This window comes from Polaromonas sp. P3_B1 (assembly GCF_056402935.1).
Window position 1 is genome coordinate 1 of record NZ_JBFUGK010000024.1, and the last position, 81,790, is coordinate 81,790.

The window sequence follows — 81,790 nt, forward strand, 5'->3', positions numbered from 1 at the left end:
AGCCCAGCTACCAAAGGCGGGCAACCGCAAGCAAGCTCGATCCCTACGCCGAGAAGCTGGCCACCTGGTTGGTCATCGAGGCAACAAAATCGCGGAAACAGCGGCGCACTTTGAGGCAGATCCACACAGACTCAGCCCAAAAAGGAGAAAACCAAGAACTTATCCACATCGTGAGCACCTTCTGCTCACAAAGAGTGTGGGTCAATATTCGATGGAAAACTCGGGTCAGACTTCAGTGGAATTCAACACTTGGACACTTTATGCGTTGCCTTCGGTTCACCGTTTGCGGTGACTTTAGCGAGCTCCCGACCCCGGCCGCGACCACGCTTCGCTCAAGATCTGGGAACACCGAAGTTGCGATTTACATCGCCACGGAAAACCAGGACAAAGTCGCGCTAGACGTGGCTTTTCACCCTGATAATCTGGCCTTCGAAGGTATGAAATCTCAGGACGCGCGGCAGTTGGTTAATCACAGAATTGATGCCGCCCTGCAGGGCTACTCCCAGAACCACTCGGTTCGCAGAACCGGTAGTCAAGGCGGTGGCTTTGAAGCAAATGTGCGCATTGAAAACCTCGCAAAGAAGGCTGACGGAGTTCTTCGGGCATGTGAAATCATCTCAAAAGTAATCGACGCCATCGAGAGGCGTTGACATGTCGCCGGCAAGCTGGTCGGTCAGTACCCTTGTAGTTTCCGAAGTTATTCCTCACCCCAGGCTGGTCGCTACATGCAGGATCGAGTCAGTAGTGTCGTGGCCGTGTCTGACACGCGCTGCCTTAGAGGCTCGGCTCGATTTTGCTAATGCGGGCACCGGGATCATGCCGCCCCCTGTCAGCGGCACCACTAATACCGTCGCTGCAAATTGAAAGTTAATGGCCCTAACTCCAACAACGGTCAAAGCCGGCAGACCCTCCTCTTCCCTGAAAACTGCGGTGACGAGACAACAATAGGTGAGTTCACTAAGTAAATTAGCGGGTTAAAGCGCCATTTTTCAGTTACGCGCTGTTACGATAAACAACGCCCTGAACAGAGCCTTCCGAGAGCTCCATTTTCCAAGTCATTTGTTCAGCCCACCGCCTCCCGTGGACGAAGAACAAATGAGCCGAAACCGCTTGATCAAACACCTGGCCCGTTGCGGCCTCACCGGCATGCTGGCGATGGCTGCCGCCACGACGGCCCTCGCGGCCGATGAGCGTTTTGACATCACGCGATTCCAGGTTGAGGGCAATACGCTGCTGCCCGTGGCGGATGTTGAACGCGTGGTCGGCCCGCTGGCTGGCCCGCAGCGCGGCTTTGCCGATATCCAGCTCGCGGTTGAAGCCTTGCAGCAGGCTTATCGCAAGGCGGGTTACAGCACTGTGCTGGTGTCGGTGCCCGAGCAGGAACTGGCCGGCGGTGCGGTGAAGCTGCTGGTGCGGGAAACCGTGATTTCTTCGATCACCGTGACGGGCAACCAGCATTTCGACGAAGCCAATATCCGCGCCAGCCTGGTGCGGCTGCAGGTGGGCCGCTCGCCCAGCCTGGGCGCGATTTCCGAATCGATACAGCTGGCCAATGAAAGCCCGGCCAAGCAGGTCGGCGTGACGCTGGCCGAGGGCGACAAGCCGGGCACCATAGACGCCAAGGTGCTGGTCGACGACCACAAGCCGCTGCGCATCATCACCACGCTGGACAACACGGGCTCGCCGTCCAGCGGCCGCTGGCGCACCGGCGTGGCCGTGCAGCATGCCAACCTGTTTAACCGCGACCATGTGGGCACGCTGGCCTATACCACCTCGCCCGACAGCCCTTCGGGCGTGAACCTGAATGTCTATTCGGTGGGCTACCGCGTCCCGCTGTATGCGTATGGCGACAGCGTGGACTTTATTTACGGCAAGTCGAGCGTCAACTCGCCCGCCAGCTCGCCGGTGCTGGGCGGCCTGCTGGGCTTTACCGGCAAGGGCGATGTGTACGGCCTGCGCTGGAACCATTTTTTGGGCCGCAGCGGTGAGAGCACGGCCAAGCTGGTGCTGGGCCTGGACCACAAGCTGGTGGACTCGCGCTGCGAAGTGGGCGGGGTCACGGTGAGCATTGCGCCGCCTACACCGCCGATTGCCTCCTGCGTGCCTTACACCACCACGCCGCTGAGCGTCACCTACAGCAGCCAGCAAGAGGGTGTTGACCAGGTGTCGGGCTACAGCGTCGGCCTGTCGCGCAACATTGCGAGCGGCGAGCGCTATACCAATATTGACGGCCGCACGGACCGCTACTCTTACCTGACGCCGGGCAACCGAAGCACGCGTGACGATTTCATGGCCGCACGCGCCAGCGCCTCGTTCTTCAAGGGCTTGGCCAACGGCTGGCAGGTGCGCCTGGCCGGCAGCGCCCAGTACACCGACACACCGCTGCTCGCGGGCGAGCAGTTCGGCCTGGCCGGGGCTACGACGGTGCGCGGCTTCCAGGAGCGGGCGGTGGCGGCCGACAGCGGCATTGTGGCCAATGCCGAGCTGTATACGCCGGAGCTCGCCAGCCGTGTCGGGCTGCCGGGCCAGCTGCGCGGTGTGTTTTTTATCGACGCGGGCCACGGCAGCAACAACAAGGTGGGCAGCAGCGGCGTACCCGCCAGCGTCACGGTGTCCAGCCTGGGCGCGGGCCTGCGTTATGTCTTCAGCCGCGACTTCAGCCTGAACGTGGATCTGGCGCGCGTGAACAACGCGGGCACCTCCCTCACGGAAAAACGGGGCGACTGGAATGCCCACCTGAGCGCCTCGCTGGCGTTCTGATGAACACAAGGTACATCATCATGCCCATGTCCATGCAATCGCATTCCGGCCCCCTTCGCCTTTCGCTGCTGGCCAGCGCCCTGTGGGTGGCCTGCGCCACGCAGGCCTTTGCCCAGGGCTTGCCGGCCGGCACCCTGCCCACGGGCTGGAACGTCACCTCGGGCAACGCGGCGATCACGAAAAACGGCAACACGCTGAACATCAACCAGACCAGCCAGCAGGCCATCGCGAATTTTGCGACTTTCAACGTCGGCTCCGGCGCGCTGGTCGACATCCACCAGATCAACAGCTCCGCCGCGCTGCTGGCGCGCGTCAACGGCGGCGACCCGTCGCAGATCCACGGGCAAATCAGGGCCGACGGCGCCCTGTGGCTGATCAACCAGGCGGGCATCATGGTGGGGCCGGGCGCGCGCATCGACGTGGCGCGGTTTATTGCGAGTTCGCTGAACGTCAGCGACAGTGATTTCCTGGCCGGCCGCATGAACTTCAAGGGCACGGGCACGACGGGCGAGGTGCGCAACGCGGGCACTATCAATGCGGCCAGTGGCGGCAGCATTTACCTCGTCGGCGCCAATGTCGCCAACACCGGCAGCCTGAATGCGCCCCAGGGCGAGGTGCTGCTGGCGGCGGGGCAAACCGTGCAACTGGTGGATACGGCGACGCCGGGCGTTTCCGTCGCCATCACCGGCACGCCGGGTGAAGCCCGGAACATGGGCCAGATCACGGCCGAAGCCGGGCGCATAGGCCTGGCCGCGGGGCTGGTGAGCAACAGCGGCACGATCAGCGCGTCCAGCGCGGTGCGTGAAGGGGGCCGGATTTTCCTGCGCGCTTCGGGCGATGTCAGGACCTCGGCCACGTCGAACATCAGCGCCAACGGCACGACGGGCGGCAATGTGGTGCTGATTGCCGAGAACGCGGCGTCCATAGACGGCCAGGTGTCGGCCACGGGCAGTTCGGGCCGCGGCGGTTATGTGGACACCTCGGGCCATCGTTCACTCGACGTGGTGAACGTGCCGACAGTCGGCCGGGGCGGCGAATGGCATATCGACCCGTTCAGCATCGAGATCGTGGCGGCCGGGCCGGACGGCGGCGTCCTGGGCACCAATGCGATTGTGTCCAATGAGACCGGTGCCCATATCAACGCGGCGACCATTGTTGCCCAGCTCGATGCCGGCACGAATGTGAGCGTCACCACGGGCACGGGCAACCCCGCCCTGGACATGGTGCACGGCGACATCACGGTGTCGGCCGCCATCAACAAGACCGCCGGGGGCGATGCGGCGCTGACGCTGAACGCCAACAACAACATCGTCATCAACGCGCCCATCACCAGCACGTCGAACAAGCTGGACCTGAACCTGAACAGCAACTACCTGAACAACTACCCGGCCGACAACCACGCGGTGCAGCTCAATGCCGACCTGGCGCTGAACGGCGGCGCGCTCACGGTGTCGCAAAGCGGGGGCATCGGCAACGGCACGCTCAATATCGCGGGCGGCACGACGACGCTGGCGGGCGGCTCGATCATCAACGCCTCGGGCGTGAATGTGCAGGCCGGCGGCACGCTGGCCGGTGCCGGCACCCTGGCGCTGGGCGGCACCGGGACGCTGCTGAACAACGGTACCGTGTCACCGGGCACGGCAGGATCCGTCGGCACGCTGTTCGTCCAGGGCAAGTACGCGCAGGGCAGCACCGGGGTGCTCAACATCAAACTGGCGGGTACCGACAGCTTTGACAGGCTCGCCATCAACAACACCGCCAGCCTGAACGGCAAGCTCAACGTCCGCGGGCTCAACGGCTTTGTGCCGCCTGCCGATTCGACCTACAACGTTGTGACGGCAACGGGTTCGGGCAGCGGCAGTTTCAGTGTGGTCGATGCACCCAACATCACCTCCGGCAACGGCACGGCGAACCTGGCCGTCAGCTACCCCGGCTCAGGCACCGCTGCCCGCATCACGACAACCGCTTCCTCAGCGAGCATCTGCTCGATCTCGCCGAATTCAGTGCTCTGCCAGGTACTGTCGGCCGCCATCCCTGTCGCGGTCGCGATCCAGCCCGCCACCACGGCGGCCACCACGGCGTCGAACATCATCCTCAGACCGTCCTCTACCGGCGGAGCGCTGTTTTTTACCGAGAGTGAATCCACCCCCGAACAGGTCGCCGCCATGCCGGTCTCCATCCCGGCGGCCGGCAGCTCGGGAACCTCGTCGGCGTCCGGCGATGACGCGAAAAAGAGCGATAAAAAAGAGGATCAGATGATCGTTAAAACCGCTACCAAAATAGAACCGCCACCGCCAAAAACCTTCTGCAACTGAGGCGCATGACATGAAGCAGCCAACACTTTTTATCCGCTTGCTCCCCGCATTGGCGCTAGCGATGGCGCTGCTGGGGCTGGCCCCGCTGGCGCAAGCCCAGGTGGTGGGCACCGTCACCAAGGTCTCGGGCCTGATGGTGGCCAAAAGCGCCGAGGGCCGCAGCCGGGTGCTGGCCGAGAACTCGCCGCTGCGCCAGGGCGACACCATCACCACCGGGCGCAATACCTTCGGCCGCCTGGAGTTTGTGGACGGCGCGGCCATGGTGCTGCAGCCCGAGTCCCTGCTGGTGCTGACGCGCTACCGCTACGACGCGGGCAAGCCCGAACTCGACAAGGTCGAACTGGAGTTGACGCAGGGCGGCTTCAGCAGCACGGCCGGCGCATTGGGCAAACGCAGCCAGGATGCCACCGTGATCATCACGCCCGCGGGCAATCTGCAGGGCAGCGCCAGCATGGAGGTTTCGCTCAGATAGCCATAAGGCCGCCCGAGCAAATCCCCTGACACTCCCCTATCCAATACCGCAGGAGACCCCATGAAAAATTTCATTTCGATCCCGCTGGCCTTGCTGGCCATGCTGGCCTCCACTGCAGCCCTGGCGCAGTCCAATGTCCCGGCCATACCCTCGCCCACCGGTGCGCGCGCGCCGGGGCTGTATGTGGCCGTGCTGGACGGTTTGATCAAGGTCACCAACCCGGCCGGCACCACGAATTTCGCGGCCGGCCAGTTTGGCTACACCGCCTCGCCTATGCAGGTGCCTGCCATGGTGCCGAAAAACCCGGGGCTCCCATTCGCGCTGCCGCCGGCGTTCAACCAGTCGACCTCGCCCACCGGCTCGTCGACCGGTGCCAGGCCCGCAGTGGATTGCATCGTGCGCTAAACCCCGGATACCGCGCCCGGCAAGGCTGGAGGAGCCCGGTTTATCCTCGCGGCCCCCTGGAAAGCCCCTGTTCTTGCGAACCAGGGGCTTTTTTACGCCATCACGCAGCGACGGCCACGAACAATGAGTACCTTGGTCGTACCCGGGGAAGCCCTGCCCTGGCGGCGTTGCGTATTCAGGGCCTTTGCCTAAGAATGGGAGCGAACAACGGGAGGTTCTGATGAAGACACCGATTCAAACGCTGTTGCCGGCCGCCGTGGCCCTGCTGGCCGTCGCCCTGCCGCAAGGGGCATCCGCCCAGGCCACGCTGGAGAAAATCAAAAGCCGCGGGCAGATCAATGTGGGTTACCGGGTGCTTGCGGCGCCTTTCTCGTTGAACGAAGCACCGGGCAAGCCGGTGGGCTACAGCATCGAGTTTTGCAAGCCCATCATTGAGCAGCTGCGCCAGGCGGCGGGCAACAAGAACCTGCCGGTGCGTTATATCGAAACCGAAGTGGACGCGCGGGTGCGCCTGCTGACGGAAGGCAGTGTGGACTTGCTGTGCGAAAGCGTGACCGATACGCCGGAACGTCGCGCACGCATGGATTTTTCGACGCCGATTTTTGTCGATGCGGTCCAGGTGGCGGTGCGCAACAAGGACATGATCAGCACGCTGGAGCAGTTGAAGGGCAAAAGCATTGTGGGCATTGACGGCAGCACTGCGATCCCGGCGATGGAGCGTTTTGCGAAGACGCACGCGCTGAATTGGCAGCAGGCCAAGGCGGTGAATCCCGACGCTGCATTGGGCCAGCTGCAGCTGGGCTGGGCGGCCGGTTATGCGCGCGACGGCGCCTTGCTGGCGGCGCAGCTTGCCAGCCAGTCTGACGCGGGCAACTACACCATCCTGCCGGAGCGGCTCTCGGTGGAGACCATTGCCATTGCCTACCGCAAGGGCGACGCGGCCATGGGGGCGCTGGTGAATGCCTCGGTCAAGGAGTCCATGCGCAGCGGCGCAGCGCAGGGCTGGTATGACCAGTGGTTTTTAAAGCCGGCCAAGCCGGGCGGCAAGCCGCCTTTCACGGCCATGCCGGCGGAAATCAAAACGCTGTTTGATTCCGCCAAGGCGAACTGAGTCCGCGCCCCGGGCTTGTTCGTATTCAGGCGCCGGCAGGCGGCGGGGCGTCTTCGGGCGTGATGAAGGAGTCTTCCCACTGCACCGCGAACTGGTGGTCGGCATTGTCGTGAACAATGCCGGAGCCGGTGCTGAGCGGGTCGAAGTTGGTGAAGCGGATCTTGCGGTTGCGTTCGAGCTTGGCGCGCAGGCTGCTGCGGGCGGCGGTGATGGCGGCCAGGTCTACCTGGGCGGCTTGCTCCACCGGCTTCAAAGAGCTTACCGGCGGCGCCTCGGCAACCAGGGCACTGCCGTCGGCGGAGCGCATGGTGTCGGGCACGGTGGCCAGGGCGTCGGCCTCGGCTTCCAGCGGCAGGGCCATGGGCGGCTCGCCGAGCACGGCGGACGAGGACGGTTCCTCGTCGTCCGACAAATCGATTTCACCGAGGAAAGCGGCGCGCACGTCTTCGAGCGTGGGAAGGTTGCCGGCGCGCACCACGGCATAGGCGATGCCGCATTCGGCAAACAGTTTGCGCTTGAGGTCGCGGCTGCTGGCCCTCAGGCCGTGCGGACCGGGCACGTCGAGGCAGCCGATGACGGTGCCGTCGGCGGCGCAGACGGTGAAGCTGCAGTAGACGTTTTTAAGCAGTTCGAAGGAACGCTGGCCTTCGGCCTCATTGCGCGGCGAGACAAAACGGATGACGGGGACCTTGACCACGACGTGATGGTCGAAAAACGCGCGCTGCAGCCAATGCCAGACTTCCTGCTCGGTATCGAGCAGCAAGGGCCTGGGCTGCAAATGCCATTGGTTGGGAATGCGCCTTTTTTTGCGCGCGGCGCGCGCCAGCCAGCCGTGATGGCAAGCCGCCCCCGTTGCCATCCCTGACAGTGCCGTCGCCGTGAGCGCCAACACGAAAACATCAAACATGTGTGCCTTAACTTTTTATTCAGTTTAAACACAGCACCCTTGAGTTACAACCATTTACGTACTTGGGTGTTGTTGGCGCGTCTCATTTTGCGACGATGCGTCAAAAATGAGAACCTTATTCGGACATACCCCAGTAAGCGTCCAGAAAGCACCGATACAAAATTTACAGTTCTGAGGGTTCAGACTCGGGCAACGCGCTGGCCAGCACCTTGTCGATGCGCTTGCCGTCCAGGTCCAGCACCTCAAAGCGCCAGCCCGCGCATTCGACGACCTCCGCCGTTTTGAGCAGGCGGCCCGAGACGCTTTGCAGCAGGCCGGCGACGGTGTTGTAGCGGCCCTTGCCTTCATCGGGCAGTTCCTTGATGTCCAGCCTGGCCTTGAGTTCGGCCACGGGCATGACGCCGTCGATCAGCCAGCTGCCGTCCTCGCGCTCGGTGGCCCAGGCGTCCACCTGGGCGCCGGGCTGCAGCTCGCCGGTGATGGCTTCGAGCATGTCCATGGGCGTCATCAAGCCCTGCACCACGCCGTATTCGTCGACCACAAACACCATGCGGGTGGAGCGCGCGCGGAACTGCTCGAGCAGTTCCATGCCGGTGAGGGTTTCCGGCACAAAAACCGCCGGCACCGCGTACGCGCCTATGCGGTCGGCCACCGAGGGCACGGCGCCTGGGCCCTGGCTTGGCCCCTCGCCCGAGGGGGCCGGCTGGATCTGGCCGCGCAGCGCAAGCAGCTTGGCCACGTTGACCACGCCCACCACGTCGTCCAGGCTGCCGCGGCATACCGGGTACCAGGAATGGCCGGTGGCGCCGGCCTTGGCAATGGCCTGGGCCACGGTGTCGGAGGCGTCCAGCCATTCGATGTCGGAGCGCGGCAGCATCAGGGAGGTCAGCAGCCGGTCGTCGAGCAGGAAGACGTTCTGGACCATCTGATGCTCGTGTTCCTCGATCAGGCCGGCGTCAACGCCTTCTTCCAGGCTGGCGGCGATTTCCTCCTCGGTCACGGCACGGCCGGCCGTGTTGTCGATGCGCAGCAGCTTGAGCACCGCCAGCGTGCTGATGGACAGCAGCCGGACAAAGGGCTTGAAGCCCGTGGCCACCCACATCATGGGCCGCGACACCAGGCGCGCGACGGTTTCGGGGTAAAGCTGGCCTATGCGTTTGGGCACCAGTTCGCCGAACACAATGGTGATGAAGGTGATGACGGTCACCACCAGCGCGGTGGCGGTGATCTGGGAGGCGCGCTGCGGGGCGCCGAAGGTCTGGATCCACGCCGCCAGGCCGTCGCTGAAAGCGGCCTCGCCGATGATGCCGTTGAGCATACCGATGGAGGTGATGCCCACCTGCACCGACGACAGAAACTGCGTGGGGTTGTCGAGCAGGCCCAGCGCTGCCTGCGCGCCCTTGTCACCCGATTCCCCCATGGCCGTGAGCCTGGCCTTGCGGCTGGAGGCGAGGGCCATTTCCGACATGGCGAATACGCCGTTGAGCAGCGTCAAAAAAGCAATCAGCAAGAAATCCATAGTTTAGGAGAGGCCTGGCGCAAAATAAACACATGTCAATGTACTGTATCGGCGACCTGCAGGGTTGCGACGCCCCCCTGGAGCGGCTGCTGGAGAAGATAGCTTTTTCGCCCAGCCGCGACACGCTTTACATCCTCGGCGACCTGGTCAACCGCGGCCCTGAATCGCTCAAGGTGCTGCGCCGCCTGTCGGCGCTGGGCGACGCCGCACAGTGCCTGCTGGGCAACCACGACCTGCATTTGCTCGCGCTGTGGCAGGGGGCGCGTCCCCCGGGCCGCAAGGACACGGTGCAGGACATCCTGCAGGCACCGGACAGCGAAACGCTCATGGACTGGCTGCGCCACCGCGCCATGGCGCTGCAGCGCCACGGCTGGCTGATGGTGCATGCGGGCGTGCTGCCGAAGTGGACGGTAGCGCAAACCATGGCGCTGGCGGCCGAGGTCGRGCAGGTGCTGCGGGGGGGCGACCTTAAAGGCTTCTTCGGCGCCATGTACGGCAACACGCCGGACCATTGGAGTGACGGCCTGCAGGGCGCCGACCGGCTGCGTGTGGTGGTGAACGCGCTCACGCGCCTGCGCTTTTGCACGCCCGAAGGCCTGATGGAATTCGGCAGCACGGAAAGCGCCGACGGCGCGCCGGCCGGCTATTTACCCTGGTTTGACGTGCCCGGGCGGCAGACGGCCGGGACGCCGATGGCTTTCGGCCATTGGTCCACCCTGGCTAAGGACGGCCGCACGCCGCGCCTGCGCAACAACACCTTGCCGCTGGACACCGGCTGCGTATGGGGCGGCTGCCTGACGGCGGCGAAACTGGGAGCGGAAGCCGGAACGTTTGAACTGATCGCCGTGCCCTGCGAACAGGCGCAAAAACCGGGCAAGGCCGGCAAGTCAGGCTGAGATGGGCCGGCCCCGGCAGGCCTCGTCGGCCCAGGCGCGCGCCACGCTGGCGGACAGCAGCAGCACGGCCGAAGAAAAGTAGATCCACATCAGGATCACCACCAGTGAGCCGGCCGCGCCATAGGCCGACACCACGGCGGCGGTGGAGAGATAAAAGGCCATCAGGTGCTTGCCGACCGCAAAGAGGATGGCCCCCGCGGCTGACCCCATCACCAGATAGCGTAAAGCGGGTTTGGGGCCCACACTCATCTTCATGAGGGCCACAAACAATGCAACGCAAAAACCGAAAGACACGAGTTCATTGAGCACCCAGGCGAGTTTTTCGACCGGCAGGTAGCTGCCCGCCCAGCCCGACAGCAGGCTTAAAAAGGTCGAGATCGCCAGCGAGACCAGCAGCAGGAACCCAAACGCCAGGATGTAGGCGACCCCGCGCAGGCGCAGGGAAGCGCCGTGCCACCATTTCTGCTGCGGCACTTCGCCGCTGCCTTGCCGCCACAGGCGCTCAAATGCATCCTGCAACTCCGCGAACACGCCCGTCGCCCCCGACAGGAGCAGCGCAAAGGCAAACAGCGAAGCCGTAATGCCTTCCGAAGGCGCCTGCGCGCTGGACATCGCCTGCTGCACCACCTGGGCGCCCTGCGCCCCTATGACGCTGCGGATCTGGTCGACCAGGCTGGTTTCGAGATAGGCGCGGTCCAGCCACCAGCCGAGCACGGCGACCAGCAGGACCAGCAGTGGCGCCAGGCTCAGGATGCCGTAAAAAGACATGGCCGCGCTCATGCGCATGCCGCCGGCGTCAATCCAGTGGTCGACGGCGCGCCACAAGGGGCGAAAGATTGCGAGGATGCTTTGCGGGAGCGCGGGAAGCCCGAAAACCGCTGATGGTGCGGGCTTCAAGTCGGGATCGGAATTCGCCATCATGGGGACAGCGTAAAAGGCGGGCCGCGCGGCCCGCACCGGACAGCCCCCCTACCGGCCGTAGGCGCTAACCGACGGCAGAGCGGCTTTCAAGCCGCGGCTCAGGCCGTGGACTGGGTCTTGAACAGCGCGGCGACTTTCTTCTTGGGCTTGATGTTGGCCGAGACGCCGCTGCGCGCAGGCGCGGCCTTGGCGGCGGCTTCCCAGGCGGGCTGGGCGTCGGGTGCGGCCGTTGGCTCGTAGGGCTGGTCGAAGAAAGGGTCGCGTTGCGCGGCCGGCTGGCGATGCGGCGTGTATTCGCGGCGCTCGCGGGGTTGGCGTGCCTCGCGCGGGCTGCCGCCGTCCTCGCCTTCGCGGTACATGCGGCGGCCGTCGTTGATGCGGCCCTGCTCCTTGATGCGCGGGCGGTCTTCCTCGAACTCCAGGGGCTCCAGCTCGATCTTGGTCTTGATCAGCTTTTCGATGTCGGCCACCAGGCGGTTGTCGCTGCTGGCCACAAAACTCACGGCCAGGCCCGAGGCGCCGGCGCGGCCGGTGCGGCCTATGCGGTGCACATAGTCTTCGGCGTTGAAGGGCACGTCGAAATTGAACACCGCCGGCACGTCCTTGATGTCCAGGCCGCGGGCGGCCACGTCGGTGCAGACCAGCAGATCGACCTCGCCCTTTTTGAAGGCTTCCAGCGCCTTGAGGCGCTCGTCCTGGCTCTTGTCGCCGTGCAGGGCGGCGGTCTTCAAGCCCTCGCGCTCCAGCGAGCGGGCCAGGCGCGCGCAGCCCAGCTTGCTGTTGACGAACACAAAGGCCTGCTTCATGCCGCGCTCTTTGAGGATCTGGTGCAGTGCGCGGCGCTTGTCGTCGGCGCCCACGCTGTAGAAATGCTGCTCGACGGTGGAGGCCGTGGCATTGGAGCGCGCCACCTCGATGGTGACCGGGTCCTGCAGGTAGCTGGAGGCCAGGCGCTTGATTTCGGGCGAGAAGGTGGCCGAGAACAGCAAGGTGATGCGCTGCTTGGGCAGGTAGCTCAGGATGCGCTGCAGGTCGGGCAAAAAGCCGATGTCCAGCATGCGGTCGGCTTCGTCCAGCACCACGTACTCAACCTGGTTGAGCACCGCGTTCTTGGCTTCGATGTGGTCCAGCAGGCGGCCCGGGGTGGCCACCAGCACTTCCACGCCTTTTTTGAGCTCGGCCGTCTGCGGCTTCATGTCCATGCCGCCGAACACCACCGTGCTGCGCAGGTTGGTGTACTTGGCGTACAGCTCGACCTGCTGGGCCACCTGCACCGCGAGTTCGCGCGTGGGCAGCAGCACCAGGGCGCGCACCGGGTGGCGCGCGGGCGAAGTCGAGGGGTTTTCGTGCTTCATCATGCGCTGCAGCAGCGGCAGCGAGAAGGCGGCGGTCTTGCCGGTGCCGGTCTGCGCGGCGCCCATGACGTCCTTGCCCTGCAGCACGACCGGAATGGCCTGCTCCTGGATGGGGGTCATGGTCTCGTAGCCCATTTCGGCGACGGCGCGGGCCAGCGGTTCGGCCAGCGAAAGATTCGAAAAAGAGGATGTCATAAGAAAGCTCTGCGTAACGCTTGCGGGTATCTCTGTCGGTGGTAGCGCGCGTATCGGGGGATGGGGTTGCCTGGGCGCGCGTGCGGCCAACAGCACAGCCGTTGGCGGGAAAGGTAACACCGCAGACCGCCCGGGTCCGCGCGATGTCGACCGCGCGGCAGGGCTTGTGCAGGGCTTCCTCAGCCCCGTATTGTCGCACTTTGGGCCAATTGGCTGGTTTTGCCGGTGATTTACGGTTTCAGGGCCTGCCGCAGCCCCGGTACCCGGACTGCTTGCGGTGGCATATTGCTATCAATCTTATAGCCAACAATTCAGATCAGTCAATGAATTCAGCCAGACAGGCTATAAATTCCGGGCGCTGAAGGTGTCGCAGGCCTTGACGCTGCCGGTCTTGAAACCGGTGTCAAACCAGCGCTGGCGCTGGGCGCTGGTGCCGTGGGTGAAGCTTTCGGGCACCACCGCACCGCCGCCGGCGCGCTGCAGGGCGTCGTCGCCGATCTTGGCGGCCGCGTTCATGGCTTCCTCGACGTCGCCCTGCTCCAGGATCTGGCGGGCGTTCTGCGCGTTGTGCGCCCAGACCCCGGCAAAGCAGTCGGCCTGCAGCTCCAGCCGCACGCTCAGGGCGTTGTATTCGGTCTTGCTCACGCGGCCGCGCATCTGGTCCATCTTGGCGCTGATGCCCAGCAGGTTCTGCACATGGTGGCCCACCTCATGCGCGATCACGTAAGCCTGGGCGAAGTCGCCGGGCGCGCCCAGGCGGCTGCGCAGGGTTTCGTAAAAACCAAGGTCGATGTAAACCTTCTGGTCGCCCGGACAGTAAAACGGACCCATGGCGGCCTGGCCCTGGCCGCAGGCGGTTTGGGTGGCGCCGCGGAACAGCACCAGCCGGGGTTTTTGGTAGGTCGCGCCGCCCTTGGCAAACACGTCGGTCCAGACGTCTTCGGTGTCGGCCAGCACGGTGGAGACAAATTTGGCCATGCGATCGTCGGCCGGTGGCTTGTGGGCCGGGCCCTGCTGCTGCACCTGGGCAGGCGGGCCGCCGCCGCTGAGCAGCCCCAGGATGGTCAGCGGGTTGACGCCGAAGATCCAGCCACCGACCAGCGCCACCACGATGGTGCCTATGCCTATGCTGCGGCCGCCGAAGCCAAAGCCGCCGCCCCCGCCGCCACCGTCATCGCGGCGGTCTTCCACGTTGTCGGATTCGCGATTGCCTTCCCACTTCATGCTGTTCCCCTTGTACCGTGCAATACTGCCCTGAGTCCGCCAGGCGCGAATCGCCCCCAGTCCCGGGCGCGTGTCAGCGCATGCGCCGACTTTACTTGAGCGGCCCTGCGCCGCGGAACAAAATTGAACTCGGGTGTATCCATTTCTCATGAACACTTTTGCCCTTTCCTCGCCCACAGGACCCGGCCCGCAGCGCAGCGCCGGCGCCGTGTTGCCTGCATTGCTTCGTTCGCCGCGCCTGGCCCTGGCGCTGCTGCTGGCCGCCTTGCTCACGGCCTGCGCCAGCCCCATCACCACGCGTGTGACCAGCTTCAACCAGTGGCCCGCCGACGCGGCGGGCAGCACCTTCAGCTACATCACGCCGGTAGACGCCACGCGGCAGCTGGAGCAAGCCACCTACGAAGGCTATGTGCAGGCCGAGCTTGAAAAACGCGGCCTCAAACGCGCGGGCGACGGCCAGGTCGGGCGCCTGCAGGTCGACGTGGCGACCAGCAGCCGCAGCGAGGAAAAAACCTGGCTGCAGCCGGTTTACCAGGACAACATGGTGTTCATGCCGCCCTACCGCGATGCGGCGGGCCGGCTCTACGGCGGCGGCTGGGTGCCCGATCCGTTTGGGCCGCGCTACGTGGGCGACCGGCCGGTCAGCGTGACGGTCTACACCAACAGCCTGCGCCTGCGGCTGCTCGACACCCAGGGAACGCCGGCCGGCAAGCCGCCGCGCACGGTGTTCGAGTCGCGCGCCGTTTACGAAGGCGGCAGCGGCGACCTGCCGCTGGTCGTACCCTACCTGGTGCGCGCGGTGTTCGACGACTTCCCGGGCCAGAACGGCCAGGTTCGCGTGGTGAAGTTCGACAGCGAAACCGGCGCCGTGATCAAGAAGTAGTTGTTCGGTTATTCGAACTGAACCCTCAGCCCCTTGAGCGCGCCGGCCACCGGCCCGGCCGCCTCGATTTCGGTATGCCAGGTTTGCCCCGCCTGTACCGGCCAGGCGTCGGTCAGCGTGCCGGTGGTAATGACGTCGTTGGCGCGCAAGGCCGGTGCGCCCGGCGTGGCGCGCAGCTCCTGCACAAAATGCAGCAAGGCCTGCACCGGGCCGTCCAGCACATTGGCGCCCACGCCCTCGTCCTTGAGCACGCCGTCGGCGTAAAGCCTGAGCCGCAAGCCCGCCAGCGCTTCCATCAGCGCCTCGGGTTCCGTTGTGGCCGGCAGCGCCACCGTATGGCCCACCAGCAGCCGGCCGTGCAGGCCGCCGTCGGCCACGGCCTGCGCGGCGCTGAACTTCCAGCCCGGAAAATGCGTGTGCACGATTTCATAGCCGTGGGCCACCCAGTCAATCGCCGCCACCAGTTGCGAGGCTGTGCAGCCGGGCGGCGGCGCCTCGCGCAGGCCGAACACAATCTCGGGCTCTATGCGCGGCTCGCACAAGCCCTTGAGCGAGAGCACCCCCCCATTCGGCGCGGCGGCAGCGACCTGCGCCAGGCTGCTGCGCCATACCGTGCCCCAGATGGGGCCGTAGACCTCGTAGCGCGGCCAGATCGTGCGGTTGGTAAAGCCGACCTTGTAGCCAACAGGATGGTCGCCCCCGGCACTGCGCGCGGCGCGCACGGCCAGCGCGGCGGCATAGGCCAACGGCACATCGGCAGGCACTTCGGCGGGCCAGGGCAGCGGCCGGGCTTCAAGGCGGGCGCGGGCCAGGTCGGCGACCAGCGCGGGAATGTCCGGATGCGAGGGGGTATTCATCAGGCCATGGTAGCCAAAAAGCCGGCTTCGCTCACAATGGCCGGATGCCTTTGCCCTCCTCCACTTCCGCAGCGTCCTCCGCGTCCCTGCCCCGCGTGCTGCTGACCGGCTTTGACCCCTTTGGCGACACTGGCCACAGCAGCCAGCCCGTCAACCCCAGCTGGCAGGCTGTACGCACATTGCACGGCAAACGCATCGCCGGCCACCTCGTGGTGGCGGCGCAGCTGCCTACGGTGTTCCAGGCCTCCATCAATGAGCTCACACGGCTGCTCACGCTGCACAAACCGGCGCTGGTGATTTGCGTCGGCCAGGCCGGCGGGCGCGGCGCGATGTCGCTGGAGCGCATCGCCATCAACGTCAACGACGCGCGGATCCCCGACAACAAGGGCGCGCAGCCCGTGGACACAGCGGTGGTGGCCGGCGGGCCGGCGGCCTATTTCAGCAGCCTGCCCATCAAGGCCATGCTGCAGGCGCTGCAAGCCGCGGGTGTGGCGGCCGAGGTGTCGCAGACGGCGGGCACATTTGTCTGCAACCACGTGTTTTATGCGCTGATGCATGTGCTGGCCACCAAGCGCGGCTTCAAACGCACGCGCGGCGGTTTTATCCATGTGCCTTATTTGCCCGAGCAAGGCGCGCCCAGCATGCCGCTGGAGGAAATCGTGCGCGGGCTGCGGCTGGCGGTGGCGACCGCGCTGGCCACGCCGCGGGACATTGCCAAGGGTGCAGGCGCGGTCAGCTAGCGTTTTGTCCGGTTTTGCCGTCGGAGACGGGCCCGGCGGGTTCGTCACGCAGAAGCCGCCACAGCAAAAAAGTGCCGAGGATGGCATTGCCCAGCGCAAAGCCGGTGAGCAGCAGCGTGGCCCATGCGTTGAGCGGACGGTTGTGCACCACCCAGGCCAGCAGCGGTGACAGGCTGTTGAGCGTGAGCATCAGCCAGAAGAGCGGGTTGCGCGGCTGGTAAAGCCGCGAAAAAGGGCGCGAAAGATGGCGTGGAGGAGGAAGCGGCGCTTGCATCACGCTCATGCTACCTGTGCCGTCCCTACGCGAGCCTGACAAACGCTCGCCAAGCTCTATCGAACGGCAAATGACGCGGCCATGAAACCCTGCGGTGGATTCATCTGCCGAGCCGGCATCACGCCGCCGGTGGAAGCGGTAGCCTCGGCAAACACCGGCGCCTTGGACGTGGCCTCAGCGGCCAGCGGAGCCGATGCCGCGGCAGTCACCCGGGCCTGCTCGATACAACTGTTGCGTGCGGAGCCCGCGCGGGTTTCCATGCAATGCGCAATTGCCGTGAGCTCAGCCCGGCGCTGGTCGTCGCGCAGTTTGGCTTTGGCGACCTGCGCATCGGCCACAAAGGCCATCGCGGCCAATTGGCACACAATCACCAGCCCCGCCGCCACCGCCAGCAGCGTCTTGTAGGGCAGTTCATCGAATTTCCTCAAATGCTCAGAGAACATGGCAACCTCCCTTTGGGTTACACCATGCTAGGCCGGCGTTGCAATAGGCCATTCGGCGCCTTGCCCGTCCCCTTGTAGGATAAAAACTTCTTGTTGCATCCGTTGCATACCGGCCCCCATCCACCACGCAGCGGGCCATCCCGCTTACCATCGCAGGCATGACGCTCCACCCGTATCCCACCTCGCTGGACGCCGGACAGACCGCGGCACGCTTGCCTTACCCATTGCTGGTCACCGAACTCACCCGCCTGCTCAAGGACGAGTCGGTGCAGGTCCCGCAGCGGGTGGTGCAGGCCCTGCCGGGCGGCGGAACCCTCTTCGTGATGCCGGCGCTGGACGCCCGTACCGCGATCGCCAAGCTCATCACCCTGACCCCCGCCAATGCCGGCAGCGGCCTGCCCGCCATCCAGGGCGACGTGGTGGTATTTGACGTGGCCAGCGGCCGGCGCCGGCTGATGCTGGACGGCCCCACCGTCACGGCCAGGCGCACGGCCGCTGTCTCGCTCCTGGCCGCGCAGCGGCTGGCGCCCAACACACGCGGGCCCATGCTCATCGTCGGCGCCGGCGTGCAGGGCGTGGCGCACATGGAAGCCTTTGCCCAGGGGCTGGGCGTGCGTGAGTTCCGCATCACCTCGCGCAGCCACGCCAGCGCCCAGGCATTGGCCCAGCATGCGCAGTCGCTGGGGCTGCACGGCCGCGTTGTGCCGGATGCCGACGCCGCGCTGGCCGATTGCCCGCTGGCCGCCACCTGCACGCCAGCCGGTGGCGTGGTGCTCAGCGCCCTGCCGCGCGACGACGGCTTCATCAGCGCCGTCGGCGCTTACACCCCGGCCATGGTGGAACTCAGCGCCGCGCTGTGCCAGTACGTCGCGGCCCAGGGCAGCGTGCTGGTCGACACCCCCGACGCGGTGCACGAAGCCGGCGACCTGCTGCAGGCCGGGCTGGACGTGGCCCGCTTCGCCAGCCTGGGCGAGGTGATACGCCAGGACATGAAAAAACCCGACGGGCCGGTGCTCTTCAAAAGCTGCGGCTGGGCGGGCTGGGATCTGGCCGCGGCGCGCACGGCGCTGGCCTGAACGGTTCCTGAAGGCTCTTCAGGCCTTGGGCAGCGTCACGCCCACTTGCCCCTGGTACTTGCCGCCGCGGTCCTTGTACGAGACCTCGCAGACGTCGTCCTTGTCGCTCTCGAAGAACAGCACCTGGGCGCAGCCCTCGCCCGCGTAGATCTTGGCGGGCAGCGGTGTGGTGTTGGAGAACTCCAGCGTCACGTAGCCTTCCCATTCGGGCTCGAACGGCGTGACGTTGACGATGATGCCGCAGCGGGCATACGTGCTTTTGCCCAGGCAGATGGTCAGCACGTTGCGCGGGATGCGGAAGTACTCGACGGTGCGGGCCAGCGCGAAGCTGTTGGGCGGGATGATGCAGCTGTCGCCGTGGAAGTCGACAAAACTTTTTTCGTCGAAGTTCTTCGGGTCGACCACGGTGCTGTGGATGTTGGTGAAGACCTTGAACTCGGGCGCGCAGCGGATGTCATAGCCGTAGCTGCTGGTGCCGTAGCTGATGATCTTCTGGCCGTCGCGCTGCCGGATCTGGCCGGGTTCGAAGGGCTCGATCATGCCGTGCTGCTCGGACATGCGGCGTATCCATTTGTCGCTCTTGATGCTCATTCGGGGGAACTCCTCACTGTGCCCTGATTGTAGGCAAGCCGGGCGCCGGCCGGCCAAGTGCAGCCGGTCGCTATGGATTTGGGAGCTGCCGGTGACCGTCGATGCTGGAGATCCAGGTCAAAACACATGGCCGGTGGCAAGCGCCGCGGCGGCCGCCCGGGTCTCAACGCCCAGCTTTTCAAAAATATGCTCCAGGTGCTTGTTCACCGTGCGGTGGCTCATGCCCAGGATGTCGCCGATGTCGCGGTTGGTCTTGCCCTTGGCCAGCCAGGAGAGCACCTCGGTTTCGCGCGGCGTCAGCGCGGCATTGGCCAGGCGCGAGGGCGAGGCCGCGTTGGCGCCGCGCTGCTCCAGCAGCAGCATGGTTTCGCCTATGCCGACCCGGCCCATGTTGCGCACCGACAGCTGCACGCCGGCCAGGCCGAGCAGCACTTCGCCGGCGTCGCCTTCCAGCGCCGCATGGACGGAATCGGGCAAGCGCCCCGGCTGCGCCCCGCCCCCGGCACCTTGCAGCCAGAGGGCGGCCTGCGGCGAGCGCCAGGCGATGCGCCCGCGCGCATCGACCAGCACCACACCGAAGCCGGCCACGTCCACCGCCTCGCGCGCCAGCCGCGTCATGCGCGCATTGCGCGTGTGGGTGTGCAGGCGCGCCACCACCTCCTGCGCGCGCAGCGGCTTGACGACGTAGTCGACGCCGCCGCAGGCAAAACCTTCGAGCACGTGCGGCGTCTCCGACAGGCCCGTCATGAAGATCACCGGGATGTGCGCCATCACGGGGTCGGCCTTGATGCGCCGGCAGGTGTCAAAGCCCGACAGGCCGGGCATGACGGCATCCAGCAGGATGGCGTCGGGCGCGACCAGCTCCAGGCGCTGCAGCGCCGAATCGCCGTCGCGCGCCACCAGCACGGTGTAACCCTCTCCTTCCAGCGTGTCGCAGAGCATGCCCAGGCTGCTGGGGGCGTCGTCGACCACCAGCACCACCGGGCGCTGTTCGTCAGCGGCTTCAAGCATCGGCGCCCTCCGTCAAATGGTCCAGCAGCAGTTCGAGTTCGCAGCGGCTCACAAAGCCGCGCAGCCGCGCGCAGCTCGGGGCCAGCGCCGGGTCTTCGGCCGCGATGCGGTCCAGCAGGCGGTGCAGGCCGTGCACGTGGCCCAGTTTCACCAGCCGTATCAGCCCGGCGCGCGCCTCCTCGGGCAGGCCTAGCGAGCTTTCCGCCGCCGCGCCGGCCGCCGGCGGCGCCGGCGAGACGACGGAGGTCACCCACTCCAGGCCCAAGTGGCGCTGCAAGGCGTCCATCAGCTCGGATTCGAGCACCGGCTTGCCGACAAAAGCCTGGCAGCCCGCCGCCTTGAGGCGCGAGGCCTGGTTCTCGAACACATTGGCCGACACCACGATGATGGGCACCTCGGCATACCCCCGGCCGCGTATCTGCAGCGCGGTTTCCCAGCCGTCCAGGTCGTCCATGCTGATGTCCAGCAGGATGGCGTCGGGCACGCCGTCCTTGAGGCTGTCTATGCATTCGAGGCCGCTGGCCGCCTCTTTCACGTCAAAGCCCAGCGGCGTGAGCATGCCGGCCAGCATCTGGCGCTGCACCGGCTGGTCATCGACCACCAGCAGCGTCCTGCGCTTGCCGAAGAAACCCGCGATCTGGTGCGGCGGGTCGGCCAGCGGGCCGGGGTCGTCGATCTCGCGCAAGTACAGGCGCACGCTGAAGGTGCTGCCCTTGTCGGGTTCGCTGTGCAAGCTCAGGTCGCCGCCCATCAACGCCGTCAGCAGGCCCGTGATGGTCAGGCCCAGGCCGGTGCCCGGCTCGCCGCGGCGCCGGCCCGCAGCGCCCCGCTCGAAGGGCAGGAAGATGCGCTGCTGGTCCTGCGGCGCGATGCCTATGCCGGTGTCCACCACGTCGAAGCGGATCACCTCGCGCCGGCAGTCCACGTGCAGCTTCACGCTGCCCGCGTCGGTGAACATCACCGCATTGCTCAACAGGTTGATGATGATCTGGCGCAGCCGCTTGGCGTCAGCCTGCACCCAGGCCGGCATGCGGCCGCTGTGGGTGTAGAAAAAATCCACGCCCTTGGCCTCGGCCTGCGGCCGCACCATGCTGACCAGGCCTTCGAGGAAGTCGGGCAGCGGCACGGGAATCGGCTCCAGCCGCAGCCGGCCGGCCTCGATGCGCGCCAGGTCCAGCAGGCCATCGACCAGCTGCAGCAGGTGTTCGCCGCTGCGCTGTATGGTCTGTACGGCTTCGCGCGGGGTATTGGCCAACACTTCGCTTTTGAGCAGGATCTGCGAATAGCCCAGGATGCTGTTGAGCGGCGTGCGCAGCTCATGCGTCATGCCGGCCACGTAGCGGGTCTTGGCCTGGTTGGCCGACTCGGCCACTTCCTTGGCGGTCTGCAGCGCGGCGTCCGTGCGCTGGTGCGCCTCGATCTCGCGCGACAGCAGCTGGTTCTGCCGGTTCGACTCATCCTGCGCCATGCGCCGGCTTTCGCTGCCCAGCACCACCCACCAGCTGCACACCGCGACGATCAGCAGCAGCATGGCGAACACCTTCACAAAGGCCGAGCGCAGCAGGCCGGCCAGGTCGCCCGAGGGCGGGAAGGCGGTCTCCTGCATGTAGACCATGCCCATCACCGTGGCCAGCAGCGCGCACAGTGAAAGCATCACCACCATGTAGTGGCCGACCCGGAAGTTCACTCGGCTGGACAGCGCGCTGGGCAGCAGCTTGCTCAAAAATTCCTCGGCCTGCTCGGCCGCGCGCGAGCGCGTCTTGCAGCGGTCGTGGCAGCGCGACTCCAGCGTGCAGCACAGCGAGCAGATGGGCGCGCCGTAGGCCGGGCAGCTGGCCATGTCTTCGGCCTCGAAGGCGTTCTCGCAGACATGGCAGCGCACCCTCTGGCCCGGCACGCCCATGGCCTGCGGCTTGCGGGCGACGTAATAACGCCCCTTGGTCACCCACGCCAACAGCGGCGACAGCAGCAGCGCCAGGCCCAGCGCGATAAAGGGCGAAAAGGCCTCGGCCCGCGGGCCCATGGCGCCGGTATAGGCGAACACCGAGACGATGGTCGCCAGCAACATGGAGCCCAGGCCCACCGGGTTGATGTCGTACAGGTGCGCGCGCTTGAATTCGATGCCCGGCGGGCTCAGGCCCAGCGGCTTGTTGATGACCAGGTCGGCCACCAGCGCGCCCACCCAGGCAATCGCCACATTGCTGTAGAGGCCCAGCACTTTTTCGAGTGCCGAAAAAACGTCCAGCGTCATCAGCAGCAACGCGATCGCGACGTTGAACACCAGCCACACCACGCGCCCCGGGTGGCTGTGCGTGAGGCGCGCGAAGAAGTTGGACCAGGCCAGCGAACCGGCGTAGGCGTTTGTCAGGTTGATCTTGAGCTGCGACACCACCACGAAGACCACGGTCGCGGCCAGCACCCAGGCCGGGTCGCTGAAGACGTAGGCAAAGCCCGCCAGGTACATCTGCGTGGGCTCCACCGCCTTGGCGGCCGGCAGCTCATGCTGCAGCACCAGGAAGGCCAGGAAGGCGCCGCCCAGCATCTTCAGCATGCCCAGCACGATCCAGCCCGGCCCGGCCATCAGCACCGCAGCCCACCAGCGCCGGCGGTTCGCATGCGTCTTTTCAGGCAGGAAGCGCAAAAAGTCCACCTGCTCGCCGATCTGCACCACCAGCGAGAACGCCACGGTGGCGGCGGCACCAAACATGAGCGGGTCGAACTCACTGCTGCCCGAGCTGCGGCCCGTCAGTCCAGTGAAGTCCGAAAACGCCTGCGGGTTCTTCCAGAACACCGCCAGGTAAGGCAGCAGCAGCAGCACGCCCCACAGCGGCTGCGTCCACATCTGCAGGCGCGAAATCAGCGTGATGCCGCGGACCACCATGGGCACGATGATGATCGCGCTGATCACGTAGCACCAGGCGATCGGGATGTCCAGGTACATCTGCAGCGCCAGCGCCATGATGGCCGCCTCCAGCGCGAAGAAGATGAAGGTGAAGCTCGCGTAGATCAGCGAGGTGATGGTCGAGCCCAGGTAACCGAAGCCTGCGCCGCGCGTGAGCAAATCCATGTCCACGCCGTAGCGCGCCGCGTAGTAGCTGATAGGCAGGCCGGTGAAAAAGGTGATCAGCCCCACCACCAGGATGGCCCACAGCGCGTTGGTGAAGCCGTAGTTGAGCGCAATGGCGCCGCCTATGGCCTCCAGCGCCAGGAAGGACATGGCGCCGAAGGCCGTGTTGCCGACACGCCACTCCGACCACTTGCGAAAGCCGCGCGGCGTGTAGCGCAGCGCGTAGTCCTCGATGGATTCGTCGGCCACCCAGGCGTTGTACTCGCGGCGAATACGAAAAATTTTCTGGGTGGCGATGGTCAAGGCGGTCTCCGTCAAACGGCCGTAGGGCTGCGGCTACACACCCCGGGCGTCCCGCAAGAAGTGTGCCCGCATGTGGTGCAAGCGTGGCTACGTTGATTGACGTATAGGGATGCGCGGCCCTTGTGAACATGATTCACCTGACCCCGACGCAAGCATCCACCCCATCAACCTTTCAGCTTTTCACCAACCGCAGGAGCCCAGCATGTCCAACGACGATCGCGACCCATCTTCCCTTATCAACCGCCGCCGCCTCATGCAAGGCGTGGCCGCCGCCCTGCCGCTGGCCGGCCTGCCGGGCTGGGCACAGGCGCAGCAATTTCCCACCGCCAAGGTCAACACCACCAAGCTGGCCGTGACCGACACCGAAGTGACCGTGGGCCAGCTGCACTCGTCCACCGGCACCATGGCGATTTCCGAAACCGGCTCCATCCAGGCCGAGCAGCTGGCCATAGACCAGATCAACGCCATGGGCGGCGTGCTGGGCCGCAAGATCAAGGTCATCAAGGAAGACGGCGCCTCCGACTGGCCGACCTTCGCCGAAAAATCCAAGAAGCTGCTGGTCAACGACAAGGTTGCCGCCGTGTTCGGCTGCTGGACCTCGGCCTCGCGCAAGGCCGTGCTGCCCATCTTCGAAAAAGAAAACGGCATGCTGTACTACCCGACCTTTTACGAAGGCCTGGAGCAAAGCAAGAACGTGATCTACACCGGCCAGGAAGCCACGCAGCAAATCCTCTACGGCCTGGACTGGGCCTCGAAAGAAAAGAAGGCCAAGACCTTCTTCCTGGTCGGCTCCGACTACATCTGGCCGCGCACCTCGATGAAGATAGGCCGCAAGCACATTGAAGGGCACCTGGAAGGCAGCAAGGTCGTCGGCGAGGAGTACTACCCGCTGGGCCACACCAACTTCAACTCGCTGATCAACAAGATCAAGGTCGCCAAACCCGATTGCATCTTCATCGCCGTGGTCGGCGGCTCCAATGTGGCCTTCTACAAACAGCTCAAGGCCGCGGGCGTCACCGCCGCCAAGCAGTTCCTGCTGACCATCTCGGTGACGGAAGACGAAGTGCTGGGCATAGGCGGCGAGAACATGAACGGCTTCTACGCCTCCATGAAGTACTTCCAGTCGCTGGACAACCCCAACAACAAGGCCTTCGTGACGGCCTTCAAGGCCAAGTACGGCAAGGACGCGGTGATAGGCGACGTGACCCAGGCCGGCTACCTCGGTCCCTGGCTGTGGAAAGCCACGGTGGAAAAAGCCGGCAGCTTCGACGTGGACAAGATCGCCGCGGCCTCCACCGGCATCGAACTCAAGACCGCGCCCGAAGGCTATGTGAAGCTGCATGAAAACCACCACCTGTGGAGCAAGGCCCGCATAGGCCAGGCGCAGGCCGACGGCCAGTTCAAGGTGGTTGCCGAGTCCCCGGCGCTGATCGAACCCAACCCTTTCCCCAAGGGCTACCAGTAAGCGTGAGCGCCCCTACCGGTTCACTCCGCCCTGTGGCGGGGTGAGCCGGCAGGGGCTTTCTTGATTGACGTTTTGTTTTTTGATTAACCGCCGCACCGGAGCCCCGCCATGAATCTTTCCGAAATGCTCAACATCGGCCTGATGCAAGGCTTCGCCGGACTCAGCCTGTTTTCCGTGCTGCTGCTCATGGGTCTTGGCCTGGCCATCATCTTCGGCCAGATGGGCGTGATCAACATGGCGCATGGCGAGTTCATGACCATAGGCGCCTACACCATCTACCTGTTTTCGCACCTGTCGGAAAGCTATGCGCCCGGCTTCATGCAGGCTTACTTTCCCTTCGCCATTGCGGCGGCCTTTATCTTCGCCTTCGCCGTCGGCTGGCTGGCCGAATGGGCTTTCATACGGCATCTCTACAAACGCCCGCTGGACACGTTGCTGGCCACCTGGGGACTGTCGCTGGGCATGCAGCAGATCTTTCGCACCACCTTCGGCGCCAAGGAAGTCAGCCCCACCCTGCCCGACTGGCTGATGGGCTCCTGGGCGCCGGCCCCCGGCCTGGACATCCCGATCAACGGCCTGTTCGTGATGGCGCTCACGCTGGTGGTGACCTGCGGCGTGCTGGTCGCGCTGCACAAGTCGCGCTGGGGCCTGCGCGTGCGCGCCACGGTGGCCAACCGCGTGATGGCCAACGCCACCGGCATCAACACCAAAAAGACCGACAGGCTGACTTTTGCGATCGGCTGCGGCATCGCCGGGGTGGCCGGCGCGGCCTTCACCACGATAGGCTCCACCGGGCCCACGAGCGGCTCGCTCTACATCGTCGACGCCTTTCTGGTCGTCACCTTCGGCGGCGCGGCCAGCCTGCTGGGCACCGTGGTCTCGGCCTTCGGCATCGCCCAGACCCAGTCGGTCGCCGAGTTCTTCATGACCGGCTCCATGGCCAAGGTGCTGACCCTGATGACCATCGTGACGATTTTGATGCTGCGGCCGCAAGGCCTGTTCGCCTCCAAGGTGCGGCGCTGAGCGTTCACCTCATTCCCATCTAGACAACCGGAGTTTTTCATGAACAGCCTCAAGCAATGGATAACGCGCAACGGCCTGGGCAACGTCGCCCTGCTGGCCCTGGTGCTGCTGGTGGCCTTTCCGCTGGCGCTGGACCTGTTCCGTCTCAACCTCGTGGGCAAATACCTGAGCTACGCCTTCGTCGCGCTGGGCCTGGTGATGCTGTGGGGCTACGGCGGCGTGCTGAGCCTGGGCCAGGGCGTGTTCTTCGGCCTGGGCGGCTACGGCATGGCGATGTTTTTGAAGCTCGAGGCCAGCGACCCCATCACCACCAAGATCCAGTCCACGCCCGGCATTCCCGACTTCATGGACTGGAACCAGATCACCGCGCTGCCGATCTGGTGGAAGCCCTTCCACTCCTTCCCGCTCACGCTGCTGCTGATCCTGGTGGTGCCCACGCTGCTGGCCTTCATCATCGGCTACGCCATGTTCAAGCGGCGTGTGGGCGGGGTGTACTTCGCCATCATCACCCAGGCCGTGGCGCTGATCCTCACGGTGCTCATCATCGGCCAGCAGGGCTACACCGGCGGCGTCAACGGCATGACCGACCTCAAGACCATCCTGGGCTGGGACACGCGCACCGACAGCGCCAAGTACATCCTCTACTTCCTCTGCGCCGGCCTGCTGCTGGGCGCCATCGTGCTGTGCACCTGGATACAGAAAAGCAAGCTGGGCACGCTGCTGCTGGCCATGCGCGACAAGGAAGACCGGGTTCGCTTTTCGGGCTACGACGTGGCCATGTTCCGGGTCTTCGCCTTCTGTTTCGCGGCCATGCTGTCGGCCGTGGGCGGCGCGCTGTTCACCCTGCAGGTGGGATTCATGTCGCCTTCGCTGGTCGGCATCGTGCCCTCCATCGAGATGGTGATCTTCGCCGCCGTCGGTGGACGCATGTCGCTGGTGGGCGCGGTCTACGGCGCGCTGCTGGTGAATTTCGGCAAGACCTATTTTTCGGAAAGCTTTCCGGATCTCTGGCTGTTCCTGATGGCCGGCATGTTCCTGGGCGTGGTGCTGGCCTTCCCCGACGGCCTGGCCGGCGTCTACACCCAGCGCGTCAAGCCCTGGCTGGCCAAACGCTTTGCGCGGCGCGAAAAAGTCGCGCCACCCGCCGCCCCGCCCATGGCGCCCCCAACGGCCGCGGCCCATGAAACGCCCTCGCTGCCTGCCGGTTTGAGCGGTCAGCGAACCTGAACTCCCCAAGGAAGCCACCATGATCGCTCCCGCCATGACCCCCAACGACTTCGTGCTGTCGGTCGAGGACCTGACGGTCTCCTTCGACGGCTTCAAGGCCATAGACAGCCTGAACCTTTATGTCGACCAGAACGAGCTGCGCGTGATCATTGGCCCCAACGGCGCGGGCAAGACCACGCTGCTGGACCTGATCTGCGGCAAGACCCGCGCCAGCCACGGCCGCATCAAGTTCAAGAACGCCGAGATGACGAAACTGCCCGAGTACCAGATCGTGCGTTCCGGCATAGGCCGCAAGTTCCAGACGCCCTCGATCTACGAAAACCTCAGCGTGTTCCAGAACCTGGAAGTCTCGTTCCCGCGCGGGCGCGGCGTGTTCGGCGCGCTGTTCTTCAAGCGCAGCGAAGAGGTCAAGGCGCGCGTGCAGGCCGTGGCCGCCGAGATCGGCCTGGACGGCCAGCTGGACACCGAGGCCGGCCTGCTCTCCCACGGGCAGAAGCAGTGGCTGGAAATCGGCATGCTGCTGATGCAGGACCCGGAGCTCTTGATGCTGGATGAACCTATCGCCGGCATGAGCGTGCGCGAGCGCGAGCTGACGGCCGAGCTGCTCAAACGCATCTGCAAGGGCCGCGCCATGATCGTCATCGAGCACGACATGGAGTTCGTCAAGCGCATCGCCGACAAGGTGACCGTCATGCACCAGGGAAAGATCCTGGCCGAAGGGTCCATGGAAAAAGTGCAGGCCGATCCGCGCGTGATCGACGTGTACCTGGGCCACTAAGCACAACGCATCAAGGGGAACCACCATGCTCAACGTCAACAACCTCCACGTCAGCTACGGCCAGAGCGAGGCGCTGCACGGCATCACCTTCAGCGCCAAGAGGAATGAAACCGTGGCCATCATGGGCCGCAACGGCATGGGCAAGACCACGCTGTTCAAGTCGCTGATAGGCATTTTGCCGCTCAAGTCCGGCACGATTGAGGTCGACGGCCTGGATATCTCCAAGGACGAAAGCTACCAGCGCGTCGCCAAGGGCGTGGCCTATGTGCCGCAGGGCCGCATGATTTTCCCGACGCTGACGGTGCAGGAAAACATCCTGACCGGCCTGGAAAACGCGAAACACAAACAGATCCCGGACGAAATTTACGCGCTGTTCCCGGTGCTGTTCGACATGCGTGGCCGCAAGGGCGGCAACCTCTCGGGCGGCCAGCAGCAGCAGCTGGCGATCGCCCGCGCGCTGGTGACCAACCCCAAGGTGCTGCTGCTGGACGAACCCACCGAGGGCATACAGCCTTCCATCATCAAGGACATCGCGCGCGCCCTCAACGAGATTCGGAAGATGCGTGAAATCACGATTGTGGTGTCCGAGCAGGTGCTGAGCTTCGCGATGGACGTGGCCGACCGGCTGTTCGTCATCGAGGGCGGGCAGCTGGTGCACGAAAGCACGCGGGCCGGCACCGACACGGCGCGCATCAAGCAGTTTCTTTCCGTCTGATTTTTCTTTCTTTTTCCTTTTATTCATCACCACCAGGAGATATGGCATGACCGACACGCTGATCAAGGTTGACCTGACGAAGTCGCCCACCCTCAACGAAAACATCCACAACCGCTGGCACCCGGACATCCCCATGGCCTGCTGGGTCAACCCGGGCGATGATTTCATCCTGGAAACCTTCGACTGGACCGGCGGCTTTATCAAGAACAACGACAGCGCCGACGACGTGCGCGACATCGACCTTTCGACCGTGCATTACCTCTCGGGCCCGGTCGGCGTCAAGGGTGCGCAGCCCGGCGACCTGCTGGTGGTGGACCTGCTGGACATAGGCGCCAAGCAGGACAGCCTCTGGGGCTTCAACGGTTTCTTCAGCAAGAAGAACGGCGGCGGCTTCTTGACCGACCATTTCCCCGAAGCGCAAAAGTCGATCTGGGACTTCAAGGGCATGTTCACGAGTTCGCGCCATGTGCCGGGCGTGAACTTCGCCGGCTTGATCCACCCCGGCCTGATAGGCTGCCTGCCCGACAAGGCCATGCTGGAGATGTGGAACACGCGCGAGCAGGCACTGATCGACAGCGACCCGACGCGCACGGGTCTGGCCAACCCGCCTTCGGCCGGCACGGCCCACATGGGCAAAATGACGGGCGCGGCGCGCGACAAGGCCGCGGCCGAGGGCGCGCGCACCGTGCCGCCGCGCGAGCACGGCGGCAACTGCGACATCAAGGACCTGTCGCGCGGCTCCAAGGTCTACTTCCCGGTCTACGTCGACGGCGCGGGCCTGTCGGTGGGCGACCTTCACTTCAGCCAGGGCGACGGCGAGATCACCTTCTGCGGCGCCATCGAGATGGCCGGCTGGGTGCACATGAAGGTCACGCTGATCAAGGGCGGCATGGCCAAGTACGGCATCAAGAACCCCATCTTCAAGCCCAGCGTGATCACGCCGCGCTACGACGACTACCTGATCTTTGAAGGCATCTCGGTCGACGAGGCCGGCAAGCAGTACTACCTGGACGTCAACGTCGCCTACCGCCAGGCCTGCCTCAACGCCATCGAATACCTGAAAAAATTCGGCTACTCGGGCGCGCAGGCCTATTCCATCCTGGGCACGGCGCCGGTTCAGGGCCACATCAGCGGCGTGGTCGACGTGCCGAATTCCTGCGCCACGCTGTGGCTGCCCACCGGCATCTTCGACTTCGACATCAACCCGAATGCCTCGGGACCGGTCAAGCACATCGACGGCAAGATCAGCATGCCGCTGTCGCCCGACCTGAGTTGACTGCAACGACAAGGAAAAGGCGCCGCACCATGCCCACCTATGACTACGACTGCCCGCAATGCGGCAGCTTTGACGCGCTGCGTTCGGTTTCCATGCGCAACCAGGCCGCAGCCTGCCCGTCCTGCGGCGGCCCGGCCGCGCGCATTCTGTCCGTCGCGCCCGCGCTGGCGCTGATGGAGGACGGCGCGCGCCGCGCGATGGACACCAACGAGCGCGCGCGGCATGAACCCAAGCGCTCCGGCGACTACGCACGGCTCAAGCACCCGGCCGGCTGCGGTTGCTGCTCCAGCGGCAAACGCGGCGCCACGCTGACGGCGCCCAACGGCAACAAGGCCTTCCCCAGCAAACGCCCCTGGATGATCAGTCACTGAAGCCACTCTTCACAAGGAGCACGACATGATTCACGGCGATATTTCAAGCAGCAAGGACACCGTCGGCGTGGCGGTGGTCAACTACAAGATGCCCAGGCTTCATACCAGGGCCGAGGTGGTGGAGAACGCCAACAACATCGCGCGCATGCTCGAAGGCATGAAGAAGGGCCTGCCCGGCCTGGACCTGGTGATCTTTCCCGAGTACAGCACCCACGGCATCATGTACGACAGCAAGGAAATGCATGAGAACGCCGCCACGGTGCCGGGCTTTGAGACCGATATCTTCGCGGCCGCCTGCCGCCGCGCCAAGGTCTGGGGCGTGTTCTCGCTGACCGGCGAGCGCCACGAGGAACACCCGCGCAAAGCGCCCTACAACACGCTGATCCTGATGAACGACCAGGGCGAGATCGTGCAGAAGTACCGCAAGATCATGCCCTGGGTGCCCATCGAGGGCTGGTACCCGGGGGACCGCACCTACGTGAGCGAGGGTCCCAAGGGCCTGAAGATCAGCCTCATCGTCTGCGACGACGGCAACTACCCGGAGATCTGGCGCGACTGCGCGATGAAAGGCGCCGAGCTGATCGTGCGCTGCCAGGGTTATATGTACCCGGCCAAGGAGCAGCAGATCCTGATCTCCAAGGCCATGGCCTTTGCCAACAACACCTATGTGGCGGTCGCCAATGCCTCGGGTTTCGACGGCGTGTATTCCTATTTCGGCCATTCGGCGCTGATAGGCTTTGACGGCCGCACGCTGGGCGAATGCGGTGAGGAGGAAATGGGCGTGCAGTACGCGGCCCTGTCCAAGAGCCTGATCCGCGACTTCCGCCGCAACGGCCAGTCGGAAAACCATTTGTTCAAGCTGCTGCACCGCGGCTATACCGGCATGATCAACTCGGGCGACGGCGACAAGGGAACACCCACCTGCCCCTTCAGCTTTTACGCCGACTGGCTGCGCGACCCCGAGGCCGCGCGCAAGCAGGTGGAGTCGTTTACGCGGACGACGATTGGCACGGATGAAGCGCCCATGGAAGGGATTCCGAACCAGAGTAATGTGACCGCCTGAGCAGCCGGGCTCGCCGCTAGGGCGCGGCCTGCGAAATCACCGTGCGCTCAATCACCCGGTCATCGCCCAGCACGATCAGCGCGAACAGCAGCTCACCCAGATTGGCCGCCAGCGCGGTCTTGCGCGCCAGCAGCGGCGTGGCCTGCGGATTCAGCACCACAAAGTCGGCTTCGCAGCCGGGCTGCAGGTTGCCGACCACACCTTCCAGCCCCAGCGCGCGCGCCGCGCCCGCCGTGTGCTGCCACCACAGCTGCTGCGGCGTGAGCGACAGGCCCGGCTTGGTCTGCCCTTCGCGGCCCACGTAATAGGCGGCCAGCATGGTGTGAAAGGGGCTGAAGGAGGTGCCGCCGCCCACGTCGCTGGCCAGGCCGTAGGGATAACCGATGCGCTCGGCGCCCTCGTAGTCAAAAAAACCGCTACCCAGAAAGAGGTTGCTGGTCGGGCTGACGGCCGCGGCCGTGCCGGTGGCGCGCATCAGCGCGCGGTCTTCGTCGTCGATGTGTATGCAGTGGGCATAGACGGCGCGCGGGCGCAGCAGGCCGAACTGCTCGTACACGCTCAAATAGCTGCGTGCCTCGGGATACAGCTGGTGCACCCAGGCGATCTCGTCCTTGTTCTCGGCGACGTGAGACTGTATCCAGACGTCGGGGTATTTGGCGGCCAGCTCGCCGGCGCCGCGCAGCTGGGCTTCGCTGCAGCTGGGCACAAAACGCGGCGTGATGGCATAACCGAGCCGGTCCACGCCATGCCAGCGCTGGATCAGGGCTTCGGTATCGATGAGGCTTTGCGCGGTGTCGTCGCGCACGCCCTCGGGCGAATTCTGGTCCATCAGGCATTTGCCGGTCATCAGGCGCAGGCTGCGCTTTTGCGCTTCGCTGAACAGCGCATTGACGGATGCGGGATGCGAGGTCGCAAAAGCCAGCGCGGTGGTCACGCCGTTGCGCAGCAGCTCGTCAATGAAAAAAGTAGCGGCCTGCGCGCTATGGCCGGCGGCCGCAAAGCGGCTTTCCTCAGGGAAGGTGTAGTTTTCCAGCCAGGGCAGCAGGCCTTCGGCCGGCGAGCCGATCACGTCGAGCTGCGGGTAGTGGATGTGCATGTCCACAAAACCCGGCGCGATGATGCGGCCCGGCAGGTGTTCAGTGGGCACCTCGGCAAAACGCGGCGCCAGCGCCTGGTAGCTGCCCGCGGCCTGGACCACCTGGCGGCCTTGCGCGTCCGGGCCCACCACCAGCAGGCCGTCGGCCTCGTAGGCGGCCTGGGCGGGGCCGGTGAAATACAGGAGGGCGGCGCGGTAGGCTTTCATGGGGCTAGGTTACCCCAGCAGATGCGGGCCACGATATGCAAATCCCGATAAAGGGTATCAACGGCTCACGCGGCAGCCGTCGCCCAGCGAAGCGCGCCAGACGCGCACCGAGGTCAGCCCAGGCAGTCGGGCATCGAGCTTGCGGAAAATGAACTGGCAAAGGTTTTCCAGCGTGGGCGGGCCCAGCTCTTTCACGTCGTCGAGCAGGTGGTGGTCCAGCTCCTCGCGCAGCACGGCGATTTCGCGCCGCACCAGGCCCAGGTCCATGACCATGCCGGTGGCCGCATCGGGCTCGCCGGCCACAAACACCTCGGCGTTATAGGTATGGCCGTGCACACGTTTGCTGCCTTCGGCCTCAATGGCACGCTTGAGGGTGTGGGCCGCGTCAAAGTAAAAAGTCTGGCTGATCTCGCAGCGCATGGGGGGGTGTGGGGATGCTTGTTTCATCGGATGCCCGTGATTTTGTGGGTCTGCAGGCTGAGGCGCCAGGCCGGGCGCTCCATACACAGCTGTATGCAGGTTTCGGTGTTTTGCTGCCGCTGCGGGCTGTCCATGGGCTGCAGGTAGCGGTGCGTGAAGTCGGCGGCCTCGAGCTCGGCCAGGTCAAAGCTCGGCTGGGGCCACACCACTTTGAGCTCCTGGCCCGCGCGCTGCACCCAGGGGGCGCCGGCCTTGGGGCTTACGCAAATCCAGTCTATGCCTTCGGGCGCGGCGATGCTGCCGTTGGTCTCGACCGCGATCTGGAAACCACGCGCATGCAGGGTCGCAATCAATTCGGCATCGACCTGCAGCAGCGGCTCGCCGCCCGTCATGACCACAAAGCGGTGCGCGCTATCGCCGGCCGGCCACTGCGCTTCGATCTGGCTCGCCAGCGCATCGGCATCGGCGAACTTGCCGCCCAGCGTGCCGTCGGTGCCCACAAAATCGGTGTCGCAGAACCGGCAGATAGCCGTGGCGCGGTCCTGCTCGCGGCCGGACCAGAGGTTGCAGCCGGCAAAGCGGCAGAACACCGCGGGCCTTCCGGCATTGGCGCCCTCGCCCTGCAGCGTGTAGAAAATTTCCTTGACCTGGTAGCTCATGGCGCGGCTTTCGCGCGGCCATGGCCGCAGCCCGCCGCGGGCATCAGCCGGTGCGAAACAGGAAGTTGAACAGGGGAAATAAAACAGGCGCCCGCACAAGCCGAAAGACCGGGGGTCGCGAGGTTTTTATACATGGTGGTCCTCTACATGGTCCCGGAAAAAACACAATGCGGGCGCGCCGGGACAGCACGCTGAAGGCCCTGATTTTACCGGTTCAGGCCGGATGGGGGAATTTCAGGGGATTTGAGGCACGGCCGGACCTCAAGGCACAGGCATCTCGCGCGCCTGCTGCTGCAGCCAGCCGCAAAAGCTGTCCAGCCGCGCATGCGGCCCGGCACGGCGCCTGGCCACGTACTGGTAGGCGCTTTCCTCAAAGCCCAGCGGCGCCACCAGGCGACCGGCGCGCAGGTCGTCCATCACCAGGTGCCAGGGCGCGATGCAGACGCCCAGCCCGCCCACCGCAGCCTCCAGCGTGAAGTAATAGTGCTCAAAGGCCGGGCCGGCCTGCACCACCAGGTCAATGCCGCGCGACTCGCACCACTCCCTCCACGCGTCGGGCCGCGTGCTGGTATGCAGCAGCGGCAGGCCGGCCAGGTCCTGGGGCTGGCGCACAGCCGCCCTGGCCGCCAGCGCGGGCGCCATGACAGGCCCCAGGCGCTCCACAAACAGTGGCAGCAAGGTGGGCGAGGCTTCGCTGCCGCGCTCGGCCACCGTGATGACAAGGTCGTAACGGTCGCGGTCCAGGTCCGGCGCATGCTCGGCCGCGCTGAGCCGCACCTCGGTATCCGGGTGCAGCGCGTTGAAGCCGTAAAGCCGCGGAATCAGCCATTTGACGGTGAAGGTGCTGAAGCAGGACACGTCCAGCGTCCCGGCTTCGCCGCTGCGCACCTCGCGCACGGCCGCTTCCATCTGGTCCAGCGCGGCGGACAGCGCCGGCCACAGCGAGACACCGGCGGCCGTCAGGTGCGGCTTGTTTTTGGCGCCCTCGAACAGCACCACGCCCAGTGCCTGTTCCAGCTGCCGCACCTGCCGGCTGATGGCGCCCGGCGTGACCGACAGTTCCTCGGCGGCGGCCGTCATGCGGCCCAGCCGGGCGGCGGCCTCAAAGGCACGCAAGGCATTCAAGGGCGGGAGGCGGCGCTTCATGATGTGAGTTTATTGCACATAGGATGCGCCAAGAAATCGTTTTTCCTGGTGAGCCTTCCTCGGCAAAATTCCCAGCACCCCGGCAAAACAGGCAGCTGGCCTGCAACAACTTCAATTGAGGAAAAATCACATGCCCTTTATTCGCACCAACGTCCACCAGAGCACCAGCCCCGAGCACCGGCAAGGCATCGTCATGGGCATACACCAGGCCCTGGTCGAGAGCATAGGCATGCCCGAAGACGAGCTGTTCAACATGGTGAACGACTACGGCGCGGGGCAATTTTTCTTCGACCCGACCTTCAACGGCATGGCACGCTCGGAGCGGCCGGTGGTCATCGAGATCACGCTGCGGCGCGGCCGCAGCGACGCAATGAAACGCGCGCTTTACGCGGCCATCGCGCGCAATTTAAAAGCCAACGCCAGCGTGGCGCCCGACGATGTGTTTATCTTCATGCACGAGAACGACTACTCGGACTGGTCGGTGGGCGGCGGCAAGTTCGCCATGGCGCTGGTGCAGCAGCCCGGTCCGGGCTGAAACCAGGCGCCCTATTTGCCCGCAACGGTCTGGCCGGACGGCAGCGCCGGCAACACCGGATAGGCCCTGGCCATCCACAGATACATCACGGCCCCTACCAGCAGCGTGGCCGCGGCAATCTCCAGCGACAGCGTGAAGCCGGCGCCCGCGTTGGGCGTGTGGCGCAGCAGCACGGCGACCAGCGGCGGGCCCAGGATCTGCCCCACACCGTAGGTGGCAGTCAGCAAGCCGATGAAGCTCGCGGCCGTAGCGGGCTTCAGGCGGCGCACTTCCTGCATCGCAAAGAAAGTGATGGCGGTAAAGGGGATGCCCAGCATCAGGCTGCCGATGGCAAAGCCCGCCAGGCTGGGGCTCCAGAGGCTGGCCGCGATGCCCAGGGCCTGCAAAAAGTAGCAGCCGGCCAGCAGCAGGCGAAAGTCCTTGCCCGGTGGCAATCTTGTAGCCAGCAACGCGCCCAGCATCACGCCGAGGCCGAAGATGGGCCAGAACATGTCCAGCCATGCCGAGCCCGGCAGCGCCGCGCGTGCGATCACCGGCAAAAAGGTGGCGGTGATGATGTAGCCGAAACCGGCCAGGCCGTAGGCCAGCGTGAGCAAGGTCATCTCGGCATTGCCATGGTGCTGCGTCGCACTGCCCGGCTGCGCGGCCGCGCGCGGCGCCAGTGGAATGAGGCGCTCGTCACCACCGCGCAAGACATGCCACACGGCGGCGGTCAGCACAAAAGACAGCACACCAAAAATCACCCAGCCGGTGGCGGCCGTCCAGTGCCAGGCCACCATACCGGTGGCAAAGAGGCCACTCACCACAATGCCCGCGCCGGGGCCGACATAGATGATGCCGCCCATCGCGGGCACGCCGCGTTTGGCGAGTTGCGAGAGGCACCAGCCCGAAGTGAACACAAACACCACCCCGCTGGTCACACCCGCCGCAAAACGCAGAAACGGCCACGCGGCCGGCACATGCCAGCCCATAGCCAGCGTGAGCACACCCGTCGCGACCAGCCCCGCGCGCACCAGCGACGAATACGCCAGCGAAGGCAGGCCCTTGAAGCGCGCCCACAGCCAGGGCTGCAGCGTGCACAGGATGGCGCCCAGCATGTAGCCGAAGTAATTGGCGCTGGCCAGCCAGCTGGCCGTGGGCAGGTCGACCACGCCGTCGCTGAGCATCATGGGCAAGAGCGGCGTGAAGGCAAAGCGCCCTATGCCCATGGCCACGGCCAGTGCCACCAGCCCGGCCAGAGCGATGGGCCAGGGACTGTGCGGCGCATGTGGCGAATCTTGTTGTTGCTGCGGCGTTAGGGGCATGCCCGGGTCCTTGCTTGATGGTTCAGTGGGGATGATACGTTTGCGCCCTCACCCAGGCAGGCACCGTGCCGAATAACCCAGCTTAAAGCCGCGCTGACATCTTCAGCGGCGAACACCGGCCCCGCGCTTTGCGCGCACCGCGGACAAGGCCACGGGCTGCTGCTGCACCGCCTGCCGCAGCAGCGTCGCGAGCTGGGCCACCGGCGCTTCAGGTTCGGCCGCTGCGCGGTACAGCGACAGCGTGATGCGCGGTAGCCTGGGCAGGCCGTGCGCTGCCGGCGCCAGTGCCCGCAAGCTGCCGGGCACGCCGATGGCGGTGCGCAGCGTCAGCCCCAAGCCGGCGGCGGCCGCGGCCCAGAGCGCCGCCAGACTGGCACTGGTAAAAGCATGCCGCCACGGGATGCCGGCCTGCTCCAGCGCGCCGGTGGCGACGTCGCGCAGCGGGCAGGGCGCGTCGAGCAGCACCAGCGGCAAGGCCTCGCCGCGCCAGGCGCCGTCCCGCCCGCCGGCCTGCAGCGCACGGGCCCAGCCGGGAAGCTCATCGCCCTGCGCCGCCGCGCCCAGCCACTGCAGCGGCAAATCCAGCAGTTGCTCGCCGTGCGGCAGCGGCGATCTCTCGCCGGCGTCCCAGACCAGGGCCAGGTCCAGCTGCCGCAGGGCGAGCCGCTCGCGCAGCTCGGCGCTGCGCGCCACGCAGGCCTCGATGCGCACCCTGGGATGGGCACGCGCGAAGCGGCCCAGCACGCCGGGCAGCAGGGTCTCGCCGAAATCCTCCTGCAAGCCCAGGCGCACCCAGCCCTGTAGGTCGGCGCCGCGCAGGGCGGCGGCGGCTTCTTCATTGAGGTCCAGCAGGCGGTGCGCGTAAGCCAGCAGGGTTTCGCCCGCGTCGGTCAGCGCCAGACCCCGGCCGGCCTTGCGGAACAGCGGGGTGTCGGCCTGGGCCTCCAGCTTCTTGAGTTGCGCGCTCACGGCGGAGGTGGAACGCCCCAGCCGGTCGGCCGCCTTGGCATAGCTGCCCAGCGCGATGCCGGTCGCAAAAGTGCGCAACACGTCGGGTTCGAACAGGGGCTGGGCCATTCAAATCATCCTCATTAGATCGTCCTGTTTATTGGGATTGTTTGTTCAATATTTTCTGATTTTCAGAATGATTCTAGCTTTCTACACTGGCGCCGTCTCTCTCATCTTTCCCACTCTTCGCCCAGGAAATCCTTCATGCCCTCCTCCCCGCAATCCGTCCCCGGCCCGCAGCATCGCTGGAAGGTGCTGGGCGTTGGCGTGGCCGCCAATGCCAGTTTTGCCGTGGCGTTCAGCGGCCTGCCCATGACGGCCGTCTTCATGCGTTCGGGCTACCAGCTCGACAACACCTCGCTGGGCCTGGTGCTGGGCCTCATGGGCCTGGGCATCGCGATCAGCGAACTGCCCTGGGGCCTGCTGGCCGACCGCTGGGGTGATCGACCCGTGCTGCTGCTGGGCCTGGGCGCGACGGCGGCGGCGCTGGCCGCGATGGCACTGTTCGCGGCGCCCACGCCCGGCCATATACCAGGCCTGCCCTGGCTGGCCGCAGGCTTGCTGCTGGTGGGCCTGCTGGGCGGCAGCGTCAACGGCGCGAGCGGGCGCGCCATCATGTCCTGGTTCCAGAGCGGCGAACGCGGCCTGGCTATGAGCATCCGCCAGACCGCCGTGCCGCTGGGCGGCGGCCTGGGCGCGCTGCTGCTGCCGGGGCTGGCGCTGCATGCGGGCTTTGCGGTGATCTACGCCTTGCTCGCGCTGCTGTGCGCGGCCACGGCCGCACTCGCCTGGCTATGGCTGCATGAGCCGCCTCCCGCTTCGGCGCCGCCAGCCGCCGCGCCATCCTCGACGGACGCCGCGACCGGCGGCCCGCTGCGCGACGCGCGCGTCTGGCGCATCGTGGCGGGCATAGGCATTCTGTGCGCGCCGCAGTTCGCGGTGCTGTCCTTCGGCACGGTGTTTCTGCACGACTTCGCGCACTGGGGCGTGGCCGCGATCACCAGCGCCATGGTCAGCGTGCAGGTGGGCGCGATGGGTATGCGTGTCTGGAGCGGCCACTGGACCGACAGGCACCAGAACCGCCGCGGCTACTTGCGCGCCTGCACGGTGCTGACCATTGCCTTGTTCGGCGTGCTGTCCGCCTTGGCAGCCTGGGCCGGGATGCAAACCGCAGTGCCGGCCGCCATGGGTATCGCGCTGGCAGTGCTGCTCGCGGCCTGCGGGATTTGTGTATCGGCCTGGCACGGCGTGGCCTTTACCGAGCTCGCAACGCTGGCCGGCGCGCGGCGTGCGGGCACGGCACTGGGCATGGCCAACACCAGCGTGTTCGCGGTCTGCTTTGTCACGCCGCTGAGCATTCCCTACTTATTGGCCTGGCAGGGCTGGGCAGTGGTCTGGGCGGCGGCAGGCCTGTGCGCGCTGATCGCCCTGCCCTTGCTTGCAATCGGTGCGCCGCGGCCGGCGCGCGGACCTCAGTTGAATCGCTCAAAGCTTTCGTTCAGGCGGTCCACATAACGCGCCTTGGCCGAGGCATCGATGAAACTCGCCTCGAAGCTGTTGCGCGCCAGGGTATAGGCATGGCGCGCATCCATGCCGGTGGCCGCAAAGGTCTGCGTGAAGTTCTCGTTCATATAGCCGCCGAAATAGGCCGGGTCGTCCGAGTTGACGGTGGCCGCCAGGCCGGCGTCCAGCAACTCGCGCAGGTTGTGGCTGGCCAGGTCTGGGAACACGCAGAGCTTGAGGTTGGACAGCGGGCACACCGTGAGTGGAATACGGTCTTGCGCCAGGCGCCGCATCAGCGATGCATCGCGGCTGGAACGCACGCCGTGGTCCACGCGTTCGACTTTCAGCACATCCAGCGCCGTCCAGACATATTCGGGCGGGCCTTCTTCGCCGGCATGCGCGACCAGGTGAAAGCCTAGTTCGCGGCAACGTGCGAACACACGTGCGAATTTCTCGGGTGGGTTGCCCACCTCGCCGGAGTCCAGGCCTATGCCGATAAATTTATCGCTGAACGGCAGGGCCTGTTCCAGCGTCTCAAACGCGTCTTCCTCGCTCAGGTGGCGCAAAAAGCAGAGGATCAGCGAGGCGCTGACACCGAATTCAGCCTGTGCGTCCACGCAGGCGCGGTGCAGTCCATTGACGACGGTGGCCATGCTGACGCCCCGCGCTGTGTGCGTCTGCGGGTCGAAAAACATCTCGGTGTGCACGACATTGTCGGCAGCCGCCTTGCGCAGGTAGGCCTGGGCCATGTCGTAGAAATCCTGCTCGGTGATCAGCACACTGGCGCCGGCGTAATAAATATCGAGAAAGCTCTGCAGGTTGGTGAAGGCGTAGGCGCTGCGCAGCTCTTCGACGCTGGCGTAGGGAATCGAGACATTGTTGCGGCTTGCCAGCGCGAAGATCAGCTCGGGCTCCAGCGAGCCCTCGATGTGCATGTGCAGCTCGGCCTTGGGCATGCGCCTGAGCAGCTCGGGCAGGCGGTCCGCGGTCACGGGTTTCACGGAAAAAATCATGTCGGCTCCCAAAAAACAAAAAGCTGCCCGAAAGCAGCGTATGACTCCTTCCCCCGCTGGGGGAAGGTTGGGATGGGGGCCAGTGCCGTGGCATACGCATTGGCATTGCAAGCGCCCCGGCCCCCACCCCTGCCCTCCCCCAGAGGGGGAGGGAGTTAATTACCTGGAACCTTGCCCTCAACGCCCTTGACGTAAGTCTTCAGGCCGCCCAGGAATTTGTCGTCGGCCACCACGTCTTTGGCCAGCAGTTCCTTGCCGGTGTTGTCGGTAATCGGGCCTTTCCAGATAGCGAAGCTGCCGTCCTTCAGGCCGGCCTTGACTTCATCGATGCGTTTTTTGGTGTCGTCCGGCACGTCGGCGGCGATGGAGACGATGTCTATCGCGCCTTCCTTGACGCCCCACCAGGAGGCGGTGTTGCCGGTCCATTTGCCTTCCAGCGCCTCACCCACGGCCTTCACGTAATAAGGGCCCCAGTTGATCACGGCCGAGGCCAGGTGGGCCTTGGGGCCGTAGGCGGTCATGTCGGAGTCCCAGCCGAAAGCGCGTTTGCCCATTTTTTCGGCGGTCTGCAGCACGGCGGAGGAATCGGTGTTCTGGAACAGCACGTCGGCGCCGCCGTTGATGAGGGCCGTGGCGGCTTCGGTTTCCTTGGGCGGGTTGAACCACTCGTTGACCCACACCACCTTGGTCTTGACCTTGGGGTTGACCGACTGCGCGCCCAGCGTGAAGCTGTTGATGTTGCGCACGACTTCGGGAATCGGCACCGAGCCGACTACGCCCAGCGTGCCGGTCTTGCTCATCTTGCCCGCAATCACGCCGGCCATGTAGGCGCCTTCGTAGGTGCGGCTGTCATAGGTGCGCATGTTGTCGGCCTGCTTGTAGCCGGTGGCGTGCTCGAACTTGACGTCCTTGGTGTCGCCGGCGACCTTGAGCATGGGCTCCATGTAGCCGAAGGTGGTGCCGAAGATCAGCTTGTTGCCCTGGGCCGCCATGTCGCGGATCACGCGTTCGGCGTCGGCCGACTCGGGCACTTTTTCGACAAAGCTGGTGACGACCTTGTCGCCGTAGGCTTGCTGCACCGCCTTGCGGCCGTTGTCGTGCGCATAGGTCCAGCCGCCGTCGCCCACCGGGCCGACGTAGGCGAATGCGATTTTCAGGGGCTCAGCCTTGGCGGCGGGCGCCGAAGCCGCGGGCGCCGCGGCAGGGGCCGCAGGAGCGGCTTCTTCCTTTTTGCCGCAACCCACCAGGGCCGCCGCAGCCACTGCGGACAAGGCCGCCAGCTTGAGCAGGGAACGTTTTTGCAGGTCAGTCATGTCATCTCGCTTTCGTGGAAGGAAGGTGAAGAAAGTAAAACAGGTACGGCGGAAAAAAAGCAATTATGGGACGAAACCTCAGGCGCCGGGGTAAAACGGCTTGCCGATGGAGCTGGGCATGTTGACGCGAATCCACAGCGGGTTGCGCGAAATCAGCACCAGTACCACGATGGTGGCCAGGTAGGGCAGCATGCTCAAAAACTGCGTGGGCACGTTCACGCCCAGGCTTTGCAGATGGAATTGCAGCATGGTCACCCCGCCGAACAGGTAGGCCCCAAGCAACACCCGTGCCGGGCGCCAGGTGGCGAAGGTGGTGAGCGCCAGTGCGATCCAGCCCTTGCCGGCGATCATGCCCTCGACCCACAGCGGCGTGTAGGCCACCGACACATAGGCGCCGGCCAGGCCGCAGAGCGCGCCGCCGGCCACCACGGCGGCCAGCCGTATGCGCCGCACCGGGTAGCCCAGCGCATGCGCCGATTCTGGGCTTTCGCCGACGGAGCGTAGCACCAGGCCGGCGCGGGTGCGGTACAAAAACCAGATCAGCCCGGCCGTCAACGCCATCGCGATATAGACCATGGGGTGCTGGCGAAACAGCGCCGGGCCCAGCAGCGGAACGTCGGCCAGGAAGGGAATCGGGTACTGCGCCTGCTCGGGCAGCTTTTCCTGCACGTACTTGATGCCGGCAAAGGCCGAGAAGCCCGCGCCGAAGAGGCTCAGCGCCAGGCCGGTCGCGTACTGGTTGGTGTTGAGCCAGATCACCAGCACGCCGAAGATGGCCGCCAGGAAGGCTCCGGCCGCCATGCCGGCCGCAAAACCCAGCCAGCTGTTGCCGGTGTGCACCACCGTGGCAAAGCCGGCAATCGCGGCGCACAGCATCATGCCTTCGGCGCCCAGGTTGACGATGCCGGCTTTTTCATTGATGAGCAGGCCCAGGGCCGCGATGGCCAGCACGGTGCCGGCGCTCAGCGTCGCGGCGATCAGCAGCGCGGTGGAATCCATCACTCGGCTCCTTTCAGCACTTCGGAAGACGGCGGCGTGGCCACCGGCATGGTGATGGGCTTGGCCAGCCTCAGGCGGTAGGCGATCAGGGTGTCGCAGGCCAGCAGGCTGAACAGCAGCAGGCCCTGGAACACGCCGGTGATGGACTTGGGCAGGCCCAGGCGCGACTGCGCGAGTTCGCCGCCTATGTAAAACATGCTCATCAGGATGGCCGAGAACACCACGCCCACCGGGTGCAGCCGCCCCACAAAGGCCACGATGATGGCGGCAAAGCCGTAGCCCGCCGGCACATAGGGCGTGAGCTGGCCTATGGGGCCGGCCACCTCCAGCGCGCCGGCCAGGCCCGCGGCGGCGCCCGAGGTCAGCAGGGCCAGCCACAGCGCGCGGCGCGACGAAAAACCGGCGTAGCGCGCGGCCGCGGGCGCCAGGCCGCTCACTTCATGCCGGAAACCCGCATAGGTGCGGAACAGAAACAGCCACAGCCCGGCCACACCCAGCAGCGCCAGGATGATGCCGATGTTCACGCGCGAGCCCTGCATGAGCCGCGGAATCTGCGTCACGGCCTCAAAGGTCTTGGTCTGCGGGAAGTTGTAGCCGTTGGGATCCTTCCAGGGCCCGAAGACCAGGAAGTTGAGCACCATGTCGGCCACATAGACCAGCATCAGGCTGACCAGGATTTCATTGGCGTTGAAGCGGTCGCGCAGCAGGGCCGTGAGGCCGGCCCAGGCCATGCCGCCCGCAATGCCTGCCAGCAGGATGGCCGGAACAATCCAGGGGCCCGTGGTTTTTTCCGCCAGCAGCGCGATGCCGCCGGCCGCGATGGCGCCCATGACGAACTGGCCTTCGGCGCCTATGTTCCAGACATTGGAGCGAAAGCACACGGCCAACCCCAGCGCGATGATGAGCAGCGGCGTGGCCTTGACCAGCAGCTCGCCGATGGCATACGGCGACTTGATCGGTTCCCAGAAAAACACCTGCAAGCCCTTGACCGGGTCCTTGCCTAGCGCCACGAACAGCGCCACGCCGATCAGCACGGTGATCAGCAGGGCCAGCAGCGGCGAGGCGTAGCTCCAGAAGGCGGACGGCTGGGGGCGGACTTCAAGCTGCGCCATGGGCCACCTCCGTCTGCGACCAGAGGCCGCTCATCCACTGGCCCACGCGCTCCACCGTGGCGTCGGCGCGCGGCAGCGAGGGCGAGAGCTGGCCCTTGGCCATCACATACAGCCGGTCGCAGATGTCGAACAGCTCTTCAAGCTCTTCGCTGACGACCAGCACCGCACAGCCGGCATCGCGCAGCTTGAGCAGCTCGCCGCGTATCTGCGTGGCCGCACCCACGTCCACGCCCCAGGTCGGCTGCGAGACGATGAGCAGCGCGGGCTTGGCGTCGATCTCGCGGCCCATGATGAATTTTTGCAGGTTGCCGCCCGACAGCGACTTGGCCACGGCCTGCGGCCCGCCCGACTTGACCTTGTAGGCAGCGATGATGCGTTCGGCCTGCGCCTGCAGCGCGCCACGGTTCAGCCAGCCGTTGCTGGCGACCGACTCCTTGCGCGTGAGCAGCAGGTTGCGCGCCAGCGAGAGCGTTGGCACGGCGCCGCGGCCCAGGCGTTCCTCGGGCACAAAATGCAGGCCCAGCGCGCGGCGCCGGTGCGGCCCCAGCTTGCCCACGGCCTGGCCCTTGACCACAATCGCGTCGCCGGCGGCGCGGGTGTCTTCGCCCGAGAGCGCGTACAGCAACTCCTTCTGGCCGTTGCCCGAGACGCCGGCAATGCCGACCACCTCGCCGGCCCGCACTTGCAGCGCCACCTGGTGCAGGTCCACGCCGAACTGTTCTTCCTTGGGCAGATCCAGCTGCTTCACCTCCAGCACCACAGCGCCGGCGTGAAGTTCGCGGTGTTCCAGCGCAGGGGGCTCGGCACCAATCATGAGGCGGCTCAGCGAGGCATTCGACTCCTGGCGCGGGTCGCATTCGCCCGAGACCTTGCCGCCGCGCAGCACGGTGCAGGCGGTGCACAGCGCCCGGATTTCATGCAGCTTGTGGCTGATGTAGAGGATGCTGCAGCCCTGCGCGGCCAGCTGGCGCAAGGTGACAAACAGGTTTTCGACCGCCTGCGGCGTCAGCACCGAGGTTGGCTCGTCGAGAATCAGCAGCCGGGGATTTGTGAGCAGCGCGCGCACGATCTCCACGCGCTGGCGCTCGCCCACGCTGAGCGTGTGCACCGGCCGCGCCGGGTCCAGTTGCAGGCCGTAAGCCTGGGTGGTCTGCACGATGCGGGCCGATACCTCCGCCAGGCTCAGGTGTTTGTCCAGCCCCAGCCAGACGTTTTCGGCCACCGTGAGCGTGTCGAACAGGCTGAAATGCTGGAACACCATGCTGATGCCCAGCGCCCTCGCCTCGTGGGGGTTGCGCACCGTCACGCTCTGGCCGTCCATGGCCACGGTGCCGGCGTCTGGCCTGACGGCGCCGTAGATGATTTTCATCAGCGTGGATTTGCCGGCGCCGTTCTCGCCGAGCACGGCGTGGATCTCGCCCGGCCGCACGGACAGCGAGACGCCGCTGTTGGCCAGCACGCCTGGATAACTTTTGCTGATGCCCTCAAGCCGCAGCCGCGGGGGCGGCCCTGAGGGGCTATCGGTGGGGGGCGGTGCTGCGCTCATTGTCTCGTGGTGTCCGTTTTTTCTTGGGTCGTCGGTATTCTAGAGAGCCGGGCCCGCCGCCAGCGCCGGGCCAAAGCGCACAGTCATTCTTTTCGCAGCGCGGACGCCACGGACTTGACCCTCTCGCGCAACCACTTCGCGGCATTCGAGGCATGGGTACGTTCATGCCAGAGCTGGTAATACATCATCCGCGGGAACGCCACCGGGCTGGGCAGTATGGCGACCGGCAGGATGGCGGCAAAACGTTCGCAATACTGGCGGCCCGTGGTCATCACCAGCAAGCTTGATGCCACCATGGACGGCATCAGGCCGAAATGCGGGCAGCGCACCGTGATGTTGCGCACCAGGCCCAGCGTGTCCAGGTGCTCGTCGATCACGCCCTTGGCGCCTGGGTGCAGCGCCGAGGGCGCGATGTGTTCGGCTTCCAGCCAGCTCGCGGTGTCCCAGCCGCGGCGCACGGCGGGGTGGTCTTTGGCCACCAGGCACACCACCTCGTCGCCGAAGAGCCGCGCCATGTGCAGGTCGTCGGGTGGCGCGGCCCAGTTGCCGATCACGATATCGGCCTGGCCCTGGGCCAGCTGCGCGCGGTAGTCGGAGTCGGCCGACAGCGGCTGGATCTCGATGCGGCAGCGCGGCGCCTGCGTTTTCACCTGCGCCACCAGCTGCGGCAGGAATAGCGGGTCCAGGTAATCGCTGGCCGCCAGGCGAAAGGTGACGTCGGCCGTGGCCGGGTCAAAGCCACGGGCGTCGCTGAACAACATGCCGGCCGCGCGCAGGATGCTGGCCGAGGGCTCAATCATGCGCAGGCCGGCATCGGTGGGCACCATGCCCGCGCCCGAGCGCACCAGGATGGGGTCGCCGGCCAGCACGCGCAGGCGCTTGAGCGCCGCGCTGACGGCGGGCTGGTACATCCCCAATCGGATGGCGGCGCGTGATACGCTGCGTTCAGTAAGCACGGTATTCAAGACCCTGATGAGATGGAGGTCTATCTTGTCGAAAAGCGCCTGGTCTTTCATACCTTTTCACCCATGCGCCTGATACGGGCTTTGATATGCCGGGCGCGGCGCGAATGTTTAACCTGAAGCATGGCTGTCCCACCTTTTTCCAGACCCATCCGCTTCATCAGGCGGGGCGAGGTTGTGTCCGTCAGCAATGTACCACCCAGCCGCACCCTGCTGGACTTGCTGCGCGAGGACCTGGCCTGCACCGGCACCAAGGAAGGCTGCGGCGAAGGTGACTGCGGCGCCTGCACCGTGGTGCTGGGCGAGGCGGCCGGCGGGCAGGTCCAGTACCGCACCATCAACAGCTGCATTCGGCTGGCGCATTCGGTGGACGGCATGGCCTTGTGGACCGTGGAGGACCTGGCGCAAGACGGCGCCTTGCATCCGGCCCAGCAAGCCATGGTCGATCAGCATGGTTCCCAATGCGGCTTCTGCACTCCTGGTTTTGTGATGAGCCTGTTCGGCATGTACCAAAACCACGTTTGCAAGGGTGAGCCCATCAGCCGGGAGCTCGCGCAGGAAGAACTCTCAGGCAATCTCTGCCGCTGCACCGGCTACCGGCCCATCCTGGATGCCGCGCAGGCCATGGCGGCGCTGCCGCCCGTGAAGGTGGATGAAAGCGCCCTGCTGCATCAGCTCAACTCCTTGCGCACCGAACCCGGCGTGACCGAATCGGCCTACCTGGCCCCGCGCACCCTGGCTGGCCTGCTGCAGGCCCGCGCTGAACAACCCGGCGCCCAGCTGGTCGCCGGCTGCACCGACGTCGGCCTCTGGGTCACCAAAATGCACATGGAATTCGGCCAGGTGATTGACGTCACCAAGGTGGAAGAGCTGCGGCGTGTTGAACACTACCCGCATCACATCGCCATAGGCGCGGCCGTGACACTGGCCGATGCCTATGCTGCGCTGGTGCAAGACCGCCCGCAGCTGCACAACTTCGCGACCCGCTTTGCCGGCCTGCCGGTGCGCAACTCGGGCACCCTGGGCGGCAATGTCGCCAATGGCTCGCCGATTGGCGACTCCATGCCGCTGCTGATTGCCTTGAATGCGAACGTGGTGCTCATGAGTGTGCGTGGGCATCGCGAGATGCCTATCGAGAAGCTTTACACCGGGTATCGAAAGAATGTGATGGCTGCGGATGAGGTGCTGGCCTGGGTGAAGGTGCCAAGGCCGGGTGGCCCTCACCCTAACCCTCTCCCAGGGGGAGAGGGGACTGAAGAGAAAACCGGTATTGCTCCCTCGCCCCTCTGGGGAGAGGGCTGGGGTGAGGGGCCGGAACGGCTACGGGTCTACAAAATCTCCAAGCGCTACGACGACGATATTTCCGCCGTCTGCCTGGCGATCAACCTGCAGATTGAAGACGGCAAAGTCATCGCCGCATCCATAGGCGCAGGCGGCGTGGCCGCGACACCGGTGCGCGCCGTGCAAACCGAAGCGGCACTGACAGGCCAGCCCTGGACCCAGGCCACCGTGCGCCAGGCCATGGCCACCCTGCGCGCCGAGTTCTCGCCCATCTCCGACATGCGGGCCTCGGCCGCCTACCGCAGCGAGGTGCTGGGCAATTTGCTGCAGCGCTACTGGCTCGAAAGCCAGGGCCTGCAGCAGATCAACCTGGCCTCCTTCCGGCTGGAGGAGGCCACATGAATGCCAAGGACATGTCCGTCAGCCGCGATGTAGTGGCCGACCCCGAGGTACGCACGGCCAATGCCCGCGCCGACAGCATGCCGCCCGCCGACCCGGCCCAAAAGCAGTCGCTGGCTCGCCAGCCCGCCGGCGCACGCGCGGCCGGCCGCTCCACGCCGCATGAAAGCGCGCGCGCGCAGGTGGCGGGCGCCGCCACCTATGTCGACGACATTCCCGAACTGCGCGGCACGCTGCATGCCGCACCCATCCTGTCGACCGTCGCGCATGGAAAGCTGCTGGGCGTTGACACGGCCGCAGCCCTGGCCATGCCCGGTGTGCGTGATGTGATCCTCGCGCGCGACATTCCCGGCGACCCTGTGCTGGGCAATTTTTCGCACGACGAACCGGTATTCGCGCAAGACACGGTGCAGCACATAGGCCAGGTCATAGGCGTGGTGGTGGCCGACACCGTGATGCAGGCGCGCCGCGCCGCGCGCAAGGTGGTGTGCAACATAGAACCCTTGCCGGCACTGCTCAAGGTGCAGGACGCGCTCAAGGCCCAAAGTTATGTGCTGCCGCCGGTGTTTGTGAAACGCGGCGACGCGGCCGCCGCGCTGCAAAAAGCCGCCCACAGGCTGCAGGGCATGCTGGAAGTCGGTGGCCAGGAACACTTTTACCTCGAGGGCCAGGTCGCCTACGTCGTGCCGCAGGAGCAGCAACAGTGGCTGGTCTATTCCAGCACCCAGCACCCCGGTGAGATCCAGCACTGGGTGTCGCACGCGCTGGGCATTGCCAACCATGCGGTGCGCGTGGAGTGCAGGCGCATGGGCGGCGGCTTTGGCGGCAAGGAAACCCAGTCGGGCCAGATGGCCGTCTGGGCCGCGATTGCCGCGCACAAGCTGCACAGCCCCGTCAAGCTGCGGCTGGACCGCGACGACGACTTCATGGTCACCGGCAAGCGTCACCCGTTTGCTTACGAGTACGACGTGGGCTTTGACGACACCGGCCGCCTCACCGGCCTCAAGCTCATGATGGCGGTCAACTGCGGCTTCAGCGCCGACCTCTCGGGCCCGGTGGCCGACCGCGCGGTCTTCCACGCCGACAACGCCTATTTCCTCGAGGACGTGGAGATCGCCTCTTACCGCTGCAAAACCAACACACAAAGCAACACCGCCTTCCGCGGTTTCGGCGGCCCGCAGGGCATGATCGTCATCGAAACCATCATGGGCGACATCGCTCGCACCCTGGGCCTGGACCCGCTGGACGTGCGCAGGCGCAACCTCTACAGCGATGAGCTGGCAAACCCCTCGTCCCTTCCACACGCGGAAAATAAAGCCACCGTTCGGGCTGAGCCTGTCGAAGCCCCTCGCCGAAACGTGACCCATTACCAGATGAAGGTCGAGGACAACATCCTCGAACCGCTGCTGGCCAAGCTGGAGCAGACCTCGCACTACCGGCAACGCCGCCGGGCCATCGCCGCCTGGAATGCCAAAAGCGAAGTCATCCAGCGCGGCATCGCCCTCACCCCCGTCAAGTTCGGCATCTCCTTCACCGCCACGCTGTTCAACCAGGCCGGCGCGCTGGTGCATGTCTACACAGACGGCAGCGTGCAGGTCAATCACGGCGGCACCGAAATGGGCCAGGGCCTGAACACCAAGGTCGCACAAATCGTGGCCGATGAACTCGGCGTGCCGCTGGCCCAGGTGCTGGCCACGGCCAGCGACACCAGCAAGGTCCCCAATGCCTCGGCCACCGCCGCCTCGGCCGGCACCGACCTCAATGCGCGCGCGGCGCAGTACGCGGCCCGCAATGTGCACGACAACCTCGCGCAGTTCGTCGCCGGCTTGGACCGCTGCGGCGCAGGCGCCGTGCAATTTGAAAACGGCGAGGTCGTCACACCGGCAGGCGCGCGGCCTTTTACCGAAGTCGTGAAACTGGCCTATGCCAACCGCATCCAGCTGTGGAGCGACGGCTTTTACCGCACCCCCAAAATCCACTACGACAAAACCACCCTCACCGGCCGGCCGTTCTATTACTTCGCCTACGGCGCGGCCTGCACTGAGGTCGCCATAGACACCTTGACCGGCGAAAGCCGCGTGCTCAAGGTCGACATCCTGCACGACGTGGGCACCAGCATCAACCCGGCGATCGACATAGGCCAGATCGAGGGCGGCTTTATCCAGGGCATGGGCTGGCTCACGACTGAACAGCTGGTGTGGAACGACAAAGGCCTCTTGACCACCCACGCACCCAGCACCTACAAAATCCCCGCGACCGGCGACGTGCCCGAACACTTCAACATAGCCCTGTGGCCTGAACCCAATCGCGAAGACAACGTCTTCGGCAGCAAGGCCGTGGGCGAGCCGCCGCTGATGCTGGCGATCAGCGTGTATGAGGCGATGCGCGATGCGATCGCCTCCGCGCGGCCGAGCCAAGTCGTCGTACTCGAAGCGCCGGCCACGCCAGAGCATGTGCTCGAGGCGCTAGGCAGGCCCTGAGCACCGCGGCATTCAAGCCGCGCGGTACATCCCCGAATCCCCACGCACCCCCAGCTTCTTCCTGAAAGCCTGGATGTCAAAGCCCTCGCTCGCGAGCCGCTTTTGCATGACGACCTGGGCGGCAGCCACCGCATCGGCGCTGGCCCACTCAACGACCGTCACCACATCGAACTCGCTGCTGTCGCCGGTCTGGGTCAGCACATGCTTTTGCAAGCAGCCCGGTTGCTCGCCCAGCATGCGCTGGACCTGGTGGATGCGCTCGACAAAAGCGGAGATGGACTGCGAAGGCACGACAAACTTGTCGACGCGGAACACGGAGGCGGAAGAGGAAGCGGGGCTGGATGAATCGCTGGACATGGAAACAACTCCTTTGAAATATGCGGGCCGGATTGGCTCGCAAAAGCAGGAGTCTGGAACCTCAAGTAAAGTTGAGGTCAAGCACTTTTTTGAAGGAAAGCCATGGGCACGGAACTGGAACAGGCCGGCATCTTCCCCACACTCTCGGTCGGCGACATGGCGCGCCGTAGCGGCGTGGCGGTTTCAACGCTGCACTTCTACGAAACCAAGGGGCTGATCAGCAGCACACGCACCGAAGGCAACCAGCGCCGCTATGCGCGCGAGATGCTGCGGCGCGTGGCTTTTGTGCGGGTGGCGCAGCGGGTGGGCATTGCGCTGGCCGACATCGAGGCGGCGCTCTCTACCCTGCCCGCCCGGGCCGCGCCCAGCCGCGCGGACTGGGCGCGCCTGTCGGCCGCCTGGCGCGCCGACCTGGACGAGCGCATGGCGCAGCTCAAGAAACTGCGCGACACGCTGGACGATTGCATAGGCTGCGGCTGCCTGTCGATTGACAAATGCCGGCTGCGCAACCCTTATGACAAGCTGGGTGAACAGGGTGCGGGGCCGCGGCGTTTGCTGGTTGCGCGTCGGGATGGCGCTTGAATTGATCCACAGACTTAACTCAATCTATCCGCAGATTTCGCAGATTTACGCAGATTGAAAACCAGATTTTTTGCTCAAGTCTTTAGGCCTATTCCCTTGCACTGACCACGCGGCCTTGCATAGGTTTTTTTGCCTGTTTGTCTTAATCTGCGTAAATCTGCGAAATCTGCGGATATGAATCTGCCCTCTTCCTCCTCCGAAAGAGAAGAGCCGCCCTAAGACACCGGCCGGAACAAATCCAGCAGCATCATCAACACCGCAAAGCCCATCACCACCACACCACCCCAACCGAACCAGGTGGTCTTCAAGCCCGAAGTGAACTTGCCCATGACGGCCTTGCGGCTCGCCAGCAGCATCAGGCCGGCCATGATGGGCACGGCCACCACGCCGTTGATCACCGCGCTCCAGTACAGCGCCTTCATCGGGTCTATGCTGGTGAAGTCCATGCCGGTGCCGACCACCGTGGCGATGACGATGATGGCGTAAAAGCGCTTGGCCTCGTACCAGTGGCGCTCCAGGCCTTCAGGCCAGCCGAAGGCTTCGGCCACCGCGTAGGCGGCCGACGAGGCCAGCACCGGCACGGCCAGCAGGCCGGTGGCGATGATGCCGCCGGCAAACAGCGCAAAGGCAAAATCGCCGGCCAGCGGCCGCAAGGCCTGTGCAGCCTGGGCGGCCGAAGTCACGTCGTGAATGCCGGCCGCATACAGCACCGCACCGCCCAGCACCATGATGAAGAAGGCGATGGCGTTGGAGAAAAACATGCCGATGTAGGTGTCGCGCTTGACGCGGCGCAGGTCGCGGCGCACTTCCTTTTCCGAGCCGTGGCCGCCGCCCTTCAGGCGCAGCTCTTCGACTTCCTGCGAGGCCTGCCAGAAAAACAGGTAGGGCGAGATGGTGGTGCCCAGCAGCGCGACGATCATCATCCAGTAGCCCGAGGTCCATTGCAGCTTGGGAATCACCAGGTCGTGCAGCACCTGGGCCCACTGCACCTGCACCAGGAACACGGCGATCACATAGGCGAACAGGAAAAGCGTGAGCCACTTGAGGATAGGCGCGAGCTTGCGGTAGGGCACAAACACCTGCAGCAGCACCGTGATGATGCCGAAAGCCACCGCATGGAAATGGTCGCCGCCGCCCACCGCGAGCTGCAGCGCCTCGCCCATGGCGGCGATGTCGGCCGCGATGTTGATGGTGTTGGCGACCACCAGCAAAAACACCATGGCCATCAGAAAGGCGCGCGGCGTGTGCTCGCGCAGGTTGGCCGCCACACCCTTGCCGGTGACGCGCCCTATGCGGGCGCTCACCAACTGGATGGCGATCATGAAGGGCAGCGACAAAAACACCGTCCAGAGCAGCCCGGTGCCGAACTGCGCCCCCGCCTGCGTGTAGGTGGCGATGCCGGATGGGTCGTCGTCGGCGGCGCCGGTGACAACGCCGGGGCCGACATGGCGCAGGAAGGAGGGGATGCGGTTCAACATGCGGGCGAGGCTAACACGGCTTCATGAGGCGAAACTTAATTCGTACAAAACCTCGGGCGCGCGCCCATGCCCGCCGCATCGAATGCAAAAAAGCTACAAAATTCATAGCAGCCGGCGCACTCCCGGTTTTGCGGGCTGGCCTGCGAGGAGCCAAAGGCGTAGGATGGGCGCTCCGCACGCAGCCACCGCCGGCCTCGGCCCAAGGGCCAAAAAAGGCTGTCGCCAGGCGCAAGCTTCCCTTCAATACACATAGCGGAGGAATAATTCATGACCGTTTCCCCCCGGAACAGCGGGCAGGCCGCACAGACAGAAGGGGCCGCATGATGGACAGCGCCGTCGTCAGCCTGCTGGGCGCCTTCCTGCTGTCCATCATCGGCCTGTTTGTGTTTATCTGGTCGCTGCGCAAAGGGCTGCTGGTGGAAAACCCGACCGCCGCCTCGGTGATCTTCGCGCACGGCGAGGTCGGCCAGGTGGACGACCCGGCCCTGCAGGGCGCCGCCCAGGCGTCCATGCAGCAGGCGGTCAAGGAAGGCGGCATACAGACGCACGCGGCCGATGCGGCCGAGCTGCTGGACCGCATCAGCTCCGACCGCTCCACCGCCTTCCCGGTGTTCATGTTCATCACCTTTGCCTGCATGTGGCTGGTGGTGGGCTCGGCGGCGGGCTTGATCTCGTCCATCAAGCTGCATGAGCCCGACTGGCTCACCGACTATGCCTGGCTGACCTTCGGCCGCATCCGCACGGTGCACCTGACCGGCGTGCTCTACGGCTGGATCACCAATGCCGCGCTGGGAATGATCGTCTGGCTGCTGCCGCGCCTGCTGCGCACCCGGCTGTACGGCGCGATCTGGGTCATGCTGGGCGGCGCGCTCATCAACATGGGCATCGCCGGCGGCATAGGCGCCATCGCGACCGGCTGGAACGACGGCATGGAGTACCTGGAGATTCCGTGGCAGATCGCGATCTTCATGTTCGCCGGCTTTGCCCTGGTCATCCTGCCGGTGCTCTACACCCTGGTCAACCGCAAGGTGTCACACCTGTACGTCAGCGTCTGGTACATGACGGCGGCGCTGCTGTGGATCGCCCTGCTCTTCCTGGTCGGCAAGATGCCCGGCGTGCACACCGGCGTGCAGCAGGCCACCACCAACTGGTGGTACGGCCACAACGTGCTGGGCCTGTGGTTCACGCCGGTCAGCGTGGGCGCCATCTATTACTTCCTGCCCAAGGTCATTGGCCGGCCGATACGCTCCTACAACCTCTCGCTGCTCGGCTTCTGGACGCTGGCGTTTTTCTACGGGCAGGTCGGCGGCCACCACCTCATAGGCGGCCCGGTGCCGGGCTGGCTGGTCACGCTGTCCATCGTGCAGAGCGTCATGATGGTGATCCCGGTGATCGCCTTCAGCATCAATATGGGCGCCACCCTGCGGGGGCGCATGCACCTGGCGCGCTATTCGCCCACGCTGCGCTTCATGATGTTCGGCGGGCTGATGTATCTGGCGTCCTCGCTGCAGGGCTCGCTGGAGGCGCTGCGCAGCGTCAACCAGATCACCCACTTCACCCATTTCACCGTGGCTCATGCGCACCTGGGCGCCTATGCCTTCGTCACCATGGTGCTGTTCGGCGCCATCTATTTCATGATGCCCCGGGTGCTGAACTGGGAGTGGCCCTACCCCAAATTGATCACCCTGCATTTCTGGCTGGCGGCCGTGGGGGCGATGATTTATTTTGTCGGGCTCACCATAGGCGGCTGGCTCCAGGGTGTGGCCATGCTGGATGCCGCGCGGCCCTTCATGGCCTCGGTGGAGGTCACCCTGCCCTACCTCCAGTGGCGATCCGTCGGGGGCAGCCTGATGGTGCTCAGCCACCTGGTGTTCGTCGGCCATTTCCTGGCCATGGCGCTGCGCTTCGGGCCGGGCCGCGCGGGCGCCGCCCTGTTCTGGCCCAACGATCCGCACAGCCCGGAACTGGGGACCTCACATGGAAAATGAAATCAAGCTGGCATCGGGCGCCATGGTCGCCCTGGGCATCGCCACGGCGGCCCTGGTGGTCATGCCATATATGCAGGTGCGCGACATCAAGCCGCCGGCCGAACTCAAGGGCTACACCAGCGCCCAGTTGCGCGGGCGCGAGGTCTATATCGCCAACGGCTGCGTGTACTGCCACAGCCAGCAGCCGCGTGATCGCAATTTCGGCCCCGACGCGGAGCGCGGCTGGGGCCGGGCCTCGGTGCCCGGCGATTATTTCTACGACAAGCCCCACCTGCTGGGCAGCATGCGCACCGGGCCCGACCTGTTCAACATCGGTGCGCGCCAGCCGAGCAAGGACTGGCACCTGGGCCACCTCTACCAGCCGCGCGCCTATGTGCCCGGCTCCATCATGCCGTCCTACCCCTACCTGTTCGTGGTGAAGGACGCAAAGGACGCCGAGAGCGAAGGCGAGCAGCCGCTGGCCCTGCCGCCCCCCTACGGGCCCAACGTGGGCCAGGTGGTGGTGCCCACGCCCCAGGCGCTGGACCTGGTCAAGTACCTGCAGGGCCTGAACCACACCTACCCGGTGCTGCCCCCCGCCCCCAAGCCCTGAGCCACACAAGGTGACCCCATGTTGAACGACAACACATCCGAGAGCCGGGCACAGGAGCGCGAACAGGCCGAGCCCTCCGAAAAGGGACAGCCCATCCCGCTGCTCTTCCTGGCCGGGGCGGCGGCCTTGGTGCTGTGGGGCGCGGGTTACATCGCGCTGTCCGGCTCCTTCGGCCGTGCCGACCTGGGCGACAGGCGCACGCTGGCCGACCTGTCGGGCCCGGCCCCGGGCGTAAACACAGCCGCCAATGGCAAACAGCTGTTCACCGCCAACTGCGTGGCCTGCCACCAGGCCACCGGCAAGGGATTGCCGGGCGTGTTCCCGCCACTGGACGGCTCTGAATGGGTGGCCGATGAGGAGCGCATCGTGGCCAATATCCTGCTGCACGGCATCACGGGCGAGATCACCGTCATGGGCAACAGCTTCAAGGGCGCCATGCCGGCCTTCGCACAACTGAGCGATGTCGAGCTGGCGGCAGTGGCGACTTACATCCGCGGTGAATGGTCGAACAAGGCGGGCGCCATCAAGCCCGAACTGTTCGAAGCCGAACGCAAGGCCGGCACACGCACCGCGCCCTTTAACGGCGGCGCCGAACTCAAGGCGCTGGCGGGCAAAGCCTCCTGAGCCTCAGCCCGAGCTGTCGATGTTTCGCACCGCCCTGCTGAGCGCCATGCTGGCCCTGGCGGGCTATGCCGCCGCCGCATGGCTGACGCACGGCTTCCAGGTCTGGACCGCCGAGGGCGCACGCCGGCTTGAAGTCGCCTTGCAACCGGTGCCCAGCCCGGCGGTCAGCATCGACGGACCCGGCATCGCTCCGCAGGCGCTGTCGCAATACCTGGCGGACGGGCAGTCGGTCACCCTGGTGGATTTTGTCTACACACGTTGCCAGACCGTCTGCCTCGCCATGGGCAGCAGTTTCCAGCAAATGCAGCAGGTGCTGCAGGAGCGCGGCGGCAAGGTGAAGCTGCTGTCGATCAGCTTTGACGGCAGCCCTGACACACCCAATGTGTTGCAGGCCTACGCGTCGCGATTGAGCGCCGACCCCGCGCTGTGGCGCTTTGTGCGTGTGCCTGATCCGCAGGACACCCAACGCCTGCTGGCGGATTTCCAGGTGGTGGTGGTGCCGGATGGCCGCGGCGATTTTGAGCACAACGCGGCGCTGCTGGTCGTCGACCAGCAAGGCCGGCTTGTCCGCATCTTTGATTACGCGGAGCAGCAGCTAGCGCTCGACTATGCGCAGCACCTGGCGAACACGGCCGCGCCATCGCCATGAAGGCCATGAAGATGCCGGCTGTTCCTTCGCGTGGCGCGCTGGCCTGCATCGCCGGAGTCTTGCTGTGCCTGCTGGCCTGGCCCGGTGTGCGCCACGGCCTGGAGGCCAGCATGACGCGCCACATGCTGGTGCAATACCCTTTGCTGATGGTGGCCGGCTACCTGCTCGCCGCGGCATTGCCGGGCCGCTGGCATGCGCGCCTCAACCTGTGGAATGCCCACGGCATCAGCGGCCTGTTCGCCGTCGCACTGATGCTCGCGATCCTGATGATTCCCCGCGTGCTGGACCTGGCGCTGGTGGACGGCCGCATCGAAATCCTCAAATGCCTGGCCCTGCTGGCCTGCGGCGCCGCGATCCGCCTGTCGTGGCGGCCGGCGGGCCTGCTGGTGCAGGGATTCTTTCTGGGCAATGTGCTGCCCATGATGGCGGTCGTGGGCAATCTTTATGAAAGCTCGCCGATGCGCGTCTGCAACGCCTACCTGCTGGACGACCAGGCACGGCTGGGGCAGATGCTGGTGTGGATGGCGGCTGCGATTGCCGCGGCGTGGTTTGCCTGGCTGGTGCGCGCTTTGATGCAAAGAGACGCTGCGATCGCGGCACCGGACAATGGGGTGACAAAACCCGTAGCGCGCTGACATCTCGCGCGCCACGGGTTCGTTCTCATCCATCAGGCCGCAATCGAAATCACGACGCCGCTCTCCCGCACTTCGCAGGAGAACTTCACAGGCAGAAAGGCCTCAATCGTGCGGGCGTTGGTGCGGGTGTGCTCGGTCAGCTCCGTCGCCCAGTAGCGGCCCATTCTTCCCTGCATCGCCGCCAGTGCCATCGGGATCATCAGTTGGTCCGCCAGGTGCGGCCCCACCGGAGCGCTGTGCGCCTGGTAGTCCCGCACTTCCTGCAGCAGCCGGCGCGCCACCTGTTCGGCGCTGACGGTTTTTTCGCCATAGGCCGCGAACACCTCGGTGATGTGTTCATAACGCAGCACGGCCAGCAGCGCATTGCCCGGCCCCTCGTTGTTGCGCAGCCCGCGGTTGCGCAGGCTACCTTCATCCCAGCCCAGCCCTTGCTGCAGCACAGCCAGTTCGCGCTCGGCCACGCCTTTGGGCAGTCCGGCATGAAGGCATTCGGCATAGGCTTCCAGCAGTACGCCGCGCTGCATGATGTCGATGGCGGAAAAACCTTGGGCAGGCGGCTGCACACGCACGCGCGCCTCTCCGCCACCGGCAGGGTAAAACCCGTGCCGGCGCAGTTCAATCTCAAACAGCGCCTCGCCCTTGCCGGCGAAATACGGCGCCAGCAGGGTCAGGAAAGAAATGGAAGGCGCCATCGGGTTGTGCGTCCCGCCGCTGAGCAGCAGCGTGGAGGCCTCCTTGGCCTGCAGCAGCGGCCACAGCACGGTCTGCAGCACCAGCATGCAGCTGCCGGCCGAGCCCACCGCGAATTCATAGTCGCCCGCGCGCACCTTGCCCGGCGTGAACAGCAGCGTGGTTTCGCCGATCTGCACGGGCTGGCCGTTGGCATTGACAGCGGAAGTCTCGCCCACGCCACCGCCTACCGCCACAGCCGCATTCACACAGGCCAGGTGTTGGCGCATCAGGCCGGGCTTGGGCCGTTTGGCGCGGATGTTGTCCATGTGAAAGGGCTTGCCCGTCACCAGGCTCAGCGCCAGCGCCGTGCGCAGAATCTGCCCGCCGCCTTCGCCTTGCGAGCCATCGAGTTCAATCATTGTTTTTCTTCTTTCCTGTTTCTTGTTTTTTTAAATACCGGGGCCAGGGCGTCCTCCTCCTTCGAAGGCCCGTCCTACCCTTTCACACAAACCACCTGCTTGAGCGTGTAAACCACCTCCACCAGGTCGCTTTGCGCCAGCATCACGGCGTCGATGTCCTTGTAGGCCATGGGGATCTCGTCGATCACGTCGGCATCCTTGCGGCATTCCACGCCTTCGGTCGCCTTGACCTGGTCGTCCACCGTGAACAGCTTTTTGGCCTGGGTGCGGCTCATGGTGCGGCCGGCGCCGTGGCTGCAGCTCATGAAGCTGTCGGGGTTGCCCTTGCCGCGCACGATAAAACTCTTGGCGCCCATGCTGCCGGGAATGATCCCCAGCTCTCCCGCCTTGGCGCTCACGGCGCCCTTGCGGGTCACAAACACCTCTTGCCCAAAGTGCGTTTCCTTCTGCACATAGTTGTGGTGGCAGTTCACCGCCTCCAGGTGCGTCTCGAAAGGCTTGCTGATCACCTTGCGCAGCGCGCCGATGGCAGCCTGCATCATCACCTCGCGGTTCAGGCGCGCGAACTTCTGCGCCCAGCCCACGCCGCGCACATAGTCGCCGAAGTACTGCGAACCTTCTTCGAGGTAAGCCAGGTCTTTGTCCGGCAGGTTGCGCTGGTGCAGCTCGGCATCCTTCTTCGCAAGCTCAATGAAGTGCGTACCGATGGCATTGCCCACCCCGCGCGAGCCACTGTGCAGCATGATCCACACCCCGCCGCTTTCATCGAGGCAAACCTCGACAAAGTGGTTGCCGCCGCCCAGGGTTCCCATGTGGCGGTGGTTGTTGGTGTTTTTCAGGCGCGGGTAGTCCAGGCATAGCGCCTCGAATTCATCGACCAGCTGGCCCCAGGCCGCATCGGCCGCGCTGGGCGGATTCGTCCAGGCGCCGACTTCGCGCACCGAGCCGTTACGGCGGTAGGCCTTGGGCGCGGAGCCGTGCGGCACGGCTTTTTCGATTTCCGTACGAAGGGGCCCCAGATTGTCGGGCAGGTCTTCGGCGCGCAGCGTGGTCTTGCAGGCCATCATGCCGCAGCCGATGTCCACACCGACCGCGGCCGGGATGATGGCCTTGAAGGTCGGGATCACGCTGCCGATGGTCGCGCCCAGGCCGTAGTGCACGTCAGGCATCACGGCCACATGCTTGAACACAATCGGCAGGCGCGCGGAGTTCTCCAGCTGCTTGAGAGCCTGGGCTTCCACGGGAACGCCCTTGGTCCACATCTTCACCGGCACGCCGCCGGTGACTTCGTGTTGTTGGTAGTTCATCTTCTTATCCTAATAAGTTATCAAGTCAAATACGGTTTCCGCCATGTCTTGCGGGGTTATCCGGCTTCCGTAGTAGCAAGTCGGGGTCTGGTCGAGGTTGTTCATCTCGAGCTTCAGGATCCGGCGAGCGAAGGTCTGGCGATGGCTGTAGTCGGTCAGCCAGGTTTTCATCACTTCCTGAAATTCAGGGCGATCCTCCGCGAATGCATTCCTGATGCACTGGTTTTGCCAAAACTCGTAGAACCCGGCGTTCACGTAATGCAGGGTCGCCGGAGTGGATTCGTTTCTCAGCCAATAGTCCAACAAGGGCTGCAAATCGATACCGCCAATGGCAAACATCAAAAGGAACTCAAAGGCCGCATCACCACCATAACCCCCTCCTGACTGCCAGGGATGCTGACGCAAGCAGTCAGCAAAGTGAGCCAGCGCAAAGGCCTCAATGGCCTTGTGTTCCTCCGCCGAGAAAACACCATCCTCGCAATTTCCCAGTCGGTCCAGAGACAGTTCCGTCGAGTGATGCACATCGGCGCCATTGGCCAGCAGCTCCAGCATGCGCGGCAACAGATATTTGAGTTCATCCGCGGGTTGCGGCCAGTCTTTGGCAGCGCAGTTGTACTCATAGAAGTGCTTGGCGCTGATCTGGCGCAAAGGCACTCGCCGCATTTCTTTCTCCAGCGCTTCGTCCATGCAGCATGCCAAACACACATTGAGGTAATGTTGTGGTGCCCGGTAACCGTTGAAGACCGTGTACAGACGTTCAACCGCCTGCTTCAAGGCCGGCGAGAGTTCTCGCTTCACAGTGTTTTCCATTTTTATTCTCGTTTTCTGGTGGACGCGGCGGGATTCGAACCCGCATCAATACGGCGACCACGGTGTTTGAAGCCAGTGGCCCAGCTGACGGTTGGAAACGCGCGCCAGTGGCAGACCCGTCATCGGAGCCAGCACCTGCATCCTCAACCTTGCCCGTCAACCGGCTTTCCCGCCGCACCCGGTGTTACCCGGCCTGCCGGCAATCAACATTTTTGGCAGTGGCGCTCCCTTCTGTGCCAGCGCGCCCTTTTTCTTTAACAGCACTCAACGCAGCTTCACCAGCCCGTTGAGCACCTGGTCCAGACCTCCGAACACGGAGATCTTGTCGATACGCTCGGCCACGCGTTCCAGCGTCTCCAGCTCCTTCATGCGCAGGACAATCGGGTTGTCCTCCATGACCTTGGCCGTGTTGAGCAGCGAACGCGTGGCCGCGGTTTCCTCGCGGCGGCGGATCGCATTGGCCTGGGCCGATTTCTCGGCTTCCACCACCTGCGCCAGGATGGCCTTCATCTCGCCGGGCAGGATGATGTCTTTCACACCCAGGCTTTCCAGCTTCATGCCGGCGCCCGCCAGGCGTTCACGGGCATAGCCGGCAATGATGTCGTCCAACGCGGCCTTGTTCTCCAGCAGCTCGTCGAGCGTGCGGGTTCCCACGGCCGCGCGCAGCCCCAGCTGCAACTCGCGGTAGATCTGCTCCGAGGGCTTGCCCCACTGGGCGAAGGCCTTGAGCACATCCTCGTAACGCCAGGCGGCCGTCAGGTTCAGGCGCAGGCTCACCTTGTCGCGCGTGAGGATTTCCTGTCCGCTGACTTCAAGCGCCTGGGAACGCAGGTCAATGCATTCGACATCCACCTTGCGGCCGTAGCGCCAGAAACCATAGGCCCCGGCATCCAGCAGCCCGGCCACCTTGCCGTCCAGCGTCAGCACACCGGCATGGAAGTCCGGCACCTGCACCAGCAGCACGCCGTCCAGTCCTTTCACCGGGCGCTGGCGCAGCTGGGTCTGGCCCAGCGTAGCCACCAGGCCGGCCGGCAGCTTTTCGCTGTCCGCCAGGCTCTGGCCGATATCGACCACGTCGATGCGAATGTCGTTCAGGCCTTTCCAGTAGAGCTTGCGGGTGGCCGGTGCCAGCACTTCCACCAGCGAGCCGTTCTCGTAACGCAGGCCTGCCTGCGAATCCGACAGCGCGGCCTGGACAAATTCCAGGGCCACCACTTCAGGCTCCTTGGCCATGAAGTAGTCGGCCAGGCTGTGCGTGAAAGCCGCCTGTTCCATCGCGAAAGTCTCCACGCGGATATGGTCGGCGCCGCCGTACACCCAGTGTTTGCCGGGCTGCAGCACGCGCTCGAAGTCGCCGTTGCGCAGCAACAGGCCGCGCTCGTTTTTCTTGACCTTGTATTGTTTCAATCCAAACATTTTTCTTTCCCCTTATTCTTCTTTTTCACGTAACAAACCTATAGTCCGCATCGGCAACAGCCGCGGACTCAGGGTGCAGGCACTTTCGGGTGAAGGGCTTGGGCGTGGGATCTTTCGATGCCACGACCGGGCGTCTTCGCCGTCCGGTGTCGCAGTACCTTCGCACTGGCAACTGTTGCCGGTGGGTTCTGGCCCGCAAGCTGCCGCGGCTTCCCGCTGCAAGCTGCATCCACTTTTCCCACTCGCGGCACGTTTGACTTCCAATAAAGCTGATTTTTTACGTCAGCGTTCGGCGGGAATCGAACCCGCGACAGCCGTATTCAAAACACGGTGCTCTAACCATCTGAGCTACAGAACAATGGCATCAGGAGTCGAACCTGACGGGGCGGCTCCTCTACCCGAGCCGCCCCTTGACCTCATGCCTTGGCGCCAGCGCATCGGTTGCYGCGACATACAGGACGCCCAGGACAACCTGTGCCTCCTGCACCAGCGGGGCCCGGTTTCCCGGAAACCCCTGCTTGTGAGCGAACAACTTTCTCATCTGACATCTTCTTTATTGCAGGCGCCGTGCCAGCTTTGCCAAAAGCATTTGGGCAACCAGGAAGATCTTTGATTTGATTGACTATTTCTCCAAATCAATGTGCAGAACAGCCGAATTCAGCGATGCGTATTTCCTACTTTTCTAGCTTTAAAGCTAGTACATTAGAAATATGAAGAAAAAAGTGGTGATGGGTTTCCTGGGCACGCAGCTTGATTCAGGCCTGGGTTCGGGGCGCTGGGAAAAGTGGCGACCCACGGTGTCGATTGCTCAACATGAAGACCTTGTCGTCGACCGGCTGGAGCTGATGCATGACGCGCGCAACAAGCCCCTGGCCGAGCGGGTCCGCGACGACGTGGTCCAGCTCTCGCCCGGCACCGAGGTCCGCCTGGTTGAAATGAATTTGGCCAACCCCTGGGATTTCGGCGAGGTCTACGGCGCGCTGTATGACCGGATGAGCGCCTATCCCTTTGACACCGAGCGCGAGGAGTACTGGGCCCATATCACCACCGGCACCCATGTCGCGCAGATCTGCCTGTTTTTGCTGGTGGAGGCGCGCTTTATCCCCGGCGTGCTGTTGCAGACGGCGCCGCCCCGGGGCCGGCAAGGCCATGGCACGGGCAGCTACGAGCTGATCGACCTGGACCTGTCGCGCTATGACGCGATCAATGCGCGGCTCGCCGTCGCGCAGCAGGATGCGGTCTCTTTCCTCAAAAGCGGTATTGCCACGCGCAACCCGCGCTTCAACAGCATGATCGAGGAAATCGAGCGCATCGCCGTCCAGAGCAAGGCGCCCATCCTGTTGACCGGCCCCACGGGCGCGGGCAAGTCCATGCTGGCGCGGCGCATTTTCGAACTCAAAAAATCACGCCACCAGGTCGACGGCGGGTTTGTCGATGTGAACTGCGCGACCCTGCACGGCGACGGCGCGGCCTCGACCCTGTTCGGCCACAAGAAGGGCTCCTTCACCGGTGCAGCCAGCGACCGCCCCGGCCTGCTGCGCACGGCCGACAAGGGCGTGCTGTTTCTCGATGAAATCGGCGAGCTGGGCCTGGACGAGCAGGCCATGCTGCTCAAGGCCGTTGAGGAAAAACGCTTCCTGCCCGTGGGCGCCGACAAAGAGGTTGAAAGCAGCTTCCAGCTGATAGTCGGCACCAACAAGGACTTGCGCGCGGAAGTCGCGCGCGGGCGTTTCCGCGAAGACCTTTTCGCGCGCATCAACCTGTGGACCTACACCTTGCCCGGCCTGGGCCAGCGCCGGGAAGACATCGAACCCAATATGGACCACCAGCTCATGCTGGCCTCGGAAGACCTGGGCCGCAAAACCCGCATGACTACCGAGGCCCGCCGCGCCTACCTGCGATTCGCGCAGTCGGTCGAGGCGATCTGGACAGGTAATTTCCGCGACCTGAGCGCCTCCATCACGCGCCTGGCAACACTGGGCGACAACGGCCGCATAGGGCTGGCCCTGGTGGAGGCGGAGATTGCGCGCTTGCGCTGGCAGTGGCAGGCCACGGAAGCGGAAGCCGGCAGCAGCGACGTATCTCTCGCTGCCTTGATGGGCAGCGCCGCGGATTCTCTCGATTATTTTGACCAGCTGCAGCTGCAAGCCGTGATTGAGGTATGCCGCAAAAGCGCCTCCCTCAGCGACGCCGGGCGGGCGCTTTTTAATGTCTCACGCGGCCAGCGCAGCGTAGTGAACGACGCGGACCGGCTGCGCAAGTATTTGATGAAGTTCGGTTTGACCTGGGAAAAGCTGTCGGCCTGAATGTCGGCCTGAAGCCCCGGCAAACGCGGGGCCAGCTACTCGCTCATGACCACCAGTATCCGCGCATCGGCACGGCCCAGCGAGGTATAGATGTGGCCGACGCCGCTGTTGAAGTAGGCCGACTCATGGCGCCCGACTTCAACGATTTCACCGGTTTCAAACTCGATGCGCACCCGGCCTGAAAGCACCGTGACAAACTCCTGCCCGGGATGGCGGATGAAGTCGGGGAACTGTTCCCGCTGGCGCGCCATGACGCGGCCCAGCACGGGCGTCATGCGCTTGCCCGCAAACCCGTTGGCCAGCGCGCGGTAGTCGTAGTGGCCCGAGCTGTAAGTGGCCTCCCCGTCTGCCTCAGACCACACCACAACGGGCGCCGCGCCCCCCGCAGGCGCCGCACCGCGCGCGTCTATCAGTTGCCCCACATCGAGCGACAACGCCCGGGCCACGGCGGCCAGCTTTTCATAGCTGACCGAAATCTGGCCCAGTTCCATCTTGGACAGCGTGGACAGTGCCACGCCGGAATGGCCGGACAGGTCCTTGAGCGTCAGCCGCCGGGCCTTGCGGTGCCCGCGCAGGCTCAGGCCGAGTTGCACGCGGTCGGCCTCCGGGGCGGCAGCGGGGGCGCGGGCGGGGCGGGCATGGCGTGCGGACATGGTGTTTTCCCTTTGTTGAGGCCGAATCGGGGCCAAATCAGGTAAATCGGCTGGACAGGCACGATTCTCGCATGTGAGAATTCTCAAATGCGAGAATTTGACATCCTGATCGTCGGCGCCGGCATTGCGGGCGCTTCCCTGGCCTGGCGCCTGGCCGGCCAGCGCAGCGTCGCGCTGCTCGAGCGCGAGTCCCAGCCGGGCTACCACTCCACGGGCCGCTCGGCCGCCATGTTCATGGAAACCTACGGGCCGCCCATGGTGCGGGCGCTCACGCGCGCCAGCCGCGCCTTTTACGAGCAGCCGCCCGAGGGCTTCGCCCCTGATTTGATGCAGCCGCGCGGCGTGCTTTACCTGGCTACGCACGGGCAGGAGCAGGAACTGGTGAACACCCGCAAGGAGCTGATGACGAACTGTCCCGGGCTGCTCACGCTGGATGCCGGCACCACACTGGCCCATGTGCCCTGCCTGCGGCCCGAACTGGTGCACGGTGCGCTGTATGACGCCGGCGCGCAGGACATGGACGTGCACGCCCTGCACCAGGGTTTTCTGCGCGGCTTTCGCCAGAAGGCCGGGGCGGACGGCGAACTGCGCAACAGCGCCGGCGTGACGCGTGCCTCACATGACGGCCGCTGCTGGACCGTGGAGCTCAGCGACGGCCAGACCCTGCGCGCCCGCACCGTGGTGAATGCCGCGGGGGCCTGGGCCGATGAACTGGCCGCCGTGTTCGGCGTGCAGCCCATAGGCCTGGTTCCGCACCGGCGCAGCGCCTTTACCTTCAAGGCGCCCGAGGGCGTGGACGCTGCGCACTGGCCGGCCGTGGTGGGCGTCGATGAAAGTTATTACTTCAAGCCCGACGCGGGCCAGCTGCTGGGCTCGCCCGCCAATGCGGACCCGACGGTGCCGCACGATGTGGTGCCCGAGGAACTGGACATCGCCATGGGCATACACCAGATTGAAAACGTCACGACCCTGACCATACGCCGGCCCGCCAGCACCTGGGCCGGCCTGCGCTCCTTTGTGCCCGACGGTGAGATGGTGATAGGCCATGACGACACCAGCCCCGGCTTTTTCTGGCTCGCGGCGCAGGGCGGCTACGGCATCCAGAGCGCGGCCGGTGCCAGCGCGCTGGCCGATGCGCTGCTGCGCGAGGCCGCGCTGCCCGAGGAACTGTTGCGGCAGGGCGTGGATGCGCGCGCGCTTTCACCCAGCCGTCTGCGATAAAGCGCAAGCACCTGAACCGATTCCCCGCCCCCGATCAACCGAAAACCTTAAAGAGGCCTACCATGCAACCCATGTCATTCAATGCACTGCGCCGCGCACTGATCGCCGGCGGCATCCTCTTCTGCGGACTGGCTGCCGTGGGCGGGCCCGCCCAGGCTGCCGACTTTCCGGAGCGGCCCATCACGCTGGTCGCGCCCTTCCCGGCCGGCGGCGCGGCTGACGTGCTGGCGCGCATCCTGGGCAAGGCCCTGGGCGACCAGTTGGGCCAGCCCGTGGTGATCGAAAACAAGCCGGGTGCCGGCACCGCCATAGGCGCGGCCGCGGTGGCCGCCGCCAAGCCCGACGGCTACACGCTGCTGGTGAGCTCGAACTCCACCTTCACGCTGAACCCTGCCCTGCAGCCCAAGCTGTCCTACGACCCGGCCAAGGGTTTTGAGCCGATAGGCATGGTGGGCTCGGTGGCGCTGGCGATGCTGGTGAACCCCTCGGTCACGGCCACCGACGTGCACCAGTTTGTGGCGGCGGCCAAAGCCAACCCGGACAAATACCTTTACGGCAGCTTCGGCAACGGCACCAGTTCCAATTTCGCCGGCGCGATGTTCAACACGGCCACGGGCCTGAAGATGACGCATGTGCCCTACAAGGGCTCCGGCCCGCTGATGACCGACCTGATGGGCGGGCAGATTCCGGTGTCTTTCGACACCGTAGTCGCGGCATCGCAGCAGCTCAAGTCGGGCAAGGTCCGTGTGCTGGCCGTGGCCATGAACAAACGCTCGGCCCTGCTGCCGAATGTGCCGACCATGGCCGAAGCCGGCTACCCCGCTGTCGACATGAATGCCTGGCTGGCCGTGGTGGGGCCCAAGGGCTTGCCGGCACCCGTCAAGGCGCGACTCGAAAAAGCGCTGGCCACGGTGATGGCCAACCCTGAAATCATCGAGAAGCTCAAGGGCGCCGGCTTTGAGCCGGGCTACGCCCCGATTCCCGACTGGCCAGGCATGGTCACGGCCGAGATCGCGCGCATGAAAACGCTGGCCGAACGCTCCCAGATCAAAACTGATTAACAAGATATTTGATATGCCCTCCATGCTTGCAGACATCTCCGCCGTTGAACTTCGCCGCCTGATCGCCAGCCGCCAGGTGTCGCCGGTGGAGTTGATGGACGCCTGCATCAGCCGCATCGAAAACCTCAACCCGGCCATCAACGCGATCTGCGCGACCGACTTCACGCGGGCGCGTGAAGCGGCGCGCGAGGCCGAGGCGCAGGTGATGCGCGGCGGGCCGCTGGGGCCGCTGCACGGGCTGCCGCTGGGCGTGAAGGACCTGCAGGACACCGCGGGCCTGCTGACCACCTACGGCAACGTGGGGCTGCGCGGCAATGTACCGGCCAAGGACAACGCACTCGTGGCCAAGCTGCGCGCGGCCGGCGCCATTGTCACGGCCAAAACCAATGTGCCCGACATGGGCGCCGGCGCCAACACCCGCAACCCGGTCTGGGGCGCGACGGGCAACCCCTTCAACCCCGCGCTCAATGCGGGCGGCTCCTCGGGCGGCTCGGCCGCTGCGCTGGCGGCCGGCATGCTGCCGATCTGCACCGGCTCGGACACCGGCGGTTCGCTGCGCATACCGGCTTCGCTGTGCGGCGTGGTCGGCCTGCGGCCCTCGCCAGGGCTGGTGGCCAATGACGCGCGGCCGCTGGGCTGGTCGGTTATTTCAGTGCTGGGCCCCATGGGGCGCAATGTGGCCGACACGGCGCTGCTGATGTCCGCCAGTGTGGGGGCCGATGCGCGCGACCCGCTGTCCTACCCGGTGGATGCCTCGGCCTTCTGGCCTCTCAAATCAGTGGACCTGTCCACGCTGCGCGTAGGCACGACGGAAGATTTCGGTGTCTGCATCGTGGATCCGGAAATACGCCGCGTGTTCCGCCAGCGCGTGGAAGCCGTGCGGCCGCTGGTGGCGAGCTGCGAACCGGTGGACCTGCAACTGGACGACGCCGACCGCGCCTTTGACACGCTGCGCGCCGAGAGTTTTGTCGCGGCCTTTGCCGACACCTACCGCAAAGCCCCCGAAACCCTGGGCCCGAATGTGCGCGACAACATGGAAATCGCCGCGGCCATCACGCTGGCCGACCGCGCCTGGGCGCACCTGGAGCAGACGCGCATCTCGCGCCGCTTCGCAAAAGCCTTCGAGCAGTACGACCTCATCCTCGCGCCAGTCACGCCGGTGACGCCCTTCCCCTGGACGGAGCTCTTCGCCGGCCATATCGACGGCCAGGCCATGCGCAACTACTACCACTGGCTGGGCCTGACCTATGTGGTGACGCTGGCCACCAACCCGGCACTGGCCCTGCCCTGCGGCAAGGACGAGCACGGCATGCCCTTCGGCCTGCAGGTGATTGGGCGCTTGCACGGCGACGCGCAATTGCTGGCCGCAAGCCAGGCGCTGGAGCAGGTGTTTGCGGGCAGCGAGAACCTGCGCCGGCCTGTGCCCGATCTCAAAGCCTTGCAGACAGCCCGGCCTGAGCTCAAGTCCATCGTGACGCATCCGCCGGAACTGGCGGGCGTGCAGGGTGCAGGCGGCCTGACGGCGGTCTGACGCCGCTCAAACGGCGCGGTTCAGGTCCACGTCCAGGCCCGCCCGCTTCATCTCGCGCGCCAGCAGCAACTGCCACAAGCCCGAATCGTCGACCGTGATGCTGGTCGCGCCTTTGAGGACATCCGGCAGGGTGTCGTTTTCAGACAGCAGGCAGGCAATGCGGCCGCGGCCCAGCGCGGCCAGCATGAAGCCTATGGCCAGCATGGCCGCAGGCGAATCGGGTTTGTTGCCGGGAAGGAGCAGCAAGAACCCCACATGGCGCAGCCCCTCAAGCTGGTCGATGGAGACCGCGTCGAGTATGGATGCCTGCAGGCCCAGCCGCTCCACGAACTCGCACGCATCGCCCACGGCATCGCCGCCCAGGCCCAGGATGGMGACGCTACCACCAGGCCCGGCTTGCGGCGTGGTGGCGGAAGAGGAAGAAGAATCAGTCGATGACATAGGCATCCTCTTTGGAGTGGGAGGTGAAGGCGGTGGGACCGGTGCTGGTGCTGGTGCTGGTGCTGGTGCTGGTGCTGGTGCTGGTGCTGGTGCTGGTGCTGGTGCTGGTGCTGGTGCTGGTGCTGGTGCTGGCGCTGGCGCTGGCGCTGGTGCTGGTGCTGGTGCAGGCGCCGGTTCCGCGTCCACCACCGGTGCGGCTGGCTCGTCCGGCATGGCCGTGGCCGAACCATCGAGGCGCTCGGTCAGCAGCTGCTTGGCTGCATTCACGCGAGAGGTAGCCAGATCGATACCTTCCTTGACCTTTTGGTGGCGTTCGTCATCCGTGAAGCGGTCACCGAAGGTTTTATCCAGCAGAAAGTCCTGTAGCGCGACGGCGAACTGCCGGTACTCGGGCGTGCCGGCGCCAAAGCTGTCGGCCAAAGTGGTATTGATTTTTTTCTGCAAAGACTCGACGCTCGAGTCCCAGCCGGTTTGGGTCACCGATACCTTGAAGGCCCGCAGTATCTTGAGCTGCCGGTTGACCTTTTCGATCGCGCCTTCGATCACGGCCTTGTCGCGGGGGCCGAGGGATGGCGGTGAATTTTTGCCGTTGGACATGCAGACTCCTGATCCTCACGTGGACAGCCCACACTGTAACTGCAGCAATCGTGATTACAGCACCAGCAAGGCCCTGAAATCGTTAACGTTGGTATGGGTGGGCCCGGTGATGACCAGGCCGCCCAGCGGCTCAAAGTAACCATAGGCGTCATTGCGGTCCAGGTACTGGTCCAGCTTCATGCCTTTGGCCAGGGCGCGCTGCAGCGTGTCGGGCGCCACAAAGGCGCCGGCATTGTCTTCCACGCCGTCTATGCCGTCGGTATCGGCCGCCAGCGCATACACGCCTGGTTGGCCCTGCAGCCCGAGCGCCAGGCCCATGCAGAATTCGCCGGCGCGGCCGCCCCGGCCGCGCGGTGTGCCTTCGGGCTGCTTCTTGACCGTGACCGTGGTCTCGCCGCCGCTCAGGATCACGCAGGGCTTGCTGAAGGGCTGGCCCTTGTGCGCCACGGCGCGCGCCAGCGCCGCATGCACCTTGCCGACCTCGCGCGATTCGCCCTCCATCTCGTCGCTCAGGATGTAAGCCTGCAGGCCGGCCGCGCGCGCGGCGGCGGCGGCGGCTTCCAGCGACTGCTGGGGTGTGGCGATCATGTGGACCTCATGGCCCTTGAAGACCGCGTCGCCGGGCTTGGGGGTCTCGAGAGCGCCCTGCTCCAGCAGGCTCATGATGGCGCCCGGCACTTCAATGCCGTAGCGCTGCAATATCGCCACCGCGTCGGCGCAGCTGGTCGCGTCGGGCACCGTGGGGCCGCTGGCGATGATGGACGGGTCGTCGCCCGGCACGTCGCTGATGGTGAGCGTCACCACGCGGGCCGGTGCGCAGGCCGCGGCCAGGCGCCCGCCCTTGATGCGCGAGAGGTGCTTGCGCACGCAGTTCATCTCGGAAATATTCGCCCCGCTGTTGAGCAGCGCCTTGTTGATGCGCTGCTTGTCTTCCAGCGTCAGGCCTTCGGCCGGCAAAGTCAGCAGGGCTGAGCCGCCGCCCGAGATCAGGCACAGCACCAGGTCGTTTTCGGTCAGGCCCTGGACCATGGCCAGAATGCGCTGGGCGGCCGCCAGTCCCGCCGCGTCGGGCACAGGATGTGCTGCTTCGACGATCTCTATGCGTTGCTTGAGGCCCTCGGGCCGCGGCGGGATGTGGTGGTAGCGCGTGACGACCAGGCCTTCCAGCGGCGCATCGGCCGGCCACAAGGCCTCGACCGCCTGCGCCATGGAACCGCCGGCCTTGCCCGCGCCAATCACGATGGTGCGGCCGCCGCTTTCCGGCGCAGGCGGTTTGGGCAGGTAGCGCGCGGTGTTCTCCAGCGGCAGCGCGCGCATGACGGCGGCGCGGTACAGGTGCTCGAGGAACTCGCGCGGCTGTTTGGTGGCATCGGGAATCGTGTTGGGTGTCTTGGCGTCGGTCATTGAAATGTCTCCACCCTCGATTGTGCCGTGGTAACCGGGCAGTAACCCGACGGGCCGGAAGGGCTTGGGGGAATCCGGCAAAACACGCCCTGCCTAGAATGGTCTTTGAGCTCCAACCCCACTCATTCACCCTCCGAAGAAGAAAGCCCCACCGCATGAACGCCTACCTCGCCCTGGGCATTGCCATCGTCGCCGAAGTCATCGCCACCACAGCGCTCAAGTCCAGCGAGAGCTTCACGCGGCTGGTGCCTTCGCTGATCAGCATCGCGGGCTACGGCGTGGCGCTGTACCTGCTCACGGTCACCATGAAGTCCATCCCCACCGGCGTGACCTATGCCATATGGTCCGGCCTGGGCATTGTGCTGATCAGCATCGCCGGCTTTTTTGTCCACCAGCAGAAGATAGACCTCTGGGGCATGGTGGGCATGGCGCTGATCATCGCGGGTGTGGTAGTGCTCAACCTCTTCTCGAAATCGACCACCGCGTGACGGGGCCGGCAACCCGGCCCCTGCACCCTAATCAATCGCGACCTTGGCGTCCTTCACCAGCTTCGCGAAACGCTCGGTGTCTTCCGCGATCTGCCGTGCCATCTGCTCGGGCGTATTGCCCACAGGTTCGGCCCCTATGTCTTCCATCTTCTTGCGAAAGTCCGGCGAGTTGACGATTTTGACCAGCTCGCTGTTCAGGCGCAGCACGATGTCCTTGGGCGTGGCCGCAGGCGCTAGGATGCCAAACCAGGTGCCGAGGTTAAAGCCCTTGAGGCCGGCTTCGTCCAGCGTGGGCACATCGGGCAAGGCCGCAGACCGTTTGTTTGTCGTTACGGCCAGCGCACGCAGCTTGCCCGCCTTGATGTGCGGCAGCACCGGCGTGATGGTGTCAAAGGACATGGTGATCTGCCCGCCCAGCAAATCGGTGGTGAGCGGCCCGCTGCCCTTGTAAGGCACGTGCAGTATCTGCACGCCGCCCATGCTTTCAAACTGTGCCCCTATGAGGTGCTGGCCCGTGCCGTTGCCGTTGGAGCCATAGGTCAGCTTGCCGGGCTCCGCCTTGGCCAGCGCCAGCAGGTCCTTCACATTCTTCGCCGGGACAGCCGGGTTGACGACCAGCACATTGGGCACCAGCGCCACGGTGCCCACGGGTGCGAAATCCTTCTGGAAGTCGTAAGGCAGCTTTTTGTAGACGCTGGTGGCGATGGTGTGGTGCACCGCGCCCATCAGCAAGGTGTAGCCGTCGGCCTTGGACTTGGCCACAAAATCCGCGCCCAGCGTCGCGCCGGCACCGGGCCGGCTTTCCACCACCACGGGCTGGCCCAGGCTTTTCGACAGCTCCTGCCCCACGGCGCGTGCCAGCACATCCGTCGTGCCGCCCGCCGGGAAAGGCACGATGAGGCTGATGGGCCTCGCAGGCCATGGCTGGGCGAAAGCCGCGGTAGCCATCAGGCTGGTTGCTGCAACGGCTGTCAGGGCCAGCGAATGCGCCAGCCCTGAGAAATACCGGCCGCGTCCTTGTTGTTGTGATCGCATGTCTTGTCTCCTTTTGTCTGTTTTCTGGAATCAGGCCGCCGCAGTCACGGGCCTGGCGGTGTCGGCAAAGCAGTTGCAAACCGCTTTGGTGACTTGCGCCGTGGTGGCCTGGCCGCCGAGGTCGCGCGTGTGCAGGGATGCGTTGGCCGTCACCGCCTCGATGGCCTGCATCAGCTGGCCGGCGGCGGCGTGCTCGCCAAGGTGCTCGAGCAGCATCACGCAGCTCCAGAAAGTGCCGACCGGGTTGGCCAGGCCCTTGCCCATGATGTCGAAGGCCGAGCCGTGGATGGGCTCGAACATGCTGGGGTAGCGGCGCTCGGGGTCGATGTTGCCGGTGGGTGCGATGCCCAGGCTGCCGGCCAGCGCAGCGGCCAGGTCGCTCAGGATGTCGGCGTGCAGGTTGGTGGCGACCACGGTGTCCAGCGAGGCCGGGCGGTTCACCATGCGGGCCGTGCAGGCGTCGACCAGTTCCTTGTCCCAGGTGACGTCGGAGAACTCCTTGCTGATTTGCAGCGCGATCTCGTCCCACATCACCATGGCGTGGCGCTGCGCGTTGGACTTGGTGACCACCGTGAGCAGTTTGCGCGGCCGCGACTGCGCCAGCCTGAAGGCGTAGCGCATGATGCGTTCCACGCCGGCGCGCGTCATCATCGAAACATCGGTCGCCACCTCGATCGGGTGGCCCTGGTGGGCGCGCCCGCCCACGCCCGCATACTCGCCTTCGGAGTTTTCGCGCACGATGACCCAGTTGAGCTGCTCCGGCGTGCAGCGCTTGAGCGGCGCGTCTATGCCCGGCAGTATGCGTGTGGGCCGCACGTTGGCGTACTGGTCAAAGCCCTGGCAGATTTTCAGGCGCAGGCCCCAGAGCGTGATGTGGTCGGGGATGTGCGGGTCGCCCGCCGAGCCAAACAGGATGGCGTCCTTGTCGCGCAGCTCATCCAGCCCCTTGTCGGGCATCATCACGCCGTGCTCGCGGTACCAGTCACCGCCCCAGCCGTAGGACGTGAACTCGAAACGGAAATTGGTTTGCGCGGCAGCCAGGGCCTGCAGCACCTGCTGACCGGCCGGGACGACCTCCTTGCCGATGCCGTCGCCGGGGATGCAGGCGATCTTGTAGGTTTTCATGAAAGTTCCTCAGTTGTGAGGCGTCCAATGTAGCGATTGGCGGCAACAACAAAAGCTCGTAAAGTGAGGTCATTGTTAACTTCAGGTTACGAATGAATCCGTCCAACCCCGCACCTTCGGAAATGGCTTTTTTCAGCCTGCTGGCGCGTTACGGCAGCCTGTCGGCCACGGCGCGCGAGCTGGGCGTCAGCACGGCGGCCGTCAGCAAACGGCTGGCGCAGATGGAGGCCAGGCTGGGCGTGCAATTGCTCAACCGCACGACGCGGCGCGCCAGCCTCACGCAGGAAGGCGAGACTTACCTCACGCACGCGCGGCGCATCCTGGCCGACATCGACGACATGGAGCAGCAGGTCTCCAGCGCCGTGGCGGCGCCCAAGGGCCTGCTGCGCGTGAACGCCACGCTGGGCTTCGGCCGCAGCCACGTGGCGCCGCTGATCTCGCGTTTTGTCAAAGCCCACCCTGAAATGGAGGTTCAGCTGCAGCTCACCGTCAACCCACCGCCGCTGACCGAGGACGCCTTTGACGTCTGCATACGCTTTGGCGAGCCGCCCGACGCGCGTGTGCTCGCGCGCATGATTGCGCCGAACCGCCGCCTGCTCTGCGCCTCACCGGCCTACCTGGCGCGCCACGGCACGCCCAGGGTGCCGCACGACCTCGCGCGGCACAACTGCATAGGCATACGCCAGGGCGACGAAGCCTACGGCATCTGGCGCCTGTCGTCCGGCAAACACACGCAGGCCGTCAAGGTGCATGGAAACCTCAGCACCAGCGACGGCGAGATTGCGGTGAACTGGGCGCTGGACGGCCACGGCATCCTGATGCGCGCCGAATGGGATATCGCCAAATACCTGCGCAGCGGTAGGCTGGTGCAGGTGCTGGAGAACTACCGCACGCCGGCCGCCGATATCCATGCGGTCTACCCGACGCGCCACCAGCATTCGGCCCGGGTCAAGGCCTTTGTGGATTTCCTGGCGCGGCATTTTGAGAAGCCGTCGACACGGGCCGCAGGGCTGGCGACTGACTGGTAAGCGCTATTGCGCTTTGGCGCCCGCGTCGAACCAGCTTTTGATCACCTGCCGCTCCGCCTCGGTGATGCCGGTCGCGTTGTTCATGGGCATGAGCCGCGTTACCACAGCCTGCTGGTAGACCTGCGTGGCGTGCAGCTTGACGGCCGCTGGCGAATCAAGACGCACGTTTTTCATCTGTACCTGCTCGCCGTGGCACTGGTAGCAGCGCTGGGCCAGTATGGTTTGTACATTGGCATAGCCGGTGCCCGACGAGACGGCGGCTGATGCAACCGCGGCCGTGGGCGCCGGCTTCATCCAGACGATCACCCCAATGATCACAGCCACACCCACCATCGCATACCCCAGCGGGTGCCGGTTGCGGCCCAGCTTGTAGCCGTGGCGCAGCACAAAAAACTGGCGTATCGCCGCGCCGGCCAGCATCATCAAAATCAGCACCAGCCAGTTCTGCGGATGGCTCCAGGTGAAGCTGTAGTGGTTGCTCAGCATGGCGAACAGCACCGGCAGCGTGAAATAGGTGTTGTGCACGCTGCGCTGCTTGCCGCGCTGGCCGTGCACCGGGTCCACAGGCTCGCCGGCTTTGATGGCGGCCACCACCTTGCGCTGGCCGGGGATGATCCAGAAAAACACATTGGCGCTCATGGCGGTGGCCATCATGGCGCCCACCAGCAAAAAGGCCGCGCGGCCGGCAAACCAGTGGCAGGCCAGCCAGGACGCGATGCAGACCAGTACCGCGACCATAGCGCCGACGATGGCGTCGCCGTTCTTGCCTTTGCCAAACAGCTGGCAGATGCCGTCGTAGAGCATCCAGAACACCACAAAGAAAGACAGCGCCACAGCAGCGGCTGCGCCAGGCGACCAGTTCATCAGCGACTTGTCGACCAGGTAGGTGCCGGCATGCCAGAGATAGGACACCGTGAACAGCGCAAAGCCCGACAGCCAGGTGCTGTAGCTCTCCCAGTAAAACCAGTGCAGGTGGGCCGGCAGCTGCGGCGGCCTGACGGCGAATTTGACGGGGTGGTAAAAACCGCCGCCATGCACGGCCCAGAGCTCGCCGCTCACGCCCTGCTTCTTGAGGTCTTCATCCACGGGCGGCGTGAGGCTGCTGTCGAGGAAGACAAAATAAAACGAGGAGCCGACCCAGGCGATGGCGGTGATGACGTGGACCCAGCGCAGCAGCAGGTTGGCCCAGTCGAGTAGATAGTTTTCCATAGCGCTCAACTTGTGCAAGGCTGCTCACCACTGCGGGCGCTGTAAGCAGAAAACGGGTCACGAACAAGAGAAAGCTTGTGGTTCGGCCACCCGCTTTCCCGGCTCCGCTGCGACCTGGTGGTGCAAGTTTATCGGCTTTGACGCTCAGCGCAAAGCCTTCGCGGCCTTCTCCCGGTTTGCATCGATGGTCTGCAGCAACTGGGCAGCGACGGCAACGGCGATGACCTCGGGCTCCTTGCCCGTGATGCCCGGCACGCCTATGGGGCAAGTGACATGCGCAAGCTCGGCCGCCGTGAAGCCCCTGGCCTCCAGCCGGTGGCGAAAGGCCGCCCATTTGCTCTTGCTGCCTATCAGGCCGATGTAGGGCAAATCACCCTGCTCGCGCTGGCGCTTCAGGCAGGCGGCCAGCACATCCAGGTCTTCGGCATGGCTGAAGCTCATGATCAGCACACGCGATTGCGGCGCCAGGCCGGGCACGGCGGCCTGYACCGGATCGGAGTGTTCGCAGCGCACGCGCGGCGGCACGCTGTCCGGGAATATGCCGTCGCGGCTGTCTATCCAGCTCAGCTCAAACGGCAAAGGCGCCAGCACCCGCGCGAGCGCATGGCCGACGTGGCCGCCGCCGAACAACGCCACCGGCGTAAGCCGCGGCGAGCCCAGCCGCTGCGCCAGCGCCGCCGCATCGCCGGCCTGCACCCGCTCAAAGCGCAACTGCACCACGCCGCCGCAGCACTGGCCCAGCGAAGGGCCCAGTGCCACGCGCACCAGTGCCTCGGCATCCGCCGGGGTATCGCCGCCGAGCATCGCACGGGCCCGCGCGATAGCCTCGTATTCCAGGTGGCCGCCGCCTATGGTGCCCACGATGTCGTCGGCGAACACCGCCATCCAGGTGCCCGCCTCGCGCGGAACCGAGCCCTGGGTTTGGGCCACCTGCACCAGCATCGCCGGCGACAAAGCCAGGCGGGCCAACAGGGAATCCAGTAACAAACCGGTGTTGCGAGAAACCATTGGTGACGTGTTTGCGCTGTAAGCGGATGAAATAGTGGGCTAAATTAGACCTTAGCACCACCCGGGCAGCGCGCGCTTCCCACGCATGATGACGGGTATACGCAAAATCCCATGAACCGCCGAAAGGCAAACCATGACAAAACCCGAGATGCCTTCTTCTCCTTCCTCCACCGCCCCGCGCCGCTTCTGGCTGGTGGCCCTGCTGTCCGCCGCGGCCGCCGCCGTGGTCAGCGCCTGCAAGACCGCGCCCGAGACCACGCCCGCGCCCGCCGGCTCTGCCACCGCACCCGACTCACCAGTCATCGGACCTATCGCGGGCCCGAAAGGCTCGGCCAGAAGCTCAGGGGCGACCACGCCGCGCGCTTACCGGGAAGACGGCGCCACGCACATTTACGGCCTCAATCACGAGCGCGTCTACAAGGGCCGCATGCCGCCGCTGCTGTATGCGGTGGGCGTGCTCAATGTGGAAATCGATCGCACCGGCCGCGTGACCCACATGGACTGGATGCGCGCGCCCAAACATGCGCCCGAAGTGATGGCGGAAATCACCAAAATGATCCAGGAAGCCTCGCCTTTCCCGGCACCCACACGCCTGGGCAAGGTGGTCTATACCGACACCTGGCTGTGGCACAAGAGCGGGAAGTTCCAGCTGGACACGCTCACAGAAGGACAGGACTGATTAGCCCCCACGCTTTTCACTTCACCTTCGGCTGCGTGTAATGCGCGAGGCCTTGCAGGCCGCGGCTCGCGAGACGCTTCGCCTCTGTCGCCCGTCCAAGCCTGCGCAGGCAGGCTTGGAGCCGCGGGCTCCAGCCCCTCGGGGCCGCCCGCCTGTGGCCCGGCAAAGCCGGCTCCACGGCTCATGCTGGTATTAGACGGCTCGCTTCGCATCGCTTTGGGCCGTTTATTGTGGGTAACGCGTTGCTCTGTCTTACTCCCTCTCCCTCTGGGAGAGGGTGGGGGTGAGGGCCGGCGGCGTATGAACGAGTCGGGAACATCCAAACAGGGATTCCCCGAGCGCCCTTACTCGATCTGCAAGTTCTGCGTCTTCACCACGTTCCGCCAGGCACGGTAGTCAGCCTCAATGAAGTGACCCAGCAGCGCAGGTGAGCCGGGCGCCGCTTCGACGGCATCGGCCTTGAAGCGGGTGACGACCTCGGGCATGGCGACGACCTTGTTGATGGCAGCATTCAAGGTGTTGACGATGGCCGGCGGGGTGCCGGTGGGGGCCATGAGCGCGAAGTAGTTGACCACGTCGATGCCGGGCAAGCCGGCTTCGGCCATGCTGGGTACGTCGGGCAAGGCGCTGGAGCGTTTGGCGCTGGTCACGGCCAGCGGCTTGACGCTGCCGCTCTTGATGAAGGGCAGCAGCGCCGGGATGGTGCCGGTGACGAGGTGGATCTGCCCCCCAATCATGTCCATGGTAGCGGGCGCAACGCCGCGGTAGGGAATGTGGGTGATAAAGGTGCCGGTGCGGGACTTGAGCAATTCCAGCACCAGGTGGTTGACGCCGCCCGCGCCGGCCGAGCCGTAATTGAGCGCGCCGGGCTTTTGCTTGGCCAGGGCCACCAGTTCTTTCATGGTGTTGGCCGGCAGTTTGGTGTTGGCGGCCCAGACCAGCGGGCCGCTGGCGATCATGCCGACCGGCGTGAACTGGCGCAGCGGGTCGTAGTTGGCGCTGGGCAGCGAGGCCGCCACGGTGGTGAAAGGCGATGCCACCAGCAGCAGGGTATAGCCGTCGGCCGGCGACTGCGCCACAAACTGCGTGCCGATCGCGCCCGAGGCACCGGCGCGGTTGTCGACCACAAAGCTGGCGTTCAGGACTTCACCGAGTTTTTGCGCGACCAGGCGCGCCATCGCGTCGGTGCCGGCGCCGGGCGCGAAGGGCACCACGATTTTGACCGGGCGGTCCGGGTAAGCGCCGGAAGGGCCTTGCGCCATGGCGGCGGGAAGCGCCAGGCTGGCGGCGGTGCCTGCGGACAGCAGCAGGGCTTGGCGGCGGCTCAGGGCGCCCATTGGCTTGACATTCATGGGGGAGGCGGAAGAAGTGATCAAAACCGTCGATTGTCGCCGCGCCCCATGACGCGGGGATGACACGGCGGCGACCGTGTTTTCCCTGAGGGCGCCGCCGGGGCCCGCTCAGCTGCCGCGATAGGTGGAGTAGCTCCAGGGACTGACCAGCAGGGGGACATGGTAGTGCGCGCTGGTATCGGCCACACCGAAGTCCAGGCTGACCTGGTCCAGGAAGGCAGGCTCAGGCAAGGTCACGCCGCGTGCCTTGAAGTACGCCGCGACCTCAAACACCAGGCGGTAAGTGCCCGCTTTCAGGCTGGCGTTGTCATAGAGCGGTCCATCGGGATTGCGGCCGTCGCTGTTCAAGGTGAAGGCCTTCACCAGTGTCGCCTGCCCCGCCTGCGTGGTGAACAGCGACACCTTCATGCCGCCCGCAGGCACGCCGTGCATGGTGTCCAGTACATGTGTGCTCAAGCCCATGGCAGTCCCTTTGTGATTTTGGTTTACCAAAAGTGTATACAGTTTTTGAATTTAGGGCTATCATGGCCCGATGGAAGCATCAACCACCCATGCCATCGTCGAGGCGCTGACTAAGGCCATTGTGGAGCACAGGCTGCACCCGGGCACCAAGCTGGCCGAACAAAAACTCGCCGACCATTTCGGCGTTTCGCGCACGCTGGTACGGCAGGCGCTGTTCCAGCTCTCACAAAACCGGTTGATACGCCTGGAGCCGGCGCGCGGCGCCTTTGTGGCCGCGCCTTCGGTGATGGAAGCGCGCCAGGTGTTCGCCGTGCGCCGCATGCTGGAAGCCGAAATGACGCGCGCCTTTGTGCGCGAGGTCACGCCCGCCAAGATCAAGGCGCTCAAGGAACACGTGGCGCGCGAGAAATCCTCACTGAACGACGTGCCCGGCCGCACCGAGCTGCTGGGCGACTTCCATGTGCGCATGGCCGAGCTCATGGGCAACGAGGTGCTGGCACAGCTGCTGGGCGAGCTGATCTCGCGCTGCGCGCTGATCACCCTGATGTACCAGACAGCCACTGCCGCCGAACACTCCAACGACGAGCACGCCGAAATCGTCAAGGCCCTGGCCGCCAAGGACGAAGCCCTGGCCGTGCGCCTGATGACCGAACACCTGCTGCACGTCGAGGAAAACCTGGCCTTCGACCGCAAGGTGCCGACCAACGATATTTCGATGGCGCTGTCATGAGTACAAACTACCCAAGAGATTTGATTGGCTACGGTCGCAACCCGCCGCATGCGCAATGGCCCGGCCAGGCCCGCATCGCCGTGCAGTTCGTGCTCAATTACGAAGAAGGCGGCGAGAACTCGGTGCTGCACGGCGACGCCGGCTCCGAGCAGTTCCTGTCCGAAATGGCCAACCCGCCCAGCTATGCCGACCGCCACCTGAGCATGGAAGGCATTTACGAATACGGCTCGCGCGTGGGCGTGTGGCGCATCCTGCGCGAGTTTGAAAAGCGCCAGCTGCCGCTGACCGTCTTCGGCGTGGGCATGGCGCTGCAGCGCCACCCCGAGGTCGCCGCGGCCTTCACCGAACTCGGCCATGAGATTGCCTGCCACGGCTGGCGCTGGATCAACTACCAGCAAATCGACGAAGCCACCGAGCGCGAACACATGCGCCTGGGCCTGGACGCGATCGAAAAGCTCACCGGCACGCGGCCGCTGGGCTGGTACACCGGCCGCGACAGCCCCAACACGCGCCGGCTGGTGGCCGACGACGGCCGGCTCGAATACGACAGCGACTACTACGGCGACGACCTGCCCTTCTGGACCGAGGTCACACGCACCGACGGCGCCGTCGTGCCGCGGCTGGTCGTGCCCTACACGCTGGACACCAACGACATGCGTTTTGCCCTGCCCCAGGGCTTTGCGCAGGCCGAGGACTTTTTCATCTACCTGCGCGACAGCTTTGACGCGCTGTATGCCGAAGGCGACGAGTCGCCCAAGATGCTCAGCATAGGCATGCACTGCCGGCTGCTGGGCCGGCCCGGCCGCATCGTGGCACTGCAGCGTTTCCTCGACCACGTGCAAAAACGCGACCGCGTCTGGGTCTGCCGCCGCCTCGACATCGCCCGCCACTGGCAGGCCACCCACCCTTACATGCCCCGGCAGGAAAGCTGAACATGGCCATCACCCTTGAACAGGTCAACACCGCGCCGCGCGACCAGGCGCTGCAACTGCTGGACGGGCTTTACGAGCATTCGCCCTGGGTCGCTGAAAAAGCCCTGGACGCCCGACCCTTCCGCTCGCTGGCGCACCTCAAGCACGCCATGGCCCAGGTGCTGCGGGGCGCTGGCAAGGACGCACAGATCCAGCTCATCAAGGCCCACCCGGAACTCGCGGGCAAGGCCATGGTGAGCAAAAGCCTCACGGCCGAATCGACGAACGAACAGAGTAAAGCCGGCCTGGCGGATTGCACGCCCGAAGAATTCGCCACGCTGCAAAAACTCAATGCCGACTACAACGCGAAGTTCGGCTTCCCGTTCATCCTGGCGGTGCGCGGCCCGCGTGGCACCGGCCTGAGCCGGCAGCAGATCATCGAGACCTTCGCCCGCCGCCTGCTCAACCACCCCGACTTCGAGCTGCAGGAAAACCTGCGCAACATCCACCGCGTGGTGGAGCTGCGGCTCAACGACAAGTTTGCCGCCACGCCCGCGCTGGGCAACGACGTCTGGGACTGGCATGAAGCCCTGTCCCAGTACAGCGACCCGGGCTACCTTGAAAAAGGCCAGCTCACGGTGACCTACCTGACCGATGCGCACCGCGCCTGCGCGGCCTACATCAGCAGCACCATGCGCGATTGCGGCTTTGATGAAGTGGGCATCGATGCGGTGGGCAATGTGGTAGGTATTTACCGCGCGGGCCCCCACCCCAACCCTCCCCCAGAGGGGGAG

The 81,790-nt window shown here is 65.3% G+C and carries 78 protein-coding genes and 1 tRNA gene; 39 read left to right on the top strand and 40 right to left on the bottom strand.

The annotated features are described in order from the left end of the window. From AC1DXS_RS14870 to AC1DXS_RS14895, 6 genes are all read left to right on the top strand, one after another. On the top strand, nucleotides 1-650 hold a 650-nt coding region (locus tag AC1DXS_RS14870; RefSeq protein ID WP_477738332.1), incomplete at its 5' end, for a hypothetical protein. A gap of 445 nt (nucleotides 651-1,095) precedes the next feature. Next, nucleotides 1,096-2,760: a ShlB/FhaC/HecB family hemolysin secretion/activation protein gene (locus AC1DXS_RS14875; RefSeq protein WP_477738260.1), complete on the top strand. Its 1,665-nt coding sequence runs from the start codon at nucleotides 1,096-1,098 to the stop codon at nucleotides 2,758-2,760. 20 nt (nucleotides 2,761-2,780) lie between these two features. After that, the gene (locus AC1DXS_RS14880) at nucleotides 2,781-5,075 is read left to right on the top strand and encodes a two-partner secretion domain-containing protein (RefSeq protein ID WP_477738261.1); all 2,295 of its coding nucleotides are present in this window, start codon (nucleotides 2,781-2,783) and stop codon (nucleotides 5,073-5,075) included. 10 nt (nucleotides 5,076-5,085) lie between these two features. Continuing rightward, nucleotides 5,086-5,547 (top strand): FecR family protein, encoded by a 462-nt coding sequence (locus tag AC1DXS_RS14885; RefSeq protein ID WP_477738262.1) that lies wholly within the window; start codon nucleotides 5,086-5,088, stop codon nucleotides 5,545-5,547. A 60-nt stretch (nucleotides 5,548-5,607) separates the two neighbouring features. Beyond that, entirely contained in the window at nucleotides 5,608-5,952 is a 345-nt protein-coding gene (locus AC1DXS_RS14890) for a hypothetical protein (protein ID WP_477738263.1), read from the top strand. Between the two features lie 220 nt (nucleotides 5,953-6,172). Beyond that, nucleotides 6,173-7,063: an amino acid ABC transporter substrate-binding protein gene (locus AC1DXS_RS14895; protein ID WP_477738264.1), complete on the top strand. Its 891-nt coding sequence runs from the start codon at nucleotides 6,173-6,175 to the stop codon at nucleotides 7,061-7,063. 25 nt (nucleotides 7,064-7,088) lie between these two features. Here AC1DXS_RS14895 and AC1DXS_RS14900 read toward each other — a convergent pair whose 3' ends face one another. Then, on the bottom strand, nucleotides 7,089-7,970 hold the full coding sequence (locus AC1DXS_RS14900; protein ID WP_477738265.1) for a DUF2726 domain-containing protein: 882 nt from the start codon (nucleotides 7,968-7,970) through the stop codon (nucleotides 7,089-7,091). 163 nt (nucleotides 7,971-8,133) lie between these two features. Continuing rightward, nucleotides 8,134-9,489 (bottom strand): hemolysin family protein, encoded by a 1,356-nt coding sequence (locus AC1DXS_RS14905; protein WP_477738266.1) that lies wholly within the window; start codon nucleotides 9,487-9,489, stop codon nucleotides 8,134-8,136. 32 nt (nucleotides 9,490-9,521) lie between these two features. Here AC1DXS_RS14905 and AC1DXS_RS14910 point away from each other — a divergent pair, with 32 nt between their 5' ends. Continuing rightward, nucleotides 9,522-10,385, top strand: coding sequence for a symmetrical bis(5'-nucleosyl)-tetraphosphatase (locus AC1DXS_RS14910; protein WP_477738267.1), 864 nt, complete (start codon nucleotides 9,522-9,524; stop codon nucleotides 10,383-10,385). Here AC1DXS_RS14910 and AC1DXS_RS14915 read toward each other — a convergent pair. The 3 genes from AC1DXS_RS14915 to ypfJ all read right to left on the bottom strand — a co-directional run bounded on the left by AC1DXS_RS14915 (nucleotide 10,377) and on the right by ypfJ (nucleotide 14,080). Continuing rightward, nucleotides 10,377-11,303: a YihY/virulence factor BrkB family protein gene (locus tag AC1DXS_RS14915; RefSeq protein ID WP_477738268.1), complete on the bottom strand. Its 927-nt coding sequence runs from the start codon at nucleotides 11,301-11,303 to the stop codon at nucleotides 10,377-10,379. The two genes, AC1DXS_RS14910 and AC1DXS_RS14915, sit on opposite strands and share 9 nt — an antisense overlap. Before the next feature lie 101 nt (nucleotides 11,304-11,404). After that, on the bottom strand, nucleotides 11,405-12,856 hold the full coding sequence (locus AC1DXS_RS14920) for a DEAD/DEAH box helicase (RefSeq protein ID WP_477738269.1): 1,452 nt from the start codon (nucleotides 12,854-12,856) through the stop codon (nucleotides 11,405-11,407). Nucleotides 12,857-13,198: 342 nt separating this feature from the next. Then, nucleotides 13,199-14,080 carry a KPN_02809 family neutral zinc metallopeptidase gene (gene ypfJ / locus AC1DXS_RS14925; protein ID WP_477738270.1) on the bottom strand — a complete coding sequence of 294 codons (882 nt, stop codon included), beginning with the start codon at nucleotides 14,078-14,080 and terminating at the stop codon, nucleotides 13,199-13,201. Between the two features lie 148 nt (nucleotides 14,081-14,228). Here ypfJ and AC1DXS_RS14930 point away from each other — a divergent pair, with 148 nt between their 5' ends. Beyond that, a complete protein-coding gene (locus AC1DXS_RS14930; protein WP_477738271.1) occupies nucleotides 14,229-14,963 on the top strand; it encodes a DUF4136 domain-containing protein in 735 nt (244 codons plus the stop codon). Between the two features lie 8 nt (nucleotides 14,964-14,971). Here AC1DXS_RS14930 and AC1DXS_RS14935 read toward each other — a convergent pair whose 3' ends face one another. After that, the gene (locus AC1DXS_RS14935) at nucleotides 14,972-15,820 is read right to left on the bottom strand and encodes a 2-keto-4-pentenoate hydratase (RefSeq protein WP_477738272.1); all 849 of its coding nucleotides are present in this window, start codon (nucleotides 15,818-15,820) and stop codon (nucleotides 14,972-14,974) included. Between the two features lie 86 nt (nucleotides 15,821-15,906). Between AC1DXS_RS14935 and pcp the strand changes: the two genes are divergently transcribed. Next, nucleotides 15,907-16,560 (top strand): pyroglutamyl-peptidase I, encoded by a 654-nt coding sequence (gene pcp, locus AC1DXS_RS14940; protein ID WP_477738327.1) that lies wholly within the window; start codon nucleotides 15,907-15,909, stop codon nucleotides 16,558-16,560. Here the strand turns inward: pcp and AC1DXS_RS14945 are convergent. Together AC1DXS_RS14945 and AC1DXS_RS14950 are read right to left on the bottom strand one after the other, a co-directional pair. Beyond that, a complete protein-coding gene (locus tag AC1DXS_RS14945) occupies nucleotides 16,553-16,843 on the bottom strand; it encodes a hypothetical protein (protein ID WP_477738273.1) in 291 nt (96 codons plus the stop codon). The two genes, pcp and AC1DXS_RS14945, sit on opposite strands and share 8 nt — an antisense overlap. Nucleotides 16,844-16,890: 47 nt before the next feature. Next, the gene (locus tag AC1DXS_RS14950) at nucleotides 16,891-17,277 is read right to left on the bottom strand and encodes a hypothetical protein (protein ID WP_477738274.1); all 387 of its coding nucleotides are present in this window, start codon (nucleotides 17,275-17,277) and stop codon (nucleotides 16,891-16,893) included. Between the two features lie 158 nt (nucleotides 17,278-17,435). Between AC1DXS_RS14950 and AC1DXS_RS14955 the strand changes: the two genes are divergently transcribed. Continuing rightward, nucleotides 17,436-18,353, top strand: coding sequence for a delta(1)-pyrroline-2-carboxylate reductase family protein (locus AC1DXS_RS14955; protein WP_477738275.1), 918 nt, complete (start codon nucleotides 17,436-17,438; stop codon nucleotides 18,351-18,353). Between the two features lie 18 nt (nucleotides 18,354-18,371). Here AC1DXS_RS14955 and dcd read toward each other — a convergent pair whose 3' ends face one another. The 3 genes from dcd to AC1DXS_RS14970 form a co-directional block, all read right to left on the bottom strand. After that, nucleotides 18,372-18,944: a dCTP deaminase gene (gene dcd, locus AC1DXS_RS14960; protein WP_477663929.1), complete on the bottom strand. Its 573-nt coding sequence runs from the start codon at nucleotides 18,942-18,944 to the stop codon at nucleotides 18,372-18,374. Between the two features lie 117 nt (nucleotides 18,945-19,061). Then, entirely contained in the window at nucleotides 19,062-19,955 is an 894-nt protein-coding gene (locus AC1DXS_RS14965; RefSeq protein WP_477712885.1) for a response regulator, read from the bottom strand. Then, nucleotides 19,948-23,325, bottom strand: coding sequence for a hybrid sensor histidine kinase/response regulator (locus AC1DXS_RS14970; protein WP_477738276.1), 3,378 nt, complete (start codon nucleotides 23,323-23,325; stop codon nucleotides 19,948-19,950). The genes AC1DXS_RS14965 and AC1DXS_RS14970 overlap by 8 nt, the downstream gene beginning before the upstream one ends. A gap of 202 nt (nucleotides 23,326-23,527) precedes the next feature. Between AC1DXS_RS14970 and urtA the strand changes: the two genes are divergently transcribed. The 8 genes from urtA (at nucleotide 23,528) to AC1DXS_RS15010 (ending at nucleotide 31,243) form a co-directional block, all read left to right on the top strand. Next, nucleotides 23,528-24,790, top strand: coding sequence for an urea ABC transporter substrate-binding protein (gene urtA, locus AC1DXS_RS14975; protein ID WP_477738277.1), 1,263 nt, complete (start codon nucleotides 23,528-23,530; stop codon nucleotides 24,788-24,790). Between the two features lie 108 nt (nucleotides 24,791-24,898). Next, nucleotides 24,899-25,813 (top strand): urea ABC transporter permease subunit UrtB, encoded by a 915-nt coding sequence (urtB, locus tag AC1DXS_RS14980; RefSeq protein WP_477738278.1) that lies wholly within the window; start codon nucleotides 24,899-24,901, stop codon nucleotides 25,811-25,813. 39 nt (nucleotides 25,814-25,852) lie between these two features. Continuing rightward, entirely contained in the window at nucleotides 25,853-27,040 is a 1,188-nt protein-coding gene (gene urtC / locus AC1DXS_RS14985) for an urea ABC transporter permease subunit UrtC (protein ID WP_477738279.1), read from the top strand. A gap of 34 nt (nucleotides 27,041-27,074) precedes the next feature. Beyond that, nucleotides 27,075-27,818 carry an urea ABC transporter ATP-binding protein UrtD gene (gene urtD, locus AC1DXS_RS14990; RefSeq protein ID WP_477713130.1) on the top strand — a complete coding sequence of 248 codons (744 nt, stop codon included), beginning with the start codon at nucleotides 27,075-27,077 and terminating at the stop codon, nucleotides 27,816-27,818. A gap of 25 nt (nucleotides 27,819-27,843) precedes the next feature. Continuing rightward, nucleotides 27,844-28,533 carry an urea ABC transporter ATP-binding subunit UrtE gene (urtE, locus tag AC1DXS_RS14995; RefSeq protein WP_477738280.1) on the top strand — a complete coding sequence of 230 codons (690 nt, stop codon included), beginning with the start codon at nucleotides 27,844-27,846 and terminating at the stop codon, nucleotides 28,531-28,533. A gap of 46 nt (nucleotides 28,534-28,579) precedes the next feature. Next, nucleotides 28,580-29,809, top strand: coding sequence for a formamidase (gene fmdA, locus AC1DXS_RS15000; protein WP_477738281.1), 1,230 nt, complete (start codon nucleotides 28,580-28,582; stop codon nucleotides 29,807-29,809). Between the two features lie 29 nt (nucleotides 29,810-29,838). Then, complete coding sequence (locus AC1DXS_RS15005) at nucleotides 29,839-30,180, top strand: zinc ribbon domain-containing protein (protein ID WP_477738282.1); 342 nt, start codon at nucleotides 29,839-29,841, stop codon at nucleotides 30,178-30,180. Nucleotides 30,181-30,205: 25 nt separating this feature from the next. Further along, entirely contained in the window at nucleotides 30,206-31,243 is a 1,038-nt protein-coding gene (locus AC1DXS_RS15010) for an aliphatic amidase (protein WP_477738283.1), read from the top strand. 16 nt (nucleotides 31,244-31,259) lie between these two features. On the opposite strand, the gene guaD is transcribed toward AC1DXS_RS15010, so the two are convergent. The 5 genes from guaD to AC1DXS_RS15035 all read right to left on the bottom strand — a co-directional run bounded on the left by guaD (nucleotide 31,260) and on the right by AC1DXS_RS15035 (nucleotide 34,771). Next, entirely contained in the window at nucleotides 31,260-32,546 is a 1,287-nt protein-coding gene (gene guaD, locus AC1DXS_RS15015; RefSeq protein WP_477738284.1) for a guanine deaminase, read from the bottom strand. A 57-nt stretch (nucleotides 32,547-32,603) separates the two neighbouring features. After that, nucleotides 32,604-32,966, bottom strand: a complete 363-nt coding sequence (locus tag AC1DXS_RS15020; protein WP_477713129.1) for a 6-pyruvoyl trahydropterin synthase family protein — start codon at nucleotides 32,964-32,966, stop codon at nucleotides 32,604-32,606. A gap of 23 nt (nucleotides 32,967-32,989) precedes the next feature. Next, nucleotides 32,990-33,625, bottom strand: a complete 636-nt coding sequence (queE, locus tag AC1DXS_RS15025; protein ID WP_477738285.1) for a 7-carboxy-7-deazaguanine synthase — start codon at nucleotides 33,623-33,625, stop codon at nucleotides 32,990-32,992. Next, complete coding sequence (locus AC1DXS_RS15030) at nucleotides 33,622-33,759, bottom strand: hypothetical protein (protein WP_477738286.1); 138 nt, start codon at nucleotides 33,757-33,759, stop codon at nucleotides 33,622-33,624. Before AC1DXS_RS15030 ends, queE begins: the two co-directional genes overlap by 4 nt. A gap of 127 nt (nucleotides 33,760-33,886) precedes the next feature. Then, a complete protein-coding gene (locus tag AC1DXS_RS15035; RefSeq protein WP_477738287.1) occupies nucleotides 33,887-34,771 on the bottom strand; it encodes a LysR substrate-binding domain-containing protein in 885 nt (294 codons plus the stop codon). A gap of 130 nt (nucleotides 34,772-34,901) precedes the next feature. Here AC1DXS_RS15035 and AC1DXS_RS15040 point away from each other — a divergent pair, with 130 nt between their 5' ends. Next, entirely contained in the window at nucleotides 34,902-35,306 is a 405-nt protein-coding gene (locus tag AC1DXS_RS15040) for a tautomerase family protein (RefSeq protein WP_477738288.1), read from the top strand. A gap of 11 nt (nucleotides 35,307-35,317) precedes the next feature. Here AC1DXS_RS15040 and AC1DXS_RS15045 read toward each other — a convergent pair whose 3' ends face one another. Continuing rightward, a complete protein-coding gene (locus AC1DXS_RS15045) occupies nucleotides 35,318-36,610 on the bottom strand; it encodes a YbfB/YjiJ family MFS transporter (protein WP_477738289.1) in 1,293 nt (430 codons plus the stop codon). A 102-nt stretch (nucleotides 36,611-36,712) separates the two neighbouring features. After that, a complete protein-coding gene (locus AC1DXS_RS15050; RefSeq protein WP_477738290.1) occupies nucleotides 36,713-37,687 on the bottom strand; it encodes a LysR substrate-binding domain-containing protein in 975 nt (324 codons plus the stop codon). 135 nt (nucleotides 37,688-37,822) lie between these two features. Between AC1DXS_RS15050 and AC1DXS_RS15055 the strand changes: the two genes are divergently transcribed. After that, nucleotides 37,823-39,133 (top strand): MFS transporter, encoded by a 1,311-nt coding sequence (locus AC1DXS_RS15055; protein ID WP_477738291.1) that lies wholly within the window; start codon nucleotides 37,823-37,825, stop codon nucleotides 39,131-39,133. Here the strand turns inward: AC1DXS_RS15055 and AC1DXS_RS15060 are convergent. The 6 genes from AC1DXS_RS15060 to AC1DXS_RS15085 form a co-directional block, all read right to left on the bottom strand. Beyond that, complete coding sequence (locus AC1DXS_RS15060; RefSeq protein WP_477738328.1) at nucleotides 39,091-40,131, bottom strand: adenosine deaminase; 1,041 nt, start codon at nucleotides 40,129-40,131, stop codon at nucleotides 39,091-39,093. The two genes, AC1DXS_RS15055 and AC1DXS_RS15060, sit on opposite strands and share 43 nt — an antisense overlap. 158 nt (nucleotides 40,132-40,289) lie before the next feature. After that, the gene (locus AC1DXS_RS15065) at nucleotides 40,290-41,447 is read right to left on the bottom strand and encodes a BMP family ABC transporter substrate-binding protein (protein WP_477738292.1); all 1,158 of its coding nucleotides are present in this window, start codon (nucleotides 41,445-41,447) and stop codon (nucleotides 40,290-40,292) included. 78 nt (nucleotides 41,448-41,525) lie between these two features. Beyond that, nucleotides 41,526-42,446, bottom strand: coding sequence for an ABC transporter permease (locus AC1DXS_RS15070; protein ID WP_477738293.1), 921 nt, complete (start codon nucleotides 42,444-42,446; stop codon nucleotides 41,526-41,528). Beyond that, nucleotides 42,446-43,558, bottom strand: coding sequence for an ABC transporter permease (locus AC1DXS_RS15075; protein ID WP_477738294.1), 1,113 nt, complete (start codon nucleotides 43,556-43,558; stop codon nucleotides 42,446-42,448). Before AC1DXS_RS15075 ends, AC1DXS_RS15070 begins: the two co-directional genes overlap by 1 nt. Further along, nucleotides 43,545-45,104, bottom strand: coding sequence for an ABC transporter ATP-binding protein (locus AC1DXS_RS15080; RefSeq protein WP_477738295.1), 1,560 nt, complete (start codon nucleotides 45,102-45,104; stop codon nucleotides 43,545-43,547). The genes AC1DXS_RS15075 and AC1DXS_RS15080 overlap by 14 nt, the downstream gene beginning before the upstream one ends. 83 nt (nucleotides 45,105-45,187) lie before the next feature. Next, nucleotides 45,188-46,120 (bottom strand): LysR family transcriptional regulator, encoded by a 933-nt coding sequence (locus AC1DXS_RS15085; RefSeq protein ID WP_477738296.1) that lies wholly within the window; start codon nucleotides 46,118-46,120, stop codon nucleotides 45,188-45,190. Between the two features lie 69 nt (nucleotides 46,121-46,189). Between AC1DXS_RS15085 and AC1DXS_RS15090 the strand changes: the two genes are divergently transcribed. Next, nucleotides 46,190-47,749, top strand: a complete 1,560-nt coding sequence (locus AC1DXS_RS15090) for a xanthine dehydrogenase small subunit (protein WP_477738297.1) — start codon at nucleotides 46,190-46,192, stop codon at nucleotides 47,747-47,749. Then, entirely contained in the window at nucleotides 47,746-50,226 is a 2,481-nt protein-coding gene (gene xdhB, locus AC1DXS_RS15095; RefSeq protein ID WP_477738298.1) for a xanthine dehydrogenase molybdopterin binding subunit, read from the top strand. Before AC1DXS_RS15090 ends, xdhB begins: the two co-directional genes overlap by 4 nt. 12 nt (nucleotides 50,227-50,238) lie before the next feature. Here xdhB and AC1DXS_RS15100 read toward each other — a convergent pair whose 3' ends face one another. Then, nucleotides 50,239-50,583 (bottom strand): antibiotic biosynthesis monooxygenase, encoded by a 345-nt coding sequence (locus tag AC1DXS_RS15100; protein ID WP_477738299.1) that lies wholly within the window; start codon nucleotides 50,581-50,583, stop codon nucleotides 50,239-50,241. Between the two features lie 102 nt (nucleotides 50,584-50,685). Between AC1DXS_RS15100 and soxR the strand changes: the two genes are divergently transcribed. After that, complete coding sequence (soxR, locus tag AC1DXS_RS15105) at nucleotides 50,686-51,165, top strand: redox-sensitive transcriptional activator SoxR (RefSeq protein ID WP_477738300.1); 480 nt, start codon at nucleotides 50,686-50,688, stop codon at nucleotides 51,163-51,165. Between the two features lie 215 nt (nucleotides 51,166-51,380). Here the strand turns inward: soxR and AC1DXS_RS15110 are convergent, their stop codons facing one another. Next, on the bottom strand, nucleotides 51,381-52,643 hold the full coding sequence (locus AC1DXS_RS15110) for an Nramp family divalent metal transporter (RefSeq protein WP_477738301.1): 1,263 nt from the start codon (nucleotides 52,641-52,643) through the stop codon (nucleotides 51,381-51,383). A 323-nt stretch (nucleotides 52,644-52,966) separates the two neighbouring features. On the opposite strand from AC1DXS_RS15110, the gene AC1DXS_RS15115 reads away from it, so the two are divergent. The 5 genes from AC1DXS_RS15115 to AC1DXS_RS15135 are packed head-to-tail and all read left to right on the top strand — an operon-like array spanning nucleotide 52,967 to nucleotide 57,131. Beyond that, entirely contained in the window at nucleotides 52,967-54,631 is a 1,665-nt protein-coding gene (locus tag AC1DXS_RS15115) for a cbb3-type cytochrome c oxidase subunit I (RefSeq protein ID WP_477738329.1), read from the top strand. Then, nucleotides 54,621-55,223 (top strand): cbb3-type cytochrome c oxidase subunit II, encoded by a 603-nt coding sequence (locus AC1DXS_RS15120; RefSeq protein ID WP_477738302.1) that lies wholly within the window; start codon nucleotides 54,621-54,623, stop codon nucleotides 55,221-55,223. The genes AC1DXS_RS15115 and AC1DXS_RS15120 overlap by 11 nt, the downstream gene beginning before the upstream one ends. A gap of 18 nt (nucleotides 55,224-55,241) precedes the next feature. Next, nucleotides 55,242-55,847, top strand: a complete 606-nt coding sequence (locus AC1DXS_RS15125; RefSeq protein ID WP_477738303.1) for a c-type cytochrome — start codon at nucleotides 55,242-55,244, stop codon at nucleotides 55,845-55,847. A 19-nt stretch (nucleotides 55,848-55,866) separates the two neighbouring features. Next, complete coding sequence (locus AC1DXS_RS15130) at nucleotides 55,867-56,496, top strand: SCO family protein (RefSeq protein ID WP_477738304.1); 630 nt, start codon at nucleotides 55,867-55,869, stop codon at nucleotides 56,494-56,496. Further along, entirely contained in the window at nucleotides 56,493-57,131 is a 639-nt protein-coding gene (locus tag AC1DXS_RS15135; RefSeq protein ID WP_477738305.1) for a hypothetical protein, read from the top strand. The genes AC1DXS_RS15130 and AC1DXS_RS15135 overlap by 4 nt, the downstream gene beginning before the upstream one ends. A 32-nt stretch (nucleotides 57,132-57,163) precedes the next feature. Here the strand turns inward: AC1DXS_RS15135 and rtcA are convergent, their stop codons facing one another. The 5 genes from rtcA to AC1DXS_RS15160 form a co-directional block, all read right to left on the bottom strand. After that, complete coding sequence (gene rtcA / locus AC1DXS_RS15140; protein WP_477738306.1) at nucleotides 57,164-58,222, bottom strand: RNA 3'-terminal phosphate cyclase; 1,059 nt, start codon at nucleotides 58,220-58,222, stop codon at nucleotides 57,164-57,166. Nucleotides 58,223-58,296: 74 nt separating this feature from the next. Beyond that, entirely contained in the window at nucleotides 58,297-59,529 is a 1,233-nt protein-coding gene (locus tag AC1DXS_RS15145) for an RtcB family protein (RefSeq protein ID WP_477738307.1), read from the bottom strand. A gap of 9 nt (nucleotides 59,530-59,538) precedes the next feature. Then, nucleotides 59,539-60,339, bottom strand: a complete 801-nt coding sequence (locus tag AC1DXS_RS15150) for a hypothetical protein (RefSeq protein WP_477738308.1) — start codon at nucleotides 60,337-60,339, stop codon at nucleotides 59,539-59,541. A 264-nt stretch (nucleotides 60,340-60,603) separates the two neighbouring features. Further along, complete coding sequence (locus AC1DXS_RS15155; protein ID WP_477738309.1) at nucleotides 60,604-61,755, bottom strand: slipin family protein; 1,152 nt, start codon at nucleotides 61,753-61,755, stop codon at nucleotides 60,604-60,606. A gap of 284 nt (nucleotides 61,756-62,039) precedes the next feature. Next, nucleotides 62,040-62,112 (bottom strand) — tRNA-Gln (locus tag AC1DXS_RS15160). A gap of 353 nt (nucleotides 62,113-62,465) precedes the next feature. Between AC1DXS_RS15160 and rtcR the strand changes: the two genes are divergently transcribed. Then, a complete protein-coding gene (rtcR, locus tag AC1DXS_RS15165) occupies nucleotides 62,466-64,061 on the top strand; it encodes an RNA repair transcriptional activator RtcR (protein ID WP_477738310.1) in 1,596 nt (531 codons plus the stop codon). A 35-nt stretch (nucleotides 64,062-64,096) separates the two neighbouring features. On the opposite strand, the gene AC1DXS_RS15170 is transcribed toward rtcR, so the two are convergent. Beyond that, on the bottom strand, nucleotides 64,097-64,714 hold the full coding sequence (locus AC1DXS_RS15170; RefSeq protein WP_477738311.1) for a helix-turn-helix domain-containing protein: 618 nt from the start codon (nucleotides 64,712-64,714) through the stop codon (nucleotides 64,097-64,099). 87 nt (nucleotides 64,715-64,801) lie between these two features. On the opposite strand from AC1DXS_RS15170, the gene AC1DXS_RS15175 reads away from it, so the two are divergent. From AC1DXS_RS15175 to AC1DXS_RS15185, 3 genes are all read left to right on the top strand, one after another. Further along, nucleotides 64,802-65,935 carry an NAD(P)/FAD-dependent oxidoreductase gene (locus AC1DXS_RS15175; RefSeq protein WP_477738312.1) on the top strand — a complete coding sequence of 378 codons (1,134 nt, stop codon included), beginning with the start codon at nucleotides 64,802-64,804 and terminating at the stop codon, nucleotides 65,933-65,935. Between the two features lie 62 nt (nucleotides 65,936-65,997). Then, complete coding sequence (locus AC1DXS_RS15180; RefSeq protein WP_477738313.1) at nucleotides 65,998-66,996, top strand: Bug family tripartite tricarboxylate transporter substrate binding protein; 999 nt, start codon at nucleotides 65,998-66,000, stop codon at nucleotides 66,994-66,996. Nucleotides 66,997-67,009: 13 nt separating this feature from the next. Further along, nucleotides 67,010-68,527, top strand: a complete 1,518-nt coding sequence (locus AC1DXS_RS15185) for an amidase (RefSeq protein ID WP_477738314.1) — start codon at nucleotides 67,010-67,012, stop codon at nucleotides 68,525-68,527. Nucleotides 68,528-68,533: 6 nt separating this feature from the next. On the opposite strand, the gene AC1DXS_RS15190 is transcribed toward AC1DXS_RS15185, so the two are convergent. Then, a complete protein-coding gene (locus tag AC1DXS_RS15190) occupies nucleotides 68,534-68,968 on the bottom strand; it encodes a hypothetical protein (protein ID WP_477738315.1) in 435 nt (144 codons plus the stop codon). A 23-nt stretch (nucleotides 68,969-68,991) separates the two neighbouring features. Between AC1DXS_RS15190 and AC1DXS_RS15195 the strand changes: the two genes are divergently transcribed. Continuing rightward, nucleotides 68,992-69,246 carry a hypothetical protein gene (locus tag AC1DXS_RS15195; protein ID WP_477738316.1) on the top strand — a complete coding sequence of 85 codons (255 nt, stop codon included), beginning with the start codon at nucleotides 68,992-68,994 and terminating at the stop codon, nucleotides 69,244-69,246. A gap of 373 nt (nucleotides 69,247-69,619) precedes the next feature. Here the strand turns inward: AC1DXS_RS15195 and AC1DXS_RS15200 are convergent, their stop codons facing one another. Beyond that, the gene (locus AC1DXS_RS15200) at nucleotides 69,620-70,969 is read right to left on the bottom strand and encodes a glycerate kinase type-2 family protein (protein WP_477738317.1); all 1,350 of its coding nucleotides are present in this window, start codon (nucleotides 70,967-70,969) and stop codon (nucleotides 69,620-69,622) included. 155 nt (nucleotides 70,970-71,124) lie between these two features. Between AC1DXS_RS15200 and AC1DXS_RS15205 the strand changes: the two genes are divergently transcribed. Next, nucleotides 71,125-71,457, top strand: a complete 333-nt coding sequence (locus tag AC1DXS_RS15205; protein WP_477663560.1) for a DMT family transporter — start codon at nucleotides 71,125-71,127, stop codon at nucleotides 71,455-71,457. A gap of 27 nt (nucleotides 71,458-71,484) precedes the next feature. Here AC1DXS_RS15205 and AC1DXS_RS15210 read toward each other — a convergent pair whose 3' ends face one another. Together AC1DXS_RS15210 and AC1DXS_RS15215 are read right to left on the bottom strand one after the other, a co-directional pair. Continuing rightward, complete coding sequence (locus AC1DXS_RS15210; protein ID WP_477738330.1) at nucleotides 71,485-72,405, bottom strand: Bug family tripartite tricarboxylate transporter substrate binding protein; 921 nt, start codon at nucleotides 72,403-72,405, stop codon at nucleotides 71,485-71,487. A 117-nt stretch (nucleotides 72,406-72,522) separates the two neighbouring features. Further along, a complete protein-coding gene (locus AC1DXS_RS15215; RefSeq protein ID WP_477738318.1) occupies nucleotides 72,523-73,617 on the bottom strand; it encodes a tartrate dehydrogenase in 1,095 nt (364 codons plus the stop codon). A 92-nt stretch (nucleotides 73,618-73,709) separates the two neighbouring features. Here AC1DXS_RS15215 and AC1DXS_RS15220 point away from each other — a divergent pair, with 92 nt between their 5' ends. Then, the gene (locus tag AC1DXS_RS15220) at nucleotides 73,710-74,645 is read left to right on the top strand and encodes a LysR family transcriptional regulator (protein ID WP_477738319.1); all 936 of its coding nucleotides are present in this window, start codon (nucleotides 73,710-73,712) and stop codon (nucleotides 74,643-74,645) included. Between the two features lie 3 nt (nucleotides 74,646-74,648). Here AC1DXS_RS15220 and AC1DXS_RS15225 read toward each other — a convergent pair whose 3' ends face one another. Beyond that, nucleotides 74,649-75,854, bottom strand: a complete 1,206-nt coding sequence (locus tag AC1DXS_RS15225) for a urate hydroxylase PuuD (RefSeq protein WP_477738320.1) — start codon at nucleotides 75,852-75,854, stop codon at nucleotides 74,649-74,651. 144 nt (nucleotides 75,855-75,998) lie between these two features. Then, a complete protein-coding gene (gene xdhC, locus AC1DXS_RS15230) occupies nucleotides 75,999-76,862 on the bottom strand; it encodes a xanthine dehydrogenase accessory protein XdhC (RefSeq protein WP_477738321.1) in 864 nt (287 codons plus the stop codon). Between the two features lie 148 nt (nucleotides 76,863-77,010). Between xdhC and AC1DXS_RS15235 the strand changes: the two genes are divergently transcribed. Then, a complete protein-coding gene (locus AC1DXS_RS15235; RefSeq protein WP_477738331.1) occupies nucleotides 77,011-77,541 on the top strand; it encodes a hypothetical protein in 531 nt (176 codons plus the stop codon). A gap of 344 nt (nucleotides 77,542-77,885) precedes the next feature. Here the strand turns inward: AC1DXS_RS15235 and AC1DXS_RS15240 are convergent, their stop codons facing one another. Beyond that, nucleotides 77,886-78,893: a tripartite tricarboxylate transporter substrate binding protein gene (locus tag AC1DXS_RS15240; protein ID WP_477738322.1), complete on the bottom strand. Its 1,008-nt coding sequence runs from the start codon at nucleotides 78,891-78,893 to the stop codon at nucleotides 77,886-77,888. 108 nt (nucleotides 78,894-79,001) lie between these two features. After that, nucleotides 79,002-79,355: a hydroxyisourate hydrolase gene (uraH, locus tag AC1DXS_RS15245; protein ID WP_477738323.1), complete on the bottom strand. Its 354-nt coding sequence runs from the start codon at nucleotides 79,353-79,355 to the stop codon at nucleotides 79,002-79,004. 70 nt (nucleotides 79,356-79,425) lie between these two features. Between uraH and AC1DXS_RS15250 the strand changes: the two genes are divergently transcribed. The 3 genes from AC1DXS_RS15250 to uraD form a co-directional block, all read left to right on the top strand. Continuing rightward, a complete protein-coding gene (locus AC1DXS_RS15250) occupies nucleotides 79,426-80,085 on the top strand; it encodes a GntR family transcriptional regulator (protein ID WP_477738324.1) in 660 nt (219 codons plus the stop codon). Next, complete coding sequence (gene puuE, locus AC1DXS_RS15255; RefSeq protein ID WP_477738325.1) at nucleotides 80,082-81,017, top strand: allantoinase PuuE; 936 nt, start codon at nucleotides 80,082-80,084, stop codon at nucleotides 81,015-81,017. The genes AC1DXS_RS15250 and puuE overlap by 4 nt, the downstream gene beginning before the upstream one ends. Before the next feature lie 2 nt (nucleotides 81,018-81,019). Then, nucleotides 81,020-81,790, top strand: a 771-nt coding sequence (gene uraD / locus AC1DXS_RS15260; RefSeq protein ID WP_477738326.1) for a 2-oxo-4-hydroxy-4-carboxy-5-ureidoimidazoline decarboxylase, incomplete at its 3' end; no start/stop codon positions are given.

What these genes read in the sequence shown, in the direction of transcription:
- AC1DXS_RS14875 (WP_477738260.1), top strand. Translation starts at nt 1,096, where the DNA reads ATGAGCCGAAACCGCTTGATCAAACACCTGGCCCGTTGCGGCCTCACC.
- AC1DXS_RS14880 (WP_477738261.1), top strand. Translation starts at nt 2,781, where the DNA reads ATGCCCATGTCCATGCAATCGCATTCCGGCCCCCTTCGCCTTTCGCTG.
- AC1DXS_RS14885 (WP_477738262.1), top strand. Translation starts at nt 5,086, where the DNA reads ATGAAGCAGCCAACACTTTTTATCCGCTTGCTCCCCGCATTGGCGCTA.
- AC1DXS_RS14890 (WP_477738263.1), top strand. Translation starts at nt 5,608, where the DNA reads ATGAAAAATTTCATTTCGATCCCGCTGGCCTTGCTGGCCATGCTGGCC.
- AC1DXS_RS14895 (WP_477738264.1), top strand. Translation starts at nt 6,173, where the DNA reads ATGAAGACACCGATTCAAACGCTGTTGCCGGCCGCCGTGGCCCTGCTG.
- AC1DXS_RS14900 (WP_477738265.1), bottom strand. Translation starts at nt 7,970, where the DNA reads ATGTTTGATGTTTTCGTGTTGGCGCTCACGGCGACGGCACTGTCAGGG.
- AC1DXS_RS14905 (WP_477738266.1), bottom strand. Translation starts at nt 9,489, where the DNA reads ATGGATTTCTTGCTGATTGCTTTTTTGACGCTGCTCAACGGCGTATTC.
- AC1DXS_RS14915 (WP_477738268.1), bottom strand. Translation starts at nt 11,303, where the DNA reads ATGGCGAATTCCGATCCCGACTTGAAGCCCGCACCATCAGCGGTTTTC.
- AC1DXS_RS14920 (WP_477738269.1), bottom strand. Translation starts at nt 12,856, where the DNA reads ATGACATCCTCTTTTTCGAATCTTTCGCTGGCCGAACCGCTGGCCCGC.
- ypfJ (WP_477738270.1), bottom strand. Translation starts at nt 14,080, where the DNA reads ATGAAGTGGGAAGGCAATCGCGAATCCGACAACGTGGAAGACCGCCGC.
- AC1DXS_RS14930 (WP_477738271.1), top strand. Translation starts at nt 14,229, where the DNA reads ATGAACACTTTTGCCCTTTCCTCGCCCACAGGACCCGGCCCGCAGCGC.
- AC1DXS_RS14935 (WP_477738272.1), bottom strand. Translation starts at nt 15,820, where the DNA reads ATGAATACCCCCTCGCATCCGGACATTCCCGCGCTGGTCGCCGACCTG.
- AC1DXS_RS14945 (WP_477738273.1), bottom strand. Translation starts at nt 16,843, where the DNA reads ATGAGCGTGATGCAAGCGCCGCTTCCTCCTCCACGCCATCTTTCGCGC.
- AC1DXS_RS14950 (WP_477738274.1), bottom strand. Translation starts at nt 17,277, where the DNA reads ATGTTCTCTGAGCATTTGAGGAAATTCGATGAACTGCCCTACAAGACG.
- AC1DXS_RS14955 (WP_477738275.1), top strand. Translation starts at nt 17,436, where the DNA reads ATGACGCTCCACCCGTATCCCACCTCGCTGGACGCCGGACAGACCGCG.
- dcd (WP_477663929.1), bottom strand. Translation starts at nt 18,944, where the DNA reads ATGAGCATCAAGAGCGACAAATGGATACGCCGCATGTCCGAGCAGCAC.
- AC1DXS_RS14965 (WP_477712885.1), bottom strand. Translation starts at nt 19,955, where the DNA reads ATGCTTGAAGCCGCTGACGAACAGCGCCCGGTGGTGCTGGTGGTCGAC.
- urtA (WP_477738277.1), top strand. Translation starts at nt 23,528, where the DNA reads ATGTCCAACGACGATCGCGACCCATCTTCCCTTATCAACCGCCGCCGC.
- urtB (WP_477738278.1), top strand. Translation starts at nt 24,899, where the DNA reads ATGAATCTTTCCGAAATGCTCAACATCGGCCTGATGCAAGGCTTCGCC.
- urtC (WP_477738279.1), top strand. Translation starts at nt 25,853, where the DNA reads ATGAACAGCCTCAAGCAATGGATAACGCGCAACGGCCTGGGCAACGTC.
- urtD (WP_477713130.1), top strand. Translation starts at nt 27,075, where the DNA reads ATGACCCCCAACGACTTCGTGCTGTCGGTCGAGGACCTGACGGTCTCC.
- urtE (WP_477738280.1), top strand. Translation starts at nt 27,844, where the DNA reads ATGCTCAACGTCAACAACCTCCACGTCAGCTACGGCCAGAGCGAGGCG.
- fmdA (WP_477738281.1), top strand. Translation starts at nt 28,580, where the DNA reads ATGACCGACACGCTGATCAAGGTTGACCTGACGAAGTCGCCCACCCTC.
- AC1DXS_RS15005 (WP_477738282.1), top strand. Translation starts at nt 29,839, where the DNA reads ATGCCCACCTATGACTACGACTGCCCGCAATGCGGCAGCTTTGACGCG.
- AC1DXS_RS15010 (WP_477738283.1), top strand. Translation starts at nt 30,206, where the DNA reads ATGATTCACGGCGATATTTCAAGCAGCAAGGACACCGTCGGCGTGGCG.
- guaD (WP_477738284.1), bottom strand. Translation starts at nt 32,546, where the DNA reads ATGAAAGCCTACCGCGCCGCCCTCCTGTATTTCACCGGCCCCGCCCAG.
- AC1DXS_RS15020 (WP_477713129.1), bottom strand. Translation starts at nt 32,966, where the DNA reads ATGCGCTGCGAGATCAGCCAGACTTTTTACTTTGACGCGGCCCACACC.
- queE (WP_477738285.1), bottom strand. Translation starts at nt 33,625, where the DNA reads ATGAGCTACCAGGTCAAGGAAATTTTCTACACGCTGCAGGGCGAGGGC.
- AC1DXS_RS15030 (WP_477738286.1), bottom strand. Translation starts at nt 33,759, where the DNA reads ATGTATAAAAACCTCGCGACCCCCGGTCTTTCGGCTTGTGCGGGCGCC.
- AC1DXS_RS15035 (WP_477738287.1), bottom strand. Translation starts at nt 34,771, where the DNA reads ATGAAGCGCCGCCTCCCGCCCTTGAATGCCTTGCGTGCCTTTGAGGCC.
- AC1DXS_RS15040 (WP_477738288.1), top strand. Translation starts at nt 34,902, where the DNA reads ATGCCCTTTATTCGCACCAACGTCCACCAGAGCACCAGCCCCGAGCAC.
- AC1DXS_RS15045 (WP_477738289.1), bottom strand. Translation starts at nt 36,610, where the DNA reads ATGCCCCTAACGCCGCAGCAACAACAAGATTCGCCACATGCGCCGCAC.
- AC1DXS_RS15050 (WP_477738290.1), bottom strand. Translation starts at nt 37,687, where the DNA reads ATGGCCCAGCCCCTGTTCGAACCCGACGTGTTGCGCACTTTTGCGACC.
- AC1DXS_RS15055 (WP_477738291.1), top strand. Translation starts at nt 37,823, where the DNA reads ATGCCCTCCTCCCCGCAATCCGTCCCCGGCCCGCAGCATCGCTGGAAG.
- AC1DXS_RS15065 (WP_477738292.1), bottom strand. Translation starts at nt 41,447, where the DNA reads ATGACTGACCTGCAAAAACGTTCCCTGCTCAAGCTGGCGGCCTTGTCC.
- AC1DXS_RS15070 (WP_477738293.1), bottom strand. Translation starts at nt 42,446, where the DNA reads ATGGATTCCACCGCGCTGCTGATCGCCGCGACGCTGAGCGCCGGCACC.
- AC1DXS_RS15075 (WP_477738294.1), bottom strand. Translation starts at nt 43,558, where the DNA reads ATGGCGCAGCTTGAAGTCCGCCCCCAGCCGTCCGCCTTCTGGAGCTAC.
- AC1DXS_RS15080 (WP_477738295.1), bottom strand. Translation starts at nt 45,104, where the DNA reads ATGAGCGCAGCACCGCCCCCCACCGATAGCCCCTCAGGGCCGCCCCCG.
- AC1DXS_RS15085 (WP_477738296.1), bottom strand. Translation starts at nt 46,120, where the DNA reads ATGAAAGACCAGGCGCTTTTCGACAAGATAGACCTCCATCTCATCAGG.
- AC1DXS_RS15090 (WP_477738297.1), top strand. Translation starts at nt 46,190, where the DNA reads ATGGCTGTCCCACCTTTTTCCAGACCCATCCGCTTCATCAGGCGGGGC.
- xdhB (WP_477738298.1), top strand. Translation starts at nt 47,746, where the DNA reads ATGAATGCCAAGGACATGTCCGTCAGCCGCGATGTAGTGGCCGACCCC.
- AC1DXS_RS15100 (WP_477738299.1), bottom strand. Translation starts at nt 50,583, where the DNA reads ATGTCCAGCGATTCATCCAGCCCCGCTTCCTCTTCCGCCTCCGTGTTC.
- soxR (WP_477738300.1), top strand. Translation starts at nt 50,686, where the DNA reads ATGGGCACGGAACTGGAACAGGCCGGCATCTTCCCCACACTCTCGGTC.
- AC1DXS_RS15110 (WP_477738301.1), bottom strand. Translation starts at nt 52,643, where the DNA reads ATGTTGAACCGCATCCCCTCCTTCCTGCGCCATGTCGGCCCCGGCGTT.
- AC1DXS_RS15115 (WP_477738329.1), top strand. Translation starts at nt 52,967, where the DNA reads ATGGACAGCGCCGTCGTCAGCCTGCTGGGCGCCTTCCTGCTGTCCATC.
- AC1DXS_RS15120 (WP_477738302.1), top strand. Translation starts at nt 54,621, where the DNA reads ATGGAAAATGAAATCAAGCTGGCATCGGGCGCCATGGTCGCCCTGGGC.
- AC1DXS_RS15125 (WP_477738303.1), top strand. Translation starts at nt 55,242, where the DNA reads ATGTTGAACGACAACACATCCGAGAGCCGGGCACAGGAGCGCGAACAG.
- AC1DXS_RS15130 (WP_477738304.1), top strand. Translation starts at nt 55,867, where the DNA reads ATGTTTCGCACCGCCCTGCTGAGCGCCATGCTGGCCCTGGCGGGCTAT.
- AC1DXS_RS15135 (WP_477738305.1), top strand. Translation starts at nt 56,493, where the DNA reads ATGAAGGCCATGAAGATGCCGGCTGTTCCTTCGCGTGGCGCGCTGGCC.
- rtcA (WP_477738306.1), bottom strand. Translation starts at nt 58,222, where the DNA reads ATGATTGAACTCGATGGCTCGCAAGGCGAAGGCGGCGGGCAGATTCTG.
- AC1DXS_RS15145 (WP_477738307.1), bottom strand. Translation starts at nt 59,529, where the DNA reads ATGAACTACCAACAACACGAAGTCACCGGCGGCGTGCCGGTGAAGATG.
- AC1DXS_RS15150 (WP_477738308.1), bottom strand. Translation starts at nt 60,339, where the DNA reads ATGGAAAACACTGTGAAGCGAGAACTCTCGCCGGCCTTGAAGCAGGCG.
- AC1DXS_RS15155 (WP_477738309.1), bottom strand. Translation starts at nt 61,755, where the DNA reads ATGTTTGGATTGAAACAATACAAGGTCAAGAAAAACGAGCGCGGCCTG.
- rtcR (WP_477738310.1), top strand. Translation starts at nt 62,466, where the DNA reads ATGAAGAAAAAAGTGGTGATGGGTTTCCTGGGCACGCAGCTTGATTCA.
- AC1DXS_RS15170 (WP_477738311.1), bottom strand. Translation starts at nt 64,714, where the DNA reads ATGTCCGCACGCCATGCCCGCCCCGCCCGCGCCCCCGCTGCCGCCCCG.
- AC1DXS_RS15175 (WP_477738312.1), top strand. Translation starts at nt 64,802, where the DNA reads ATGCGAGAATTTGACATCCTGATCGTCGGCGCCGGCATTGCGGGCGCT.
- AC1DXS_RS15180 (WP_477738313.1), top strand. Translation starts at nt 65,998, where the DNA reads ATGCAACCCATGTCATTCAATGCACTGCGCCGCGCACTGATCGCCGGC.
- AC1DXS_RS15185 (WP_477738314.1), top strand. Translation starts at nt 67,010, where the DNA reads ATGCCCTCCATGCTTGCAGACATCTCCGCCGTTGAACTTCGCCGCCTG.
- AC1DXS_RS15200 (WP_477738317.1), bottom strand. Translation starts at nt 70,969, where the DNA reads ATGACCGACGCCAAGACACCCAACACGATTCCCGATGCCACCAAACAG.
- AC1DXS_RS15205 (WP_477663560.1), top strand. Translation starts at nt 71,125, where the DNA reads ATGAACGCCTACCTCGCCCTGGGCATTGCCATCGTCGCCGAAGTCATC.
- AC1DXS_RS15210 (WP_477738330.1), bottom strand. Translation starts at nt 72,405, where the DNA reads ATGGCTACCGCGGCTTTCGCCCAGCCATGGCCTGCGAGGCCCATCAGC.
- AC1DXS_RS15215 (WP_477738318.1), bottom strand. Translation starts at nt 73,617, where the DNA reads ATGAAAACCTACAAGATCGCCTGCATCCCCGGCGACGGCATCGGCAAG.
- AC1DXS_RS15220 (WP_477738319.1), top strand. Translation starts at nt 73,710, where the DNA reads ATGAATCCGTCCAACCCCGCACCTTCGGAAATGGCTTTTTTCAGCCTG.
- AC1DXS_RS15225 (WP_477738320.1), bottom strand. Translation starts at nt 75,854, where the DNA reads ATGGAAAACTATCTACTCGACTGGGCCAACCTGCTGCTGCGCTGGGTC.
- AC1DXS_RS15235 (WP_477738331.1), top strand. Translation starts at nt 77,011, where the DNA reads ATGCCTTCTTCTCCTTCCTCCACCGCCCCGCGCCGCTTCTGGCTGGTG.
- AC1DXS_RS15240 (WP_477738322.1), bottom strand. Translation starts at nt 78,893, where the DNA reads ATGAATGTCAAGCCAATGGGCGCCCTGAGCCGCCGCCAAGCCCTGCTG.
- uraH (WP_477738323.1), bottom strand. Translation starts at nt 79,355, where the DNA reads ATGGGCTTGAGCACACATGTACTGGACACCATGCACGGCGTGCCTGCG.
- AC1DXS_RS15250 (WP_477738324.1), top strand. Translation starts at nt 79,426, where the DNA reads ATGGAAGCATCAACCACCCATGCCATCGTCGAGGCGCTGACTAAGGCC.
- puuE (WP_477738325.1), top strand. Translation starts at nt 80,082, where the DNA reads ATGAGTACAAACTACCCAAGAGATTTGATTGGCTACGGTCGCAACCCG.